The following is a 112,179-nucleotide window of genomic DNA, read 5'->3' on the forward strand; positions in this document are numbered from 1 at the left end:
GCTTGTCCTGCGGGTAATCCGTCTGCTCGGCACCGGCCTCGGCGCCCTCCACCAGCGGGGCCGTCTCGGTGTAGCCGGCGGGCGGGGCCCAGGCGTACACCGAGCAGGTCGACACGTACACGTACCGGCCGGCGCGGTCCCGCAGCAGCCGCGCCGCGTCCCTGACCGCGCGGGGCGCGGCCGACCAGGTGTCGACGACCGCGTCCCACGCGCCGTCCGCCAGGGCCGCGAGCCCGTCGGGCGCGGTGCGGTCGCCGTGCAGCGACCGCACCCCGGGAACGGGCGCGTGCCGCCCCCGGTTCAGGACCGTCACATCCCAGCCGCGCCCGGCCGCCGCCTCGGCGACGGCCCGCCCCGCGAACTCCGTACCACCCAGCACCAGAAGTCTCATACCGGTGACTGTGCCCGTCCGGGCCGTGGCAGGGAACCGGATTCTGCCCTCGGCAGAGGTCAACGTCCGGTCGGCGGAGCGTACTTGTAGCCTACGCGGCGTACGGTCTGGATCGCCCTGCGGTGCTCGGTGCCCAGTTTGCGGCGCAGCCGGGCGATGTGGACGTCGACGGTGCGGCCGTCGCCCACATGGCCGTAGCCCCAGACCGTGGTGACCAGCTGGTCGCGGCTGTGCACCCGGTGTGGGTGGGCCACGAGGTGGGCCAGCAGCTCGAACTCCAGGAAGGTGAGGTCGAGTTCGCGCCCGTCCGCCTCCGCGATCCGCCGTACGGTGTCGATGCGGACGAGCGGGTCGCCGGCACCGTGCGCGGTGTCGCCGTCCGCCCCGGCCTCCGGGTGGTCCGGCACCGCCACCGACAGGAACGGCGGCTGCTGGTCGGCGGGCACGAGCACCAGGTAGCCGACCATCGGCGGCCGGCCCGGCAGCCTGGGCAGGGCGTGCTGCGGAGCCGGCAACCAGGTGGCGCCGGGCGGCAGGAGATCGGCGATCTCCACGACCTCGTCCCGGTCCACGGCCCGAAGCCGGTGCCGTGCGGCAGCGGGGTAGGGGGAGCGGGAGGAGGCGGGGGCGGGAAGGGCGGCTTCGGTCAGAGAACGGGTGGTCGCCATGACAGGTCAGCTCTTTCGCGGGAGAGGTTCGCCGGGGGACCGACGGCCGCGAGTTCGTGGTCGGGCGCGTCGGGACGTACGTCGTTCCGCGCTGGCCGGAGGCCGGGGTGTACGGCTTTACCGGGCCCGCGCGTTCGGCGCGCGGCAACAGAGCCGGTCGAAGTCGTGGTGCTGACGGGAGGGCCAGAACGGCTCGAGGTCGTCGCGACTCTTCGCGACGCACTTCCGGAAGCCGACCATGCCCCCATTGAAGCAGACCCCGTGTCCGGACCGGACCCTCTTCTCACTGCGCGGACACCTCCCGGCGGCAAGCCGGCGCCCGGCGGCCGCGCCACCCGTGCGGATCAGACCTGCCCGGCCTTCTCCAGGGCGGTGCAGCAGGTGTCGATCAGCAGGCGCGTGACGACGTACGGGTCGACGTTGGCGTTCGGCCGGCGGTCCTCGATGTAGCCCTTGCCGTCCCGCTCGACCTGCCAGGGGATGCGGACCGAGGCGCCGCGGTCGCCGACGCCGTAGGAGTACGCGTCCCACGGGGCGGTCTCGTGCAGGCCGGTGAGGCGGTCGTCGATCCCGGCCCCGTAGTTCTTGACGTGGTCCATCGGCCTGGAGCCCTCGCCGAGCGCCTCGCACGCGGTGATGATCGCGGCGTAGCCCTCGGGGCCCTCGCGCATCGCCCTGGTGGAGAAGTTGGTGTGGGCGCCGGCGCCGTTCCAGTCGCCCTTGACCGGCTTGGGGTCGAGGGTGGCGGAGATGCCGTGGCCCTCGGCGGTGCGGTAGAGCAGCCAGCGGGCCACCCACAGCTGGTCGGCGACCTGGAGCGGGGACAGCGGGCCGACCTGGAACTCCCACTGGCCCGGCATGACCTCGGCGTTGATGCCGGAGATGCCGAGCCCCGCCGTCAGGCAGTTGTCCAGGTGGGCCTCGACGATCTCCCGGCCGAAGATCTCGTCGGCGCCGACACCGCAGTAGTAGCCGCCCTGCGGGGCCGGGAAGCCGCCCTCGGGGAAGCCGAGCGGGCGGGAGCCGTCGAAGAAGGTGTACTCCTGCTCGATGCCGAAGACCGGCTCCTGCGCGGCGAACCGCTCCGCGATCTCGGCCAGCGCGCCCCGCGTGTTGGACGGGTGCGGGGCGAGCGTGATGTCGAGGACCTCGCACAGCACGAGGATGTCGTCGCCGCCGCGGATCGGGTCCGGGCAGGAGAAGACCGGCCTCAGGACGCAGTCGGAGGAGCGTCCCTCGGCCTGGTTGGTGGAGGACCCGTCGAAGCCCCAGAGCGGCAGCTCGGCGCCCTTGGCGCCGTCGCCGAGGATCTTCGTCTTGGAACGCAGCTTGGCCGTCGGCTCGGTGCCGTCGATCCAGATGTACTCAGCCTTGAAGGTCACGGGCCACTTCCTCCGGGGTCTCACTCGCGCGCGCTCACGGGCGCGGCGACGCCGCGGCACGGTGCGCCGCGGCGGCTGTTCAGCAGCCTGTCAAGGAGCGGTTTCCCGGCCATTGCCCGAATGTGAACCCCGTGTTACCCGGCCTGGTTGTGCCGCGGTTCACGCGGTGCTTGCGAGGGCCCGCCGCTCCCGGACGGGAACAGCGGGCCCTCGCCCATGGGGGCGGGCGTCAGCCCACCTTCTCGATCAGCGCGCGCCGGATCAGGAACTTGCCCGGCTCCCTGACCTCCTCGAAGGCCGCGTCGTTGAGCAGGACGCAACTGCCGGAGACGGACGTGACCTTCACCGTGGTGGACTTGTTGTTGTCCAGGTTGGTGACCTTCAGCGTGGTGCCGGCCGGGAACTGGTTGCTGGACGCGGCCGGTGCGCCGCCCTCGCCGGAGAGCGTCACCGTGGAGCCCTGGCACACCTGCCGGCCGGACGCGGCGACGTCGCCGTCGGCGTTTCCGGCGTTTCCGGACCGCTGGCCGGCCTCCTGACCGTTCTGCTGCCCGGCCTGGGAGTCCTGAACCGACTCCCCCACCGTGCACCCGGACGCGGCCTGCTTGCGCTTGATCTCCTCGATGACCGCCTGCCGGTTGGCGATCCGCGCTTCGGACAGCGCGTCCGGGTCGGCCCACTGGCCGTCGATGAACTTCTGGTTGTTGCCGAGGGCGGTGGCGAGCCCCTGACAGACCGTCGAGTCCGCTGCGGACAGGATCCGCGGGGCCTCCGGCTGGGCGGCGTTGGACGTGGCGGCCAGGGCGAAGGCCCCGCCGCCGGCCACCGCCGCGGCCGTGACCAGCAGCGCGACCTTCTTCTTCGTGCTGACGGTTCGCCTACGCGACATGCGCGCCTCCTGAAGAGGTGGGGGAGCGTACGCCGCTGGGTACGGAATGCCGAACGAGGTTACTCAGCGGTTGCGGTACCAGTTGAAGTGACCTGTGTCACCCGGGAGTTGGCGGCGCCGCGTGCCGCGCCCGGCGGCGCTCACCCGCGCCCGAGCGCGTCCCGCACCGCTTCCTCGGTCCGCGCCACGACGGCGGTGCCGTCGTCGGCCGTGATGATCGGACGCTGGATCAGCTTCGGGTGCTCGGCCAGCGCCGCGATCCAGCGCTCGCGCGCCCCGGCGTCCCGCGGCCAGTCCTTCAGCCCCAGCTCCTTCGCGACGTCCTCCTGCGTCCGGGTGATGTCCCACGGCTCGAGTCCCAGCCGCCCGAGCACCGCCCGGATCTCCTCCGCGGTCGGGACGTCCTCCAGATAGCGGCGCACGGTGTACTCGGCACCCTCGGCGTCGAGCAGCCCGATGGCGCTGCGGCACTTCGAACAGGCCGGATTGATCCAGATCTCCATGCGGCCACGGTACGCGAAGGACCCACGGGAGACGGATACGGGCAACCGCTGCGGAAACTGCCGCCGATACCGCCGCGGAGACCGATGCGGAGACCGCCGCTGAAAACCCGTGGAAACCCGTCTCCCGCCTGCGTCACTCCAGCCCCGAAAGCCCTTGTGGCCAGGGCGTTTTGTCAGTGCCGGGCAGTAGAATTGAAGCAGTGTTCGAGAGCGTCGCCGGGGCCCCTTCGCGGCGCTCCCACCGCGACAGGAGGATGCCTGTGGCCGCTGCCGCACTGAAGCCGAAGCCGTTGCCGACCCAGTCCACCGCGAAGCGTCCCGTCCGGCTCGACCTGCCCTACGAACCCGTCGCGAAGCGGCCGTTGCCGCCGGGGCGTCCGCGTGAGTGGTACGTCATCCACAACCGCCGTCTGAAGGCGATGCGGCTCGCCATCGCCCTGCTCGACTCGGGCGTCTACCTGCCGCACCAGGCCCGCGACGAGACGATACGCGGCATCGCCGAACTCATCGGCGTGCACCCGCCGTCGAACTCGACGTGTCACATGGTGCGGGCGCTGATGCGGTACTCGCGCTGAGCCCGACACCGGGCGCCCCGCGGACGCGGGGTGCCCGGCCCCACCTACGCCATCACCTACGCCGCCAGCTCCTTCTCCAGCGGTGTGCGGAAGCGCGGTGTCACCCGCGTCGGGCCGAGCCGGCTCTCCAGCTCCCGCGCCTGCCGGGCGATCGCCGCCTCCGCCTCCGCGCCCACCCCTTCCCGGTCCAGGATCCGCCAGACGACCTCGCCGTCGGGGTGCTGGGCCCAGGCCCCGACGACCCGGCCGTTCCACCACACCGTCGGGCCGACGTTGCCGCTGCCGTCGAACAGGGCCGGCCGCAACCGGGGCGCGAGGTACCAGTCCCGGTGCTGCCAGCCCATCGCCGTGGGGTCGAGGCCGGGCAGCAGGGCCGCCCACGGCTCCTCCGGCCCGGCCACCGGGGCGACGTCGTCCTCGGTGACGTACGCCGTGCCCTCGTCCACCCTCACCTCACGCGCCCCCGCCGCGGCCAGCGCCCGCCGCACGTCCGTCACCCGCCACCCCGTCCACCACTTCAGGTCGGCCTCGGTCGCCGGGCCGCAGGCCGCGAGCCAGCGGCGCAGCAGGTCGCTCTGGGCGGCGGCGACGTCCAGTTCGGGGTGCTCGGGCGCGAGGGCCCAGCGGAACTGCGTGGACGTCCAGGAGCCGAGCGGCCGGCCCCGGACCACCTTGCCCTCCACGCCCAGGACACGCAGCAGCCGCGAGGAGACCGAGTGCACGCCCTCGTAGCTCTTCCCGGCCGCGTACGCGAACTGCTCCCGCAGACGCGGCTCGTCCTGGGCGAGCTCGGCGGCCGTGGCCTGCCCGCGGCGGGCCAGCGCGGCCAGGGTCGACTCCTCGACCTCCTTCAGCCAGGCGGCGTCCGGCGCGCCCGCCTTCGCCATGTCCTTGATCAGGGCGGCGCGGGCGCGGGCGGCGACGGCGATACCGGTCGAGGCGTGGACGACGGCGGTCAGCTCCGCCGGGAAGACGAAGATCGTGTGCCGCATGCCGTGCATCCGCACCAGCGTGCGGTCCTCGTACAGCGCGCGCTCCGTCTGCGGCACCGTCCCGGCCGGCTCCGCCAGGCGGGCGCCCACGCCCAGGTACACCGTCGCCGGGTCCGTTCCGTGCAGTGCCACCAGCGCCCGGGCGACCTCCTCCGGCGTCCCCGCCCGCGTCCCGGCGGCCAGCCGGTGCCGCAGGGCCAGCCTGGCCCGTCGCTCCGTCACGTCGATGTACCGGGGCTCCCCGCCCATGAGACCTCCGCCCGTAGTGGTGCCTGACGGCATCCTGCCCGACACCACTGACATCGGGAGCTCGTTCCGAGGGGTCCCGCGGGGCGCTCACAGGCCCGGGGCACCCCACACCGGGAACCAGCGGCTCAGGTCCGGCTCGATGCGCAGGTCGTCGGCCAGGGCCGCCTTCACCCGGAGTTCCAGCGGGTTGTCGCGCCGCTGCGCCTGGCCGGCCAGCGGCGCGAACGGGTAGAAGGTGCCCCGCTTGTAGAGGTACACCAGCGCCAGCCGCCGGCCGGCGTCGTCGTGGAAGCCCGCCAGGGAGCACAGGAGCTGGGGTCCGAAGCCGTTGACCTCCATCGCGCTGTTCACCGCGTGCAGGTCGTTGACCAGCTCCGGCAGCTGGTCGGGGGTGCGGCGGGAGACCAGCCAGGAGTAGCCGTAGGAGTCCTGGGTCAGCTCCACGGGCCGCCCTCCCCCGCGCTCGGCGTCGGCGTCCAGCAGGGCCTGGACCTCGCGGTGCGTCTGCTCGAAGGCCGCGCCCTCGACCGTGGCGAAGCACACCGCGCCCTGCCCGGTCGGTGTGAAGCCGGCCGCCGCCTCGAGGGTCACGGCCGCCGACGGCAGCGCGAACAGCTGGTCCAGGTCGGGCAGGGCGGGCTTGGTGCGGCCGAGCAGAATGTCCAGGAGCCCCATCCTCAGCCCGCCTTCCCCGGAGTCGCGGCCTCGCCCAGCTCGGCGGAGATCTGCGCGAGCTGCTCCAGCCGGCGCTCCAGGCTCGGGTGGGTGGAGAACAGCCGGGAGATGCCGGGCTCGGAGCCCAGCGCCGGCGTGAAGTAGAAGGCGTTGAAGGCCTGTGCGGTGCGCAGGTCCTCGGACGGGATCCGGCCGATGTCACCGGTCACCTTGGTGAGCGCGGAGGCCAGCGACGAGGGTCGTCCGGTGAGCAGCGCCGCCGCCCGGTCCGCGGCCAGCTCCCGGTACCGGGACAGCGCCCGGATCAGCAGGAAGCTGATCGCGTACACGGCCGCCGAGACCCCCATCACCATGGCGAACACGGCGAGGGTGTTCTGGTCCTTGCGCCCGCGCCCGCCGAACAGCTCCGAGTAGAAGGCGAACCGTACGACCAGGCCCGCGACCACCCCGAGGAAGGAGGCCACCGTGATCACGGCGACGTCCTTGTGCGCCACGTGCGACAGCTCGTGCGCGAGCACGCCCTCCAGCTCAGCCGGTTCCAACCGCCTCAGCAGCCCCGTGGTCACGCACACCACGGCGTTGTCCGGGTTCCGCCCGGTCGCGAACGCGTTTGGCATGTCCATGCTGGACACGGCGACGGTCGGCCTGGGCATGTCCGCCATGGCGCACATCCGGTCGACCACCGCGTGCAGCTCGGGATACTCCTCCCGCTCCACCACCCGGCCGTGCATCGCGAACAGGGCGATCCGGTCGGAGAACCAGTACTGGGCGGCGAGCACGCCGGCCGCGATCACCACGACCAGCACCCAGGACTTCAGCAACACGATCAGTACGGCCACGAACGCCACGTACAGCAGCCCGAGCAGGAACAGCGTGACCCCCATGCGCACGGTCAGCCGTCGGTCGCTCCGGAAGCGGCTCTGCATCTTGCATCACCCCGCAGTCAGGCACTCGTCCCGCCATCCAGTGTGCACCTGCGGATGCCCATGGAGCGGCCCCGATCGGCTCCAGGAGGGGCAAAGCCGCCTGTGAGTCCGCGTGCGCGTGGGGTGAGCACCGGGGCCTTCCGGGCCTCCCATGACTCAGAGACGGCCGTGTGTCCGGGCGTACCCGAGGAGCACGATCACCGCGGCGACGCAGCCGAGGACCACGACCGTGGATATCCACGACGAGCGGCGCGGTGCGACCGGATCCGGGTCGGCGCGGAACGGGACCGGCCCCGGCGGGTTGTGCTTCCAGCGCGCGGCGAGCATACGGGCACGGGCGGACGGCTCCTTGTGCTCGGCGGCACGCGCCCACCGGTGATCGAACTCGCGCTCCAGATCGTCGTGCTCGGTCATCCCCGTTACCTCTCCGGTCCTTATCCGTCCTTGATGCCGACGAGGAATCATCCCCCTACTACGGGAGCGCTGTGAAGCGATCGTTGCTGTGAAGTGATCGCTCAAGATGCTGCGCGGCCGAGGGGAAGCTAGCCTCTATGGGTGAGGGCGGCGGTCCGGGAACAGGCCCGGCGTCGGCCGAAGACCCTGCTCACGGGGCTGACAGCGCGACCGCGCGGGCCCTGCCGCCTGTACTCGCGGCAACACCTACGACCGCGCCGCCGAACCCTTTCCGGCTGCGGCCGCGGCCATTCTTCTCGTGCCCGAAAGCGCACGAGGGGGTGGAAAGGAAGGTATTTCCATGAAAGCACAGCGTGCTAGGCGTCTCTTCGCAATGTCCGCAGTCGGTGTTCTGATGGCGACCGGCACCGCCCTCGGCGCGGCGGGCACGGCTTCGGCAGCGACCCCGGCTACGGCTCCCGCCCATCTCTCCACAGTCTCCACCAGTGTCACCCATGGTGGCGGTTGCGGTTGGTGGTCCCGCTGGTGCGGCGGATTCGGCCGCGGCGGCTTCTTCGGCCCCGGCTTCGGCGGCTACGGCTGGGGCTACGGCTGGGGCTACGGCTACGGCGGCGGCCCGGTGGTGGTCGTGGTGCGCTGACGGCAGGCGACGCGACCGGCAGGCGACGCGACCGAGGGCCGCTCCCCGTACCGGGGGGCGGCCCTCACCATGACGCCTGCCGATCGGACGCCGACCAGACGCCGACCGCAGACGCCGACCAGACGCCGGCCGGACGTCGATCAGACGTCGAAGTACAGCTCGAACTCGTGCGGGTGCGGGCGCAGCTGGAGCGGGGCGATCTCGTTCGTGCGCTTGAAGTCGACCCACGTCTCGATCAGGTCGGACGTGAACACGTCGCCCTGGAGCAGGAACTCGTGGTCGTCCTCCAGTGCCCGCAGGACGGCCTCGAGCGAGGTCGGGACCTGGGCGACGTTGGCGTGCTCCTCGGGCGCCAGCTCGTACAGGTCCTTGTCGATCGGCTCGGCCGGCTCGATCTTGTTCTTGATGCCGTCCAGGCCCGCGAGCAGCAGCGCCGAGAAGGCCAGGTACGGGTTGCCGGAGGAGTCAGGCGCGCGGAACTCCACGCGCTTGGCCTTCGGGTTGGAGCCGGTGATCGGGATGCGCATCGCGGCGGAGCGGTTGCGCTGCGAGTACACCAGGTTCACCGGGGCCTCGAAGCCCGGCACCAGACGGTGGTACGAGTTCACCGTCGGGTTGGTGAAGGCGAGCAGCGCCGGGGCGTGCTTGAGGACGCCGCCGATGTAGTAGCGGGCGGTGTCCGACAGGCCCGCGTAGCCGGCCTCGTCGTAGAAGAGCGGCTCGCCGTTGCTCCACAGCGACTGGTGGACGTGCATGCCCGAGCCGTTGTCGCCGAAGATCGGCTTCGGCATGAAGGTCGCCGTCTTGCCGTTGCGCCAGGCGACGTTCTTCACGATGTACTTGAACAGCTGGAGGTCGTCGGCGGCGGCGAGCAGGGTGTTGAACTTGTAGTTGATCTCGGCCTGGCCGGCGGTGCCCACCTCGTGGTGCTGGCGCTCCACCTTCAGGCCGTTCTTCGCCAGTTCCAGGGAGATCTCCGCGCGCAGGTCGGCGAAGTGGTCGACCGGCGGGACCGGGAAGTAGCCGCCCTTGTAGCGGACCTTGTAGCCGCGGTTGTCCTCCAGCGCGCCGGTGTTCCAGGCGCCCGCCTCGGAGTCGATGTGGTAGAAGGACTCGTTCTCGGCGGTCCGGAACCGGACGTTGTCGAAGACGTAGAACTCCGCCTCAGGACCGAAGTACGCGGTGTCGGCGATCCCGGTGGACGCCAGGTACGCCTCGGCCTTCTTCGCCACGTTGCGCGGGTCACGGGAGTACTGCTCGCCGGTGATCGGGTCGTGGATGAAGAAGTTGATGTTGAGCGTCTTGTCCCGGCGGAACGGGTCCACGCGCGCGGTGGACAGATCGGGGCGCAGGGCCATGTCGGACTCGTGAATGGCCTGGAAGCCACGGATCGAGGATCCGTCGAAGGCCTGCTCGTCGTCGGGGTCGAACGCCTCGGCGGGCAACGTGAAGTGCTGCATGACGCCCGGCAGGTCGCAGAAGCGGACGTCGATGAACTTGACGTCCTCGTCCGCGATGTACTTCTTGGCCTCGTCGGCGTTCTGGAACATCCAGCTCCTCCTACTCCCGACCGTCCCGCCGGGGTGGTAGATCATTGGTGCGGCCGGTGCTGTGGCACACGCTGGGCTTGACCCTAGGGACGGGTGATTTCCCGGGCGTGACCCATTTGTTTCGCAGAAGTTAACCGGCTCTGGTGGCGGTCATGGTCGCGGACACCCCGCCGACCCCCCTGATTCCAGCGTCGCAGTACGGTGGTCGGGTGGACAACAGGCAAGCAGTGGGATCATGGCTGTCCGGGCCGCGCGCGGCCATGGAGGACGCGGGAGTGGACTTCGGCCACCGGGGCCGGCAGCTGGGACTGCCGGAGCAGGGGCCGGGGTCGATCGCCGGTCCGGGCCGGCGGCTCGGCGCCCTGGCCGTCGACTGGGCGCTGTGCCTGTGGATCGCCTACGGCCTGATCACGCACGGCTACAACCAGGCCACGAGCAACTGGGCACTGCTCATCTTCCTGGCGCTCGGCATCCTCACCGTCGGCACGATCGGGTTCACGCCCGGCAAGCGCCTGTTCGGTCTGCGCGTCGTCGCCCTCGGCACCGGCCGTGTGCAGCCGCTGCGCGCCCTGCTGCGCACGGTTCTGCTGTGCCTGGCCGTTCCCGCCCTGATCTGGGACCGCGACGGCCGCGGCCTGCACGACCGGCTGGCGGGCACGGTGGAGGTGCGGATCTAGGGTCTTTCGTCTGGATCACGCCGGGCTCGTGGGGTGATCCAGACGAAAGACCCTGGCCGCTGGAGCCGGCCTCGGTTCCAGCGCTCGTGCTTCGTACGGCGCGCGGGGCGCCAGGCGTCCGCGAGGCGTCCCTACGAGGACGGGGGCGCCCGGAGATCACTCCGGGCGCCCCCGTCCTCGTAGAGGGTGTCTGCGCGGGATCAGCGGGCCTTCGGGCCGCCCTTCGGCATCCGCATACCCTTCGGCATCGGGCCCTTCGGCAGCGGCATGTTGCTCATCAGGTCGCCGAGGGCGCGCAGCCGGTCGTTGGTGGTGGTGACCTGCGGGCCGGTCAGGACGCGCGGGAACTTCAGCATGGTCGTGCGCAGCTTCTTCAGCGGGACCTGGCCCTCGCCGTCGCCCACGACCACGTCGTGCACCGGGACGTCCGCGACGATCCGGTTCATCTTCTTCTTCTCGGCGGCGAGCAGGGACTTCACCCGGTTCGGGTTGCCCTCGGCGACCAGCACGATGCCGGCCTTGCCGACCGCGCGGTGCACCACGTCCTGGCTGCGGTTCATGGCCACCGCCGGGGTGGTGGTCCAGCCGCGGCCCACGTTGTCCAGGACCGCCGCGGCGGCGCCCGGCTGGCCCTCCATCTGCCCGAACGCGGCGCGCTCGGCCCGGCGTCCGAAGATGATCGCCGTCGCGAGGAAGGCGAGCAGCAGGCCCAGGACGCCGAGGTAGATCGGGTGGCCGATCACGAAGCCGATCCCGAGAAGGACACCGAAGGTGATGATGAAGACGCCCGCGAGTACCAGACCGATCTTGTTGTCGGCCTTGCGGGTCATCTTGTAGGTCAGAGCGATCTGCTTCAGTCGCCCGGGGTTGGCAGCCTCGGCTGCGTTGTCCTTCCTCGCCATGGCACGAAGTCTACGTGGCTCCCGGAGCGGCCCACGACGGCAGTGCCCGTACGGGCCCCCGGGCACAGGCAGGAAGGATCAGGGACCGACGGCGGGGAACTGGTCGAGGACGCGCTGGGCCTCGACGCGGTCCTTGGCCCGGCGGCGGTCCTCCAGGACGGAGGTCCAGGCGTTGCGGCGGGCGGTGCGCTGGCCGCTGCTCATGAGCAGGGACTCGACCGCACGCAGTGCGTCGGTGAAGGACGGAATCGCGGTGGCGCGAACGTGCGCGGCCTGCATGGGAGGTCCCCCTCATGACGGCTCTTGGTGTGGTGTGAGTCCAGGGTCACTGCTTGGTGTTACCAGGGCGTGACCGGCCGGTCAAACACCGATGAAGCCTCGCGGTCGCGGGCCGAAAGGCTGACGCGGTCCTGACCGGGCCGCTCATCTGCGGCGACGGTCAGGACCGCGTCGTATCGGCCAGTACCGAGCAGTAGCTTCTTGTGCGCGATTTCACACACTCCCTGCCCGCTTGTGGGACAGGAGGGGTGACGGATGGTCAGCCGGGTCAGACCGCCTGGGCGGCGACGTAGGCGCCCCGCTTCTCGACGGCCATCCGGTACAGCCGCCCGGCACGGTAGGAGGACCGTACCAGCGGGCCCGACATCACGCCCGAGAAGCCGATCTGCTCGGCTTCCTCCTTCAGCTCGACGAACTCCTGCGGCTTGACCCACCGCTCCACCGGGTGGTGGCGCACCGAGGGGCGCAGGTACTGGGTGATGGTGACCAGCTCGCAGCCCGCGTCGTGCAGCTGCTTGAGCGCCTCGACGACCTCCTCGCGGGTCTCGCCCATGCCGAGGATGAGGTTGGACTTGGTCACCAGGCCGAAGTCGCGGGCCTCGGTGATGACCTTCAGGGAGCGCTCGTAGCGGAAGCCGGGGCGGATCCGCTTGAAGATCCGGGGCACCGTCTCGACGTTGTGCGCGAAGACCTCGGGGCGCGCGGAGAAGACCTCCGCCAGCTGCTCGGGGACGGCGTTGAAGTCCGGGGCGAGCAGTTCGACCTTCGTACGGCCGCCCTCGCGGTCCGCCGTCTGCCGGTGGATCTGGCGCACGGTCTCGGCGTACAGCCAGGCGCCGCCGTCCTCCAGGTCGTCGCGGGCGACGCCGGTGATGGTGGCGTAGTTCAGGTCCATGGTGACCACGGACTCGCCCACGCGGCGCGGCTCGTCGCGGTCCAGGGCCTCGGGCTTGCCGGTGTCGATCTGGCAGAAGTCGCAGCGCCGGGTGCACTGGTCGCCGCCGATGAGGAAGGTCGCCTCGCGGTCCTCCCAGCACTCGTAGATGTTCGGGCAGCCGGCTTCCTGGCAGACCGTGTGCAGGCCCTCGCTCTTCACGAGGTTCTGCATCTTGGTGTACTCGGGACCCATTTTCGCCCGGGTCTTGATCCACTCGGGCTTGCGCTCGATGGGGGTCTGGCTGTTGCGGACCTCCAGGCGCAGCATCTTGCGTCCGTCGGGTGCGACTGCGGACACGACCGGCTCCCTGTAGCTTCGATTCTTCGGCGTACACCAGGGTACGCCCGTGCTTGTTGCGCCTTTCGGTGAGGCCAACCTGCGGGCCTGGGGGATCATTCCCCTCGCCGGGCCCTGGTCAGGCCGTCGCCTTCTCGATCTCCCGCGGCTTCAGCTCCGCGTTCTCCAGGACGTCCCGCAGGTGCCGCTCGACGACCGGCAGGACCTCCTCGATCGTGACGTCCCGGCCGAGTTCGCCCGCCAGCGAGGCGACGCCGGCGTCCCGGATCCCGCACGGGATGATCTTGTCGAACCACTTGTTGTCGGGGTTCACGTTCAGCGCGAAGCCGTGCATCGTGACGCCCTTGGCGACCCGGATCCCGATCGCCGCTATCTTGCGGTCCTCGCGGCGCTGACCGGCGTTGGAGGGGGCGTACTCCGGGCCGTTCAGCCGCGGGTCGAACTCCTCGTCGGTCAGGCGCGGGTCGAAGTCCAGGGACAGCCCGCCCAGGGACGGCCGCTGCTCGACCGGGTCGCCGAGCACCCACACGCCGCTGCGGCCCTCGACGCGCGTGGTCTCCAGGCCGAACTCCGCGCAGGTGCGGATCAGCGCCTCCTCCAGTCGGCGCACGTGGGCCACCACGTCCACCGGGCGGGGCAGCTTCTGGATCGGGTATCCGACCAGCTGGCCGGGGCCGTGCCAGGTGATCTTGCCGCCGCGGTCCACGTCGATGACGGGCGTGCCGTCGAGCGGGCGCTCGCTGTCCTCGGTCCGCCGGCCGGCCGTGTAGACCGGGGGGTGCTCCAGGAGCAGCACGGTGTCGGGGACCTCGTCCGCGAACCGGGCGGTGTGCACCCGGCGCTGCTCGTCCCAGGCCTGGACGTAGTCCACGGCCTCGGCACCGAATCCCATGCGGACGAACCGCAGCTCACTCACGGCAAACGCCTCCCTGGAAGGTCGTAAGGCACGAAGCGTGCCCACGTCACTGTACGTCCGGCCGGCACGCGTCAGCCCCGCGGGCAATCCTCACACGATCGGATGAATGGTGGTCGAATTCTGCGGTCAGTTGCTCACTCTCCGCTACATTCGCGCCGTTCATGAGGCCATAAGGGCTGCTCACAGGCAATCCGGGCACCACGCGGCCGCGTGGATGCCCGAAAGGCAGGAGACCGCACCGCAGATGACGGAACGACCCGCGCCGCGCACTCCCAACCGCCAGCTCGCCGCGCTCATCGCAGAAGCGGGGTTCTCCAACGCAGGTCTGGCCCGCCGCGTGGACCAGCTCGGTCTCGAACACGGGCTGGACCTGAGATACGACAAGACGTCGGTCACCCGCTGGCTGCGCGGCCAGCAGCCGCGCGGGACCACGCCCGCCCTCATCGCGGAGGTCTTCACCCGGCGCCTGGGCCGCCGCCTGACCGCCCAGGACCTCGGTCTGGACGCCTGCGCCCCGGTGTACGCGGGACTGGAGTTCGCCGCCACCCCGGAGGAGGCCGTCGACATCGTCGGCGGGCTGTGGCGCAAGGACTGCGGCAGCCATACCGAACTGCGCAGGATCGCCTTCACCCCGGCGGGTCTCGTCGTGCCCAGCCGGGACTGGCTGATCGGCCGGGCCGACGACCGGGTCGCCCGCGCGGAGGCACCGGCCACCCGGGTCCCCGCCCAGGGGCGCCCGGACCGGCCCGCCCTCGTCGTGCCCGACCCCTCGGCGCCCGGTGTGCCCCGGCAGCGCGGCCGGGCCGAGCGGGGCCCGGCCGGCCGGGAGGCGGGCCGGAGGATCACCGCCGGCGACATCGCCGCCCTGCGCTCGGTCAGCGAGCTGTTCCGCACCCTCGACGACCTGTACGGCGGCGGCCACGCCCGCCAGGCCCTGGTGCGCTACCTGGAGCACGAGTGCGAGCCGATGCTGCGCGGCACCTACGGCGAGCAGACCGGCCGCCGGCTCTTCGGGGCCGCCGCCGACCTGACCCGGCTCGCCGGCTGGACGTCGTACGACATCGCCGCGCACGGGCTCGCCCAGCGCTACTTCGTGCAGGCGCTGCGGCTCGCCCAGGCCGCCGGTGACCGGCCCTACGGCGCCTATGTGCTGGTCTCCATGAGCCGGCAGGCCGTCTACCTCGGCCACGGGCGGGAGGCCGTGCAGCTCGCAAGGGTGGCCCAGCAGGGGCTCGGCGGCTCCGCCCCGCCCGCCGTGCAGGCGATGCTGCACGCCGCCGAGGCGCGCGGCCACGGCGTGCTGGGCGAGGTGCGCGCCTGCACCGCGTCCCTGGTGCGCGCCGAGCGCTCCCTGGAGGCGGCCCGGCCCGGTGACGAGTTGCCCTCCTGGGCGCGCTTCGACGAGGGCCGGCTGGCCGACGACTCCGGGCACTGCCACCGGGACCTCCAGCAGTACCGCGCCGCCGCCCGGCACGCCGAACGCGCCCTCCGGCTGCGTGCCCCGGCCCACGCCCGCAGCCGGCTGTTCTGCCGGGTGGTCCTGGCCACGGCCCGCCTCGGCCTCGGCGACCTGGACCAGGCCTGCCGCCTGGCCGCCGAGGCGGCGGCCCAGGCCGCGGACATGCGCTCGGTGCGTGCGGTGGAGTGCGTCAAGGACTTCGAACGCCGGCTGGAGCCGTACAAGGACGCGACGCCCGTACGCGGTTACCGGGACAAGGTGGCGGCGCTGGGCTGAGCCTCCCGCTCAGGCGGCGGCTCTCGGCGCCGTCGCCGGATCCGCCCGGTCCATCGGCCGTCCGGCCCCCAGGTCCCCCAGGATCGCCGCGGCGGCCCGGTGGGCCGAGTGCAGCGCCCCCTGGACGGTGCTGGTGTCCCGGTGGTCGCCGCACACGTACAGGCCCGCCAGCAGCCGCACCGGGCGCCGCGGGTCGTGCGGGGGACGCATCGCGGGGACGGCCTCATCGGTGCGGTGCACGGCGAGCGTCTCCCAGCGGGCGGTGGAGGTGCCGTAGAGGCGGGACAGGTGGCGGCGTACGGCCGTTTCGACGTCGGCCGGGGGCATGCCCAGGACCGTCGACGACACCAGGGCACGGCCGGCGGGCGCGCGGGACGGGTCGACACGGCTGACCACCGAAGTGTGCGCCACCGGGCCGCCGCGGTCCGCGTCGAGCAGGAGGTACCCGCCCGCCTCCGGGGGCTCCGCGGTCGTGTGGTGGACCACCGTCACCGGGTGGAAGTCCGGTACGCGCAGCCCGGGCAGCAGCTCTGCGGCGGCGCGCGCGTCGGTGGCGACCAGCACGGCCCGGCAGCGGATCTCGCCGTGCTCGGCGGTGGTCACCGAGGTGGTGGAGACCGAGGTGGCCCGCACGCCGGTGTGCACGGTGCCGGGCGGCAGGGTGCGCGCGAGCAGCTCCGGCAGGACCTCGGCGCCGCCTTCCGGCAGGCACAGCCGGCCGCTCGCGAAGGAGTGCAGGGCGAGGTCCGCGCAGCGGCTGGACGTGGTGAGGTCCGGGTCGCACAACAGGGCGGCGAGCAGCGGACGCAGGAAGCCGTCGACGGTGCGGGCGGGCAGACCGCGGGCGGCCAGTGCCTGCCGGGCGGTCAGTTCGGGCCGGGACAGCAGGCGCTCGACCGGTGTGGCGGCGATCCGGCCGAGCGCGGCGCGCAGCCGCAGCGGCGCGCCGATCCCGCGGCGTCCGGGAGGCGGGCCGTCCAGGAGGGGCGCGGCGGACGGCCGGGGAACGGACACACGGGCGAGGGCCGACGGCCGGGGAACCGGCGGGCGGGGGGCGCTCGCCAGGGCGCGCACTACGTGAAGCGCGCTCCTCGCGCTCCCTCCGTGCGCCGGAGCGCCCGCGCGGTGGTGCCGTCCGTCGCTGTGCAGCAGGACCCCCGGTGCGAAGGGGCGCAGCACGAGCGCGTCGAGCCCCGGGCTCAGGGCCAGTTGGGGATACGACGTGTTCAGCATCTGTCCGATCCGGTCGAGCCGGAACCCGTCGACCTTCTCCGTCGACATGCGGCCGCCCACATAAGGGGCGGCCTCCAGGACCGCGGTCGTCACTCCTGCGCTGGTGAGTCGATGCGCTGCCGCGAGCCCGGCGACCCCGGCTCCCACGACGACGACGTCCGCCTGATACGCGGGCTCAAGCACGTGCCCCTCCTCGAGGTTGCGCAGCCGGTGGAGCGGTGATGCCCGCGACCGGCGTCAGGAATACCCGAGTTCGCGTCGAGATTAGGGCCGCGCCCGGTCAGGGACAGTCGCGCATCGGCAGGGCACGGTCGCACAGCGGTCGCACGCGGTCGCAAGGTGTCGTGGGTGCGATCGCAAGGTGGCACGGCGAGCGGTCACAGGCGTCACAGCGCCGCACGGACGGCGTCCTCGATCCCCGGAAAGGCGAACAAGAACCCCGACTCCAGCAGTCGCTTCGGCACCACCCGCGCGCTGCCCAGCACATCACCCGCCATCTCCCCGAGCACCGCGCGCAGTACCGGGGCCGGCACGGAGAACGGCGTCGGCCGGTGCAGCACCCGGCCCATGGCCGCCGTGATCTCACGGTTCGTCAGCGGCTGCGGCGCGGTGAGATTGACCGGCCCGGACAGGCTCTCGGTGTCCAGCAGATGGCGCAGCGCGGCCACCTCGTCGTGCAGCGCGATGAACGACCAGAACTGCCGCCCGTCTCCCAGCCGCCCGCCCAACCCGGCCTTGAACAGCGGGAACAGCCGTCCCCACGCCCCGCCCTCACGGGCCACCACCAGCCCGGTGCGGGCGAACACCGTCCGGACGCCCGCCTCCTGTGCGGGAGCCGCGGCCTGCTCCCACTCGACGCACAGCGCGGGCAGAAAACCGTCCCCGGGCGGCGCGTCCTCGTCGACGGCGCGCTCGCCGGTGTCGCCGTAGTAGCCGATCGCGCTGCCGCCGACGAACACCCGCGGCGGCACGTCCAGGGAGGCGACGGCCTCGGCGAGCGCCGCCGTGCCGAGCACCCGGCTGTCCCGGATCGCCTTCTTGTACTCCCGTGTCCACCGGTGGTCGCCCACGCCCGCGCCCGCCAGGTTGACCACCGCGTCGCACCCGGCGAGCCCCGCCGCGTCCACGTACCGCCCGGCGGGATCCCAGCAGACCTCGTCCTCGCCGCGGGCCGAACGGCGCACCAGACGCACCACCTCGTGCCCGTCCGCGACCAGGGACCGCACCAGGGCACTGCCGATCAGACCGGACGCGCCGGCCACCGCGATTCGTGAACGTTCCATGCGCCCATCCTGCCCGCCTCGCCGCTGAAATCCCGGCGAGCCGGTCAGGACCGCGCCGTAGAGTGACCGTCATGCCGGTTCCCTGCATACGCCACGCCACACCCGACGACGAGGACGGCCTCGGCCGCCTCGACCGCGAGACCTGGTCCACGGCGCACGCGGTCACCCCGCCGCCGCGCCAGCCCTACGAGCCCTTCTTCAGGCCCCGGTCGGGACCGCGCGACCACCTGGTCGCCGAACTCGACGGCCGGCTGGTCGGATACATCCGTCTCGGCTTCCCCACCGAACTGGCGTCGAACGCGCACGTCCGGCAGATCCGCGGACTCGCCGTGTCCGAGGAGGCCCGCGGCAAGGGGGTGGGGCGCGCCCTGCTGCGCGCCGCCGTCGAGGATGCCCGCCGCCAGGGCGCCCGCCGCATCACCCTGCGGGTGCTGGGCCACAACACCACCGCCCGAAAGCTGTACGAGTCCGAGGGCTTCGTGGTGGAGGGCGTCCAGCCGGAGGAGTTCCACCTGGACGGCGTCTACGTCGACGACGTCCTCATGGGCCGCCCCCTGTGAGCCGCGGCGCCTGAGCGGCGGTCACGAGGTCACCAGCCGGCCCGTGTCCACCGGCACGGTCGCGTACGCCGCGCGCCGCGCGTCCGGGGCGACCTCGGCCGCCGTCAGGACGTATCCCGTCTCGTTGTCGGAGGTGGAGCGGGCGAAGACCATGCCGAAGACCCGGCCGTCCGTGGTGAGCAGCGGACCGCCGGAGTTGCCGGGGCGGACCGTGGAGCGGATCGAGTAGATCTCCCGGGTGACCGTGCCGTTGTTGTAGATGTTCTGGCCCGTCGCCCGGATCCGGTTCGCGACCGTCGCCGCCTGGAGGTTCAGGTCGCCGTCCTGCGGATAGCCCGCGACCACCGCCGAGTCGCCGCGCACGGCGGTGTCGTCGAACCGCAGCACGGGGGCGTGCAGCCCGGGGACGTAGAGCACGGCCACGTCCCGGTGCGGGTCGAACAGCACCACCCGTGCCTCGTACGACCGCCCGACGCCCCCGACCCGTACGGCCGGATCGTCGATGCCCGCCACCACGTGCGCGTTGGTCATGACGTGCTCCCGCGCGTACACGAACCCGCTGCCCTCGCGGCCCTGGTCGCCCGCGGCGCCCTCGATCTTGACCGTGCTGAACCGGGCGGCGTTCGTCGCGCTCTCCGTCACGCTGTCCCCGGAGGGCCGGGCGACGCCCGCCGCCGGCTCGTTCTCGAAGGGGTTGAAGACCTGCGGGAAGCCCGCCTCGGTCAGCGCGGAGGTGGCACGTGAGAACCACGCCGGGGTGGTGTCCGGCATCGCGTTCTGCACGGCGCCCAGAAGCCGGGAGTCGCGTATCGCCGTCGTCACCACCGGAGAGGAGGAGGCGGCCAGGACGCTCGCCGCCACCCAGGCCACGATCAGCACCGCCAGCGTGTTGGCGGCGGCCCCGCCGATGCCGTCGGCCACCCGCAGCGGCCCGCGGTCCAGTTCGCGCCGCAGCCGCAGCGCCAGACGGCCCGCCAGCTCGTGCCCCACCACGGCCGGCACCAGCACCGTGAGCACGGCGGTGACCGTCGCCGTGGTCGTCCCGCGCGTGACGAAGTCCATCACCCACGGCAGGATCCACACGCCGACGACGGCGCCGCCGACGAAACCGGCCAGTGAGACACAGCCGGCCACCAGTCCCCGCCGGTAGCCGGACGCGGCGTAGACGAGGATCACCAGCACCAACAGCAGGTCGAGCAGGTCCACTCACGCCGCCTTTCTCCTCGGATCCCCGAATACGCGCGGGACGGGCCCAGTGATCGGCCACGCGCACGTGGATCCCGGGACCGGCCACGTGTACGTGTACCCCCAGAAACGTCCTGGACCAGGACGATGGTTCCACCAGGTGGCAGAGCGCACATCGCGGACGGACCGGAACCGCCCGAGAGTGGGCTCATGCGTGTTGTGCGAAGAGCCGGGCGGACGCGCGGCCCGCGCCCGGAACGGCCGCGCCGTGCCCTGGTGGCGCTCCTGTGCTGTCTGCCGGGCGCCGCCGCCGTCGGCGCGGTCCTGCTGTACGCGTCCGTCTCCGGACGGACGACGTCCGCGACCGTGCCCGCCGCCGTACCCCGTCCGGCCGCCCCGGCGCACGACGCCCCCCGGCCGCGGATCGTGCCCCGCTCGGCCTGGCTGGACGCCACCGTGCGGCACGCCCAGCCGCCCCCGCGCTACGACGACAAGGTCGTCGCCGTCTTCGTGCACCACACCGACTCGCCCAACGGCTACGCCTGCTCCGACACCCCGGGCGTCATCCGCCGCCTGTACGCCGGGCAGACCGGCGCCCGCGCGTGGGACGACATCGGCTACAACTTCCTCGTCGACCGCTGCGGCACGATCTACGAGGGCCGCGCCGGCGGAGCCGACCGCGCCGTCACCGGCGCCCACACCCAGGGCTTCAACCACCGCACGGCGGGCATCGCCGCCATCGGCACCTTCACGGCCGGCACTCCCGTGCCCCGCGTCATGACCGACGCGATCGCCACGCTGACCGCCTGGAAACTGGGCCTGGCCGGAGTCGACCCGCGCGGCAGCGTCAGCCTCGTCTCCAGCAACGGCCACAGCCGCTACGCGTCCGGCGCCACCGTCCTGCTCCCCGCCCTGGCCGGGCACAGGGACGGCTTCAGGACCACCTGCCCGGGCACCGCGCTGACCGTGCGCCTCCCCGCGATCCGGGAGGCCGCGGCCCGCCTTCAAGGCCGCATCTGAGACCTCCCGCACCTGCTGGACCTCCCGGGCCGGTCCCGCGGGGGACGTCACAGTGGGCCCGCGGCCTCCGGAGGTGCCCAGAGGCGCTATTCACGGAACCGGTCCCACAGCTTCGGATAACGCCGGGCGAGTTCCCGGTCGTCCTCGAAGTCGACGGGGGTGCCCTCCGGTTCCGCCGGGGCGGCCGGGACGCCCAGATCGGGGGCGACCGTGCCGGTGAGCTGCTCGTAGGCCTCGTCGGCCGCGTAGCCGAGTTCCTCGCCGTCGCCGTCGACCTCCTCGTCGAAGTCGTCCAGCAGGTCGGCGAGCGAGTCCGGGTCGTGCAGGGCCCCCTCGAAGACCTCCCGGCCCTGGCCGATCAGCCAGCACCGGAAGAAGTCGAAGGCGTCGTCGCTGGCCCCGTCGAGAAGTACCCAGGCGGCGCCCCACAGGTCCCAGCGGTAGGCCCGGTTGTACCGGGACTCGAAGTGACGGGCGAAGTCCAGGACCACCTCGGGCTCGCAGGCCAGCAACCGCTCGACGAGCAGGTCGGCCTGCTCCTCCGGATCACCCTCGGCGGCCTCGCGGCTGTCGTTGATCAGCTCCCAGAACTCCGTCTCGTCCATCACGGCTCAAGCATCGGCCCTCGCGCCGGGGGGCGCACGCGGAGTACACCGGTTCGTCAGGGGCGGTACAGCGCGGCCAGCCGTTCGGCGCCGCGCGCGAAACGCTCCCGCAGCGCGTCGGGGGCCAGTACCTCGACCTCCGGCCCGAGCGCCGTGAGCTGGGTGTGGGCGACCTCTTCGGACTCCACCGGCAGGGTCACCGTCACCCACCCGCCCCCGTCGCGGCCGGTGCCGGCCCCGACGGCCTCCAGCGCCGCCCGGGCCGGCACCGGCCCCACGGCGTGCGGCAGCCGCCGTACGCCCTCCTCGGACAGCCGCACCACCACCTCGGCCCGCAGGACGGACCGCGCGAACTGCGCGGCCCGCTCCTCCCAGAAGGCGGGCAGGTCGAAGCCGCCGTCCCGTTCGAAACGCTTCCCCGCGCCGGGCTCGACGGCCGCGAAACGGTCGACGCGGTACACCCGGAAGGAGCCGGGCCCCAAGACCCGGGCGCACAGGTACCACACGCCCGCCTTGAGTACGAGCCCGTACGGCTCCAGCTCCCGCACGACCTCCTCCTCGCCGCGCCGGTAGCGCGCCGTGATCGGCAGGTCGTCCCACACAGCCTCCGCGACCGCCGGCAGCAACTCGGGCGTCTTCGGCTCGCGGAACCAGTCGGGAGCGTCCAGATGGAAGCGCTGCGCCGCCGTACGGGAGGCGTCGCGCAGCGAGGGGAGCAGGGCCGCGGACACCTTCAGCCGGGCGGCCGAGGCGGCGTCCTCGAGCCCCATCTCCCGCAGCGCCCCCGGAACACCGCTGAGGAACAGCGCCTCCGCCTCACCGCGGTCGAGCCCGGTCAGCCGGGTGCGGTAGCCGCCCACCAGCCGGTAGCCCCCGGCCCGCCCCCGGTCGGCGTACACCGGCACGCCCGCCTCCGACAGCGCCTGCGCGTCCCGCGTGACGGTCCGCTCCGACACCTCCAGTTCCCGGGCGAGCTCGGCGGCGGTCATGGCGGGCCGCGACTGGAGCAGCAGCACCATTTTGATCAGACGGGCGGCACGCATACGGCCATCATGCCGGGGCCACCGACGACGAAGGGGCACGGCCGCGGCCGTACCCCTTCGTCACCATGCGATGTGCCTCACAGGCCGTACTTCTCCCGGGCCTCCTTGACCGCCGAGGCCTTCACCTCGCCGCGCCGGGCGAGCTGGGCCAGGGCGGCGGCGACGATCGACTGGGCGTCGACGCCGAAGTGGCGGCGGGCGGCGTCACGGGTGTCCGACAGACCGAAGCCGTCGGCGCCCAGCGAGATGTAGTCCTGCTCGATCCACTGCGCGATCTGGTCCGGGACCTGGCGCATGTAGTCGGAGACCGCGAGGACCGGGCCCTCGGCGCCCTGGAGCGCCCGGCGGACGTACGGCACGCGCTCCTCGCCGCGCAGCAGTGCCGCGTCGGCCTCCATGGCGTCCCGGCGCAGCTCGCCCCAGGAGGTCGCGGACCACACGTCGGCGGCCACGCCCCACTCCTCGGCCAGCATCCGCTGGGCGTCCAGCGCCCAGTGGATCGCCGTGCCGGAGCCGAGCAGCTGGATCCGCGGCGCGTTCGCCGGGACCGTCAGGCTCGCCGACTCCGCCGTGTTGAAGCGGTACAGGCCCTTGACGATGCCCTCGTCGATGCCGGGGACGGACGGCTTGGCCGGCTGCGGCAGCGGCTCGTTGTAGACCGTCAGGTAGTAGAAGACGTCCTGGTCCTCGCCGGGCGCGGCCTGGCCGTACATGCGGCGCAGACCGTCCTTGACGATGGCCGCGACCTCGTAGGCGAACGCCGGGTCGTAGGTCAGCGCGGCCGGGTTGGTCGCCGCGATGACCGGCGAGTGGCCGTCGGCGTGCTGCAGGCCCTCACCCGTCAGGGTGGTGCGGCCCGCGGTGGCGCCGACCAGGAAGCCGCGGCCGAGCTGGTCGCCGAGCTGCCACATCTGGTCGGCCGTGCGCTGCCAGCCGAACATCGAGTAGAAGATGTAGAACGGGATCATCGCCTCGCCGTGCGTCGCGTACGACGACGAAGCGGCGATGAAGTCGGCCATCGAACCGGCCTCGGTGATCCCCTCGTTGAGGATCTGGCCGTTCTTGGCCTCCTTGTAGTACATCAGCTGGTCGCGGTCGACCGGCTCGTACGTCTGGCCCTTGGGCGAGTAGATGCCGAGCGAGGGGAACAGCGACTCCATGCCGAAGGTGCGCGCCTCGTCGGGGACGATCGGCACCCAGCGCCTGCCGGTCTCCTTGTCGCGGACCAGGTCCTTGACCAGGCGGACGAACGCCATGGTGGTGGCCACGCTCTGCGAGCCGGAGCCCTTGTCGAAGGCGGCGAACGCCTTGTCGGCGGGCGCGGGCAGCGGGGCGACCGGGTGGACACGGCGGGCCGGGGCCGGGCCGCCGAGCGCCGCGCGGCGCTCCTGGAGGTAGCGCACCTCGGGGGCGTCGACGCCGGGGTGGCCGTAGGGGATCTGGCCGTCGGCGAAGTCGCTGTCAGGGATGGGCAGGTCCAGCAGGTCGCGCATCTGCTTGAACTCGTCCACCGACAGCTTCTTCATCTGGTGGTTGGCGTTCTTCGACGCGAAGCCCGTGCCGAGGGTGTGGCCCTTGACCGTCTGGGCCAGGATCACGGTCGGGGTGCCCTTGTGCTCAAGGGCGGCCTTGTAGGCGGCGAAGACCTTGCGCGCCTCGTGACCGCCGCGCGAGAAGTGGAAGCACTCGATGATCTTGTCGTCGCTCAGCAGCTTCGCCATCTCGGCCAGCGCCGGGTCGGCCCCGAAGAAGTCCTGGCGGATGTAGGCGGCGTCGCGGGTCTGGTACGTCTGGATCTGCGCGTCCGGTACCTGGCGCAGCCGGCGTACCAGCGCGCCCGTGGTGTCCAGGGCGAACAGCTCGTCCCAGGCGGAACCCCACAGCGTCTTGATCACGTGCCAGCCGGCGCCGCGGAAGAGGGCCTCCAGCTCCTGCACGATCTTGAAGTTGGCTCGGACCGGGCCGTCCAGGCGCTGCAGGTTGCAGTTGATGACGAAGGTGAGGTTGTCCAGGCCCTCGCGGGAGGCGAGCGTCAGCGCGGTGGTGGACTCCGGCTCGTCCATCTCGCCGTCGCCGAGGAACGCCCAGACGTGGGAGTCGGAGACGTCCTTGATGCCGCGGCTGGTCAGGTAGCGGTTGAACCGGGCCTGGTAGATGGCGGAGATCGGACCGAGGCCCATCGACACCGTCGGGAACTCCCACAGCCAGGGCAGACGGCGCGGGTGGGGGTAGGAGGGCAGGCCGTTGCCGCCGGCCTCCTGGCGGAAGTTGTCCAGCTGCTGCTCGGTCAGCCGTCCGTCGAGGAAGGCGCGGGCGTAGATGCCCGGGGAGGCGTGGCCCTGGATGTACAGCTGGTCGCCGGAGCCGTCGCCCTCCTTGCCGTGGAAGAAGTGGTTGAAGCCGGTCTCGTACAGCCAGGCCGCGGAGGCGAAGGTGGCGATGTGGCCGCCGACGCCGTACTTGCTGCCGCGGGTCACCATCGCCGCCGCGTTCCAGCGGTTCCACGCGGTGATCCGGGCCTCCATGGCCTCGTCACCGGGGATGGCCGGCTCGGCGGCGGTCGGGATGGAGTTGACGTAGTCGGTCTCGAGAAGCTTGGGCAGGACGACGCCGGCGCCCTCGGCGCGCTCCAGCGTACGGCGCATCAGATACGCGGCACGGTGCGGCCCGGCCGCCTTGGCGACGGCGTCCAGGGAGGCCTGCCATTCGGCGGTCTCCTCGGGGTCGCGGTCCGGGAGCTGGTCGAGCTCGCTCGGCTGGATGGCGTTGGGGTCGGTCATGTCGCCGCCTTCCTCAGTCGAAGGGGGTTCCCTCATCGGTAAGGGTTCAGGGGGTGCCCTAGGTCTTTGGCAGGACAGGGCGTGAGGCTCTGGTGGAAGCCCAGCGGTGACTCTAACTCCCTGATCGATGATCGATCAAAGGGGCCAAGCGTAAAACCCTTCGATTTCGAGAAAGTCGGCACCGGGTGCCTTGGGAATGGGCACGCGGTGCCGCTTTTTTCGCAGGGTTTTCGCAGGTGAGCGTACACGTGCTTGGCTGCCTCACGCCCGCGGCGCGCAGCCGAGAACGTGCGACTTGACCAGTTCGGCGATCCGCGGATCCCGCCGCTTGAACGCCTGCACCAGCTCCTCGTGCTCCTCCGCGTACGACTGCTGGACCGTCCCCAGCCAGCGGATCGACAGCGCGGTGAACACCTCGATGCCCAGGCCCTCCCAGGTGTGCAGCAGCACCGAGTTCCCGGCCGCGCGGACCAGCTCGCGGTGGAAGGCCACCGTGTGCCGGACCTGGCCGGTGCCGTCGGACTTGCGGTCGGCCTCGTAGAGCGCCGCCACATGCGGCTCCAGGGCCGAGCAGTCGTCCGCCAGCCGCTCGGCCGCCAGCTCCGCCGCGATGGCCTCGAGGCCGGCCCGGACCGGGTAGCTCTCCTCCAGGTCGGCGGCGGTCAGGTTGCGCACCCGCACGCCCTTGTTCGGCGCCGACTCGATCAGTCGCAGCGACTCCAGCTCGCGCAGCGCCTCCCGCACCGGCGTCTGGCTGACCTCCAGCTCGGTGGCGATCCGCCGCTCCACGATCCGCTCGCCCGGCTTCCAGCGCCCGCTGACGATCCCCTCCACGATGTGCTCGCGGATCTGTTCGCGCAGCGAGTGGACGACGGGCGCGGTCATGGAGGGCTCCTTCAAGGGGGGACCCACGGGCCCCCGGGGGGCGTTCGACCTTTAGACAATACGGCTGTCGGCGCCCGGCGGAAGGGCGCATACGGGCGCTTTCGTGCAGGTGAGACGAGACTTACACGCCGTCATGGCCAAGAAACGGCAAACGCGGCGCCCCCGCCCGGAAGGTTCCGGACGGGGGCGCCGTACTGCTGGGTCCCGGGTACGGGGGATCAGAGTCCGAGCTCGACCTCGAACTCGCCCGCCTCCAGGATCGCCTTGACCGCCGTCAGGTAGCGGGCCGCGTCGGCGCCGTCCACCAGGCGGTGGTCGTAGGAGAGGGTCAGGTAGGTCATGTCGCGGACGCCGATGACCGTGCCCTCCTCGGTCTCGATGACGGCCGGGCGCTTGACGGTGGCGCCGATGCCGAGGATCGCGACCTGACCCGGCGGCACGATGATCGTGTCGAACAGCGCGCCGCGCGAACCGGTGTTGCTGATGGTGAAGGTCGCGCCGGACAGCTCGTCCGGGGTGATCTTGCTGGCCCGGACCTTGCCCGCCAGGTCGGCGGTGGCCTTGGCGATACCGGCGATGTTGAGGTCGCCGGCGTTCTTGATGACCGGGGTCATCAGGCCCTTCTCGGAGTCCACCGCGATACCGATGTTCTCGGTGTCGAAGTAGGTGATGGTCCCCTCGGCCTCGTTGATCTTGGCGTTGATGACCGGGTGGGCCTTCAGCGCCTGGGCGGCGGCCTTGACGAAGAACGGCATCGGGGAGAGCTTGACGCCCTCGCGCGCCGCGAACGCGTCCTTGGCCTGGGAGCGCAGGCGCATCAGGCGGGTCACGTCGACCTCGACCACCGAGGACAGCTGGGCCTGCTCGTGCAGCGCCTTGACCATGTTGTCGCCGATGACCTTGCGGATCCGCGGCATCTTCACGGTCTGGCCGCGCAGCGGGGAGGCCTCGAGGACCGGGGCCTTCCTCGCGGGGGCGACCGGAGCGGCAGCGGCCGGGGCAGCGGCGGCGGCCTTCGCGGCCTCGGCGGCGGCGAGCACGTCCTGCTTGCGGATACGGCCGCCGACGCCGGTGCCCTTGACGGTGGCCAGGTCGACACCGTTCTCGGCGGCGAGCTTGCGCACCAGCGGGGTCACGTACGCGCCCTCGTCGGTCGGCTGGACGGCGGCCGGGGCCGGGGTGACCGGGGCGGGCGCGGCCGGCGCGGGAGCCGGAGCCGCGGGCTGGACCGGAGCCGGGGCGGCGGGGGCCGGAGCCGGAGCGGCCGGGGCCGCGGGGGCTGCCGGAGCGGCGGCCGGGGCGGGAGCGGCGGCCGGGGCGGGAGCGGCGGCCGGGGCCGGAGCGGCGGGGGCCGGGGCGGCACCGGGGGCGCCGATGACGGCGAGCTTGGCGCCGACCTCGGCGGTCTCGTCCTCACCGACGACGATCTCCAGCAGCACACCGGCGGCGGGGGAGGGGATCTCGGTGTCGACCTTGTCCGTGGAGACCTCGAGCAGCGGCTCGTCGGCCTCGACGGAGTCGCCGACCGACTTCAGCCAGCGGGTGACGGTGCCCTCGGTGACGGACTCGCCGAGCGCGGGCAGGACCACGTCCGTGCCGGTGGCGCCGGCACCGGCGGGGGCTGCCGGAGCCGCGGGGGCGGCTGCGGGGGCCGGGGCGGCCGGGGTCTCGGCGACCGGGGCCGGGGCGGGCTCGGCGGCGGGCGCCGGAGCCTCGGCGGCGGCCGGGGCCGGGGCCGCGACGGGGGCGCCGGAGCCGTCGTCGATGACGGCCAGCTCGGCGCCGACCTCGACGGTCTCGTCCTCGGCGACCTTGATGGAGGCCAGCACACCGGCGGCGGGGGAGGGGATCTCGGTGTCGACCTTGTCGGTCGAGACCTCGAGCAGCGGCTCGTCGGCCTCGACGCGCTCGCCCTCGGCCTTCAGCCAGCGGGTGACAGTGCCCTCGGTGACGCTCTCGCCGAGCGCCGGAAGGGTTACGGAAACCGCCATGGTTTCGGTTGCTCCTAACGAATTACGGAAGTCTGTGTCGTCGCGCCCGATGACGTGAAGCGTCAGTCGTGGGAGTGCAGCGGCTTGCCGGCCAGGGCCAGGTGGGCCTCGCCGAGCGCCTCGTTCTGGGTCGGGTGGGCGTGGATGAGCTGAGCCACCTCGGCCGGCAGTGCCTCCCAGTTGTAGATCAGCTGGGCCTCGCCGACCTGCTCGCCCATGCGGTCGCCGACCATGTGGACGCCGACCACGGCACCGTCCTTGACCTGGACGAGCTTGATCTCGCCCGCGGTCTTGAGGATCTTGCTCTTGCCGTTGCCCGCCAGGTTGTACTTCAGGGCGACGACCTTGTCCGCGCCGTAGATCTCCTTGGCCTTGGCCTCGGTGATGCCGACGGAGGCGACCTCCGGGTGGCAGTACGTCACCCGCGGAACACCGTCGTAGTCGATCGGAACGGTCTTCAGACCGGCCAGACGCTCCGCCACCAGGATGCCCTCGGCGAAGCCGACGTGCGCCAGCTGGAGCGTCGGGACCAGGTCACCGACGGCGGAGATGGTCGGGACGTTGGTGCGCATGTACTCGTCGACGAGGACGTAGCCGCGGTCCATGGCGACCCCGGCCTCCTCGTAGCCCAGGCCCTGGGAGACCGGGCCGCGGCCGATGGCGACGAGCAGGACCTCGGCCTCGAACTCCTTGCCGTCGGCGAGGGTGACCTTGACCCCGTCCTGGGTGTACTCGGCCTTCTGGAAGAAGGTGCCCAGGTTGAACTTGATCCCGCGCTTGCGGAAGGCGCGCTCCAGCAGCTTCGAGGAGTTCTCGTCCTCGACCGGGACGAGGTGCTTCAGGCCCTCGACGATCGTGACGTCGGTGCCGAAGGACTTCCAGGCGGAGGCGAACTCGACGCCGATGACACCGCCGCCGAGGATGATCGCGGACTTCGGCACGCGGTCCAGGACGAGGGCGTGGTCGGAGGAGATGATGCGGTTGCCGTCGATCTGCAGACCGGGCAGGGACTTCGGCACGGAACCGGTCGCCAGGAGGACGTGGCGGCCCTGGATCCGCTGCCCGTTCACGTCGACGGAGGTCGGGGAGGACAGCCGGCCCTCACCCTCGATGTACGTCACCTTGCGGGACGCGATGAGCCCCTGCAGGCCCTTGTACAGGCCCGAGATGACGTCGTCCTTGTACTTGTGGACGGCGGGCACGTCGATGCCCTCGAAGCTGGCCTTCACACCGAACTGCTCGCTCTCGCGGGCCTGGTCGGCGATCTCGCCCGCGTGCAGCAGGGCCTTGGTGGGGATGCAACCCCGGTGCAGGCAGGTACCGCCGACCTTGTCCTTCTCGATCAGGGCGACGTCCAGGCCCAGCTGCGCCCCGCGCAGGGCCGCGGCGTAACCACCGCTGCCACCGCCGAGGATCACTAGGTCGAAAACGGTGCTGGCGTCGTTCGCCACGTCACGTCCTCCATGCATGTGCGCCGTACGCCGGTCGTCGGTGACCGGCAGGCGGCTGGTGTCCGGCCGCTTGAGTTTCGGCCCTTCGGTGGGGGCCCTGTCCTGCCGACGCCCATCTTCGCACTTGTCGGGAGTGAACGAGACGCGGGGCAGGAGTGTGATACACCCCACGTCCGTGACCCGCATGAGGACCGCCGGCCGAAGAGGGGCGCGGACCGTGCCGGTGCGCGGCTCCGCGTGGGCGCGGCCGGCGCCCACGCGGCACGGCCGTCGTCCGGCGGACCGGACGACGGCGGCGGGCGGACTCAGCCGAGGTCGCCGGAGGCGGCGAGTTCGGCGAGACGCACGAGCGTCCGGACCGCCGACCCGGTGCCGCCCTTCGGCGTGTAGCCGAACGGCCCGCTCTCGTTGAACGCCGGGCCCGCGATGTCGAGGTGCGCCCACGTGATGCCCTCGCCGACGAACTCGCGCAGGAACAGACCGGCGACCAGCCCGCCGCCCATGCGCTCGCCCATGTTGGCGAGGTCGGCGGTGGGGGAGTCCATCCCCTTGCGCAGGTGCTCCGGCAGCGGCATGGGCCACGCCTCCTCGCCGACATCCCCCGCGGCCTCGTGGATCGCCGAGCGGAACGCGTCGTCGTTCGCCATGATCCCGAAGGTCCGGCTGCCCAGCGCCAGCACCATCGCGCCGGTCAGCGTGGCCACGTCCACGATCGCGTCCGGCTTCTCCTGCGAGGCGGCCCACAGCGCGTCCGCGAGGACGAGCCGGCCCTCGGCGTCGGTGTTGAGCACCTCCACCGTCTTGCCGCTGAACATGCGCAGCACGTCGCCGGGGCGCGTGGCGGAGCCGGAGGGCATGTTCTCGGCCAGTGCCAGCCAGCCGGTCACGTTGACCTCGAGGCCGAGCCGCGCGGCGGCGACGACGGCGGCGAACACGGCGGCGGCACCGCTCATGTCGCACTTCATCGTCTCGTTGTGGCCGGCCGGCTTCAGCGAGATGCCGCCCGAGTCGTAGGTGATGCCCTTGCCGACCAGGGCCAGGTGCTTCTTCGCCTTGGGGCTGGTGTACGACAGCTTCACCAGCCGCGGGGCCGACGCCGAGCCGGAGCCGACGCCCAGGATGCCGCCGTAGCCGCCCTTGGCGAGCGCCTTCTCGTCGAGCACCTGCACCTTCAGGCCGTGCTCCTTGGCCGCCTCCTGCGCGACGGCGGCGAAGGCGGCCGGGTTCAGGTCGTTCGGCGGCGTGTTGATCAGGTCGCGGGCGCGGTTGAGCTCCTCGGACACGGCGGTGGCGCGCTCGACGGCCGCCTTGTACGCCTTGTCGCGGGACGCGCCGCCGAGCAGCACGGCCTCGCCGAGCGGCGCCTTGCCGTTGCGGGACTCGGCGTCCTTGCCGTTCTCCTTGTAGGTGTCGAAGGAGTACGCGCCGAGCAGCGCGCCCTCGCCGACCGCGGCGGCACCGTCGGCGTCCGCGACGGGCAGCGCGAAGCCGGCCTTCTTCGTCCCGGCGAGGGCACGGGCGGCCGCACCGGCGGCCCGGCGCAGCGCCTCGGCGTCGTAGCCGGAGTCCTTCTCGGGCCGGGTGCCGAGACCCACCGCGAGCACGAGCGGGGCCTTGAAACCGGACGGCGCGGGCAGCTTGGTCACCTCGCCCTCGGCACCGGAGGCGCCGAGGGTCCCCAGGACGTCGGCGAGCTTGCCGTCGTACGCCTCGTCGACGGCCTCGGCGCCCGGTGCTACGACCAGGTCCCCAGACTTCGATCCAGAGTCCTTGGCGACACCGACCACGATCGCGTCGGCCCGCAGGCCGGGCGCCGCGGTGGTGCTGAGAGTGAGAGCAGTCACGGTGGTGAAATCTCGCTTCCCTGTGAAAGGTGGTTGGCCGAATTCGGGTGGGTCGACCGGGCCCGACCATAAATCCTTCGTACGGTGCGGTCTTCACCCGGGCAGGCAAACACCCGGCACGAGCCTACGCGCGTCACGGCGCCGAATACTCCCGCGGGTGTTCACCCGGGAGAGGCATCACCGTCACGTCCCGGTTCCGGCACCGGTGGCCGGAACCGGCGCCGACGGCCGCCGCGGGAGGTCCTGGCAGCCCACCGGGCGGGCAACTGCCGTGCGCGGCGACGGAATCGGCGATGATCGTCGGAGGTACGTCCGCCTCGGCACCTTGGAGCCCGCCCGTTGGGAGCCCTGATCCCGCGCATCCTCGCACCGACTGCCGCAGTCCTGCTGCTCGCGGGCAGCGCCGCCCACCCGGACGGTGACCGCGGCGGCGACGGCCGCGACGACGGTGCCGCCCGCGCGGTCGCCGGACGCTGGCAGCCGCGCCCGGGCACGAGCTGGCAGTGGCAGCTCAGCGGCCGTCTCGACACCTCCGTACCGGCCGAGGTGTACGACATCGACGGCTTCGACCACTCGGCGGCCACGGTCGCGCGGCTGCACCGCGAGGGCCGCAGGGTCATCTGCTACCTCTCGACCGGCGCCTGGGAGGAGTTCCGCCCGGACGCGGGGAGGTTCCCGGCCTCCGTCCTCGGCCGGGGCAACGGCTGGCAGGGCGAGCGGTGGCTCGACATCCGCCGTACCGACGTCCTCGAGCCCCTGATGGCGGCCCGCCTCGACATGTGCCGCGAGAAGGGCTTCGACGCGGTGGAGCCGGACAACATGGACGGCTACAGGAACCGCACCGGCTTTCCGCTGACGGCCGCCGACCAGCTCCGCTACAACCGCCTGGTGGCGAAGCTGGCCCACGACAGGGGCATGGCGGTGGGCCTGAAGAACGACCTGGACCAGATCCCGGAGCTGGTGGCGGACTTCGACTTCGCGGTCAACGAACAGTGCGCCCAGTTCGGCGAATGCGCCGAACTGAGGCCCTTCGTCGCGGCGGGCAAGGCGGTGTTCCACGCCGAGTACGAGCTGCCGGTGAGCCGCTTCTGCGCGCAGTCCCGCCGGCTGGGACTCAGCTCGCTGCTGAAGAAGTACGCACTGGGAACGTGGCGCCGGACCTGCTGAGCCGCCCGGCTCAGCGCAGGGCCAGGACGACCAGCGTGGTGGTGGCGGCCGTCTCGGCGACCGCGCCGAAGACGTCGCCCGTCACGCCGCCGAAGCGGCGCGTGCAGTGGCGCAGGAGGAGTTCGGCGGCGGCCAGGGCGGCGACCACCGCCAGCGCCGTGAGCACACAGGCGTAGGTGCCCAGGAACGCGCCCGCCGCCGCGGCGGCCGCCGCGACCACGAGGGCCGCGCCGATCGCGCCCGGCACCGGGACCACCCCCGCGACCGCGGCCCCCAGCCCCTCCGGCCGGGCGGCCGGCACCCCGGTGCGGGCGGCCAGCGTCAGGGCCAGCCGGGCGACCGTCGCCGAGACGACGGCGGCGAGCGCGCCGCGGGCCCAGGAGCCGTCGTAGGCGCGGGTCAGGGCGGCCACCTGGGCGAGCAGCACGAATACGAGCGTGATCACTCCGAAGGGGCCGATGTCCGACTGCTTCATGATCCGCAGGGCGTCCTCGGCGGGCTTGCCGCTGCCGAGCCCGTCCGCGGTGTCGGCGAGCCCGTCCAGGTGCAGGCCGCGGGTCAGCGCGGCGGGCACGGCGACGGTGCCGACGGCGGCGAGCGGTGCGCCGGCGCCGGCGAGGAGCAGCAGCAGTCCCACGGCCGCCGCCGCCACCCCGACCACGAGTCCGGCGAGCGGCGCGCAGAGCATCCCGCCGCGCGCCGCCTCGCGGTCCCAGCGGCTCACCCTGACCGGAAGGACGGTGAGGGTGCCGAAGGCGAACCGCGGCCCGTGCGGCGAGGGGATCCTGAACACGCGGGCAGACTACGGGACCTGCGCCGGCCCCCCGGCGGGCGGGCGGGCGACAGGCGAAGGCGGCACACTGCATACATGGGCCACTGGCTGGAGCGGAACATCGTCGAACCCGGCAAGCTGCCCCTGCTCCTTGCCCTGGCCGCCTTCGTCCTCACCTTCGTGGTCACCCGGGTGATCACCCGCCTGATCCGCGCCGGGAAGGGCCCCTTCGGCAACGTCAAGGCGGGCGGGCTGCACATCCACCACGCCGTGCCCGGTGTCGTCCTCACCACCCTCGGCGGTTTCGGCGTGGTGGCCGGCAGCGGCCGGCACGACGTCGCCACGGCGGTCTTCGCGGTCGTCTTCGGTATCGGCGCGGGCCTCGTGCTGGACGAGTTCGCGCTGATCCTGCACCTGGACGACGTCTACTGGACCGAGTCGGGCCGCAAGAGCGTCGAGGTCGTGGTGCTCACCGCGGCGCTGGTCGCCCTGGTGCTCGCCGGTTTCTCCCCGTTCGGCGTCAGCAACCTGTCCCAGGGCGAGTTGCAGAACCGCGGGGCGGTCATCACGAGCGTGGTCGTGAACTTCCTCTTCTCCCTCGTCGCCCTGAGCAAGGGCAAGGGCCGCATCGCCCTGTTCGGCGTGATCATTCCGTTCCTCGCGCTGATCGGCGCGATCCGCCTGGCCCGCCCCGGCTCCTACTGGGCCAGGCGCTTCTACCGCCACCGCCCGCGCGCCCTGGCCCGCGCCGGCCGGCGCGCCGACCGGCACGACCGCCGGTGGTCCGGCCCCCGCCGGGCGCTCCAGGACTGGATCGGCGGCAAACCCGACCACCAGCAGCCGGCTCGCCTTCCCGGGCACAGATGACGCCGCGGCGCGCGGCACCCGGTGCCGGGCCGCCGACAGCGCGCACAGCAGCAGTGCCCCCGCGATCGCCGCCAGGTGCTCCTTGCCGGCCAGGTTCTGCTTCAGCCCGGCCTCCAGCGCCATGGCCGCAGTCACGGCGCCCGCCGTGACGTACGCCCCGTAGCGCCAGCCGATGTAGACCGCGAGGCCCACCACGGCCGCCGACGGGCCGGTGTCCACGATGTGCGCGTCCGTGCCGGGCAGGCCGAGCGGGCGGTGCGGGCCGAGCGCGACGCCCAGACGCGCGTACAGGGTTCCGGAGAGGGTGGCGACGTAGGCGACGGCGAGGGTCCGCGGCCGGCCGAGGCAGATCTCGGCGATGCCGAACACGCACAGGATCTGCGCCAGCGCGCCCCACGCCGGCAGGTCCAGCGCCGGCACGAACAGCGACAGGGGAGTGCGCAGCACCGCGAGCCACAGCGGATCCCCGGCCCGTACGGCCCCGAGGTGCTGCACCAGGCCGTAGCCCCAGGACTGGTTCTGCACCAGATGGAGCACCGCCGTCAGGCTCACCGCCCCGACGGTCATCGGGACGGCCCGCAGGCGCCGCTTCGGCAGCGGCTCGCGCACGGTGGCGTACAGCAGCCCCCATTCGGCGCGGGCCCAGCGGGCGAGTGCGGTCATCCGTGCGTCTCCAGGTGCCCTCGGTGCAGCCACTTCGGCGGTCCCGGCGCCTCCAGGAACCCCTCCGCGCGCGCCGCCGCGAGGCCGATGCGCAGCAGGTCCGCGCTCTTCTCGAAGAGCAGGAACCGGGGCTCCCAGACGGGCCGGTACTTGGCGTTCGCGCGGTACAGCGACTCGATCTGCCACCAGCGGGAGAACAGCCCGAGCAGCGACCGCCACAGCCTCAGCACCGGTCCGGCGCCGAGGCGCGCCCCCCGTTCGAAGACCGAGCGGAACACGGCGAAGTTGAGCGAGACCTGGTTGATCCCGATCTCCCGGGCGCGGCGCAGCAGGTCGAGCACCATGAACTCCATGAGCCCGTTGCCGGCGTGCCGGTCGCGCCGCATCACGTCCAGGGACAGCCCGTGCGGCCCCCACGGCACGAAGGACAGCAGGGCCCTGAGCTCGCCGCGGGCGTCATGGCACTCCAGCATCACGCACTGCCCGTCCCGCGGGTCGCCGAGCCGGCCCAGCGCCATGCTGAAGCCGCGCTCGGTGGGCCCGTCCCGCCAGTCGTCCGCCCGGTCGATCAGGTACGCCATCTCGTCCGCGGGGATGTCCTCGTGCCGCCGGACGCGCACCGAGTACCCGGCCCGTGCGACCCGGTTGTAGGCCTGCCGCACGGTCCTCATGGCCCGCCCCTCCAGGGTGAAGCCGTCCACCTCGACCACGGCCTCGTCGCCCAGTTCCAGGGCGTCCAGGCCGTGCCGCGCGTACACCGTGCCGGCCTCCTCGCTCGCGCCCATCACGGCCGGGATCCAGCCGTGCGCCCGTGCCTCGGCCAGCCACCACTCGATGGCGCCGGGCCAGGCCTCCGGGTCGCCGAGCGGGTCCCCGGAGGCCAGGGACACCCCGCCAAGGACGCGGTAGGCGACGGCGGCCTTGCCGGTCGGCGACCAGATCACGCTCTTGTCCCGGCGCAGCGCGAAGTAGCCGAGCGAGTCGCGTTCGCCGTGCCGCTCCAGCAGCTCCCGCAGCCGTCTCTCGTCGTCGGCGGTGAGCGGGTCGACGGCGCGGCGGGAGCGGAAGGCGGCGTACAGGACGGCGAGGACCAGGGCCGTGGACAGTACGTTGATCGACACGTTCACCCAGTTCGGGGTGTGGATGCCGGGGAAGCGGGCCTCGGAGACGGCGACCGAGACCAGCCGCAGCGTGCCGTAGTGCCAGCGCTGGAGGTAAGTCGAACGGGCCGCGTCCGGGGCCTGGTTGGTGACCGTCACCAGCAGCGCGGCGAGCAGTGAGGAGACCAGCAGCCCGCCGAGGCCGACGGCGGCGGCGAGCCGCGGGTTGGCGCGGTCGCCCTTGGCGTAGAACTCGCGGCGGCCCAGGAGCAGCGCCGCGACGAAGGCGGCGGTGAGGGCCAGGGAGATCCAGTTCTGCGCGGAGCGGCGGATCTCCGGGAAGGTCATGGTGAACGCGAACAGCACGAGGAACGGCCCGGACAGCGCCAGGTTCAGGATCCAGGCGGCCCGCTTGCGCCGCCGCATGGTGATGGCCAGGAAGGCGGCGAACACGCCGGAGGCGAAGCCGGCGGTCAGCAGGTACGGCGTGAAGAGGTTCTCCTGGTTGTGCCGCCGCACGTCCTGCCCCAGGGAGACCCACACCGCGCTGAGGAAGTTGACGAACGCGGCCGCCCGCAGGTACCAGACGGCGAACGCGGCCGCCCGCCCCGACGTCCCGCCGCCCGGCCGCCCCGCCTCGGCCACGCGAACCGGGGCCCGCTCCTCACGCATGGCAATTCGGGCATCTCCCATGAACAGTGATCATATGGGCGCCGCCCCGGCGAACGTCCCTTTTCGCCCGCCGTCCGTGCGCGACGGGGCCCGCTGTTGGGGGGCGCCGGGGCCGCCGTCCGTGGGGGCCGTCCGGCCTTTCGTGGCTGATCGCCGTGTGCCCGCGCGGACCCGGGGGCGACGTCGCGCCGCGGCCGGCGGGCGACGGGGGCGCGCGGCCCGGCGGTGCCGGTGGGCGCCGTCCCGGTGAGCATCCCTTCGCCTCGGCGGGCGGCGGACGCGCGCGACCGGGCGGTGCCGAGGTCACGGCTCTGCCGGGCCGTGCCCGTGCCGCTCGTGTCCGACGGCCGGTGCCCGGCCGGGGCGGGATCCGCCGAGTGGGAGGAGGGACGCCGGCCGTCGTGCGGCTACTCCTCGGTTGCCTGCTGCTCCGCCTTCCCGTCTTCGGCCGCCTTTTCCTCCGCTGCCTTCTCCTCGGTCGCTTCGTCCTCGGTCGTCCCGGCCTCCGGATCGTCCGAGTCCTCCGGGCGCTCCGGCAGCTCCGCGGCCAGTGCGGCGGCGCTCTGGACCAGGGGCAGCGCCAGCAGCGCCCCCGCCCCCTCGCCGACCCGTACGCCGTGGTCCACGAGCGGCTCCAGTGCCATCCGGTCCAGGGCCTTGGCCTGGCCCGGCTCGCCGCTGACGTGCCCGGCCAGCCACCAGTCCGGCGCCCGGAACGCCACCCGCTGCCCCACCAGCGCGCACGCCGCCGACACCACGCCGTCCAGGATCACCGGCAGCTTCCGCACCGCGCACTGCAACAGGAAGCCCGTCATCGCGGCGAGGTCGGCGCCGCCCACCGTGGCCAGCAGCTGCAACTGGTCCCCGAGGACGGGCCGGGCCCGGCGCAGCGCGTCCCGGATCGCCGCGCACTTGCGCATCCACGCCAGGTCGTCGATCGGATCGCCGCCGCGGCCCGTCACCACCGAGGCGTCCGTCCCGCACAGCGCGGCGATCAGGACGGCGGCCGGCGTGGTCCCGCCGACGCTCACGTCGCCCAGCACCACCAGGTCGGTACCGGAGTCGGCCTCCTCGTCGGCCACCGCCATGCCGGCCCGGAAGGCGGCCTCCGCCTCCTCGAGGGTCAGCGCGTCCTCGACGTCGACGCGCCCGCTGCCGCGCCGCACCCGGTGCCGTACGACGTCCTCGGGCAGCGACTCGGGCGCGCAGTCCAGCGCCATGTCGACCACGCGCACCGGCACGCCGAGCCGCCGGGCCAGCACGGACACCGGCCGGCCGCCGTCCAGCACCGCCCGTACCAGCTGCTCCGCACTGCCCGCGGGGCGGACCGAGACACCCAGTTCCGCGACCCCGTGGTCGCCGGCGAACAGCACCGCCTTCGGCCGTTCGACCGGCCGCACCGGTACGGCGGACTGCGCCGAGGCCAGCCATTCACCCAGGTCGTCCAGGCGGCCCAGCGCACCGGGCGGCACGATCCGACGCTCCCGGCGCGCCTCGGCGTCACGGCGCAGACCGCCGTCCGGTCGCTCGATCAGATCGGTGAAGTCGTCGAGATTCAGCGAGCTCATTCGCCGAACAGTACCGGCCCTGATCCAACCGGGCGGTGCCACATCGCCACCACACCCGTACGGCGTCTTTCCGGCCAAGATCCGGATCCCATACGTTCCCTTTGCAGTGACTTGTTCTCGCAGTGATGCACCGGGAGCCGCCCATGCCGCCCCTGCCGTACGCCCCGGGGTTCTACGACCCGCGCCGCCTCGCGTACGCCGCCGAACTCGCCCAGGGCACCGGCCGTTTCCAGGAGCCGCCCCGAACGGACTGCCCGTGGTGCGGCTCCGGCCGGCTGCGCACCCGGCTGCGCGCGCCGGACCTGCTCCAGCACAAGCCGGGCACGTTCGCGGTCGACGAGTGCCGGGACTGCGGCCACGCCTTCCAGAACCCCCGGCTCACGGCGGCCGGACTGGCCTTCTACCACCGGGACTTCGACGAGGACGACCCGGAGGGCCTCGCGGCCTTGGTGCTCGCGGCCCGCCGCAGCCGCCGGCGGCACCGGTCCGACGCGCGCCTGATGAGCACCGTGGGGGAACCGGAGAGCTGGCTGGACGTCGGCACGGGCCACGGCCACTTCCCAGGGGCGGCGCAGGAGGTGTTCCCCTACACCGCCTTCGACGGACTCGACCCCACCCAGCGCGTGGAGCGGGCTCGCGAGCAGGGGCGGGTCGAGGAGGCCCACGTCGGGCACCTGGCCGACCCGCACATCGCGGACCGGTTGCGCGGACGCTACGACGTGGTCAGCATCTTCCACCACCTGGCCCATGTGCCGGACCCCCGCGCGGAGTTGCGAGGCGCCCTCACTGCCCTGCGTCCCGGCGGGCACTTGCTGATCGAACTGCCCGACCCGCACTGCGTGCCCGCCCGGGTGCTGGGCAGGTGGTGGCTGCCGCACGGCCAGCCGCGCCATCTGCACCTGCTGCCGCTGGACAACCTCCGCGCGGAACTGGAGTCCCGGGGCTGCACCGTTCTCGTCACCGACCGCCGCACCCCGCACACGCCGAACGACCTGTCGGCGGCCGCCGCCCTGGTTCTCGCCCACGTGCTGCCCGCCGCCGACGCCCCCTGGTGCGACGACCCGCCCACCGGCCTCCAGCACACCGTGCGCACCGCCCTGACCGCCCTCGCCGGCCCCCTGGTGGAGGCGGTGTCGATCCTGGACCTCCTCCTCTCGCCCCTCCTCCGCCACACCCCCGGCCTCTCCAACACCTACCGCGTCGTCGCCCGCGGCCCCCTGCGCTGACCCGCCGTCCACGACACCACGGCCGGCCCGGCCCGGAGCGCGGCGGCGCGCCCTCGCACCCGCCAGGCCCGCCGCCCGAACCGGGTCAGCCGCGCAGCACCACGGCCTGGCCGGCCACCACCAGCAGGACGTGTTCGCACTCCGCGGCGAACGCCGCGTTCAGGCGGCCCAGTTCGTCGCGGTAGCGGCGGCCGGAGGCGGTGGCGGGGACGATGCCCGAGCCGACCTCGTTGGAGACCGCCACCACGGTGCGCCGGGTGGCGCGCAGGGCGTCGGTCAGGGCGGTCACCCGTTCGCGCAGGGCGCGTTCGCCGCCGCCCGCCCACTCGGCGTCGTCCCAGGCGCGGACGGAGTCCATCGCGTCCGTCAGCCACAGCGACAGGCAGTCGACGAGTAGCGGCGGCCCGTCCTGCGCCAGCAGCGGCACCAGGTCGCACGTCTCGGTCGTGCGCCACGAGCCCGGCCGCCGCTCCCGGTGCGCGGCCACCCGGGCCGCCCACTCGGTGTCCCCGCCGCGGGTGCCGCCGGTGGCCACGTACAGCACGCCGGGAAAGGTCGCCAGCCGCCGTTCGGCCTCCACCGACTTGCCCGACCGTGCCCCGCCGAGCACGAGCGTGCGCCGGGGCACGTCCGGTACGTCCTCGTACGCCCCGACCGCCAGCGTCGTACCGTCCGGCACGGCTCGCGCCCCCGCCGCCGCGAGCCGCCGGAGCAACTCCGGACCCGGCGGCACGTCGTGGTCGAGGTGGACCGCGACGACGTCCGTGGTCGGCCCCACCGCCCCGACCGCCCGCAGCTTGGCCAGCGCGTCGGGGCGCCCCACCACGTCCGACAGGACCATGTCGTACGTCTCCGCGGAGCCCTCCTCCAGACCGGCCGGCGCGCCGCCCGGCGGCAGGTACAGCAGCCGCCGCCCGTCCGGGCCGGTGACCGCGTACCCGGTGCCGGGGGCGTCCAGGGCCACCGCCCGCACCCGATGCCCCGTCAGCAGCGTCAGCTCCCGCCCGTCCGGCACCCGCCCCGGCTGCGGCAGCCCGGCCGGCACCTCGACCGCGGGCCCGTCGTGCGGGTGGGACAGCAGCACCTGTCCCACGCCGCCCAGCGAATGCCCCGCCCGCGCCGCCGCGAACGCCGCGCCGGGGGTCAGGTCCAGCAGCAGCGCCCCGTCCACGAGCAGCGCGGTCGCCGCCCGCGCGTCCGCGCCGAGCGCGGTCGCGCAGGCCGCGCAGGGACAGTCGGGGCGGGGCAGTCCCGCGGGGGCACCGGTGCCGAGCAGAGTCACGTCCACGGACCCGATTTTCGCCTGCCGCCGCGGGTCCCGCGCATCCGGCCGCGGTCTGTCCGGCGGATGGGGGCGCGGGAGGCCTGCGCTCGCCACCGGCCCGGGCGGGTGTGCCGGATCCCGTGTCCGGGGCATGATCCACCGCACAGGCGGGAAGCTCACGACAGGGCCCACGGTCTTTCGTTTGGATCAGGCCGGATCAGGCACCAGACCCCGCGAGCCCGGCGTGATCCGGACGAGAGGCCCTAGGCTGCGGGCAGGCGGGCGGACCGGGTCCGGCCCGCGCTGTGCAGTGTGCTCACACCAGGGAGGCGTACATGGCGGCATGGACGTGGCGGTTCGAGACGGCCGACGGGACGGAGGTCCAGCCCGCGGTGCGGCCCGAGGAGTTCACCACGCAGGGCGACGCCGAGTCCTGGATCGGGGAGAACTGGAAGGCACTGCTCGACGGTGGCGCGGACCAGGTGTGGCTGTTCGAGGACGCCAAGGAGATCTACGGCCCGATGAGCCTGCACGCGGACGAGGCCACGGCGTAGGCGGGCCGGGCGGTCGCCGGTGGCCGGCCGCCCCGCTCACTGCTCGCCCAGCGTCACGTCCACCGTCTTCTGGCTGCCGTCGCGCGAGAACGTCACCGTGGTCCGCTGTCCCGGCCGGTCGGCGGCGAGTGCCTCCGACAGCGAGGTGACGGTGGTGATGTCCTTGCCGCCGACCTCGGTGACGATGTCCCCGGGCCGGATGCCCGCCCGCGCCGCGGCTCCGCCCGCCGTCACGTCCACCACCGCGACGCCGGCGGGCTCGTAGTTCGCGTCGACGACGGTGCGCCCGGTGATGCCCAGCGCGGCCCGGCCGGAGTCGACGACCTTGCCGTACCGCACGATCTGGCCGGCGATCGTCTTCACCGTCGACGCCGGGATCGCGAAGCCGATGCCGGGCGCCGCGCTGCCGCCGAGCTGCGGGTCGGTGGCGGCGAGCGTCGGGATGCCGATGACCTGACCGTTCAGGTTCACCAGCGCGCCGCCGCTGTTGCCCGGGTTGATCGCGGCCGACGTCTGCACCATGCCGGCGATCGTGGCCCCCGTGCCGCCACCGCCCTGGCCCTCGCTGACGGTGCGCCCGGTCGCCGAGACGATCCCCTGGGTCACGCTCGACGACAGCCCGAGCGGCGATCCCATGGCCAGGACGATCTGTCCGACCTCGACCTTCCCCGATTCGCCGAAGGCGGCCGCCTTCAGCCCGTGCGGCACCTTGTCCAGCTTGACGACGGCGAGGTCCTGGTCCGGGTACGAGGAGACCAGCGTGGCGGTGAGCGACGCCTCGCTGTTCGCCGTGGTCACGTTGAACTTCCTCCCGGTCCCGACGACGTGCGCGTTGGTGACGACGTGCCCCTTGTCGTCGTACACGACCCCGGACCCCAGCTGGTTGCCGGCCTGGATCTGCACGACCGACGGCAGTACCTCCTTGATCACCCGCATGTAGTCGTTCTGCAGGTCGTTCGCCGCGGCCGTCGGCCGACGGGCGCCGGCGGGGTCCGGCGTACCGGACGCGTCCTGCGACCCGGTGGCCGTCGCCTGCGGATCGGCCACGTCGTGGCACCCGGACAGCAGCCCGGCGCAGCAGACGAGAGCGGCGAGCAGAACGATCGGCCGCGGAGCACGGGCGAGGGCACGCGCGGGGGAGACATCCATGCCCCGAGTCTCACCGCGCGCTCCGCCCCCGGCTTGCGGTACTCGCCCGAACGAGCGGCGGCGGCCGGTTGTCGGCGGCGGATCCGGCGTGGGTGGGGCTGGTTGTCGGCGGTGCGCTCGCATGGGGAGGCGGGTGGTCAGCCGCGCACCCTGGACAGGTGCGGCTGGTGGTCAGGGCATTCCCCGCATGGTGCGGCCGGTGGGCAGGGGCGGATCCGGCGTGGGTGGGGCTGGTTGTCGGCGGTGCGCTCGCTTGGGGAGGCGGGTGGTCAGCCGCGCACTCTGGACAGGTGCGGCTGGTGGTCAGGGCATTCCCCGCATGGTGCGGCCGGTCTTCAGCGGCACACCCGCACGGCTGTAGCCGATGGTCAGCGGCGCTCTCCTGCACAGGTGCGGCCGGTCGTCAGCCGCGTACCCCCACGGGTGTGGCCAGCGGCGCCCCCGCACAGGTGTGGCCGGTCGTCTGAAGGCGTACCCCGCACGGGTGCGGCCGGTCGTCGGCGGTGCACCCCGCCGGCGTGCGGCATCGTCAGCCGCGTACCCCGCACAGGTGCAGTAGCGCCGCCACCGCGCGGTAGGGGTCCGTTCGGCCGGCCCGTTCCTCGGCCGCCAGCAGTGTCTCCAGCGTCTCGGTGTCGGCGGGCGGCTCCACGTCGTCCGCCGCCGTGTCCGTGAAGACCCGCACCCCGTACCAGGTGCGCAGCGGCGCACCGATCCCGGCGAGGGTCGCCGTCAGGTGCGCGAGCCGGTCCGCCCGCACGTCCAGACCCAGCCGGTTGCGGTACGCCGTCGTGTCGAACGCGGCCAGCGTCGTCGGCCACTCGCCGGACAGTCCCGGGCGCAGCGCCAGCGCGTCGCCGTTGCGCACCAGCAGCGACAGCAGGCCGCCCGGCGCGAGCATCCGCGCCAGCCCCGCGAGCAGCGGGTCCGGCTCCTCGACGTACATCAGCACGCCGTGGCACAGCACCACGTCGAAACTGCCCGGCAGGAAGTGCACCCCGGTGTCCTGGCCGTCGCCCTCGACGATCCGCATCCGCGCCCGGATGCCCTCCGGCTCGGCGGCCAGCGCGGCACGGGCCACGGAGATCATCGTCTGGTCCCGTTCGAGACCGGTGACCTGGTGCCCGGCCCGGGCCAGCCGCAGCGCCTGGGTGCCCTGGCCCATTCCCACGTCGAGCACCCGCAGCCGCTGCCCGACAGGGAACCGCCCGGCTATCTGCTCGTCGAGCTGCCGGGCCACCAGTTCCTGTCGTACGACGTCACGCAGCCCGCCCAGTTTGTTCAGCCAGGCGTCCGCGGCACCCCCGGAGAAAGCGGTCGCGCTCAGGGCCGCTCCCCGCGCTTGACCTGCGGCTTGGGCAGCCGGAGCCGGCGCATCTGGAGGGAGCGCATCAGGGCGTAGGCGACCGCGCCCCGCTTGCCCTGGTCCGGGAAGCGCTCGTTCAGGCGCTTCTTCAGCCGGAAGCCGCTGACCGCCGAGTCCAGCACGATCAGGGCGATCACCACGAGCCACAGCAGCAGCGCGATGTTCTGCAGCGCGGGCACCTGGATCATGCTCAGCACCAGGATGACCACGGCCATCGGCAGGAAGAACTCCGCGATGTTGAACCGCGAGTCGACGAAGTCCCGCGCGAACCGGCGCACCGGGCCCTTGTCGCGGGCCGGCAGATAGCGCTCGTCGCCGCTCGCCAGCGCCTGGCGCTGCCGCTCCAACTGGACTCGGCGCTCCTCGCGCTGCCGCTTGGCGGCATCCTTGCGCGTCATCGACGTGTTGGCGACGCTGCGGCGCTGGGAGCGCGCCTCACTCCGCTTGGGCGTGGGGCGGCCCTTCGGAGCCTGCGGGTCGCGGGGCTGCTTGGAGACGCTCACCGGCGCCTTGTCGGCGGCCGGGGTCTTCTCATCCTTGGCACGGCTACGGAACACAAAACCCAAGGGTAAGGGCTTGACCCGCATGGACCCCAGTCCCGCGGGGAACGATCCGGCAACACCGATCGTCTGTAGGGGGACAGCGGGGACGTCGCGACCGCCGTCGCCCGGTGGTCAGGGGGGCGCCTCCTCCCTGCGCCGGAGCGGTGGCGGACGCGGTCGTCCTCGGGGATGACCGTATCCGCTCCCGAACAGTGCGGTAATGGTCGCAGGGCCCGTACTGTGGGTTCTGTCGCAGAGCTGTGAGCTGGAGTCCGTCAGAAGGGGGCGCGCGAAGCCCATGAGCGGTGTTATGAAGCGTATGGGGATGATCTTCCGCGCGAAGGCGAACAAGGCCCTTGACCGGGCCGAGGACCCGCGCGAGACCCTCGATTACTCGTACCAGAAGCAGTTGGAGCTGCTGCAGAAGGTGCGGCGCGGTGTCGCGGACGTGGCGACCAGCCGCAAGCGTCTGGAGCTCCAGCTGAACCAGTTGCAGCAGCAGTCCGGCAAGCTGGAGGACCAGGGCCGCAAGGCGCTCGCGCTGGGCCGCGAGGACCTGGCCCGCGAGGCACTCTCCCGCCGTGCCGCGCTGCAGCAGCAGGTGACGGACCTTCAGACGCAGCACGCCACGCTCCAGGGCGAGGAGGAGAAGCTCACCCTGGCGGCCCAGCGCCTGCAGGCCAAGGTCGACGCCTTCCGTACGAAGAAGGAGACCATCAAGGCGACCTACACGGCGGCCCAGGCGCAGACCCGGATCGGCGAGGCGTTCTCCGGCATCTCCGAGGAGATGGGCGACGTCGGCCTGGCCATCCAGCGGGCCGAGGACAAGACCGCGCAGCTCCAGGCCCGGGCCGGCGCGATCGACGAGCTGCTCGCCTCCGGCGCCCTGGACGACCCCTCCGGCCTCGCCAAGGACGACATCCAGACCGAGCTGGACCGGCTCTCGGGTGGTACGGATGTAGAGCTGGAGCTCCAGCGCATGAAGGCGGAGCTGGCTGGGGGCACCTCCGCGGACCGGCAGGCGATCGAAGGCGGCACGGGCGAGGGCCGGCCCCAGCAGCAGCCGCAGGACACCCCCCGCTTCGACAAGCAGTGAGCCGCGTCGAGGCACGCCATGTCACCGACAGCCGGGGCCACGCCGAGGAGGACGACATGATCGTACGGATCATGGGAGAGGGACAGGTGAGGCTGGCCGACGGCCACCTCGCCGACCTGAACGAACTGGACGACGAACTCCTGGCCGAGATGGACAAGGGCGACGGACCCGGCTTCCGCCGCACCCTCGCGGCCCTGCTGACCAGGGTCCGCGAACTGGGCGAGCCCGTGCCGGACGACTCCCTGGAACCGTCCGACCTGATCCTCCCCTCGGCGGACGCCACCCTGGAGGAGGTCCGGGACCTGCTGAGCGACGACGGCCTCATCCCCGGTTGAGGCCGGGAGAGGTCCGGGCGAGCCCCGCTGAGGCACGGTTGAGGAAGGACGGCCTGTCCGGGGAGCACGGCAGCCCCCGGACAGGGGCCGCACCGGAGCGGGACGCCGCCGTCCCCCCGCGGCGGACCACCCCGTACCGTAGTCGGGCGTGACCACCCTCGACCGCGCCCGATGCCGGCTGAAGGCGCACCCCTTCGCACTGGACGCGGCCCTCGCGGTCGGCGTCCTCGTGTGCATGGTGGTCGGCTCCTTCGTGGGCCCGCGCGGCGACCACGTCGTCAGCTGGGGGGTGCGCCGGCCCGATCTGCTCAGCCTGGTCCTCTTGGTCCTCGGCGCCGCCGCCCTCGTCTTCCGCCGCCGCGCCCCCCGCACCGTCCTCGCCGTCACCGGCACCGTGTCCGTCGTGGAGTGCGTCACCGGGGACCCCCGCGCCCCCGTCGCCATGTCCGCCGTGGTCGCCCTCTTCACCGCCGCGGCCGCCACCGACCGCCCCACCGCCCTGCGCCTGGGCCTGACCACCATGACCGTGCTGACCGGCGCCGCCATGCTCGCCGGGCCGATGCCCTGGTACGCGCAGGAAAACCTGGCGATCTTCGCCTGGACCGGCATGGCCGCCGCCGGCGGTGACGCCGTCCGCAGCCGCCGCGCCTTCGTGCACGCCATCAGGGAGCGCGCCGAGCGCGCCGAGCGCACCCGTGAGGAGGAGGCCCGCCGCCGCGTCGCCGAGGAGCGCCTGCGCATCGCCCGCGACCTGCACGATGTCGTGGCCCACCACATCGCCCTGGTCAACGTGCAGGCCGGGGTGGCCGCCCACGTCATGGACAAGCGGCCCGACCAGGCCAAGGAGGCCCTCGGCCACGTTCGGGAGGCCAGCCGCTCCGCGCTCGACGAACTGCGCGCCACCGTGGGCCTCCTCCGGCAGTCCGGCGACCCGGAGGCCCCCACGGAACCGGCACCCGGCCTGGACCGCCTCGACGAACTCGCCGGCACCTTCCGCAGCGCCGGACTGCACGTCGAGGTCGCCCGCGCCGACCACGGCACCACCCTGCCGGCCGCCGTGGACCTGGCCGCGTTCCGGGTCATCCAGGAAGCCCTCACCAATGTGCAGAAGCACGCCGGCACACAGGCGAAGGCCGAGGTCAGCGTCGTACGCGTCGGACCGCACATCGAGATCACGGTCCTGGACGACGGGGCCGGCGAGGCCGTGGGACCGCAGGCGGGCGGCGGACACGGGCTGCTGGGCATGCGCGAGCGGGTCACCGCCCTGGCCGGCGCCCTCACCACCGGCCCCCGCTACGGCGGCGGCTTCCGCGTCCATGCGATCCTGCCGGTCGAGACCCGCACGCGCGCCCCGGGGGACCCCGCATGACGATCCGTGTCCTGCTCGCCGACGACCAGGCGCTGCTGCGCAGCGCCTTCCGGGTGCTCGTCGACTCCGAGCCGGACATGGAGGTGGTGGGGGAGGCGTCCGACGGCGCGGAGGCGGTACGACTCGCCAAGGAGCAGCGGGCCGACGTGGTGCTGATGGACATCCGCATGCCCGGCACCGACGGCCTCGCGGCCACCCGCATGATCAGCGCCGACCCCTCCCTCGCCGATGTGCACGTGGTCATCCTGACCACCTTCGAGGTGGACGACTACGTGGTGCGGTCGCTGCGCGCGGGCGCCTGCGGGTTCCTCGGCAAGGGCAGCGAACCCGAGGAGCTGCTGAGCGCCATCCGGGTCGCGGCGCGGGGAGAGGCGCTGCTGTCCCCGGTGGCCACCAAGGGCCTGATCGCCCGCTTCCTCGCGCAGGGCGACGCGGCGGACGACGGCCGCGACCAGGCCCGCCCCACCCGGCTGGACGCGCTGACCGTGCGGGAGCGCGAGGTGCTCGTCCAGGTCGCCGGCGGATACTCCAACGACGAGATCGCCGAACGCCTGGAGGTCAGCCCGCTGACCGTGAAGACCCATGTCAACCGGGCCATGGCCAAGCTGGGCGCCCGCGACCGGGCACAGCTCGTCGTCATCGCCTACGAGTCCGGACTGGTGCGTCCCAGGCCGCAGTGAGCGTCCTTCGCGGCCGCACCCCGCCCGGTTGGCTTCGGCGACCAGGACCTGAAGGCGGTCGTCAAGGCGGGCGCCGCCGACGCGCTGCGCCGGGCCTCCGACCAGGTCCGCACGGCGGTCGCCGGGCTGCACGACGTCACCGACGTCACCAGCGACCTCTCGCAGAGCGTGCCGCGGATCTCGGTGCGGGCCAACGACAAGGCGGCGGCCGGCTTCACCGACCAGACCCTCGGCATGGCCGTCGCCCAGGCGGTCAAGGGCATCACCCCGGCCGAGGCGATGCTGGACGACACCGAGCGGAACGTCGTCATCCGGTCGGCGAAGCCGGCGACGACCCTGGACGAGCTGAAGAACCTGCGGCTCGGCCCGGTGAAGCTCGGTGACATCGCGACCGTCGAGCTGGTCGACGGGCCGGTGTCGATGACCCGCATCGACGGTCGGCGCGCCGCCACGATCACGGCCAAGCCGACCGGCGACAACACCGGCGCGGTCAGCGCAGACGCGGAAGGCCCGGTCCACGCTCGTGGACCGGGCCTTTCCCCTACGAACCGCTGTGCGGGACCCGGAGCCGCTACGGCAGCGCCAGCATCCGCTCCAGGGCGAGCTTGGCGTGGCCTTCCGTCTCCTTGTCCACCTGGATGCGGTTGACCAGGTTGCCCTCGGCCAGGGACTCCAGGGCCCAGACCAGGTGGGGCAGGTCGATGCGGTTCATCGTGGAGCAGAAGCAGACCGTCTTGTCGAGGAAGACGATCTCCTTGTCCTCGGAGGCGTAACGGTTCGCCAGCCGGCGCACCAGGTTCAGCTCCGTGCCGATGGCCCACTTGGAGCCAGCCGGCGCGGCGTCGAGCTTCTTGATGATGTACTCGGTCGACCCGACGTAGTCCGCCGCGGCGACGACCTCGTGCCTGCACTCGGGGTGCACCAGCACGTTCACCTCGGGCATCCGCTCCCGGACGTCGTTCACCGAGTCCAGGCTGAAGCGGCCGTGCACCGAGCAGTGGCCCCGCCACAGGATCATCTTCGCCACCCGCAGCTCCTCGGCGGTCAGCCCGCCGTTCGGCTTGTGCGGGTTGTAGACGACGCAGTCGTCCAGCGACATGCCCATGTCCCGTACGGCCGTGTTCCGGCCCAGGTGCTGGTCGGGCAGGAACAGGATCTTCTCGCCCTGCTGGAAGGCCCACTCCAGCGCCCGCTTCGCGTTCGACGACGTGCAGATCGTGCCGCCGTGCTTGCCCGTGAAGGCCTTGATGTCGGCGGAGGAGTTCATGTACGAGACCGGGACGACCTGGTCGGCGATCCCGGCCTCGGTGAGCACGTCCCAGCACTCGGCGACCTGCTCGGCCGTGGCCATGTCGGCCATGGAGCAGCCGGCCGCCAGGTCCGGCAGGACCACCTTCTGCTCGTCGGACGTCAGGATGTCCGCGGACTCGGCCATGAAGTGCACACCGCAGAACACGATGTACTCGGCCTCCGGGCGCGCGGCCGCCTCCCGGGCCAGCTTGAAGGAGTCGCCCGTGACGTCGGCGAACTGGATGACCTCGTCGCGCTGGTAGTGGTGGCCGAGCACGAAGACCTTGTCTCCGAGCTTCTCCTTGGCCGCGCGGGCGCGCTCCACCAGGTCCGGGTCGGACGGGGCGGGCAGGTCACCGGGGCACTCGACGCCGCGCTCGCTCTTCGGGTCGGCCTCGCGGCCGAGGAGCAGGAGGGCGAGCGGCGTCGGCTGGACGTCGAGGTCCTGGGTCTGGGCGGTGGTCACGACACGCACCCTTTCTACTTTTCGTCGAACTGACGCTATTTATCATAGCTGCTTCATGTCACTTTGACGATGGTCATAGTGTCCATGTGACGTGAATCCCGGCATCCGGCCCGCCGGCACCGGACAGAAGCCGGTCGTTACCCGGTCCCGCCCCGGCCGGGACCCGCCCACGGGCCGCTGTCCGCTTTCCCACCCGTGTGCGAGCATGAAGTGGACGAGCCTGGAGAAGAGAAAAAGCACGCGCCCGGCCCGGAATGTTTCCGCGGCCTTGCCGGTTGCACTCGTCGGCAAGCAGTCTCCGTACAACCCGGGAGAGATGTAGATGTCCGTATCGGACGAGACCACCACCGTCACCGACGGCATCATCCTGACCGACGCCGCCGCGTCCAAGGTCAAGGCCCTGCTCGACCAGGAAGGCCGTGACGATCTCGCCCTGCGCGTCGCCGTCCAGCCCGGCGGCTGCTCCGGCCTGCGCTACCAGCTCTTCTTCGACGAGCGTTCCCTCGACGGCGACGTGGAGAAGGACTTCGGCGGGGTCAAGGTCGTCACCGACCGCATGAGCGCCCCCTACCTGGGCGGCGCCACCATCGACTTCGTGGACACCATCGAGAAGCAGGGCTTCACGATCGACAATCCGAACGCGACCGGTTCCTGCGCCTGCGGCGACTCCTTCAGCTGATCCGGGCACGGTGGGACACGGAAGGCGGCGGCTCCCTCCACGGGGCCGCCGCCTTCCGTCGTGTTCCTGTGCGCGCGGGCCTCAGCGGGCGAGCGGCGACACCGGAAGCCGTGCCCCCGGCCGCTCCAGGGGGATCTCCCGCCCGTCCGTGCCGACCACCTTCCGGTCGCCGAGCGGCCGGTCCAGGTGCACGGTGCGGTGGAACACCTTGGCGATCATGATGCAGACCGTGTCCGGCCACGCGGTCTCGGTCACCGTGACGGTCACCCGGTCGGAGCTCTCCCGCGCCGACGCCCGGTAGTCGGCGCACACCCCGCCCTCGAAGCGGACGGTCAGCTCCTCGCCCTCGGTGCTGTAGCCGGTCACCTTCACGTCACGCGTGACCGGGGCGCCGTGCGAGCCCCTCGGCTTCGGACTCGACTGCCCGGACGGCGGCGCCGGCGCGGTCAGGTACTGCGGGGCGACGGCCGGATACGTCACCGTGGAACCGGCGCCCTGCCCGGCCGGCGGCCGCACCTCGAACAGCCAGGACGGGACGAGCATCCGCTGTCCCCCGGAGGAGTGCGCGGCCAGACCGAAGACCGCCTTGCCGATCGTGACGGCGTTCTCCGGGGCGGGGGCGGTGTCCGACGTTCCGCACGGCGCCTCCAGACGGTCCTTGTGCGGTACGGGACTGGCGCAGCCGCCGATGCCCATGCGGTGGTCGGCCCGCGGGGCAGCGTTCATCAGGCCCAGCGTCTTGCGCGCGCTCAGGACGGGGTAGGTGTCGCCCTTCACCGGTGCCTTCAGCTGACCGCTGCCGCCGACCACCTCGCTCTGGCGGCCGATGCTCAGGCCGGTCGTCCAGCCGTACGTGGGCAGTCCGCCGACCCGCGGATCGGCGTTGACGACCCGCTGGTCGCCCATGGTCTGGGCCGCGTCCACCTTGGCGTCGTCCTGTCCCAGGGCCTTGAGTACCGGGGCCGCCGCCTTCAGTGCCGCCGCCGCGCTCACCGGGTGGACGGGCGGGGCCGCCGGGTCGTGTCCGCACAGCGCGCCCTTGCAGTCGTCGGTGCCCGGCGCGTACCGGCTGAACGTCCAGGACCCCGGCGCCGTCCGCTCGACGCGCAGGACCGGCCCGGAACCGTCCTTCCCGGACCCGACCCGCCACGCCCGGGCGTCGGCCACCGGTGTCCCTTCGAGGCCCAGTGCCTCGGCGAGCGAGGCCACCTCGTCCCGGGTGACCTCGCCCCGCGCCCGGTACACCGGCGCCGAGCCGGGCCCTTCGGGCAGCGGGCCGGTGACCCGGTAGGTCGTGCCGTAGGGGTTGGGTTCGCCGGGCGCGATTCCGTTAGGACCACCGTCACCGGTGCCGGTGCCGGTGCCGGTGCCTGTGCCTGTGCCTGTGCCTGTGCCGGTGCCAGTGCCAGTGCCTGGAGCGGAATACCCGTCGAGGACCAGCGGCCGCGGCGTGCCGTGCCCGCCCGGCGTCGCCGCCCCCTCCGTACGCCCACCGGGATCCGCGGCGAGCACCACCCCACCACCACCCACCAGCAACACCGCAGCGGCAACCGAGGCAATAACCACGGGCGACCGCCCCCGAGCCCGCGTCCCACCGGAGCGGCGGTCGTCGTCCGGGGTCCCCGTGACGTCGGGGACATCAGGGACTTGCGGGGGTTTGGGGACCCAGGGGACTTCCGGGGTCCCCGAGCCCATCGCGCCCTCCGGGCCATGGGCCTCCTTCGTGTCTTTCGGTGCCTCCGTGACCTCGTCCCCGACCCCGCTCGCCGGCTCGGACCCGATCTCGGACTCGGCTCCGGCTTCGGCCCTGGACCTCGAGCCGGCCCCGGCCTCGGGCTTGGACCCCGCCCCGGCCTCGGGCCCGGACTTGGCCCCGGAGTCAGCGTCGGACCCGGACCGGGCCTCGTCCCTGGCGTCGGACCCGGACCGGGCCTCGGCCTCGGGCTGCGGCTGGGCCTTGGGCTCGGACCCGGGCCGGGCCCCGGCCTCGGGCCCTGCCTCGGGCTCCGGCTGGGACCCGCCGGACCGGGCCTCGGGCCTGGGCTCGGGCCGGGCCTCGGGCCTGGGTTCGGACCGGGCCCCGGAGTCGGCCCCGGCCTGGGCCTCCGGCCCAGAGGCCTCCGGCCTCGACGTCTTCCCCCGGTCCGTGGCCTCCTCGGCGGCGCCCGTGGACTCGTCGTCGTGGTCGGGTCGCTCGGTGTTCACCGCATCGCTCCTTCGCCTGCACAAGTGCTGATCCCGTGACCCTGACCGGCCCCCGACAACGCGGTGGGCCGGTGGGTCGTATCCCGCACCCCCCGGGTGGGGGACAGCGATGGGACGCGGCGGGGGAGCGCGCGGTTCCCTTCCGTACGCCGGTCGGGTCCCGGTCGTACGCCGGCCGGGTCACGGACGGTGGAACGGCGACCCGGTCGGGTGCCGATATCCGGACGCGGTCCCGGCCCGGCGAGCGGCGACGTGGGCACCGACCTCCGGAGCGGGTAGCGTGAACTGTCAATCCCCTGACTCCAGGAGCATCCACGCCGTGCGCATCGCAGTCACCGGCTCCATCGCCACCGACCACCTCATGACCTTCCCCGGCCGCTTCGCCGACCAGCTCGTCGCGGATCAACTGCACACGGTCTCGCTCTCCTTCCTGGTCGACCAGCTGGACGTCCGGCGCGGCGGGGTCGGCGCCAACATCGCCTTCGGCATGGGGCAGCTCGGTACCAGGCCGGTCCTGGTGGGCGCCGCCGGACCCGACTTCGGCGAGTACCGGGCCTGGCTGGACCGGCACGGCGTCGACACCTCCTCGGTCCGTATCTCCGAGACCCTGCACACCGCCCGGTTCGTGTGCACCACCGACGCCGACCACAACCAGATCGGCTCCTTCTACACGGGCGCGATGAGCGAGGCCCGCCTCATCGAGCTCAAGACCGTCGCCGACCGCGTCGGCGGTCTCGACCTGGTCCTGATCGGCGCGGACGACCCGGAGGCGATGCTCCGGCACACCGAGGAGTGCCGCTCGCGCGCCATCCCCTTCGCCGCCGACTTCTCCCAGCAGATCGCCCGGATGAACGGCGACGAGATCCGGATACTGCTGGACGGGGCGACGTACCTGTTCTCCAACGAGTACGAGAAGGGCCTCATCGAGTCCAAGACCGGCTGGGACGACGCCGAGATCCTCTCCCGCGTCGGCCACCGGGTCACCACCCTCGGCTCGCGCGGCGTACGCATCGAGCGCGCCGGCGCGGACCCGGTCGAGGTCGGCTGCCCGGACGAGGAGCGCAAGGCCGACCCGACGGGCGTCGGCGACGCCTTCCGCGCCGGGTTCCTCTCCGGCCTCGCCTGGGACGTCTCCCTGGAGCGCGCCGCCCAGGTCGGCTGCATGCTGGCCACCCTGGTGATCGAGACCGTGGGCACCCAGGAGTACCAGCTGCGCCGCGCCCACTTCATGGAGCGCTTCACCAAGGCCTACGGCGACGACGCGGCCCGCGAGGTCCGCGCCCACCTCGCCTGACGGAGCGTCGGGCGGAATCCGGCGGAACCTACCGGAACCCAAAGGGACCCAAAGGAACCTAGGAGACCCGGCGGACGACGTAGGCCGAACCCTCGTCCGCCGGCTCCTCGCCCACGTACTCCTGCCCGCGCATCTCGCACCACGCCGGGATGTCCAGCCGCGCCGCCTCGTCGTCGGACAGGACGCGGACCGTGCCGCCGACCGGTACGTCCCCGAAGACCTTGGCCAGCTCGATCACCGGGATCGGGCAGCGCCTGCCGAGGGCGTCCACGACCAGCGCGTCCTCCCGCCCGGCGGCCGGCGCCCCGGCCGGTGCCCCGAGCTTCTCCCGCACCCCCGCCACCACGCGCGGCAGGACGGCCAGGAACCGCTCGACGTCCTCCTCCGGCGTCCCGGGCGGCAGCGACACCCGCACATTGCCCTCGCTGAGCACACCCATCGCCCGCAGGACATGGCTCGGTGTCAGCGTGCTGCTGGTGCAGGACGAACCGGAGGAGACGGAGAAGCCCTCGCGATCCAGCTCGTGCAGCAATGTCTCCCCGTCGACATAGAGACAGGAGAAGGTGACGACGCCCGGCAGCCGGCGGACCGGGTCGCCCACGACCTCCACATCCGGCACCAGCCGCGGCACCCGCGTCCGGATGCGCTCCGTCAACTCCCTCAGCCGTACGGCCTCCTCGGCCGCCTCCGCCCGCACCGCCCGCAGCGCGGCCGCCGCCGCCACGATCGCCGGGATGTTCTCGAACCCGGCCGACCGGCCCGACTCCCGCTCGTCCACCGGCCCGCGCGGCGCGAACCGCACCCCCTTGCGCACGACGAGCAGCCCGGTCCCGGACGGCCCGCCCCACTTGTGGGCGCTCGCCGTCAGCAGCGACCAGTCGCCGGCGGCCGGGCCCCAGGCCAGCGACTGCGCCGCGTCCACCAGCAGCGGGACGCCCGCCGCCCGGCACACCGCGGCCACCTCGGCGACCGGCTGCTCGGTACCCACCTCGTGGTTGGCCGACTGAAGACAGGCCAGCGCGGTGTCCTCGCGCAGCGCCGCCTCGTACGAGGCCACGGCCACCGTGCCCTGACGGTCGACCGGCACCCGCGTGACCGACCCGCCGTCCGCCTCGTGCGCCTCGGCGGAGTGGAGCACCGAAGAGTGTTCGACCTCTGACACGATCAGGTGGCGTCCGACCCGGCGGCGGCCCGCCAGCGCGCCCGCGATCCCGCTGTGCACCGCCCGCGTCCCGGACGAGGTGAACGTCAGCTCGTCGGCGCGGCACCCCACCGCCTCCGCGACCGCCTCCCGGGCCGCGTCCAGCAGCAGCCGGGCCCGCCGCCCCTCCCGGTAGAGACGAGCGGGATCGGCCCACCCCTCGTCGAGGGCGGCCAGCAGAGCCTGCCGGGCGACGGGATGAAGGGGAGCACTGGAAGCAGCGTCGAAGTAGGCCACACGCCAACGCTAAGCGTTCCGCGGGGACACGGGACAGCGCCGATGTGCGGCTCCGCCGCGCGGGCAGGGGAGATCACAAGGCACCGGCAGTCATGACAAAGGGCGCATACACGCCTCATCGGGCGCCCCGAACCCCCTCACAAACCGGCCCGCGCAGGGGTATCCCACCCCTTCGGGCTGACCCGCGGCGCGTACGGCACCCTCCCCGCGACCCGCCGGAAGGCGTCCAGTAGGGTTTGGTCCGCATAAACATCCAAACCCCTGCCCGACGCAGGGCCGCGACCGACCAGCGAGAAGGCCGCAGCCGAACAGCGCGGGCGAGACTCTCGGGAAGGCGCTACGTGAGTCCCAACGGCTCCGACCGCTCGCCGCGGCGCCCGATGCGGCGGAAGCTGCTGCAGGCACTGACTGCGGGCCTGGTCCTGGCGACCGCAACCGGTTGCACATACAAGGACTTTCCCCGGCTGGGTATGCCCACCCCGACCACGGAAGAGGCTCCCCGGATCCTCTCGCTGTGGCAGGGGTCCTGGGCGGCCGCGCTCGCCGTCGGCTGCCTGGTGTGGGGTCTGATCCTGTGGAGTGCTTTCTTCCACCGGCGCAGCCGCACCAAGGTAGAGGTTCCTCCGCAGACCCGGTACAACATGCCCATCGAGGCGTTGTACACGGTGGTCCCCCTTGTCATCGTCTCGGTGCTCTTCTACTTCACGGCCCGTGACGAGTCCAAGCTCCTGGACATCTCCAAGAAGCCGGACGTCACGGTGAACGTCGTCGGCTACCAGTGGAGCTGGGCCTTCAACTACATCGAGCCCGTCGCCGGTTCCTCGGGCGACGCGAAGACCGACAAGAACCTGAACGCGATTCCGGACCGGTTCAAGGCGGACTTCCCGGCGAACGCCGGCGGCGTCTACGACTACGGCATTCCGGGGACGCGGAACCCGCAGAACGGCAACCCCGGTCCGACCATGTGGCTGCCCAAGGGCAAGACCGTCCGCTTCGTCCTCACCTCGCGCGACGTCATCCACTCGTTCTGGGTGCTGCCGTTCCTGATGAAGCAGGACGTCATCCCCGGCCACACCAACTCCTTCCAGGTGACCCCCACCATGGAGGGCACCTTCCGGGGCAAGTGCGCCGAGCTCTGCGGCCAGGACCACTCCCGGATGCTGTTCAACGTGAAGGTCGTCTCGCCCGAGCGCTACGAGCAGCACCTCAAGGACCTCGCCAAGAAGGGGCAGACCGGTTACGTTCCCGCAGGCATCGCGCAGACGAGCCACGAGAAGAACCGGGAGACGAACAAGCTGTGAGCATCCTCAACGAACCTCAGGGTGCCGCGGCAGCTGAGGACTCTTACGAGAGCGAGCTGCCGGTCCGGCGCAGGCAACCGGGCAATCTCGCGGTGAAGTGGCTGACCACCACCGACCACAAGACGATCGGGACGCTGTATCTGGTCACGTCGTTCGCGTTCTTCTGCATCGGCGGCGTGATGGCGCTCCTCATGCGCGCCGAGCTGGCCCGCCCGGGCCTGCAGCTCATGTCGAACGAGCAGTTCAACCAGGCGTTCACGATGCACGGCACGATCATGCTGCTGATGTTCGCGACGCCGCTGTTCGCGGGCTTCACGAACTGGATCATGCCGCTGCAGATCGGCGCCCCGGACGTGGCCTTCCCGCGACTGAACATGTTCGCCTACTGGCTGTACCTGTTCGGCTCGCTGATCGCGGTGGGCGGTTTCCTCACTCCGCAGGGTGCCGCCGACTTCGGCTGGTTCGCCTACGCCCCGCTGTCCGACGCGGTGCACTCGCCGGGCATCGGCGGCGACCTGTGGATCATGGGTCTGGCCCTGTCCGGCTTCGGTACCATCCTCGGCTCGGTCAACTTCATCACCACGATCGTCTGCATGCGCGCGCCGGGCATGACCATGTTCCGCATGCCGATCTTCACCTGGAACGTGCTGCTGACCGCGGTGCTGGTCCTGCTGGCCTTCCCGGTCCTGGCGGCGGCGCTGCTCGCGCTGGAGGCCGACCGCAAGTTCGGCGCCCAGATCTTCGACTCGGCCAACGGTGGTGCGCTGCTGTGGCAGCACCTGTTCTGGTTCTTCGGGCACCCCGAGGTGTACATCATCGCGCTGCCGTTCTTCGGCATCGTCAGTGAGATCATCCCGGTCTTCTCCCGTAAGCCGATGTTCGGCTACATGGGCCTGATCGGCGCGACGATCGCCATCGCCGGTCTGTCGGTGACGGTGTGGGCGCACCACATGTACGTCACCGGTGGCGTGCTGCTGCCGTTCTTCTCCTTCATGACCTTCCTGATCGCGGTCCCGACCGGTGTGAAGTTCTTCAACTGGCTCGGCACCATGTGGAAGGGCAGCCTCTCCTTCGAGACGCCGATGCTGTGGTCGACCGGCTTCCTGATCACCTTCGTCTTCGGTGGTCTGACCGGTGTGATCCTGGCCGCGCCGCCGCTGGACTTCCACATCTCGGACTCGTACTTCGTGGTGGCGCACTTCCACTACGTCGTCTTCGGCACCGTGGTGTTCGCGATGTTCGCCGGGTTCCACTTCTGGTGGCCGAAGTTCACCGGCAAGATGCTCGACGAGCGCCTCGGCAAGATCACCTTCTGGCTGCTGTTCATCGGCTTCCACGGCACCTTCCTGGTCCAGCACTGGCTGGGCGTGGAGGGCATGCCGCGCCGGTACGCCGACTACCTGGCGGCCGACGGCTTCACCGCGCTGAACACGCTGTCGACGATCTTCTCGTTCCTGCTCGGCCTGTCGATCCTGCCGTTCTTCTACAACATCTGGAAGACGGCCAAGTACGGCAAGCCGGTCGGCGTCGACGACCCGTGGGGCTACGGCCGCTCCCTGGAGTGGGCGACCTCCTGCCCGCCGCCGCGGCACAACTTCCTCACCCTGCCGCGGATCCGCAGCGAATCCCCGGCATTCGACCTGCACCACCCCGAGATCGCCGCCCTCGACCAGCTCGAGAACGCCGGTCACGGTGAGAAGGCCCTCGCTGGCGGCAAGGAGGCCGGCAAGTGAAGATCCAGGGCAAGATGTTCATGTGGCTGAGCGTCTTCCTGCTCATCACGGCCATCGTCTACGGCGTGTGGTCGAAGGAAGCGGTCGGCGCGACGGCGCTCTTCATGGCCTTCGGCCTGTCCATCATGATCGGCTTCTACCTGGGCTTCACGGCCCGGCGGGTCGACGTGGGCGCCCAGGACAACAAGGAGGCCGATGTCGCGGACGACGCCGGTGAGCTGGGCTTCTTCAGCCCGCACAGCTGGCAGCCGCTCGGCCTCGGCATCGGTGGCGCGCTGGCCTTCCTCGGTATCGCGGTCGGCTGGTGGCTCGTGTACTTTGCGGCGCCCATCATCATGATCTCCGTATGGGGCTGGGTCTTCGAGTACTACCGCGGCGAGAACCGCACCCAGTGACCCGCGCCGAGCGTCGCTGAACACCAGGGAGTCCGGACTCTCCACCTGGAGAGCCCGGACTCCCTCTTTTGGCCCACTGATTCCCTCGGACGGGTGATTCACCGCGCCGGAGGTGACGAAGCTCCCTAGCGTGGGGCCATGAGCACCACTGTGATTTCCCGCGGAGCGGGAGCTGCCCTGCTGGTCGCCGCCCTCGGCGCGAGTGCCACCGCCTGCAGTTCGGACGGCAATCCGCTGGCCGCCTACCCGTACGACGCGGCGGACGAGATCTCCTTCAGCGGCCCCACGGACGCCGGGAAGAAGGCCGACCCGGACAAGCCCCTGGAAGTCACCGCTCAGGGCGCGGACGGGCGGATCACGGACGTCACGGCCATGGACGCCACGGGGCGCCGGGTCTCCGGCGAACTGGCCGCCGACGGCAGCCGCTGGCACAGCACCTCACCGCTCGCCGCCGGCGCCCACTACACGGTCCGGGTGAGCACCGAGGACGAGGACGGAAAGCCCGGTCGCAAGGTCCTCACGTTCGACACGGAGAAGCCCACGGGCCAGCAGCGCCTGAACGTCACGTTCGGGCCGGAGGCGGGCACCTACGGCGTCGGCCAGCCCATCACGGCCGAGCTCGACCAGCCCATCAAGGACAAGGCCCAGCGGGCCATCGTCGAGCGCGCCCTCAGGGTGGACTCCAAGCCCGCCGTGCAGGGCTCCTGGTACTGGGTGAACGACAAGAAACTCCACTACCGCCCGCAGGACTACTGGCCCGCCCACGCCACCGTCGAGGCGCACAGCAACCTGGAGAACATCAAGGTCAGCGACAAGCTGCGGGGCGGCGCGGCCAAGCCGCTGAAGATCACCACGGGTGACCGCATGGTGGCGGTCACGGACGCGGCCAAGCACCTGTTGACCGTCTACAAGAACGACGAGAAGATCAAGGAGATCCCCATCACCACCGGCAAGCCCGGCTTCGAGACCCGCAACGGGATCAAGGTCGTCCTGGCCAAGGAGTACTTCGTACGGATGAAGAGCTCCACCGTCGGTATCGCCGCGGGCTCCAGCGACTCGTACGACCTGCCCGTGTACTACGCCACCCGCGTCACCTGGAGCGGCGAGTACGTCCACGCCGCCCCGTGGTCCGTCGGCTCCCAGGGAGCGGCCAACGTCAGCCACGGCTGCACCGGCATGAGCACCGACAACGCCTCCTGGTTCTTCGACACCATCCACGAGGGTGACCTGGTCCAGGTCGTCAACTCGGCCGGCGACAACATGGAGCTCTTCGACAACGGTTTCGGCGACTGGAACATGCCCTGGCAGAAGTGGATCCAGGGCAGCGCCATCGCCTCCGACGCCGGCGGCGCCGGGGCGCAGACGAACAAGGCGCGGCTGACCCCGCAGAGCGTGTGAGAGCAGGTCACGGACGGCCCGCAGCCGCAAAGGGACGCGGGGCCGTCCGCCGGGCCCCACCCAAGGGCCTCAGACGCCGCTGAGCGCCTTCCTGCGCAGCAGGGACGCCAGAGCGGCGGCGAACTCCACCGGCTCCACCGGAAGCGTGACCGCCGCGTCCGCCCGGCTCCACGTGGCCAGCCACGCGTCCTGCGGGCGCCCGATGAGCAGCAGCACCGGAGGGCAGTTGAAGACCTCGTCCTTGATCTGCCGGCACATCCCCATGCCACCCATGGGCACGGCCTCGCCGTCCAGGACACAGACGTCGATGCCGCCCCGGTCCAGCTCCTTGAGGACCGCGGCGGGCGTGGCGCACTCCAGGAACTCCACCACGGGGGCGTCCGGAGCCGGCCGGCGGCCGCAGGCCAGCCGCACCTGCTCCCGGGTGTTGGCGTCGTCGCTGTAGACCAGCACCGTGGCGGTCGCCTGCATTGTTCCTCCGCGTCGTTGGTCGGGAAAACCCCGTCGGGAACTGTCGGGAACTTCCGGGTACCGATGGCGCGGATGCTACCCCCTTCAACTCCTGGTAGACAGCGGTTGGAACAGCCCTTCGACGGGCCGTTCGGGCAGGGCACACCCTCGGGACACTCCGAACGGCACCCCCCGGGGTGAGGGCGGGATAAGCGACCGACATAATGTCGGCGTGGCGACAGCAACGACAGTAGAAACCGGGCACGCGCACCCGTCGGTCAACCGACCGAACCTCACCAGCGTCGGAACCATCATCTGGCTGAGTTCCGAGCTGATGTTCTTCGCGGCCCTCTTCGCGATGTACTTCACCCTGCGATCGGTGACGGGTCCGGCGCACTGGAAGGAGATGGCGGGCGCTCTCAACGTCCCCTTCTCGTCGGTGAACACCACGATCCTGGTGCTCTCCTCACTCACCTGCCAGCTCGGCGTCTTCGCCGCCGAGCGCGGTGACGTGAAGAAGCTCCGGGGCTGGTTCATCGTCACCTTCATCATGGGTGCGATCTTCATCGGCGGTCAGATCTTCGAGTACACCGAGCTGGTGAAGAAGGACGGCATCTCGCTGTCCTCCGACCCGTACGGCTCGGTGTTCTACCTGACCACCGGCTTCCACGGGCTGCACGTGACGGGCGGTCTCATCGCCTTCCTGCTGGTCCTCGGCCGCACCTACGCGGCCCGGAGGTTCACCCACGAGCAGGCGACCGCGGCCATCGTCGTGTCCTACTACTGGCACTTCGTCGATGTCGTCTGGATCGGACTCTTCGCCACGATCTACCTGATCAAGTAGCCGACGAACCGATTCAAGTCCGCAAAGCATCGACGCAGAAGATCCTGACACCGGGGTAATCCGTGAAAAAGCTCTCCGCACGACGACGCCATCCGCTGGCGGCGGTCGTCGTCCTACTTTTCGCGCTGGCGGCCACTGGGGGGCTGTACACCGCGTTCGCGCCCGCGAGCAAGGCGAAGGCCGAGGACACCGCCCAGTCCCTCACCATCGAGGAGGGCAGGAAGCTCTACCTGGTCGGCTGTGCCAGCTGCCACGGCACCGGTGGGCAGGGCACCACTGACGGTCCCAGCCTGGTGGGCGTGGGCGCCGCGGCGGTCGACTTCCAGGTGGGCACCGGCCGTATGCCGGCCCAGCAGCCGGGCGCACAGGTCCCGCGCAAGAAGGTCATCTACAACCAGGCCGAGATCGACCAGCTCGCCGCGTACATCGCGTCCCTGGGTGCCGGTCCGACCGTGCCGACGAAGAACCAGTACAGCCCCGAGGGCGCGGATGTCGCCAAGGGCGGTGAGCTGTTCCGCACCAACTGCGCCCAGTGCCACAACTTCACCGGCAAGGGCGGTGCGCTGACACACGGCAAGTACGCCCCGGACCTCACGGGTGTGAGCAACAAGCACATCTACGAGGCCATGCAGACCGGCCCGCAGAACATGCCTTCCTTCCCCGACACCACGCTGACGGCGAAGAACAAGAAGGACATCATCGCCTACCTCGACGCGGTCAACGGTGACGAGACCACGACCCCGGGCGGTATGAACCTGGGTGGCCTCGGACCGGTCACCGAGGGTCTGTTCGCCTGGATCTTCGGACTGGGTGCCCTTGTCGCGGTCGCCGTCTGGGTCGCCGCTCGGACCGCAAAGGCCAAGAAGTCATGAGTAGCCAAGACATTCCTGAAGAGAACCTGCCCGCAGAGCAGGCAGCCCACGAGCACGGGCGCGGCGCGGTCTCCGTGGCGGACGAGCGGACCCCGTTCGCCGACCCGGGACTGCCGCCCCACGAGCACCGGATCCAGGACATCGACGAGCGGGCGGCCAGGCGGTCCGAGCGCAGCGTCGCCCTGATGTTCACGGTGTCGATGCTGGCCACCATCGGCTTCATCGCCTCGTACGTGACGATCCCGCACGACAAGTCGATCTTCGTCTTCCCGCTCGGGCACATCAACGCGCTGAACTTCGCGCTCGGCCTGACGCTGGGCGTGGCGCTGTTCGCGATCGGCGCGGGCGCGGTCCACTGGGCCCGCACCCTGATGTCCGACGTCGAGGTCGCCGACGAGCGTCACCCGATCGAGGCGTCCCCCGAGGTCCGTGCGAAGGTCCACGCGGACTTCAAGCAGGGTGCCAAGGAGTCGGCGATCGGCCGTCGCAAGCTGATCCGCAACACGATGCTCGGCGCGCTCACGCTGGTGCCGCTGTCCGGCGTCATGCTGCTGCGCGACCTGGGCCCGCTGCCCGGGACCAGCCTGCGCCACACGCTGTGGGCCAAGGGCAAGCGCCTCGTCAACATGAACACCAACCTGCCGCTGCGTCCCGAGGACGTCTCGGTCGGCTCGCTCACCTTCGCGATGCCCGACGGCCTGAAGGATACGGACCACGACTTCCAGAACGAGATCGCCAAGGCGGCCCTGATGATCATCCGGCTCGAGCCGGCCGACATCAAGGACAAGCGCGAACTCGACTGGGGACACGAGGGCATCGTCGCCTTCTCGAAGATCTGCACCCACGTGGGTTGCCCGATCTCCCTGTACGAGCAGCAGACGCACCACGCGCTGTGCCCGTGCCACCAGTCCACCTTCGACCTCTCCGACGGTGCCCGAGTGATCTTCGGCCCCGCCGGCCACGCCCTGCCGCAGTTGCGCATCGGCGTGGACAGTGAGGGTTACCTCCAGGCGCTCGGCGACTTCGAGGAGCCCGTCGGTCCTGCATTCTGGGAGCGCGGATGAGTACATCAGCAGCCAACGAGTCCCGCTCTCGCGGGCAGGCACCGGCCGGCGAGAGGCTCGCCGACTGGGCCGACGGCCGGCTCGGGATCTACTCCCTGGCCAAGGCCAACATGCGCAAGATCTTCCCCGACCACTGGTCTTTCATGTTGGGCGAAGTGTGCTTGTACAGCTTCATCATCATCATCCTCACGGGTGTGTACCTGACGCTGTTCTTCCACCCCTCGATGAACGAGGTGGTGTACAACGGCTCGTACGTCCCGCTGCAGGGTCAGCTGGTGAGCGAGGCCTTCAACTCGACCATGCACATCTCCTTCGAGGTGCGCGGTGGTCTGCTCATCCGGCAGATCCACCACTGGGCCGCGTTGATCTTCCTCGCCGGCATGTTCGTGCACATGATGCGCGTGTTCTTCACCGGCGCGTTCCGCAAGCCGCGTGAGATCAACTGGCTGTTCGGCTTCCTGCTGTTCGTCCTGGGCATGTTCACCGGCTTCACCGGTTACTCGCTCCCGGACGACCTGCTCTCCGGCACCGGTGTCCGCTTCACCGAGGGTGCGATCCTGTCCATGCCGATCGTCGGCACGTACATCTCGTACTTCCTCTTCGGCGGCGAGTTCCCCGGTCACGACTTCGTGGCGCGGTTCTACTCGATCCACATCCTGCTGCTGCCGGGCATCATGCTCGGCCTGGTGGTCGCCCACCTGATCCTGGTCTTCTACCACAAGCACACGCAGTTCGCGGGCCCCGGCAAGAGCAACAAGAACGTCGTGGGCATGCCGCTGCTGCCGGTGTACATGGCCAAGGCCGGCGGCTTCTTCTTCCTGGTCTTCGGTGTCCTCGCGGTCATCGCGGCGATCGTGGAGATCAACGCGATCTGGGTGATCGGCCCGTACCGTCCCGACCAGGTGTCCACCGGCGCCCAGCCAGACTGGTACATGGGCTTCGCCGAGGGTCTGGTCCGCTTCATGCCGGGCTGGGAGGTCAACTTCTGGGGCCACACGCTCGTCCTGGGCGTGTTCATCCCGCTGGTCATCTTCGGTTTGGTCCTGGCGGCGATCGCGGCCTACCCGTTCATCGAGTCCTGGATCACCGGCGACAAGCGCGAGCACCACATCCTGGACCGCCCGCGCAACGCCCCGACGCGTACGGCGTTCGGTGTCGCCTGGATCACGATGTACATGATCACGCTGGTCGGCGGCGGCAACGACCTGTGGGCCACGCACTTCCACCTGTCGATCAACGCGGTCACCTGGTTCGTCCGGATCGGCTTCTTCGTCGGACCGATCATCGCGTTCGTCGTCACCAAGCGGATCTGCCTCGGCCTCCAGCGCCGCGACAAGGAGAAGGTGCTGCACGGTCGCGAGACCGGCATCATCAAGCGCCTGCCGCACGGTGAGTTCATCGAGGTGCACGAGCCGCTCAGCCAGGAGCAGCTCTACACGCTCACGGCGCACGACCAGTACGAGCCGGTCGAGATCGGCCCGGCGGTCGACGAGCACGGCGTCGAGCGCAAGATCAAGGGCTCGCAGAAGCTGCGCGCCAAGCTCAGCAGCGCGTACTACGGCGAGGACAACCAGATCCCGAAGCCGACCGTCGAGGAGTACAGGGAGATCACGAGCGGCCACGGCCACCACTGATCACTGACCGCTGAGCGTCGCCACGCCACGGTCGAAGGGCCCCGTCCGATCTCCGGACGGGGCCCTTCGCCGTGCCCGGGGCTGGATAGGGTGGACCTGTTCGAGACTCGCGTCCCGCAGTACGGGACACCGACCCAGGAGCGGCATATGAACGCTGTGATCCCCGCTGGAGGCGACACCGCGGCGGGCCGCTCCTGGCCCGCCCTGCTGAACGGCCTGCTGGACGGCCGGGACCTCACCGCCGACGAGACCGCGTGGGCGATGGACCTGATCATGCGCGGCGAGGCGACCGACGCGCAGATCGCCGGGTTCGTGGTGGCCCTGCGGGCCAAGGGCGAGACGGTCGAGGAGATCATGGGCCTGGTCCGCACCATGTACGAGCACGCCAATGTGATCGAGGTGCCCGGCGCGACCGTCGACATCGTCGGCACGGGCGGCGACGGCGCGAAGACCGTGAACATCTCCACCATGTCCTCGATCGTCGTGGCCGGCACGGGCGCCAGTGTCGTCAAGCACGGCAACCGGGCCGCGTCCTCCGCCTCCGGGGCCTCCGACGTACTGGAGAAGCTCGGCGTCAATCTGGAACTGACGCCGCGGCGGGTGGCCGAGGTGGCGCAGGAGGCCGGAATCACCTTCTGCTTCGCGATCAAGTTCCATCCGGCGCTGCGCCACGCGGGCGCCGCGCGCGGCCAGTTGGCCATCCGCACCGTGTTCAACGTGCTCGGCCCGCTGACCAACCCGGCCAGGGTGCGGGCCCAGGCCGTCGGTGTCGCGGACCCGCGCATGGCACCGGTCGTCGCCGGCGTCTTCGCCGAGCGCGGCCACTCCTCCCTGGTCTTCCGGGGTGACGACGGCCTGGACGAGCTCACCACGACCGCCACCTCCCAGGTCTGGATCGTGCGGGACGGCAAGGTGACCCAGGAGCGCTTCGACCCGCGGGACGTCGGTATCGAGTTCGTGCCCGTGGAGGCGCTGCGGGGCGGGGACGCCTCGTACAACGCCGAGGTGGCCCGGCGCCTGCTGGACGGCGAGAAGGGGCCCGTGCGGGACGCCGTCCTGCTGAACTCCGCGGCGGCGCTGGTGGCCCTGCGGCCGGGTCCGGGCACCCTGGCCGAACAGATCCGGGCCGGTATGGACCGTGCGGCGGAGTCGATCGACTCCGGGTCCGCCAAGCGCACGCTGGAGCGCTGGGTGGCCGCCAGCAACGCCTGAGACCCGAACCTCCCGTCGCAGGGCGCAGCCCACGATCCGGACTGCGCCTTGCGCGTGGAAGATCGTGTGGCAGGATGCTGAACCAGGTCATGAGTGACAGCCATGTGGCCCCGGCCGGCTGTCCGGCAACCCTCCGTCCGTGGCGGGGTGCCCCGGGTGAAGACCAGGCCGTAGGCAGCGAGGCCTACGGCAAGCGCGGACCCCTCGCACTCCTCCGAGTGGACACAGCCCAGGGGTCCTGGTCTACGAGGGAGCCTTCCGTGAGCAAGCGAATGCGCTAGGGCCTGTCGCCCCAGAGGCCGCAGAGCCCCGCCACCGCGCTTTCCCCCTCACCCTTCCCCACGCTCGAGCCATGTCCGCTCGCGTGGTGATTCCGCCTGCTTTCACGGGAGTTCACCCATGTCCGTCTCCACCGTCGCCGCCGACCAGTCCGTCTGTGCCCCGCTGCCCGTTCTGGGACGGGACGTCACCGTTCCGCTCGTCACCGGCGGGGAGGTCACCTACGCGGCGCTCGACTACGCGGCCAGCGCGCCCGCCCTCCAGCGCGTCTGGGACGACGTGGCGGCGTACGCGCCGTACTACGGCAGCGTCCACCGCGGCGCCGGCTACCTCTCCCAGCTCTCCACCGATCTGTTCGAGAACGCCCGGAAGACGGTCGCGGAGTTCCTCGACTGCCGTACGGAGGACCAGGTGGTCTTCACCCGGTCCACCACCGACTCCCTCAACCTGCTCGCCCGCGTGCTGCCCGCGGACTGCCAGGTCTTCGTCTTCGAGACCGAGCACCACGCCTCGCTGCTTCCGTGGCGGGACGCGCAGGTGACCTACCTCGACGCCCCGCGCACACCGGAGCGGGCCGTGGCCACCCTGGAGCGGGCCCTCGCCGACCGCGACCCCCACGGCCCGGCGCTGGTGTGCGTCACCGGCGCCTCCAACGTCACCGGTGAGCTGTGGCCGGTACGGGAGCTGGCCGCCGCCGCCCACGCGCACGGCGCCCGGATCGTCCTGGACGCCGCCCAGCTCGCCCCGCACCACCCGGTGTCCGTCCGCGACCTCGACGTCGACTGGGTCGCCTTCTCCGGCCACAAGCTGTACGCCCCCTTCGGCTCCGGCGTCCTCGCCGGCCGCGCCGACTGGCTGCGCGAGGCCGAGCCGTACCTCGCGGGCGGCGGCGCGAGCCGCACGGTGGCGCGGCGCGCCGACGGATCCGTGGACGTGCGGTGGCACGAGTCGGCCGCCCGCCACGAGGCCGGCTCCCCGAACGTCATCGGCGCCTACGCCGTCGCCGCGGCCTGCACGGCGCTGACCGAGGCCGGCTTCGACGACCTCGTCGCGCGCGAGCGGCACCTGATCCGCAAGGTGCGGGCGGGTCTCGCCGAGGTGCCCGAGGTCAGGGTCCTCTCCCTGTTCGGCGACGACGCCCCGCGGGTCGGCGTGATCTCCTTCGTCGTGGCGGGCTGGAACAGCTCCCACTTCGCCGCCGCCCTCTCCGCCGAGTACGGCATCGGCGTCCGCGACGGCCTCTTCTGCGCCCACCCCCTGGTCCGCACCCTGCTGGGCGGCGATCCGCAGAGCCAGGGCGAGTGCGGCGCGCCCGAGGCCGCCCCGGGCGAGAAGTCCCTCAACGCCATCCGCGTGAGCTTCGGCGCGGGTACGCCCGACGAGCACGTGGACCGCTTCGTGGCGGCGGTGCGGGAACTGGTCAGGGACGGCGCGAAGTGGACGTACCGCACGGAGGACGGCCGCTGCGTGCCCGCGGTCTGATCCGCCCGCTCAGGAGCCTGGGGCGGTCAGGCGTCCGTGGCGGTCAGGAGTCCAGCCCGATGGCGAACGCCGCCTCCAGGTCGTGCTGCGAGTACGTGCGGAAGGCCACGTGCGTGTCCGTCGCCTCGACGCCCGGGATCTTGCTGATCCGCCCCGGGATGACCTCCGCCAGGTCCTCGTGCTGCCGTACCCGGACCATGGCGATCAGGTCGTACGTGCCGGTGACGGAGAAGACCTCGCTGACCGAGTCCAGCGAGGCGATCTGCTCGGCGATCTCGGGGATCCGGTCCACGCTGGTCTTGATGAGGACGATCGCGGTGATCACGGCTGGTTCTCTCCCTCGGAGGCCGGAGCAGGGGCGGCCTTCACTCTAGTCTTCCGGCCGCACCACGCCCACGCGCAGGCGAAGCCCAGGGCGAAGCCCACCACGTGGGCCAGGTAGGCGACCTGCGGTCCCTCGGTGGCGCGCCCGGCGGCCAGCCACTGGAGGGCCGCCCAGAAAGGCAGCACCACCCACGCGGGAAAGCGCAGCGGCAGGAAGAACAGGAACGGGAAGAGACTGGTCACCCGGGCGCTGGGGAACAGATAGAGAAACGCGCCGAGGACCGCCGAGATCGCGCCCGAGGCCCCCACCAGGCTCTGCCCGGAGGCGGCGTTGGCGGCCGCGTAGCCCACCAGGGCCAGGTAGCCGCAGCCGATGTAGAACAGCGTGAACCGGACGCGGCCCATGCGCTCCTCGGCCATCGCCCCGAAGACGTAGAGGAAGAGCATGTTGCCGAGCAGGTGCACCCAGCTGCCGTGCACGAACAGGGCCGTCGCGGGGGTGAGGGCGGCCCGCGGTGAGCCGGTGAACAGATCGGCGGGGATCACGCCCCACCGCCGGAAGTAGGCCCGCTGGGCGAGCAGCAGCGCGTCCCCCGTGCCGTACGAGGGGTTGAGGCCCGATGCCGGGCCGGTCACGAAGATCAGGCAGCACAGGACGATCAGGGCGCACGTCACCGGCGCCTGCATGCTCCGTACCGCCCTGGCCGCCCCGATCGCCCGGGCGGCCACCGTGTACCTGTTGCCGATCATGTGCACAGAGCATGGCGTAACAGGACGCAACCGCACAGACCGCCTCGCCGCCGTGGACGGACCGGCGCCGAGTCCCCGCCAGGCCGTAGGGTTACGTGCCACACGCCCAGGGAAGCTGGCGCGTCACGGACACAGAAGGAAGCGAACAGTCACGATGACGGTTCCCCTGCCGACCGCCACGACACGGTGGCGCTGCACCCTGTGCGGCAACCTCACCCGTTTCGACGTGACCCGCTCGTCGAAGGTCGTCGAGTACGTCCACCTCGACCTGGCAGGAGAGCCGCAGGTCGAGGAGCGCGAGGTGGTCAGTGAGACGATCGAGTCGGTGCGTTGCCGCTGGTGCAACGCCGTGGACCAGGTTGAACTCGTGGACAGGCCGGGCGCCGGCTCCTGAGCGGAGCGCGCCCGCACAGGTGACCCCCGCAGGGGCCGCACGGCATTGAGGCATTGGGGTGACGGATGGTGGAGACACAAGGCGGGGGGCCGGGCGACGGCGCCGCCGAGGTGCTCGACCGTCCGCTGCCCGACGGAGTGCGCCGCCGGGTCGTCCAGATCGTCTCCGACTCCTTCGGGGCGCTGACGTTCGGCGAGCTGCCCGCGCAGCTGCGGCAGTACGCCCGGTTCACGCCCAGCCGCCGGGCGAAGTTCGCGGGCAACGCGATGGCGGCCGCGCTGGAGACCGATCCGCTGTTCCGCCAGCGCATCGGGGACAAGTTCAAAGAGGCCCAGCCGGAGCTGTCGGACGCCCTCGACTCCGGCTCGCCGCCCCCGGCCGCGGATCCGCTCGACGTGGCGGCCGCGGCCTACGTGCTGCGCCCGCCGGGCTGGGTGAAGCTGGTCGCCGCCGCGGGCGAGGAGGCCCAGCGGGCGGACGCCGAGCGCGCCGACGAGGAGAGCCGGGCCGAACTGGAGCGGCTGCGCGCCGAGCTTGCGGCGGCCCGCGAGCAGACCCGGGCCGACACCGAGCGGCTGCGGGCCGAGCTGGACAGCGCCCGGAAGGAAACCGAGTCGCTGCACCGCAAGCTGCGGGCCGCGCACAGCGACGTCAGGCGCGGTGAGGCCGCGCTGCGCAAGGCGCGGGGCGAGCTCGAGGCCGCGCGGGCCGAGGGGCAGGCGCAGGTGTCGGCCGCCGAGAGCGAGGCCCGGCGGCTCAAGGCGCGGCTGGGGGAGGCGGAGGCCGCGCTGGAGGCGGCCCGCAGGGCGGCCCGCGAGGGGCGCAGCGTGGAGGACATGCGGGTGCGGCTGCTGCTGGACACCGTCCTCGACGCGGCCCAGGGGCTGCGCCGGGAGCTGGCGCTGCCGCCGGTGTCGGTGCGGCCGGCGGAGACCGTGGACGCGGTCGAGCCGGGCCGGATGACTCCCAAGGACATCGCCGCCCGCGCGCTGTCCGAGCACGACCCGGCGATCCTCGACCAGTTGCTCGCGCTGCCGCAGGCGCATCTGGTCGTCGACGGCTACAACGTCACCAAGACCGGCTATCCGCAGATGCCGCTGGAGAAGCAGCGGCTGAGGCTGCTGGGACAGCTCTCGCAGCTCGCCGCGCAGACCGGCGCCGAGGTCACCTGTGTCTTCGACGGGGCCGAGCTGGTCGCGCCGGTGCTCCTCGCGCCGCCGCGCGGTGTGCGGGTGCTGTTCTCCAAGCCGGGGGTCACGGCGGACGAGCTGATCCGTCAGCTGGTGCGGGCCGAGCCGCCCGGCCGGCCGGTGATCGTCGCATCGACCGACCGCGAGGTCGCCGACGGGATCGCGAAGGCGGGGGCGCGGCCGGTGGCCTCGGCGGTGCTGCTGAAGCGGCTCTCGCGCGGCTGAAACCGGACGTAGGGCTACGTAAGCCTCAAGCACAACATACGGGCAGCATTCCCGATTTGGCCGGAAGCGTCACGCGACGCAGGGTCAACCGCCCCTCACTGCTGGTGAGTTATGGGCAAAGAATGGAGCGACTGGTGGGATTTTCCGCCCTGGGATTTGAATTCATCACGATGAGGTCACTAGGGTCGGGCTTCGAACCTCCGAGCGGGTGATCACTCAGAAGAAGGAGCTCGCTTCCGTGGCGTCCCACCGTCGACCCAAGCAACCCAGCCGTGCGCGCGTGACCGTGCTCACCACCGCGGCGGCAGCGGCCGTAGCCATCAGCGCGCAGGCCGCCAACGCCGCCCCGAGCGCGAAGCCGAGCAAGGACGAGGTCAAGTCCAAGGTCGACGAGCTCTACGAGCAGGCGGAGCAGGCCACCGAGAAGTACAACGGGGCCAAGGAGAAGCAGGAGAAGCTCCAGAAGGAGATCTCCACGATCCAGGACAACGTCGCCCGCGGCCAGCAGGAGCTCAACAAGCTGCGCGACGGCCTCGGTTCGATGGCCGCCGGCCAGTACCGCACCGGCGGGATCGACCCCTCGCTCCAGCTCTTCCTGTCCTCCGACCCGGACGACTACCTCGACAAGGCTTCCACGCTCGACCAGTTGAGCGGCCAGCAGGTCGAGGCGCTGAAGAAGATCCAGGACAAGCAGCGCGAGCTCGCCCAGGAGCGGTCCGAAGCCTCCTCGAAGCTCAAGGACCTCGCCGCCACCCGCACCGAGCTGGGCAACAAGAAGAAGGAAGTCCAGGGCAAGCTCGCCGAGGCGCAGCGGCTCCTGAACAGCCTCACCGCCGCCGAGAAGGCCGCGCTCGCCGCCGAGCAGGAGAGGGCCAGCCGGGCCTCCGCCGACCGCGTGCAGCTGGGCAACTCCGCCCCCGCCTCCGGCCGGGCCGGCGCCGCGTTCTCCGCCGCCCAGAGCAAGATAGGTTCGCCCTACGTCTACGGCGCCACCGGTCCGTCCTCCTTCGACTGCTCGGGTCTGACCTCCTGGGCGTACGCCCAGGCCGGTGTCGGCATCCCGCGCACCTCCCAGGCGCAGGCCAACGCGGGCACCCGGATCTACTCGCAGAGCCAGCTCCAGGTCGGCGACCTGGTCATCTTCTACGGCGACCTGCACCACGTCGGCCTCTACGCGGGCAACGGCCAGGTGCTGCACGCCCCGCGTACCGGCACCGTCGTGCGCTACGAGTCGATCAACAACATGCCCTTCCAGTTCGGCGTCCGTATCTGACGCCTCCCGGGAGTACGCCTCGTACTCGCCCGAACGGGCGAATCGCGGCACCCCACGGTGACCCCGCGCCCCGCCGATGACCTGCGTCAGAGGCGGGGCGCCCGCGTTCGGTGCCCGCACTGGCGGCCCAGGGGGCCGCAGCGGCGCTGCTAGGGTCGCGCTGTCCGACGACGCAGTTGGCGGACCTACCGCCGGACGGGCGGGAAGTGAAGCCTGTGGAGACCTTGTCAGACCACCCTCAGGGGCGGCAGGGGTCGGTGAAGCAGGAACCCGAGGGAGCGCCGCGGAGCGGTGCAGACCGGAATCGTCTGCGTTGACGCAGGCGAGGGCGTCAATGTCTGGCGCGTTTCCCCCGGGCCCGGGCGCTCGGCGCCCCGGCCCGGGGAAGCGCTCAGTGTCCGCCAGTGGAGGGAGTACGGCTTCCCGTGGGGTCTCATCGCCGCCCAGCACCGTCCGGGTTCGACCGGGGCGCGGGCGTCGCGTTCTGCGTTCTGTCCGCCGCGACCGCCGCCCTCGGCGCCGTACCGGCCACCTCGGCCGTCGCCGCTCCGCACGGCGACGCCCGGTCCGACGTCGACCGCCTCTACCAGGAGGCCGAGAAGGCGACCGAGGCCTTCGACAAGGCCGGCGAGCGCGCCGACCTCCTGCGCACCCGGGTACGCGACTTCCAGGACCGCATCGCCCGACGGCAGCAGCGCGTCAACGACCTCAGGGAGTCGCTGGGTTCGCTGGCCGGAGCCCAGTACCGCTCCGGCTTCGACCCGTCGATCGCCCTGCTGTTCTCCCGCGACCCGGACGAGTACCTCGACAAGGCCGCCACGCTGGACCGGATCACCGCGCACCAGGCCGGCGAACTGAAGGACCTGCGGCGGGCGCTGCGCGAACTCTCCCAGGACCGTGCCGAGGCCACCCGCGCCCTCGCCGAACTGGACAAGACCCGCAAGGCGGTCGCGGTCCACAAGCGGACGGTCGAGCAGAAGCTCGCCAGGGCCCGGCAAGTCCTCGGCTCCCTGCCCCCGTCCGAGCGCGAGGCCTACGACCGGGCCTCACGCTCCGGCCGCGAGGACCTCCTAGCCGGCCTCGACGCCGGTCCGGCCGCCTCCGCCCGCGCGGCCGCCGCCCTCGCCGCCGCCCGCTCCGCCCTCGGCCGCCCCTACGTCTGGGGCGCCAACGGGCCCACCGGCTTCGACTGTTCGGGCCTGATGCAGTGGTCGTACGCGCAGGCCGGAGTGCATCTGCCGCGCACCTCGCAGGAGCAGCGCAACGCCGGCCGGCGGATCCCGTTGTCGCAGGCCCGGTCGGGTGACCTGATCGTCTACCGCTCCGACGCCGGCCATGTCGCGATGTACGCGGGCAACGGCCGGGTGATCCACGCGCCCCATCCGGGCGCGCCGGTGCGCTACGACCCGGTGAACATGATGCCGATCTCGTCGGTCACGAGGGTCTGACGGACGCCCCGGTGCCGCCGTACGATCGGGAAATGGCTGGTCGTAGGCGGGCGTCGAATTCCTCGGTCATGGCGGTGTGCCTGCTGCTCGCGTCCCTGACGGCGTGCGGCGGGCCGTCCGCGGCCGACACCGCGAAGGCCGAGGTGCAGCGGGTGCTCGACCGGCGTGCGGCGGCGGTCCTCGACCACGACCCGGCGGCGTACGCCGCCACCGGGACCCGGGCCCCGTACGCGAACTTGTGGGCCGTCCCGCTGACGGCCTGGTCCTACCGGCTGAAGAGCCTGCGCCGCAGCGGCGACACCGCGGTCGCGCACGCCGAACTGCGGTACCGGGTCACCGGTTACGACAAGGCGCCCGTCACCGCCGGCCGCACGCTGACCCTGTCCACCGGCGCCGACGGGAAGTGGTACGTCGACTCCGACCGGCCGGAGAAGAAGTCCGCCGAGCAACTGTGGGACCAGGGCACGGTCTCGGTGGTCCACGGGCGGCGCGGCCTCGTGCTCGGTGTCGGGCACGGCGACGCGGTCCTGCGCGGCTACGCCGATCTGGCCGACCGCGCGATACCCGCGGTGTCGGACGCGTGGGGCACGGACTGGAGCCGGCGGGTCGTCCTGCTGGTCCCCAAGACCCTGGAGGGCATGGCCGGACTGCTCGGCTCGCCCGCCTCCAACTACCGAGGGATCGCCGCCGTCACCACGGGCGAGACCGGGGGCGCGGGCCGGACGCCCGCGGACCGCATCATCGTCAATCCCGCCGCCTACGGCATGCTCGGGTCACTCGGCAAACAGGTCGTCCTCACGCACGAGACGACCCACGTCGCCACCCGCGCCCACACCAACGCCGCCACACCGCTGTGGCTCTCCGAGGGCTACGCGGACTGGGTCGGCTACCGCGGCACCGGCCGCACCCCGGACGAGGCCGCGCCCGAACTGCGGCGCGCCGTGGCCGACGGGGACGTCCCCGCCGCCCTGCCGTCCGACGCGGACTTCGGCTTCGCCGGCGGCCCGGCCCGGCTCGCCCGGGCCTACGAGAGCGGCTGGATGGCCTGCCGCATGATCGCCGACCACTGGGGCGAGCAGCGCCTCGACGACTTCTACCGCTCCGTGGGCGCGCACGACTCACGCGCGGGCGCCGTCGAGGACGCCCTGCGCGAGGTTCTCGGCACCACCCTGGAACGGTTCACCGAACAGTGGCGCGCGTACCTGAGAGGTCAACTGGGCTGATCGAGCCGCGCGGTGCGACGGGCGGCCTGAGCGGGCAGAGATACCGGAGGCGGACCGGTGACCGTGGAGCGCCACAGGACGCGGCACGCGGTCGCGCAGGCGGCCACCAGCAGGCCGTTGCGCAGGAACAGGAGGGTGACGCCGAGGAGGTCGCTCGCGACGACGTCCGCGAAGAAGACCGGGAACTCCAGGAACGTCACGAAGGTCGCCACCAGCACCAGCCCGGTCGGCAGCCGCATGCCGCTGTCCCGGAAGCACAGGCAGACGGCGGCCGTCCCGACCAGCCACACCAGATACTGCGGGCTGATGACCCGGCTGGTCGTCGTGAAGAGCAGTACGGCCGTGAACGCGGCCTCCGCGAGCGTGTGCGGGACGAAGCGGCGGGCCCGCAGCCGCCACAGCAGCAGCCAGCCGAAGGCGGCTCCGGTCAGTACCAGGGAGGCGGTGCTCACCACGCCGACGTACGGGCCGACGAACTCCATCGAGCCGTAGTTGAACTGCACTCGCCCGCTCCAGCCGAACTGCCGGGCCACGTGGAGGGCGAGCGCGCCCAGCGACTCCACCTCCGTCCCCCGGTCGCGCTGGGCGGTCAGGAACGACAGGGAGCCGGGCATGGTGAGCGCCAGCAGCGAGGCGAGCGCCGCCGCAGTCACCGCCGCGGCCGTCCACGCACGGCGCCGGGCCGTGCCCAGCAGGCCCGGCAGCAGCAGGACCGGCCACACCTTCAGCATCGCCCCGAAGCCGGCCAGCGCCCCTGCCGCGCGCGGGTGCCGGGCGCCCGCCAGCAGCGCGGCCACGGCCACCGCGGTCACCATCACGTCGTAGCGGGCGTACAGGACCGGGCCGAGCAGGGGCGCCCCCGCCGTCCAGACCCAGGCGCCGCGCAGCGGCCGGCCGGGGCGCCGGCCGGCGCACAGCAGCAGGCACAGCACCGCCAGGTCGGCCAGCAGGGCCAGGACGTAGAAGGCCGTGGCGTAGTCGAGGAAGGGCAGGACGGCGGGGGAGAGGATCGCCAGCGCGGCGGCGGGCGGGTACTGCCAGGTGACGTCGTCGACCGGGAAGCTGCCGTGCCGCAGGACCTCGTACCAGTTCTGGTAGGTCACGGACACGTCGACGGTGACGTCGACCGGGCCCGGGGAGACCAGCACCTTGAGCGTGAAGAGCAGCAGCGCCGCGCGGGTAACGCCCCAGGACGCCAGGACCCACGCCAGGCCGTGCCTCGTCCCCGTCCCGCCCATTGCAGCCCCTGCCCATTGCGTCCGTGGAGTTTCCGTCGAGGGCACATGATCTCCCGGCCGGCGGTGCGCGGGCCATTCGGCCGGCCGTATCCGGGCCCGACCCGGTTCGGTAGGGTCGGCGGTTGTGCGCAAGACCCTCATCGTGACCAACGACTTTCCGCCCCGGCCGGGTGGGATCCAGGCGTTTTTGCACAACATGGCGCTGCGTCTGGACCCCGAGCGGCTGGTCGTCTACGCCTCCACCTGGAAGCGGGGCCGGGAGGGCGTCGAGGCGACGGCCGCGTTCGACGCGGAGCAGCCCTTCACCGTCGTGCGGGACCGCACGACGATGCTGCTGCCGACGCCGGGCGCGACCCGGCGCGCGGTCGGGCTGCTCCGCGAACACGGCTGCACCGCGGTGTGGTTCGGGGCGGCGGCGCCGCTCGGGCTGATGGCGCCGGCCCTGAGGAGGGCGGGCGCCGAGCGGCTGGTGGCCACCACCCACGGGCACGAGGCGGGGTGGGCGCGGCTGCCCGCCGCCCGAGGACTCCTGCGCCGCATCGGGGAGTCGACGGACACGATCACCTACCTCGGCGAGTACACCCGCTCCCGGATCGCCGCCGCGCTGACGCCCGAGGCGGCCGGACGGATGGTGCGAGTGCCGCCGGGCGTCGACGAGAAGACCTTCCACCCCGGCTCGGGCGGTGACGAGGTGCGGGCCCGGCTCGGGCTCACCGACCGGCCGGTGGTCGTGTGCGTCTCGCGGCTGGTCAGGCGCAAGGGGCAGGACACGCTGATCCTGGCCATGCCCCGGATCCTGGCCGCCGAGCCGGACGCCGTGCTGCTGATCGTCGGCGGTGGGCCGTACGAGAAGGAGCTGCGCGACCTGGCGGAGCGGACCGGCGTGTCCGGCTCCGTGCGCTTCACGGGCGCGGTGCCCTGGGCCGAGCTGCCCGCGCACTACGGCGCCGGTGACGTCTTCGCCATGCCCTGCCGCACCCGGCGCGGCGGACTCGACGTCGAGGGGCTCGGCATCGTCTACCTGGAGGCGTCCGCGACCGGACTGCCCGTGGTCGCCGGGGACTCCGGCGGCGCGCCCGACGCGGTGCTCGACGGCGAGACCGGCTGGGTCGTGCGCGGTGGCTCCCCCGAGGAGGCCGCCGACCGCGTCGTCACGCTCCTGGGGGACGCCGCACTGCGCCGCCGCATGGGGGAGCGGGGGAGGGCCTGGGTCGAGGAGAAGTGGCGCTGGGACCTGCTGGCCCAGCGGCTCCAGGAGCTGATGTAGCGGAGCGGCGCGCTACTTGGCGTAGAGCGCCTCGATCTCCTCCGCGTAGTCCTGCGCCACCACGTTCCGCTTGAGCTTCAGCGACGGGGTGAGGTGCCCCGACTCCTCCGTGAGCTGGGAGGACAGGATGCGGAACTTCCGCACCGACTCCGCCTTCGACACCGCCGCGTTGCCGTCGTCGACCGCCGCCTGGATCGCCGCGTTCAGGTCCGGGTCGTCACGCAGCGACGCCGCGGTGGAGTTTGCCGGCTTGCCGTGCTCGGCGCACCAGCGGTGCAGGAAGTCCTCGTCGAGGGTGACCAGCGCGCCCACGAACGGCCGCCCGTCGCCCACCACCATGCACTCCGCGACCAGCGCGTGCGCCCGGATGCGGTCCTCGATCACGGCCGGGGCGACGTTCTTGCCGCCCGCGGTGACGATGATCTCCTTCTTGCGGCCGGTGATCCTGAGGTAGCCGTCCTCGTCGAGCGTGCCGATGTCACCGGTGTGGAACCAGCCGTCGGCCAGCGCCTCCCGGGTCGCGCCGGGGTTGTTCCAGTACTCCTTGAACAGGTGCTCGCCGTGCAGCAGCACCTCCCCGTCGTCCGCGATGCGGATCACCGAGCCGGGCAGCGGCTGGCCGACCGTGCCGATCTTCTGCCGGTCCCAGGGGTTGAAGGCGGTCGCCGCGCAGGACTCGGTCAGGCCGTAGCCCTCCAGGACCGTGAAGCCGATACCGCGGTAGAAGTGGCCGAGGCGCTCGCCGAGCGGGGCGCCGCCGGAGATGGCGTACTCGCCGCGCCCGCCGAGCACAGCGCGCAGCTTGCCGTAGACCAGCTTGTCGAACACCTTGTGCTTGATCCGCAGCCCGAGCGAGGGGCCCGAGGGGCTGTCCTGCTCCTTGCTGTAGGCGATCGCAGTGTCGGCCGCCTTGTCGAAGATCCGGCCCTTGCCGTCCGCCTGCGCCTTGGCGCGCGCCCCGTTGTAGACCTTCTCGAAGACGCGCGGGACACCGAGGATCAGCGTGGGGCGGAACGCGGCCAGTTCGTCGGTGAGGTTCTTGATGTCCGGGACGCAGCCCAGCCTGATCGGCGCCATCATCGGGGCGACCTGGACCAGCCGGCCGAAGACGTGCGCCAGCGGCAGGAAGAGCAGCACCGAGCACTCGCCGGTGCGGAACAGCGGACGCAGCCGCTCCACGACGTTGCCGCACTCGGCGAAGAAGGCGCGGTGGGTGAGCACACAGCCCTTGGGCCGGCCGGTGGTGCCGCTGGTGTACACGATGGTCGCCGGGTCGTCGGCCTTCGCCAGCGAGCCGCGCTCCTCCACCGCAGCGTCGCTGATGTCCCGGCCGGCCCGGCCGAGCTCCTCGACCCCGCCGGCCTCGATCTGCCAGACGTTCTTCAGCGCCGGCAGCGTGTCGCGCACCGCGTCGACGGCGGCGGCGTGCTGGTCCAGTTCCACGACGCAGGCGGTCGCGCCGGAGTCGCCGAGGATCCACCGCACCTGCTCCGGTGAACTGGTCTCGTACACCGGCACGGTGATCGCGCCGGCGCTCCAGATCGCGAAGTCCAGCAGCGTCCACTCGTAGCGCGTACGGGACATGAGGCCCACCCGGTCGCCGGGCTGGATGCCGGAGGCGATCAGGCCTTTGGCGGCGGCGTGCACCTCGGCGAGGAAGGCCCGTGCCGTGACGTCCTGCCAGGCGCCGTCGACCTTGCGCGCGATGACGGCGACGTCGGGATGCTGCGCGGCGTTTCTGCGGACGATGTCGGTCAGATTCCCGTCCGCAGGGACCTCGTACAGAGCCGGAAGGCTGAACTCGCGCAAGACTGCTGCTCCTCATAGGGCGCCGGCGCCACGACGTTGTTGAAATCCAGAAACGACTGGACGGCCCGGACGTTACCCGCCGGTATGGTTCTTCGACAGGGGGACCCGGCGAGATGTTCGCTGCGTCACACGGATCGACGTTCCCCTGCGCACAGTAGTCGACCCGCTGAATGACCGGCCAGTAACGCCGTTTCCGGCCGCCACTGTTCACGTATGCCACGCCCGCCTACGCTTGATCGTCATGGCACCCACATCGGCCCGTCACGGCAGAAGGCGCATCCATGTGGTCAGCGACGTGCACGGCAACGCGCGCGACCTGGCCCGAGCCGGAGAGGGCGCCGACGCCCTGGTGTGCCTCGGTGACCTGATCCTCTTCCTCGACTACGCCGACCATTCGCGCGGGATCTTCCCCGACCTGTTCGGCGTGGAGAACGCCGACCGCATCGTCGAGCTGCGCACCGCCCGCCGCTTCGCCGAGGCGCGCGAGTTCGGCGCCCGGCTGTGGGCGGGCATCGACGGCGACCGGGCCACGGTGATGGAGCAGGCGGTGCGCAAGCAGTACGCGGAGCTCTTCGCCGCGTTCCCCACTCCGACGTACGCCACCTACGGCAACGTCGACATGCCTGCCCTGTGGCAGGAGTACGCCCGCGAGGGCACCACCGTGCTCGACGGGCAGCGGGTGGAGATCGGCGGGCGTGTCTTCGGCTTCGTCGGCGGCGGCCTGCGCACCCCCATGCGCACCCCGTTCGAGATCGGCGACGAGGAGTACGCGGCCAAGATCGAGGCGGTCGGCGAGGTCGACGTGCTGTGCACGCACATCCCGCCCGAGGTGCCGGAACTCGTCTACGACACCGTCGCGCGCCGCTTCGAGCGGGGCAGCCGCGCCCTGCTGGAGGTCATCCGTCGCACCCGGCCCCGGTACGCCCTCTTCGGCCACGTCCACCAGCCGCTGGTCCGGCGGATGCGGATCGGCGCGACCGAATGCGTGAACGTGGGGCACTTCGCCGGGAGCGGCCGGCCCTGGGTGCTCGAATGGTGACCATTCCGGCCGATCGCCCAGGTGGGGGTGGAGTCCGGCGGCCGGGCGCGCGGTAGCCTTCACGCTGCACACACGTGCGCACGAGGAGCGCACCACCGGCCTCACCCGGCCGCACTACCGGCCCGCATCTGGAGGAGCCACGGCGATGGCGGAACACACCAGCTCGAGCATCACGATCGAGGCGCCACCGGCCGACGTCATGGGGGTGATCGCCGACTTCGCCCGCTACCCCGACTGGACCGGTGAGGTGAAGGAGGCCGAGGTCCTCAAGACCGACGACCAGGGCCGCGCCCATCAGGTCCGCCTCGTCATGGACGCGGGCGCCATCAAGGACGACCAGACCCTCGCGTACACCTGGACCGGCGACCACGAGGTCTCCTGGACCCTGGTGAAGTCCCAGATGCTGCGCTCCCTGGACGGCTCCTACGTCCTCAAGCCCGCGGGCGTGTACGCCACCGAGGTGACCTACCGCCTCACCGTCGACGTCAAGATCCCCATGCTCGGCATGATCAAGCGCAAGGCCGAGAAGGTCATCATCGACCGCGCCCTCGCGGGTCTGAAGAAGCGCGTGGAGTCGGGCGAGAAGTAGGGCCCGCGCGGCCCGCGGGCGGTCCCGGGCCGACGGCGAGGGCCCACCCGGGACACGCGTCCCCAGGCGCCGGCCGGAGGGAGCCGGAGGGCGCGCCGCCGACACCGGCCGAAAGCGTCCGTGGGCGACCGAGCCGTCAAAGCCAGCTACCGTTCAACGTCATGCGCACCCTCCTGATCACGGGCCCGGGCGGCAGCGGCCGTACGACCGTCTCCGCCGCCACCGCACTGACCGCCGCCCGTGACGGCGTCGAGACCCTTGTGCTCAGCGCCGACCGCACGGACGCCCTCGGCGCGGCGCTCGGGGTGCCGACCGGTGCGGAGCCGGTGTGCGTCGCGCCGAGGCTGACCGCCTGGCGCCCCGACGCGGCGGCCGGCTTCCGGGCCGACCTCGCCGCGTTCCAGGACCGCGCGGGTACTGTGCTCGACCTCCTCGGGGCCTCCCGCCTGGACACCGAGGAGGTCACCCCGCTGCCGGGAGCCGAGGAGCTCGCCCTGCTGCGCGCGCTGCGCGACGCGGCCCTGTCGGAGCGGTTCGAATTGCTGGTCGTCGACCTGCCCCCGGCGCCGCAGGCGCTCGCCCTGCTCGCGCTGCCCGAGGAGCTGCGCCGCTATCTGCGCCGGCTGCTCCCGCCCGAGCGGCAGGCGGCCCGCGCCCTGCGGCCCGTGCTCGGCCGGCTCGCCGGCGTCCCGATGCCGGCCGAGTGGCTGTACGAGACGGCGGCACGCTGGGACGTCGAGCTGGCCGCCGTGGCGGCGGTCGTCGCCGACCCCGGCACCCGCGTACGCCTGGTCGCCGAACCCGGACCGGCCGGCGCCGACGCCGTCCGGAGCGCCGCCCTGGGCCTGGCGTTGCGTGGACTGGCCGTGGAGTGCCTCGTCGCGGGCCGGGTCCTGCCGGAGACCGCCGCGGACTCCTGGCTGGCCGCCCCCGTCGCACAGCAGCGCAAGACCCTCGACGAGTGGCGGGAGACCTACACCGTCCACCCGGCTCCGCACCTGGGCCGGGACCCGCGCGGTCTGGACGATCTCGCCGCCCTCGCCGTGCCCGGCGTGCACCCGGCGGCCGCCCCGGTCGAGTGGCCCGTGACCGACCGGCTCGCCGAGGACGGGGTCCTCGTGTGGCACATCCCGCTGCCCGGCGCCATACGCGAGGAGCTGGACCTCATCCGGCTCGGCGACGAACTCGCGGTCACCGCCGGGCCGTTCCGCCGTGTCGTGCCGCTGCCCTCGGCGCTGCGCCGGTGCACCGTCGGCGGGGCCGCCCTGCGCGACGGCGAGCTGCGGATCCGGTTCGCTCCGGACCCCGCGCTGTGGCCCCGCGAGAGATGAACCGCGTACCCCCGTTCGGGTAACGTCGTAGGGACGAACCGTAGTCAGGAGTCCGCCATGAGCGAAGAGCGCCCACCGTCCGACGCCGCTCGGGACGACGCCGCTCAGGAGGAGCCCGGCGGCCGCGGGGACACCCCCCGTTCGAGCGAAGCCGGGGACCCGGGGGAGCGGCGCGTCACGGACGCCGACGCCTGGTCCACGGCCTGCGCCGAGGACCTCGCGGCGGAGCAGGCCCGCCGCCGAGCGCGGTACGGCCCGCCGCCGGGATCGGCCGCCGAGGAGCTGCGCAAGTTCGTCGACACCGTCGCCGACAAGCTGTCGTCGATCCAGGCGCCGCTGTTCGGCGCGCTCGCCGGACCCGCGGCCGAGCAGGTGGTGCGGCAGATGGTCCAGCAGGCCAAGGCGGCCGTCGAGCCGGTCGTCGAGCGCAACCCCGAGGTCTTCGAGCACCTGGCGGCGGCCGGCGGCGAACTCCTCGCCGCGTACCGCTCGGCCGTCGAGGCCCAGGAGCGCCGCTGGACGTCGTCCCGCACGGGCGAGTCCCCGCGGGGCGAACTCGACGACCCGGACACCCGCCCCGACGACCGCCGCGACCCCGGTGAGGGCACCGGCGGCGGCGAGCGCATCGACTTGGACTGACCGGCCGGACGACCTGGACCGACCGTCCGGACGACGCGAATCCGACGGCAGGGCCTCGGGTACGGTTGGCCGTAGCGGGGCTCGACCGGAACTGAGGGACTCATGGGACTCACCATCGGCGTCGACATCGGCGGCACGAAGATCGCGGCCGGCGTGGTCGACGAGGAAGGCAACATCCTCTCGACCTTCAAGGTGCCGACCCCCACTACGCCCGAGGCCATCGTGGACGCCATCGCCTCTGCGGTCGAGGGCGCACGCGCGGGGCACGAGATCGTCGGCGTGGGCATCGGCGCCGCCGGATACGTCAACCGGCAGCGCTCCACAGTCTACTTCGCGCCCAACATCGACTGGCGCAACGAGCCGCTCAAGGAGGAGGTCGAGGCGCGCGTCGCCCTGCCGGTCGTCGTGGAGAACGACGCCAACGCCGCGGCCTGGGGCGAGTACAAGTTCGGCGCCGGCAAGGGCCACCGCAACGTCATCTGCATCACGCTCGGCACCGGCCTCGGCGGCGGCATCGTCATCGGCAACAAGCTGCGCCGCGGCCACTTCGGCGTGGCCGCCGAGTTCGGCCACATCCGGATGGTCCCGGACGGTCTGCTGTGCGGCTGCGGCTCGCAGGGCTGCTGGGAGCAGTACGCCTCGGGGCGCGCCCTGGTGAGGTACGCCAAGCAGCGCGCCAACGCCGCCCCCGAGAGCGCGGAGGTGCTGCTCGCCCTCGGTGACGGCACCCCCGAGGGCATCGAGGGCAAGCACATCTCCATGGCCGCCCGCCAGGGCTGCCCGGTGGCCGTCGACTCCTACCGCGAACTGGCCCGCTGGGTGGGCGCCGGCCTGGCCGATCTGGCCTCGCTGTTCGACCCGTCCGCGTTCATCGTCGGCGGCGGCCTCTCCGACGAGGGCGAGCTGGTCCTGGAGCCGATCCGCAAGTCCTACAAGCGCTGGCTGGTCGGCGGCAACTGGCGCCCGGTCGCCGACGTCCTCGCCGCCCAGCTCGGCAACAAGGCCGGTCTGGTGGGCGCGGCGGACCTCGCCCGGGAGCCCGACCCGATCATGTAGTGCCGGTCGCACCCCGAGCGCGCCCACCGTCCCCGTCCGGCCGGGACCGGTGGGCGCCGCCGTACCGGCGCCTGGGGTCCCTCGTCTGGATCATGCCGGGCTCGCGGGGTCTGGCACCGCTCCCCCAAGCTCTTCGAGCAGGTGGGACCCCAGCCGCGTCGTCGTCGGTCGGCAGGGCTCCACCCCCGCCGCCCTCCTGCGCCTTGCGATGCCCACCCACTGCCTGAAGGGCGTGGGAGGTGCCCCCCAGCACCAGACACCGCTCCCTGAGCCGGTCCGATCCAAAGGAGGGCCCGCAGCCGACCGCGGCGTATGTTGATCGTCATGCTGCTGCCCAACTCCCGCACAGAACCCGATGGTTCCGCCGTCATCCGCGTCCTGAGCCACAACGTCCGGTCGATGCGGGACGACACCGAGGCGCTGGCCCGGGTGATCCGCGCCTGCGCGCCCGATCTCGTCCTCGTCCAGGAGGCGCCGCGCTTCTTCCGCTGGCGCAAGAAGCTGGCCCGGCTCGCTGCGGCCTCGGACCTGGTGATCCTCACCGGGGGCGCGACGGCCGCGGGCCCGGCGATCCTCTGCTCGCTCAGGGCCACCGTGGAGCGCACCGAGGACGTGCTGCTGCCGCTCACCCCCGGACTGCACCGGCGGGGCCTGGCCACGGCGGTCGTCCGGTTCGGGGGCGCCCGGCTCGGCGTCGTCAGCTGCCACCTCTCGCTGAACGCGCACGAGCGGTACGAACAGGCCGGCGTGCTCCTGGACCGGCTGGCCGGGATGGGTGTGGAGCACGCGGTGGCGGGCGGCGACCTCAACGAGGGGCCGGACGGGCCGGCGTTCCGGCGGCTGGCCGGGTCGCTCCAGGACGGCTGGGCCTCCGCCCCCTGGGGCGCGGAGGACACCTGGACGTCCGCCGATCCGCACCGGCGCATCGACGCGGTGTTCGCCACCCGCGGCATCGAGGTCCTCGGCTGCGGGGTGCCCCTCGGTCGGCCCGGCGTGACGGAGGCGGACCTGAGGGCGGCCACGGACCACCTGCCGGTGCTGGCCGCACTCAGGGTCCCGGCGCTTACCTAGGGCGTGTTTCGAAAGTAGCGCCGTCCGCCCGGAGGGCGGGCCCCGCGGCGTCTGGTGCGGTGCATCGCAAGGCGGAGGGTCGTCCGCGTACTGGGCCGTACGCGGGCGATCCCGACAACGCGGCGAGGCGCCGTGCCAGGCGTCGCGGGGCAGGCGGGACTTTCGAAACGCGCCCTAGGGCCGGGGGCCGGTCGCGGGGCCGGGGGCCGGTCGTCCGGTCGGCCCCCGGGGCTCAGACGACCGCTCCGCGGCCCGGGTCGTCGTCGTCATCGTCGCCCGGCTTCATCCGCATCACCAGCGTCGCGAAGCCGCCCAGGAAACCGCCGATGCCGAGCGTGGTGAGCCACCACGTCATCTCCCAGCCGAACAGGACGGCCAGCAGGAGCAGGACGGGCCCGCCGATCACCGCGAGCCAGGCGAACTTCGCGGTCGGGTCGGCGGACGGCAGCGGGGGCGGCTCCGGCGGGACGAAGTGGCCCTCGTCACCCTCGTCGAAGTCGTCGTCGGAGGGTTCGGCGAGCGAGTAGTCGCGCGGTCCCCCGCCGGGGGTGCTGACACCGGGTGCGAAGGAGACCGAGCCGCCCAGCCGCCCGGCCGGGGCGGGCGGGCCCGCCTCGCTCTCCCCGTCCTTGCCGTCCTTGCCGTCCCTGCCGTCCCTGCCGTCCTTGCCGTTCCTGTCGCCCTTGGCGCCCTCGTCCTTCCTGTCCTTCCACAGCTTCTCGTCCTGCGTCCCGGGGTCCGGCGGCAGCGCCAGGTCCTCGATCGGCCGGAACGGCCTCGAGCCCGGCGGGTCCGGCGGCTCCTCGCCGTACCCGGCGACGATCGCCGCCCAGGCGGCCTCCTCGTCGAAGGCGGTGCCTTCCTTCCCGGCGGGCACGCCGGGCTCGGCGCGTTGCTCGGCCGGCCCGACGGGTCCGGCCGGTGTGACCGGTTCGGGCGGCTCCACCGGTTCGACCGGCTCGCGGCCGTCGCGGTTCTCGCGGTCGGAGTCGTGCTCAGCCACCTGCCGTCGTCCCTTCCTTGCCGACACTGGGTGCGAGCCGGCCGATGAAGGCGTAGCTCTCCTCGAAGATCCGGTCCGCGTCGTGGTCCAACGTCGCGACGTGGTAGCTGTGTTCCAGCAGGACCTCCGCGACGTCCGTGGAGGAGACCCGGCCGAGGATCCGTGCCGAGTCGACCGGCGGCACCACATGGTCCTGCGGGCTGCGCAGAAGCAGCAGCGGCTGGGTGACCTGCGGCAGCTCGCCGTCGAGCATCCGGAAGAAGGCCCTGAGCGAGTGCGCGGCGTGCAGCGGCACCCGGTCGTACCCCAGCTCGGCGGCGCCCTCCAGCGCGATGTCGCTCGCGATGCCCTTCCTGGTCCGTACGACATGGCGGGCCACCGGCAGGGCGTACGCGGACAGGCCGTGCACCTTGTTGGCCGGGTTGACGACCACGACGCCCGCGACCGCGTCCCCGTGCCGGGCGGCCAGCCGCAGCGCCAGCGCTCCGCCCATGGACAGGCCGGCCACGAACACACGCGCGCAGGACTCGCGCAGGACCCGCAGCTCGCGGTCCACCTCCGCGTACCAGTCCGGCCAGCCGGTGAGCTGCATGTCCTCCCAGCGCGTGCCGTGCCCGGGCAGCAGCGGGAGCGAGACGGTCAGGCCGCGCTCGGCGAGGTACCTCCCCCAGGGGCGCAGGGACTGGGGGGAACCGGTGAAGCCGTGGCAGAGGAGGACGCCGACCTCCCCGCCCTCGTGGCGGAACGGCTCGGCTCCGGGGAGCACCGGCACGTCGCTCTCCTGTGGTCGTCGATTGCAGGTACTTCACCGTACGCGACCGCACTGACACCGACCAGGGCCGTCGGTCCCACAGACGGTACCCGGCGGTATCGTCTGATTGACACACACAGGAAGGCACTCGGTTGTTCTACGGCGCGATGAAGGTAGCCATCGGGGGGCCGCTGAAGCTCGCCTTCCGGCCCTGGGTGGAGGGCCTGGAGAACATCCCGGCCGAGGGCCCCGCCATCCTGGCGAGCAATCACCTGTCCTTCTCGGACTCCTTCTTCCTGCCGGTGGTGCTCCACCGAAAGGTCACCTTCATCGCGAAGGCCGAGTACTTCACCACGCCCGGGGTCAAGGGCCGGCTCACCGCCGCGTTCTTCAAAGGCGTGGGCCAACTCCCCGTGGACCGCTCCGGGAAGCGCGGCGCGGGCGATGCCGCGGTGAAGAGCGGCATAGAGGTGGTGCAGCGCGGCGAGCTGTTCGGCATCTACCCGGAGGGCACCCGCTCGCCCGACGGCCGCCTCTACCGCGGCAAGCCGGGCGGCCTGGCCCGCGTGGCCCTGGCCACCGGAGCGCCCGTCATCCCGGTCGCCATGATCGACACGGAGAAGATCCAGCCCCCCGGGAAGGTCGTCCCCAAGCTGATGCGCCCGGGGATACGCATCGGCAAGCCGCTGGACTTCAGCCGTTACCAGGGCCTCGCGCACGACCGTTTCGTGCTGCGGGCGGTGACGGACGAGGTCATGTACGAGATCATGAAGCTCTCCGGCCAGGAGTACGTCGACATCTACGCGACCGCGGCCAAGCGGCAGATCGCGGAGGCGGCCAAGGCCGAGAAGGAAGCGGAGAAGACGGCGGGGAAGGCGGCGGACAAGGCCCAGAAGGCGGCGCTCGGGCGGGCCGAGAGGGAAAAGGCCGAGAAGGAGAAGCAGGCGGAGTAGGGCGAACCGCCAAGGGGGGGACATGCCGAAGCGGCAACACGTGATGAGGATGTCGGTCGAGCAGCCGCTGTGGCGCGCGCTCGCCGGATACCGGGTGCTGACCATGCTCTACGCGGTCGGCCTGTTCGCCACCGGCTACGACCGGTTCCCGCGCCCCGGGGTCGCCATCGCCTACTACTGCGTGCTGTCCGTGTGGACCCTGGCCACGCTGCCCAAGGTCGCGAACGCCGCGAACTGCACCAAGCGTTTCCTCGCCGCCGACCTCACCCTGGCGCTGACCGGCATCCTCCTCACCCCCGTCGCCGACGCCCCCGCGCGGATCGCGGACGGCGGCCCGACTCTGCCCTCGATCTGGACCGCCGGCTCCGTCCTCGCCTTCGCCATCAAGGGCGGCTGGCGCTGGGCCGCGGTCGCCTCCACCGCGGTCGCCGCCGCCAACCTGGTCGAGCGCGGCTCCCCGGCTCGCGACACCGTGCACAACGTGATCCTGGTCTGGGTCGCCTCCATCGCCATCGGCTACGTCGTCGAGGTCGCCCGCGCCTCCGAGCGCACCCTCGCCCGCGCCCTCGAGATCGAGGCGGCCACCCGGGAACGGGAGCGCCTGGCCCGGGACATCCACGACGGGGTGCTCCAGGTGCTGGCCATGGTGCAGCGGCGCGGCGCGGTGATCGGGGGCGAGGCCGCCGAACTGGGCCGGCTGGCGGGCGAGCAGGAGGTGGCGCTGCGCACCCTGGTCTCCGGCGGGCTGGTCCCGGTCCCCCGGGCGACAAGGGATACGCCAGGGGACACGTCAGGGGACACGGCCGCAGACGCGTCCGGGGGCGCGGTCGTCCGGACGGTCGACGAGGACTCGGACGACGGCGCCGACAAACCCGTCGATCTGCGCGCGCTGCTCGCCCCATACGCCGGCGCCCGGGTCAGCCTCGCCGAACCGGGCGCCCCGGTGCTGCTGCGACCCGCCGCCGCCCGCGAGGTGGCCGCCGCCGTCGGAGCCGCGCTGGACAACGTCCGCCGGCACGCGGGCGAGGGCGCGCGGGCCTGGATCCTGGTCGAGGACGAGCCGGAGTCGGTGATCGTGACCGTACGGGACGACGGTCCCGGTATCCCGCAGGGGCGGCTCGCCCAGGCCGAGGGCGAGGGCCGGCTCGGCGTGGCCCTGTCGATCCGGGGCCGGCTGCGCGACATCGGCGGCAGCGCCGAGCTGATCTCGGTGCCCGGCCAGGGCACGGAGGTCGAACTGAACGTACCCAAGAACACGAACACCACGAACGACGGCGAGCACACGAGGAGCGCGAAGGGCGCGCCGTGGACGCGGGGGAAGGCGGAGAGCCGATGAGCGCGGAGCAGGATCCGATCAAGGTGATGGTGGTCGACGACCACCCGATGTGGCGCGACGCCGTGGCCCGCGACCTGACCGATTCCGGCTTCGAGGTGGTCGCCACCGCGGGCGACGGCGAGCAGGCGGTGCGCCGCGCCAGGGCCGCCGCGCCCGACGTGCTCGTACTGGACCTGAACCTGCCCGCGAAGCCCGGGGTCCAGGTCTGCAAGGAACTCGTCGGCTCCAACCCGGCGTTGCGCGTACTGGTGCTGTCCGCGAGCGGCGAGCACGCCGATGTGCTGGAGGCCGTGAAGTCGGGCGCGACGGGCTACCTGCTGAAGTCGGCCTCGACCCAGGAGCTGCTGGACGCGGTGCGCCGCACGGCCGTGGGCGACCCGGTGTTCACACCGGGCCTGGCGGGCCTGGTCCTCGGCGAGTACCGGCGCCTGGCCGCCGAGCCCGCGCCCGCCGCGGACGCCGGTGAGCCGAAGGCGCCCCGGCTCACCGACCGCGAGACCGAGGTGCTGCGCCTGGTAGCCAAGGGCCTGAGCTACAAGCAGATCGCCGAGCGCCTGGTGATCTCCCACCGCACGGTCCAGAACCACGTCCAGAACACCCTGGGCAAGCTCCAGTTGCACAACCGGGTGGAGCTGGTGCGGTACGCCATCGAGCGCGGGCTCGACGGCGAGTAAGGGCGAGTAAACCCGCATACGCGCGGCCGCCACCCTTTCGGGTGGATTCGCCGTGATCAACTACCCGGCAATTCAGTGGAATTGACCCTCCACCCCATGCCGAAGTGACGTGGGCCACCATTAGCGTGACCTTCACCAGGCAACCGCGGCGAAGGGACTTTTCCATGCGGGTCGGAGTATTGACCGGAGGCGGCGACTGCCCCGGGCTCAACGCCGTCATCCGGGGCATCGTCCGCAAGGGCGTGCAGGAGTACGGCTATGACTTCGTCGGCTTCCGGGACGGCTGGCGGGGCCCCCTCGAGAACGACGCCATCCGTCTCGACATCCCCGCGGTGCGCGGCATCCTGCCCCGCGGCGGCACCATCCTCGGCTCCTCTCGGACCAACCCCCTCAAGCAGGAGGACGGCATCCGGCGGATCAAGGACAACCTCGCCAAGCAGGAGGTCGAGGCGCTCGTCGCGATCGGCGGCGAGGACACCCTCGGCGTGGCCGCGCGGATGAGCGACGAGTACGGCGTGCCCTGCGTGGGCGTGCCCAAGACCATCGACAACGACCTGTCGGCCACCGACTACACCTTCGGATTCGACACCGCGGTCGGCATCGCCACCGAGGCGATCGACCGGCTGCACACCACCGCCGAGTCCCATATGCGGGTCCTGGTCTGCGAGGTGATGGGCCGTCACGCCGGCTGGATCGCCCTCCACTCCGGCCTCGCCGGCGGCGCGAACGTCATCCTCATCCCCGAGCAGCGCTTCGACCTCGACCAGGTGTGCGCCTGGATCACCTCCCGCTTCAAGGCGTCGTACGCCCCGATCGTCGTCGTAGCCGAGGGGGCCATGCCCAAGGACGGCGACATGGTCCTGAAGGACTCCTCGCTCGACTCCTTCGGGCACGTGCGGCTGTCCGGGGTCGGCGAGTGGCTGGCCAAGGAGATCGAGGCACGCACCGGGAAGGAGGCGCGGACCACCGTCCTCGGGCACATCCAGCGCGGCGGCACGCCCAGCGCCTTCGACCGCTGGCTGGCCACCCGGTTCGGGCTGCACGCCATCGAGTGCGTCCGCGACGGCGACTTCGGCAAGATGGTCGCCCTGCGCGGCACCGACATCGTCCGCGTCCCGATCGCGGAGGCCACCGCGAAGCTGAAGACGGTCGACCCGAAGCTGTACGAGGAGGTCGGGGTCTTCTTCGGCTGACCCCGCCACCGGCCTCCCCTCCCGCACACCGCACCGAGGGCGCCGCCGACCTGACCGGCGGCGCCCTCGGTGCGCGCGTCCTCGGCTACGGAACGCGCCGCGGCTCGCGGTGCGTTCCGGCGCCGCGCAGCTGACCGGCCAGCAGCGCGCAGACGATCGCCTGGCCGTTCAGTGTCAGCACGGACTCGGGGTGGAACTGCACCGACGCGAACCTGTCGGAGCGCAACGCGTGCACCTCACCGGACGCGCTCCGGCTGACCTCGATTCCGTGCGCGGACAACTCGGCGTGCGCCTCGTCGTCGCAGTGCGCCACGAAGCTGTTGTAGAAGCCCACGGTCTCGGCCCGGCCGAACAGGTCGATCCCGGTCTGGGCGCCCTGGTGGGGCACCTCCTTGCGGACGATCTCCAGACCCAGCTCGGCCGCGATCAGCTCGTGTCCGAGGCAGACCCCGAGAACGCCGTGCCGGTGCTCGGTGAGCATCTCCGCGGTCAGCGCGCGCAGCAGCCGCATCTTCGGGTCGTCCGGGTCGCACGGGTCGCCGGGACCGGGGCCGAGGACGACCGGCCCCTCGTGCGCGAGCAGGGACGCGCGCAGCCCGGGCTCGTCGTAGCGGCGCACGCTGACGGTCAGCCCCGACGACCGCAGCACGTGCGCGAGCATCGCGGTGAAGGTGTCCTCGCCGTCCACGACCAGGGTGTGCCCGGTCAGTCCCGGCGCGCTTGCCCCGGCCTCCGACTGCGCCCGGGCGCCCGAGACCCCGCTCTGCATCCGCAGCCAGAACGGCGCGAGAAGGGCCCGCCGCCCGTCCAGGGCCGCCCGCACCCGCGGGTCGTCGGCGAGCCGGGGCCGCGACCGCTCCCTGCGCGGCCGTGCGGGCCGCACGCCCAGCGCCGCCAGCACGCCCGCCGCCTTCGCGTGCGTCTCGGCGACCTCGCCCGCCGGGTCGGAGCCGCGGACGAGGGTGGCGCCGACCGGTACGCGCAGCCGGCCGTGTGCGTCGATGTCGGCGGTGCGGATGAGGATGGGGGAGTCCAGGGTCTGGGCGCCGCCGGAGTCGCGGCCGAGGAGGGCGAGGGCGCCGGCGTAGTAGCCGCGCCCGCCGGTCTCGTGCCGTTCGACGACCCGGCAGGCGTTCTGCACCGGCGACCCGGTGACGGTCGCGGCGAACATGGTCTCCTTGAGCACCTCGCGTACGTCCAGGGAGGACCGGCCGCGCAGCTCGTACTCGGTGTGCGCCAGGTGCGCCATCTCCTTCAGGCGCGGGCCGACGACCACCCCGCCCATGTCGCCGACGGTGCACATCATCTTGAGCTCCTCGTCGACGACCATCGACAGCTCCTCGATCTCCTTGCCGTCGGCGAGGAAGCCGAGCAGGTGCTCGGGCGTCGGCCCCTCGGCGGGGTAGCGGTACGTCCCGCTGATCGGGTTCATCACGACCGTCCCGCCGGACATGCGCACGTGCACCTCGGGGCTGGCGCCGACCAGCGTCCGGTCCCCGGTGTGCACGACGAAGGTCCAGTACGCCCCCCGCTCGCCCTCCAGCAGCCGCCGGAACAGCGCCAGAGCGTCGGCCCGCCCGAAGCCCGGGATCTCCCCTTCGTACGTCCGCCGGATCACGAAGTTCGCGCCCTCGCCCGCGCCGATCTCCTCGCGCAGCACCCGCCCGACGATCTGCGCGTACTCCTCGTCGCCGACGTCGAAGCCGCCGCCCTCGACGCGCACCGGGTGCGTGGGGAGCTGAGCCAGGGCCTCGGCGAGCGGGACCGTGCCCGTCTCCTCGGGCGTCAGCACCAGCAGGGGGGTGCCGTCGTCACGGACGTCGAAGCCGCGCTCGCGGATCTGCCGGAACGGTACGACCGCCAGGCCCTCGTCGGGCAGGTCGGCCAGCCGGTCGCGACCGGTCACCGGGCCGAGCAGCACCTCGACCAGGTCCTGGTCGTGCCCCGGGGTACGGCGGCGCAGCAGGGCGAAGGGGCGGGGGTCGTGCAACAGCCGTGCCAGATCCATGGGTTCCTCTTCCGTTGATGTCGATCGGTGTCGGTCGATGTCGGTGAGGAACGGCCGAAGCGCCGGGAACGCCGAAGGCCGCCCCTCGGGCGGCCTTCGCGAAGTGTGGGATACGCGCAGTCAGCGGGCCGCCGGAGAAGCGGTCCACCACCAGTTCTGGTTCTGGGTCGAGTGCGCGAACATGCCCGGCACCCTACCCCATCGGTACGCCGTGCGGCCCTGTCCGGCCCGTGGCGGCCCCCGGCGGCCGCGCCGCCGGTACGTCCGTACGCAGCACAGGCCGGTTTCCGGTGGCCGCGCGGGGTGGAAAGAGGGTCCGCGTCCACCGCGTGCCGACCGTGCCCCGGCGTCCGCCGCGCGCCCGTGCCCGACCGAGGAGTACGCCATTTCCGCACTACGATCGCCCCACCCGGCGGGGTTCCGCCTCCGTCTGAGGCGTGCGCTGACCGCGCTGAGCGTCGCCTGCGCGGTGCTCGCCGCCGGTGCGCCGTCCGCCGCCCGGCCGTCGGCCGACGGCGCCACGAAGACCGTCAGCTACCGCGGCCACACCTTCACCGTCCCGGCCGGCTGGCCCGTCGTCGACCTCGACCAGGAGCCGACCGCCTGCGTCCGGTTCGACCGGCACGCCGTCTACCTCGGCACCCCCGGCGAGCAGCAGGACTGCCCGGCCCGTGCCGTCGGGCGCACCGAGGCCCTGTGGGTGCAGCCCGCGGTGGCGACGAAGGCCTCGGTGACCGAGGACCGCACGTCCCGCGTCTACCGGGCGACGGCCACCAACGAGGGAATCTCCGTCACGGCCCCGTACGGCGAGGACCGCGCGGAGATCCAGCGGGTGCTGCGCAGCGCCGGACTGCCCGTCGCCGCCGCCGGCGCCGGGGAAGCCGCACCGGCACCGTCCGCGCGCGCCGTGCCGGCCGACGCGACCGCCTACCAGGGCAGGGGCTTCGACACCTGCACAGCCCCGAGTCGGACGGCCATGGACGCCTGGCGGTCCGCCTCGCCGTACGGGGCCGTCGGCGTCTACATCGGCGGGGTCAACCGCGCCTGCGCCCAGGCGAAACTGACCGCCGAGTGGGTGCAGAGGCAGTACGCGAACGGGTGGCGCTTCTTCCCGCTCTACGTCGGCCCGCAGCCCACCTCCGGCGCCGGGAGCTGCCAGAACTCCTGCGCGTCGATCACCGATCCGGTGCCGCAGGGCATGGAGGCCGCGGAGGACGCGGCCGCCCAGGCTTTGGCGCTCGGCTTCGCCAAGGGGTCGGTGCTCTACAACGACCTGGAGCAGTACGCGCCGGGCGGCGCCCTCACCGCGCGCGTACTCGGCTACCTGGAGGCCTGGACCGAGCGGCTGCACGAACTGGGCTACCGGTCCGGCGCGTACGGCAGCGTCTCGTCCCTGGTCGCCGACCTGGTCGGCAACGCCGGGCAGGTCACCCTGCCCGACGTGATCCACTTCGCGCACTGGAACGACGAGAACACCACCCTCCACACCGCCATCCCGGCCGACCTGTGGGCCGGTCACCAGCGCATCCACCAGTACGCGGGCAACAGGACCGAGACGTACGGTTCGGTGACCATCAACATCGACCGCGACCAGCTGGACGTCGGCACCGGCGCCTGAACACCTGGGGAGGGACGTCCCGCGAGCGGGCGCCGTCCGTCTCATTGGATGAACGCAGGAAGGTGCCCGCCTGGCGACCCCGTAATCTTGGTGGGGTGACCGTGAACGCTAAGACCAGCGCGAGCGCTGGCAACACCTGGCGAGACCTGCCCGCGGCGCAGCAGCCCGAGTACCCCGACCCCGAGGCTCTGCGCGCAGTGATCGCGGACCTCGAGTCGTATCCGCCGCTCGTCTTCGCGGGCGAGTGCGACCAGCTGCGCGCCCGGATGGCGGCCGTCGCCAGGGGAGAGGCGTTCCTCCTCCAGGGCGGCGACTGTGCCGAGGCGTTCGACGCGGTGTCCGCCGACCACATCCGCAACAAGCTCAAGACCCTGCTCCAGATGGGCGCCGTGCTGACGTACGCCGCCTCGGTGCCGGTGGTGAAGGTCGGCCGGATCGCCGGCCAGTACTCCAAGCCGCGCTCCAAGCCGACCGAGACCCGCGACGGGGTGACCCTGCCGACCTACCGCGGCGACTCCGTCAACGGCTTCGAGTTCACCGAGGCCGCCCGCGTCCCGGATCCCGAGCGGCTGAAGCGGATGTACCACGCGTCCGCCTCCACGCTGAACCTGGTGCGCGCCTTCACCACCGGCGGCTACGCCGACCTGCGCCAGGTGCACGCCTGGAACCAGGACTTCGTGAAGTCCTCGCCGTCCGGCCAGCGCTACGAGCAGCTCGCGCGCGAGATCGACAACGCGCTGAACTTCATGCGGGCCTGCGGCACGGACCCGGAGGAGTTCAAGACCGTCGAGTTCTTCTCCTCGCACGAGGCGCTGCTGCTCGACTACGAGTCGGCGCTGACCCGCGTCGACTCGCGCACCAGGCAGCTGTACGACGTCTCCGCGCACATGGTGTGGGTCGGTGAGCGCACCCGGCAGCTGGACCACGCGCACATCGAGTTCGCCTCGCGCATCCGCAACCCGATCGGCGTCAAGCTCGGCCCGGCGACCACGCCCGAGGAGGCGCTGCGCTACATCGACCGCCTCGACCCCGAGCGGGAGCCCGGCCGGCTGACGTTCATCGTCCGTATGGGCGCCGACAAGATCCGCGACCGGCTCCCGGAGCTGGTGGAGAAGGTCACGGCCTCGGGCGCGGTGGTGGCCTGGGTGACCGACCCGATGCACGGCAACACCTTCGAGGCGGCCTCCGGTCACAAGACCCGCCGCTTCGACGACGTGCTCGACGAGGTCAAGGGCTTCTTCGAGGTTCACAAGGGGCTCGGCACGCACCCCGGCGGCATCCATGTGGAGCTGACCGGTGACGACGTCACCGAGTGCGTCGGCGGCGGCGACGAGATCTTCGTCGACGACCTGCACCAGCGCTACGAGACGGCCTGCGACCCGCGTCTGAACCGCAGCCAGTCCCTGGACCTGGCGTTCCTGGTCGCGGAGATGTACCGGGACCAGTGAGGCGCCCGCCCGTCGCGGGAGCGTGAAGTGGGGCGCGGATCACATGGGATCCGCGCCCCTGCCCCTTTTCCGGCATTCGTGCGGTGAGTAAGGTTAGGTTTGCCTCACCGAGAAGTCGGGACGGCACCACTGAACCGATCCCGGCGGGAGGTGAACCGCGTGTACGTCTGCAGTTGCTTCGGTGTCACCGAGCAGCAGGTCAAGCAGCACGCGGACGACGGCGCCTGCACACCTCGCAAGATCGCCTCCGTCTGCAAGGCAGGCACCGACTGCGGCGGGTGCGTCCGCCGCATCCAGGCGCTGCTCGGCCGGGGCACCTGCCCGCGCCGCGAGCTGATCGACCAGGGCGGCCCGGCGCTCGCGCCGCTCACGGGTGGGGCTCCCGGCGCACGCCCGAAGGAGCTGGGCGACGCCGCCTAGAGGTGAAGGCCGCCGACGGCCGCCTCAGTGGCTGGAGAAGCCGTGGGTGCCGGGGCCCGAGGGGTCCGGCTGGCTCTGCTCGACGACGGTCGAGAGATAGAGCGCCTCGCCCAGCTTGTCGACCAGCTCCAGCTGGGTGTCCAGGTAGTCGATGTGGTGCTCCTCGTCGGCGAGGATCGCCTCGAAGATGTTCGCCGACGTGATGTCGTCCTTGTCGCGCATCAGCTCCACGCCTCGGCGCAGCCGGTCGATGGCCTCGACCTCGATCTGCCGGTCGGCCCGGAACATCTCCGTCACCGTCTGCCCGACCTGGACGTGGAAGAGCCGCTGGTAGTTCGGCAGGCCGTCCAGCAGCAGGATCCGGTCGGTCAGGAGCTCCGCGTGCCGCATCTCGTCGAACGACTCGTCGCGGGTGTACTTGGCGAGCTTCGTCCAGCCCTTGTGGTCCTGGATCTTGGAGTGCAGGAAGTACTGGTTGATCGCGGTGAGCTCGGAGGTCAGCTGCTCGTTGAGCAGTTCGATCACCTCGGGGTCGCCTTGCATGGCGGCGGGGCTCCTTCCGGACGTCTCTGGGCCGATCTCGCGCATGATTTCACCGGCACACACGGCCGTCCAGTAAGTGCATACTTAGTGCGAGTTGCCCGGATCGCCCCCGGGCTGGTCATGTGCACCCTCTCCGGTCTGTCAGGATGGAGTCATGGGTCAGCCGGTGGAACGCGCGTCAGGGGACGCGTCTGGGGCAGTGCCGACGGGAGCGGCACAGCCGGAACTTCCGCCGGGACAGCGGCTCCAGCGCGGCTGGCCGGTCACGCACTACGGCCCGGTGCCCAAGTTCCGGCCCGAGCGCTGGGACTTCCGGGTCTTCGGCGCCACCGCCGACGGCGAGAAGCACTGCTGGACCCACGAGGAGTTCACGGCCCTGCCGTACACCACCGTGGTGGCCGATCTGCACTGCGTCACGAAGTACAGCATGGTCGGCGCCGAGTGGGGCGGCATCCCCGCGCGCACCATCCTGGACATCGCCCCGCCCGCGGCGAACGTCACCCACGTGATGGTGTGGGCGGAGTACGGGTTCAGCTCCAACCTGCGCCTGTCCGACTTCACCTCGGAGCGCACCCTCCTCGCCACGCACAAGGACGGCGAACTGCTCACCGCCGAGCACGGCTTCCCGCTCCGCCTGATCGTCCCCCACCTGTACGCCTGGAAGGGCCCCAAGTGGGTGCGCGGCGTGGAGTACATGACCGCCGACCGCCGCGGCTTCTGGGAGGAGCGCGGCTACCACAACCTCGGCGACCCCTGGAAGGAGCAGCGCTACTCCTACCAGGAGGAACCGGGGGACGGACCGGAACTCTGACGGCCGTCCCGGAAGCCGTCCCGGTGCTTCCTCACACCTTCCTCATCCGTCCCTGAGCCGCTTCAGGCGCTCCACGTCCGCCGTGTGGCCCGCCTTGCCGCCCGGGGTCTCGATGATCAGCGGGACGCCCTCGGTGGCGGGGTGGGTCATCAGTGCGCGGAAGGGGTCCTCGCCGATGCGGCCGGCGCCGATGTTCTCGTGCCGGTCCTTGTGCGCGCCGGCCACGTCCTTGGAGTCGTTGGCGTGGATCAGCCGCAGCCGACCCTCGCCGACCGTCTCCACCAGCAGGTCAAGTGTCCGGTGCATGCCGTCCGGGCCGGTCAGGTCGTGCCCGGCGGCGAAGATGTGGCAGGTGTCCAGGCACACGCCCAGCCTCGGATGGGCGTCCAGGGCTTCGAAGTACGGCCCGAAGTCCCAGGTGCGCGAGCACAGCGAGGCACCCTGGCCGGCGGTGGACTCCAGGAGCAGGTACGGGTCGTCGTCGTGGGTGAGCTCGTCGAGCAGCGGCAGCATGTGCTCCCGCACCTGCTTCAGCGCGACGGACCGGTCCCGGCCGCCGGTCGCGCTCCCGGTGTGCACGACGACGCCCAGCGCGCCGATCTCCCGGCCACGCCGCAGCGAGTGCCGCAGCGACTCCACCGACCGCTCCACGGTCGCCTCGGTGTGGGAGCCGAAGTTGATCAGGTACGGGGCGTGGACGTACGCCGGGAGCGACTGCTCGGCGCAGGCCGCGCGGAACCGCTCGTCCTGCCGCGGGTTGCCCGCGGGCGTGGCCCAGCCGCGCGGATTGGCGACGAAGACCTGCACGGTCTCGGCCCGGAGGTCACGGGCGTACGACAGGCCCACGGAATGCAGCCCGCCGGCGACGGGCACATGGCCGCCGATCGGGTTGCGGGAGGGACCGGGGAGGGGACGGGACCGCTGACTGCTCACCTGCTCAGGGTGCCACGCGCCCGGCGGCCCCCGGCCGCCGGGCCGCCGTCACCGGATGGTGATCGTTATCGTCGAGCCCTTCGGCGCCCGGTCGCCGCCCTTCACCGACTGCTTCTTGACGGTGTCGCCGAACAGCCCGAGCAGCCCGCGGTCCTCCTGCACCTGGAAGCCGGCCTTCTGCAGCGTGTTCTTCGCGTCGCCGACACTGTTGCCGGTCACGTCCGGCACCTCGACCATCTCCGGGCCCTTGGACAGCGTCAGCGTGACCGTGTCGCCCTCGGCGGCCTCGCTGTCGCCCGCCGGACTCTGCCGGGCGACCTGGCCCTTGTCGAACTCGGAGTCGACCTGCTCGGAGGAGATCCGCACCTTCAGGCCGGCGTCCTGAAGGTCGGACCGCGCCGCGTCCAGGTCCTCGCCGGTGACGTCCGGCACGTCCACCGCGCGGCCCTTGCTGACGGTGAGCGCGATCGCCGAGCCGGAGCGCCGCTCGGTGCCCGTCTCGGGGTCCGTGCCGATCACGACGCCACGGGGGACGTCGTTGCTGAACTCCCGGCTCACCATGCCCGGCTCGAGGCCCTCCTTCTTCAGCAGGGTCCGCGCCTCGTCCAGCCGGTGGCCCTTCACGTCGGGCACCCGCACGGTCTCGGGGCCGTCGGAGACCGTGAGCGTCACGGAGCCGTGGCTGCGGATCCGGGCGCCCGCCTGCGGGTCGGTGCTGATGACCGTGCCGCGCCCGACCGTGTCGCTGTAGGCGTGCTCGACCCGGTCGACGCCGAGACCGGCCTCCTTGAGCCGCTCCCTGGCCTGCGCCTCGGTCTTCGCCAGCAGCGGCGGGACCTTCGTGAACTGGCCGGAGTTGATGTACCACACACCCCCGCCTACCCCGAGGACCAGCAGGACGGCGCCGACCACCGTGAGCAGTGTGCGCCGGGGCCGCCCGGGGCGCCGCGCAACGGTCGGCTGCGGTGGGGGCGGGGGCGCCTGGAGCCGGCTGGTGCGGTTGAGGGCGGCCTCGGCCGGCTCATCGCCCCCGCCGGCGGCCGGGCGGATCGGCGTCGTCAGTGCGCGCGGGATGACGCTCGTACGGTCCTCGGCGTTGTCGTGCTCCGCCGCGGTGAGGGCCTGCGGCGGCAGCGCGTCCAGCTGGTCCGGGCTGAGCGCGGACCGCGCCTCGCGGACCCGCGCGAGCAGCGCGACCGCGTCGTGCGGCCGGATGTCCGGGGTGCGCGCGGTGGCCTCCGCGACCAGTTCGTCCAGCTCGAAGGGCAGTCCCGGCACGGCGGCCGACGGGGCCGGGACGTCCTCGTGGAGGTGCTGGTACAGCACCTGGGCGGGGGACTCCCCCTGGTGCGGCTTGCCGCCGGTCAGCATCTCGTACAGCACGACCCCGCACGCGTACACGTCGACCCGGGGGTCGGCGGTGCCGCGCTCGATCTGCTCCGGCGCGAGGTAGGACACGGTGCCGAGGACGGCACCGGTGGTGTTCGTCACCGTGTCCACGGACCGCACCAGCCCGAAGTCGGCGACCTTGACCCGGCCGTCGTCCCCTATCAGGACGTTCTCCGGCTTCATGTCACGGTGCACGAACCCGGCCCGGTGCGCGGCCCCCAGCGCGGCGAGCACCGGCTCCAGGATGTCCAGCGCCGCGCGCGGCTGGAGCGCCCCGCGCTCGCGCAGCACGTCGCGCAGGGTGCAGCCGGCCACGTACTCCATGGCGAGGTACACGTACGACCCGTCCGTGCCCTGGTCGAAGACCTGCACGACGTTCGGGTGGGCCAGCCGCGCGACCGACTTGGCCTCCCGGATGAACCGCTCCACGAACGAGCCGTCGGCCGCGAGCGTGGGGTGCATCACCTTGAGCGCGAGGACCCGGTCCAGGCGGGTGTCCAGGGCCCGGTAGACCGTGGCCATCCCACCGACGGCGATCCGCGCGTCGACGCGATAACGGCCGTCGAGCACCTGCCCGACGAGGGGGTCCTGAAGGGTCGTATCCACGCAGGCGAGTCTACGAGCCGCCACGGACACGCACGGATCGCGGACGGTGTCGCGGCGGGACTGAAGCCGACCTGTGACGCGGCGCACGCACTCGTGAGAGCGGTGCCGGCCTGGCGCCTCGCGTTTTGATCAGGCCGGGCTCGCGGGGTCCGGCACGCTCCTCCAAGCTCTTCGAGCAGGGGACCCCCAGCCGCGTTGTCGTCGGTCGGTGGGGCTCCGCCCTGCCGACCTCCTCCGCCCTGCGATGCTCCCCCACTGCCCGAAGGGCGTGGGAGGTGCCCCCAGCACCGGACTTCGCTCCCTGATCCGGCCCGATCCGAACGAAAGACCCTAGAACGCGGGCCGCTCCGGGTCCAGCCTGGCCAGGCCCTCCGCCGGGGACGACGCCTCCGCGAAGTGCCGCTTGGGGATCCGCCCGGCCAGACGGGCCAGCCGCCCCGCCTCCACGGCGGACCGCATCGCCGTGGCCATCAGCACCGGCTCCTGCGCCCGCGTCACCGCGGAGGCCAGCATCACCCCGGCACACCCCAGCTCCATGGCCAGCGCCACGTCCGAGGCCGTACCGGCCCCGGCGTCCAGGATCACCGGCACGCGCGCGTGCTCCACGATCAGCTGGAAGTTGTGCGGGTTGCGGATGCCGAGTCCCGATCCGATGGGCGAGCCCAGGGGCATGATCGCGGCGCAGCCCACGTCCTCCAGCTTCCGTGCCAGCACCGGGTCGTCGTTCGTGTACGGCAGCACTGTGAACCCGTCGTCGACCAGCGTCTCCGCCGCGTCCAGCAGCTCGATCGGGTCCGGCAGCAGCGTGCGCTCGTCGGCGATGACCTCCAGCTTGACGAGGTCCGTGCCCAGCGCCTCCCGCGCCAGCCGGGCGGTGAGCACCGCCTCACCCGCGGTGAAGCAGCCCGCGGTGTTGGGCAGCACCCGGATCCCGAGCGACTCCAGCACCGACAGCACGGAGCCGTGCACGGAGGGGTCCACCCGCCGCATCGCGACCGTGGTCAGCTCCGTGCCGGAGGCCACCAGCGCTCGCTCCAGCACGTCCAGGCTGGGCGCGCCGCCGGTACCCATGATCAGCCGGGAGGTGAGGGACGCACCACCGAGGACGAAGGGATCGTCGGCCATGGCTCAGCCTCCCTGGACGGCGGTCAGCACTTCGACGCGGTCGCCCTCGGCCAGGGCCGTGGACGACCACCGCGCGCGCGGGACGACGGTCTCGTTGAGGGCGGCGGCCACCCCGGAGGGCGCCGCGGTCAGGGTCTGCACGACGGTGCCGAGGGACGTGCCGGGCGCGACCCGGCGGGGCTCACCGTTGACGGAGATGTTCATACGGGCCGCCCCGTGAGTGCGGCGGCGTGAAAACGCCTGGGGGAGAAGGGGCGGACCTCGTCCGGCAGCTCGCCGGTGGTCAGGACGTGCGCCATGGCGTCACCGGTGACCGGCGTGAGCAGCACGCCGTTGCGGTAGTGCCCGGTGGCCAGCAGCAGGCCGTCCAGCCCGGTCGGGCCGAGCAGCGGCGCGTTGTCGGGGGAGCCGGGCCGAAGTCCCGCCCGGGTCTCCGTGAGCGGCAGCTCGGTGATCCCGGGCACCAGTTCGTGCGCGTCGCGCAGCAGCTGGTACACGCCGCCCGCCGTCACCGTCGTGTCCCAGCCCAGCTCCTCGCTCGTCGCCCCGACGACCAGCTCGCCGCTGAGCCGCGGCACCAGGTAGACCTGGCCGCCGCGCACCACGGCCCGCACGGTACGACTCAGGAACGGCGCGTACCGCTTCGGCACCGTCAGCCGCAGCACCTGTCCCTTCACCGGCCGCACCGGCGGCAGCACGTCGTCCGGGACGCCCGCGAGCCGTCCGCTGTGGCTGCCCGCCGCGAGCACCACCCGGTCCGCGGCCGGCGCGGTGCCGTCGCGCAGCACACAGCCCGTGGCCCGGTCGCGGGCCAGGGTGAGCCGGCCGGCCCAGGTGCGGTGGAAGACCACGCCCGCCCGCTCGCAGGCCGTGACCAGGGCGCGGGCGAGCCGCCGCGGGTCGATCTGATGGTCGCCGTCCACCCGCAGTCCGCCGCGCACGCCCGGCGCGAGCATCGGCTCCAGGCGGCGGCAGTCCCGCCCGGACAGCCACTCGGAGTCCAGGCCCGACCGGCGCTGAAGATCGTGCAGTTCCCGCAGGTGGGCGCGGTCGTCGGCGTCCAGTGCGACGGCGAGGGTGCCGCAGCGGCGGTAGCCGAGGTCCTGGCCGGTCAGCTCGGTCAACTCGGCCGCGAAGTCCGGGTAGCGGCGGGCGGAGGCCAGGTTGAGCCCGAGCAGGGTCTGCTCGCCGTAGTGCAGTTCGGTGACGGCGGCCAGCATCCCGGCGGCCACCTGTGCGGCCCCGCCGCCCGGCTCGGGGTCCACCACGGCCGTGGCGAACCCGCGCTGCGCCGAGCGCCAGGCCGTCACCAGCCCGATGATCCCGCCCCCCACGACGAGGACGTCTGACGTACGTGGCAACGACATGGGCGTCCAGCCCCTCCCTTCGCCGGCATGACCCGGATCAGGTTCGTACGGTCGGAGGCCGCCAGCCTCCCTCTCAGCCCGGTGCGTCCGGGCTCCCGCGAGTGCTTGTACGGTGGCCACCCTAGCCCGCAGAGCATCGCCCCGGTAAGGGAGCCTCCCGTCATGACCCGCCCGCCCGTCTCCAGCCACGACCCTCGGGCGGGTGGCCCCGCCCGGCCCCTTCCCTCGCTCGACGGGCGCGTACTCGCCCCGGTCGCCGACCAGGCCCCGGGCCAGGTGGGCACGCGCACCCGGTTCGCGTATCACGAGCGGAACGGGGAGATCTGGGCCGAGTACGCGGGCGGGGACGTCGTACGCGGCCATCTGGTGGGTACCAGGGAAGGTGACCGGCTCGACTTCCGGTACGTCCAGCTCAAGCGGGACGGGACCACCTCTTCGGGTCACTGCGCCTCGACGGTGGTCGAACTGCCCGACGGGCGGGTGCGGTTGGAGGAGACCTGGGAGTGGGAGTCGCAGCCGGGCAGCGGGACGAGCGCGGTGGAAGAGGTTGTGGAGCAGGTCACCCCCGCACGCTCCTGACTGACGGTCTGCCAGCCGGTTTATGGTGATCAGGTGAGCGACCAGACGCAGGAACAGGGCACGTCAGGGCCGCGGCGCGTGGTCGTCGCGGGCGCGGGCATGGCCGGCGTGCAGACCGCGGTCGCCCTGCGCGAGCAGGGCTTCACCGGCACCGTGACACTGATCGGCGCCGAACCCCACCAGCCCTACGACCGGCCGCCGCTGTCGAAGGCCGTCCTGCTCGGCAAGGCCGAGGGCTCCGCCTTCGACATCGACTTCGAGGCGCTCGGCCTCGAACTGCGGCTCGGCTGCGAGGCGCTGGCCGTGCGGCCCGACGCGCATGTGCTGGAGACCTCGGCCGGACCGGTGCCCTACGACGTCCTCGTCCTGGCCACCGGCGCCGAACCGATCCGGCTGCCCGGCGCGGAGGGCGTTCCCGGGGTCCACCTGCTGCGCACCCTGGACGACGCCGAACGGCTGCGGCCGGTGCTCACCGAGCAGCACGACATCGTGGTCGTCGGCGCGGGCTGGATCGGCGCCGAGTTCGCCACCGCCGCGCGCGAGGCCGGCTGCGCCGTGACCGTCGTGGAGGCCGCGGACCGGCCGCTCGCGGGGGCGCTGCCCGCGGAGGTGGCCGAGCCGATGACCGCCTGGTACGCCGACAGCGGCACCGAACTGCGCACCCACGCGCGCGTGGAGCGCGTCGAACCCGGCGCGGTGGTGCTCGACGACGGCTCGCGGCTGCCCGCGGGCGCCGTCGTGGTCGGCATCGGGGCGCGCCCCGCCACCGGTTGGCTGGCCGGCTCCGGCATCGAGCTGGGCCGGCACGGGGAAGTCCTGGCCGACGACCACCTGCGCACGTCCGTGCCGGACGTGTACGCGGTCGGCGACTGCGCCTCCTTCCCCTCGGGACGGTACGGCGAGCGCCTGCTGATCCACCACTGGGACAACGCGCTCCAGGGCCCGCGCACGGTCGCGGCCGACATCATCGGCCTCACCCCCGTGGTCTACGACCCGGTGCCGTATTTCTGGTCCGAGCAGTTCGGGCGCTTCGTGCAGTACGCCGGCCACCACACGTCGGCCGACACCGTGGTCTGGCGCGGTGAGCGCACCGGACCGGCGTGGACGGTCTGCTGGCTCCGCGAGGGCCGGCTCGTCGCCCTGCTGGCCGTCGGCCGGCCGCGGGATCTGGCGCAGGGGCGGCGGCTGATCGAGTCCGGCACGCCCATGGATCCGCGGCTGCTGGCGGACCCGGCGAAGCCCCTGAAGGCGGCGACTGCGTGAGGCACGCGGCCACGGGTGGACGGGCCTGGCTTCCGAGTGTCAGTGGCAGATGGCACGCTTGTTTCCGTGACCGAGATTGACGCAAAGATCGATGCTCTCGTCCCTGCCTGGCTCACCCTTCCCGACATCGCCGAACGGCTCGGCGTCGAGGTGACGCGCGTACGGCAGCTGGTCAAGGAGGGCCAGCTCATCGCCGTACGCCGGGGTGGGAACCGCGCGCTGCACGTCCCCGCCGCCTTCATCGACGGCGACAAGGTCGTCAAGGGCCTGTCCGGCACCTTGACGCTCCTGAGGGACGACGGCTTCACGGTCGAAGAGATGATCGAATGGCTGTTCACCCCCGACCCGACCCTGCCGGGCACCCCCGCCCAGGCCCTGAGTGAGAACCGCGGCACAGAGGTGAAGCGCCGCGCCCAGGCCCTCGCCGTCTGACCCGGCCACCCGCCTGGGCACCCGGCCCCGGCCCCCGGCCGGGGCCTCGGTGTCCACGTCGGCCGGGCGGGCGGGGCGGGTAGGGTCCGTTCGAGTGGCCGGACGAGCCACCGAACCGACGAGCCGGGGGGACCCGCGTATGCCTGAGACCGCTGCCGTAGCCGCTGCCCGCGACGGGCTCGGTGACGCGCGCCTTTATCTGTGCACGGACGCCCGGAGACGGCAGGGTGACCTGGCAGGGTTCCTGGACGCGGTGCTGGCGTCGGGCGTCGATGTCGTGCAGTTGCGGGACAAGGGCTTGGAGGCCGGGGAGGAGCTGGACCTGCTGGAGGTGTTCGCCGACGCGTGCGCCCGGCACGGGAAGCTGCTCGCGGTCAACGACCGGGCGGACGTCGCCCACGCGGCCGGTGCCGATGTGCTGCACCTGGGGCAGGGGGACCTCCCGGTGCCCGCCGCCCGGGCGATCCTCGGCGACGGCACCCTCATCGGCCGGTCCACGCACGCCGAGGACGAGGCCGCCGCCGCGGCCGTGCAGGAGGGCGTGGACTACTTCTGCACCGGACCCTGCTGGCCCACGCCCACCAAGCCCGGCCGCCCCGCCCCCGGCCTCGACCTGGTCCGCTACACCGCCTCGCTCGGCACCGACCGGCCCTGGTTCGCCATCGGCGGCATCGACCTCGGCAACCTGGACCAGGTCCTGGAGGCCGGCGCCCGCCGTGTCGTCGTGGTCCGGGCGATCACCGAGGCCGACGACCCCGGAGCGGCGGCGGCCGAGTTCGCCGCGCGGCTGCGGCAGGCGGGGTAGGGCAGGCACGGGAGGCGGGGCGGGACGCGGCGCGACACGGTCGGGCGCGGCAGCCAGGCGTCTCACTTTTCGGACAGTCTGTCCGGCCCGACCCGCTCATTTCCGGCTCCGCTGTCCGAGGGGTGGACAAGAAGCCGACAATTCCGGCAAATTTCCGGTGGCCGGTTGGGAGACCGCGGTGCCCTGGATAGCCTGCCGGTATGGCCCTCGGAACCGCATCCACCAGGACTGATCGCGCACGCACCGTGCGTGACATGCTCGCCACCGGCAGGAGCACGTACTCCTTCGAGTTCTGGGCGCCGAAGACGGCGAAGGGCGAGCGCAACCTGTGGAACGCGCTGCGCAGGGTCGAGGCCGTCGCCCCCGACTTCGTCTCGGTGACGTACGGTGCCGGCGGCTCCACCCGCGCGGGCACGGTCAAGGCGACCGAGCAGATCGTGTCCGACACCACGCTCACCCCGGTGGCGCACCTCACCGCCGTCAACCACTCCGTCGCCGAACTGCGCAACATCATCGGCCAGTACGCCGACGCGGGGATCCGCAACATGCTCGCCGTGCGCGGCGACCCGCCCGGCGATCCGATGGGCGAGTGGGTCCCGCACCCCAGAGGGCTGACGTACGCCGCCGAACTCGTCCGGCTCATCAAGGAGGCGGGCGACTTCTGCGTCGGCGTGGCGGCCTTCCCCGAGATGCACCCCCGCTCCGCCGACTGGGACACCGACGTCGCGCACTTCGTCGACAAGTGCCGCGCGGGCGCCGACTACGCCATCACGCAGATGTTCTTCGATCCGGAGTCGTACCTTCGCCTGCGCGACCGCGTCGCCGCGGCCGGTTGCGCGACACCCGTCATTCCCGAGATCATGCCGGTCACCAGCGTGAAGATGCTCGAGCGACTGCCCCAACTCAGCAACGCCGCCATCCCGGACGACCTCAAAGACCGGATCCGCGCGGCGGAGGACGATCCGGCGGCGGTACGCTCCCTAGGGATCGAGTTCGCCACCGAGTTCTGCGCGCGGCTGCAGGCCGAGGGAGTGCCCGGGCTGCACTTCATCACGCTCAACAATTCCACGGCGACGCTGGAAATCTACGAGAACCTGGGTCTGCACCACCGGCCGCGGACCTAGACCGGCCGCACCCGCGTACGACACACTGCGTAGCGGCCACTGGGAGAGGGGCGTACATGGGCTGGACGGTCCTCTACATCGCGTTCGGCATCGTCGCGCTGTGGCTGCTGGGCGAGGTGCTGCTGCAGTACAAGGCACGGTTGCGCTGGCGGCTGCTGGCCTTCGCCGGCTTCCTCGGTGTCGTCCTCGGGGTCCTGATCCCGTCCGTCGTGGTGATCGGTCTGGGCGCGGCCGCGTTCGCGGTCGGCCAGACCTACGTCACGCTGTCCTTCCGGCGCGGCTTCGCGGCGGGCTGGGCGGTCAACCGTCCCGGCGCCGAAGGCGGCAAGCCGCGCCGCCGGGGCAAGGCCGAGTACCAGGACCCGACCCTGGAGGTCTCCGACCTCGAGGTGTCCGGCGGCGACACCGGCGCCAGGGAGGCCCTGCACAGCCACGACGGCCTGTCCTACGGCCACGGCGACGACGACCGCGACGACGTCTTCACCCCCGCTCGGCCCGCCGAGCCCACCGCCGTGTACGAGCCGCAGCCCCTGCCCGACGACACCGGTTCCTACGGCGTCTACGGCGACTCGGCCCATCGGAGCGGCACGCACTCGCCCTACCCGGGGGCCGGCAAGACCCAGGACCAGTACACCGCGGCCCAGGGCACCGACCAGAGCCACGCGTACGACTACTCCGGCTACGGGCAGCAGGGTTACGGCTACGACGCCTCCGGGCAGCAGCAGTACGCCGCCTACTCCGACCCGTACGCCGGCACCCAGACCTACGGCGGCGGCTCCTACGACACCGGCTACGGCGGCCAGCAGGGGTACGGCCAGCAGGGCTACAGCACCCAGGACGCCTACGCGGGCGGCTACGGCGGTGACACCCCGGCCGGCGGGGTGTGGGTCCCGCAGCAGCGCACCGACGACTCCTACGGCGGCGAACAACTCCCGCAGGAGCAGCAGTCCTACCCGTACCAGGACAACAACCACGGTCAGCCGCAGCACGGCACGGGCTTCGACGAGCAGTACCGTTTCTGAACGTTCCGAACGCTCCCCGGCTCACTGGGAGCCGCGGAACTCCGGTCCCTCCACGATCAGCCCGGCCACCAGCGCCCCCGACATCCCGGCGTGCGGCAGCCCGCCCCCGGGGTGAGACCAGCCGCCCACGGTGAACAGGCCGGCGAGTCCCGTGGTGTTCGCCGGGTGCAGCAGGCGCCCCTGAGCGGCCGCGAGCGCCGGCGCGGGGACGGCCCCGCCCTCCGCGCCCGTCACCCTGGCGATGTCGGCCGGGGTGCGCACCTCGTGCCAGAGCAGGCGGTCGCGGAGCCCGGGTATCGCCCGCGAGGCGACGGCGATCATGCGGTCGGCCTGCGCCCGCGGATCCGCCGAGGCGGACGCCGGGACCGTCGCCGTGAGCGTGACCGCCTCGTGCTCCGGGTCCGGGACCAGCGCCGGATCGCCGGGGCGCGACACCGCGACCGTGGGCCGCTCGGGCAGCCCGGGGGCCGCGCCGAACAGCGCGTCGAGTTCGGCCGCGCGGTCCTCGGTGTGCACCACGGTCCGGTGGGCCGTCCCTTCGGGACGGCCACCGCGCAGCGCCAGCAGCACGGTCAGGCGGCTGGGCGCCCCCGGCCGCGGCGGTACCTCGGCTTCACCCCGCAGGGCCGTACCCCTGACCATGCCGTCCAGCGTCCGGGGAGGCACACCGGCGACCACGAACTCCGCCTCGGCCACCGTCCCGTCGGCGAGCTCCACGCCCGCCGCCCGGCCGTCCTTGTCGACGATTCCCGTGACCTCGGCGCCGAAGGTGAACTCGACCCGGCGGGCCAGACACCGCTCGTACACCGCGCGCGCCAGCTCGCGCAGGCCGCCGCGCACGTACCAGGTGCCGAAGGCGTGGTCCAGGTACGGCAGTACGGCCGCGCTCGCCGGAGCGGTCCGCGGATCGAGGCCGTGAGCGAGCGCGTGGCTCTCCAGGAGGGCGGCGAGGCGCGTGTCGCGCAGCTCCCAGGCACCGATCTCGGCGAGCGTGCCGGCCCGCCGGGCGCGCAGCAGGCGCTTGTGCGGCACCGCCGGGTAGGGCTCGCGCTCCGCCAGCACCTGCCAGTTGGGCCACAGCGGCTCCTCCAGGAGCGGGCGGCGGGCGCGGTCCCAGGCCTCGCGGGCCCGCACCAGGAAGTCGCCCCAGCGCTGTCCGGCGCCCGCGCCCAGGGCTTCGTCCAGCGCGGCGACCACACCCGCGCGCGAGACGTTCGGCAGGGACACCTCGGTGCCGTCCGCGAAGACGTGCCGCGCGGACGGGTCCACCTGGACCAGCTCGACGCGGTCCTCCAGCGGCTCCTTGCCGGTCTTGACGAACAGGTCGCGGTAGACCGCGGGCAGCGGGAGCAGCCCGGGGCCGGTGTCGAAGGCGAAACCGTCCCGCTCGAAACGGCGCAGTGCGCCGCCGTACGTCTCCGTACGCTCGTACACCGTCACCCGGTGGCCCGCGACGGCCAGCCGGGCGGCGGCCGCCATCGCGCCCATCCCGGCGCCGATCACCGCAATCCGTGCCATGTGCGCGACTTTATCGACCGCCACTGACAATCCCGGCCACGGGGGCGTTGACCAGCGGTTTCCCGGACGTGCGGGGCTGCGGGCACGCTCAGCCCGGCGGAGACCCCGCCTCGGCCGCGAGCCGGCGTTTCCTCTCCCGGCGCTGGGCCCGGCGGCGCAGGAAGCGGCGGATCCGGGAGACCAGGAAGGCGACGATCACGGCCCCGGCGAGCAGCAGGACGCCGGCGATGACCGCCGCCGCCACCGGGTGGAAGATCGCGAAGGTGACGAGTCCGGCCACTCCGAGGTCCTCGGCCAGGCTCACGACCATGTTGCTCACGGGCTCGGGGGAGGTGTTGACCGCCATCCGCGCCCCGGCCTTCACCAAGTGGCTGGCCAACGCCGTACCACCGCCGACCAGGCCCGCCGTGACGTCCGACAGCGAGCCGCTCTGCCCCGCGAGCAGCGCGCCGACCCAGGCCCCGGCGACCGGGCGGATCACGGTGTGCGCCGTGTCCCACACCGAGTCCACGTAGGGGATCTTGTCGGCGACCGCCTCCAGCACGAACAGCACGCCCGCCGCGATCAGCACCTCCGGCCGCTGCAGGGTGCCGGGGACGTCGTCGCTCAGTCCCGTCGCACCGAACACCCCGAGCAGCAGCACCACCGCGTACGCGTTGATGCCGCTGGCCCAGCCGCTTGTGAACACCATGGGGAGTACGGACACGGAGGCGATCGTAGCCAGCGGGCCGCCCGGAGTCCTGGGGGCGGGCACACAGGACTGAGTATCCGTACCTAGCAAGCGAGATGAGTACGCGCGCGGATGGGCCGCGAAGTGCGCGAACGAGAGAGTTGGGGGCACGGAAGGGGGCACGGCGCCGGCACCGCCGACACGGGGCGGCGGAACGGCGCGGCCCTCGACCGCTCCTTCCGCCGGCCCAGGCCGCCGGGAGCGAGGCACGGGGGGAGCCCGGGGGAACGACCGGACGGGGCTCGACGGGGGTACGGGAGACGCCGGCGCGCGGTGGCCCGCGGGGGACGCGGCCACGGCGCGCCGGCGTTTTCGTGTGCGGCCCGTGCGGGGCCGCCGCATCCGGCGGGACCGGCCTCAGAGGCGCCCGCTGACCCGTCCCTGAAGGAGCCGGGACAGCGCCGCGTGCACGTCGTCCAGGGAGCGCTGGGGCTGGAAGGACTTCCAGTCCAGCGCGGCCACCAGCACCATGCCGACCAGCGCGGCCGCGGTGAGCGGTACGTCGACGTCCTCGCTGAACTCCCCGTTCGCCACGCCGTCGCGCAGTACGCCCTCGACGACCGCGACCGCCTCCTGCCGCACCACCATGAGCGTGGACTGCCAGGCCCGGTTGGTGCGCCACAACTCGGCCACGTAGAGCTGGGTGAAGGCCGGGTAGCGGTCGATGAAGACGAGCCCGGCGCGGACCATGGCGTCCAGGGCGTCGACCCGGCTGCCGCCCTCCCGTGCCGTCCGTTCGACCGCCTCCCGCAGGGAGGCGGTGAGCAGCCCCACGCCGTGCCGCAGCAGCTCCTCGAAGAGGTCGGACTTGCTGGCGAAGTTGTAGTAGACCGTGCCCTTGGCGACCCCCGCCCGCTCGGCGATCTCGTCCACCGTGGTGGCGGAGAACCCCTGCTCGGCGATGAGGGTGACGGCCGCCTCGTAGAGCTTCTGCCGGGTGGCCTCCCGGCGGGTACGGCCGCCCGGCGTGGCGCTGCTGCGTTCCATGGCGCTGATTGTCACAGGTGCGCACCTCCCGGAGGGCGCGGAAGGGGAGGTCAGCGGCGCGTTCGCGGGCTCGGCGGCGGGTGCGCGCCGGGTACGGCGGTGCGGGCGCGGGGCCGGTTCCGGGAGCCGCGGGACCCGCGCCCCCGAACGTACGGTCGAAGCAAAATCCCAGGTCAGAACGGATTGTCAGTGCCATACCTCACGATGGGTACATACGGCACCCGTGCCGTCACCCAGACGACAGGAGGTTCGTCATGGCCAACTCGTCCGTAGCCGCCCGTCGGCACCGCGCCGCCGGCCCTGCCCCCTCACTGACCGGTCCGGCGAGCGACGTGCACCCCGTCCTGCGCCGCGCCTCGGCCCCGCCCGCCGCCCTCGGCCTGCTCGCCCAGGCCCGTGCGGGCCTGGAGGAGGCCACCACCCTCCGCACCCCGAACGAGCGGTACGCGACGGCCCACCTCGCCGCGCTGCGCACCGCCGCAGCCGTGCTCGCCGCGCGGGGACGCCCGGATCCCACCCCGCGCCGCCGGGCCCGCATCAGGAGCGCCTGGGAAGTGCTCCCCGAAATCGCGCCCGAACTCGCCGAGTGGAGCGCGCTGTTCGCCGCTGGCGCCGCGCGCCGCGCCCGCGCCGAGGCCGGGATCCGGGGCGCGGCCGGCCAGCGGGACGCCGACGACCTGATACGGGACGTGGCGATGTTCATCCGCCTGGTCGAACGCATGCTCCTCCTCCAGCCGATCCTGCCCCACCCCCGCCCCGACACCGACCCCCC

At 72.4% G+C, this 112,179-nt stretch carries 105 protein-coding genes, 2 pseudogenes and 2 riboswitches (2 of these 109 running past the window's edge); of the genes and pseudogenes, 54 read left to right on the top strand and 53 right to left on the bottom strand.

The genetic code is table 11. The features are described 5' to 3' along the window. The 5 genes from ACFY4A_RS02060 to ACFY4A_RS02080 all read right to left on the bottom strand — a co-directional run. Positions 1-391, bottom strand: partial view of an NAD-dependent epimerase/dehydratase family protein gene (locus ACFY4A_RS02060; RefSeq protein ID WP_390827477.1) — the beginning only. The gene continues 602 nt to the left of window position 1, outside the view; the window shows 391 of its 993 coding nt (coding positions 1-391); it begins with the start codon at positions 389-391; its stop codon lies off the left edge, out of view. 59 nt (positions 392-450) lie between these two features. Further along, positions 451-1,059 carry a winged helix-turn-helix domain-containing protein gene (locus tag ACFY4A_RS02065; protein ID WP_390827478.1) on the bottom strand — a complete coding sequence of 203 codons (609 nt, stop codon included), beginning with the start codon at positions 1,057-1,059 and terminating at the stop codon, positions 451-453. Positions 1,060-1,403: 344 nt separating this feature from the next. Next, positions 1,404-2,441, bottom strand: a complete 1,038-nt coding sequence (gene glnII / locus ACFY4A_RS02070; RefSeq protein WP_390827479.1) for a glutamine synthetase — start codon at positions 2,439-2,441, stop codon at positions 1,404-1,406. 229 nt (positions 2,442-2,670) lie between these two features. Next, complete coding sequence (locus ACFY4A_RS02075) at positions 2,671-3,330, bottom strand: hypothetical protein (protein WP_390827480.1); 660 nt, start codon at positions 3,328-3,330, stop codon at positions 2,671-2,673. A gap of 140 nt (positions 3,331-3,470) precedes the next feature. Beyond that, a complete protein-coding gene (locus ACFY4A_RS02080; RefSeq protein WP_390827481.1) occupies positions 3,471-3,833 on the bottom strand; it encodes an arsenate reductase family protein in 363 nt (120 codons plus the stop codon). A 260-nt stretch (positions 3,834-4,093) separates the two neighbouring features. Here ACFY4A_RS02080 and ACFY4A_RS02085 point away from each other — a divergent pair, with 260 nt between their 5' ends. Then, the gene (locus tag ACFY4A_RS02085) at positions 4,094-4,408 is read left to right on the top strand and encodes a hypothetical protein (protein ID WP_390827482.1); all 315 of its coding nucleotides are present in this window, start codon (positions 4,094-4,096) and stop codon (positions 4,406-4,408) included. Between the two features lie 56 nt (positions 4,409-4,464). Here the strand turns inward: ACFY4A_RS02085 and ACFY4A_RS02090 are convergent, their stop codons facing one another. The 4 genes from ACFY4A_RS02090 to ACFY4A_RS02105 form a co-directional block, all read right to left on the bottom strand. Then, positions 4,465-5,649 (bottom strand): winged helix DNA-binding domain-containing protein, encoded by a 1,185-nt coding sequence (locus tag ACFY4A_RS02090; RefSeq protein WP_390827483.1) that lies wholly within the window; start codon positions 5,647-5,649, stop codon positions 4,465-4,467. An 87-nt stretch (positions 5,650-5,736) separates the two neighbouring features. Then, positions 5,737-6,324 (bottom strand): hypothetical protein, encoded by a 588-nt coding sequence (locus ACFY4A_RS02095; RefSeq protein ID WP_390827484.1) that lies wholly within the window; start codon positions 6,322-6,324, stop codon positions 5,737-5,739. A 2-nt stretch (positions 6,325-6,326) separates the two neighbouring features. Then, complete coding sequence (gene htpX, locus ACFY4A_RS02100) at positions 6,327-7,250, bottom strand: zinc metalloprotease HtpX (RefSeq protein WP_390827485.1); 924 nt, start codon at positions 7,248-7,250, stop codon at positions 6,327-6,329. Positions 7,251-7,406: 156 nt separating this feature from the next. Beyond that, positions 7,407-7,664 (bottom strand): hypothetical protein, encoded by a 258-nt coding sequence (locus ACFY4A_RS02105; RefSeq protein WP_390827486.1) that lies wholly within the window; start codon positions 7,662-7,664, stop codon positions 7,407-7,409. Positions 7,665-8,058: 394 nt separating this feature from the next. On the opposite strand from ACFY4A_RS02105, the gene ACFY4A_RS02110 reads away from it, so the two are divergent. After that, positions 8,059-8,304: a hypothetical protein gene (locus tag ACFY4A_RS02110; protein ID WP_390827487.1), complete on the top strand. Its 246-nt coding sequence runs from the start codon at positions 8,059-8,061 to the stop codon at positions 8,302-8,304. 140 nt (positions 8,305-8,444) lie between these two features. Here the strand turns inward: ACFY4A_RS02110 and glnA are convergent, their stop codons facing one another. Continuing rightward, positions 8,445-9,854: a type I glutamate--ammonia ligase gene (glnA, locus tag ACFY4A_RS02115; RefSeq protein ID WP_390827488.1), complete on the bottom strand. Its 1,410-nt coding sequence runs from the start codon at positions 9,852-9,854 to the stop codon at positions 8,445-8,447. A 209-nt stretch (positions 9,855-10,063) separates the two neighbouring features. Between glnA and ACFY4A_RS02120 the strand changes: the two genes are divergently transcribed. Next, positions 10,064-10,531, top strand: coding sequence for an RDD family protein (locus tag ACFY4A_RS02120; protein WP_390827489.1), 468 nt, complete (start codon positions 10,064-10,066; stop codon positions 10,529-10,531). 200 nt (positions 10,532-10,731) lie between these two features. Here the strand turns inward: ACFY4A_RS02120 and ACFY4A_RS02125 are convergent, their stop codons facing one another. The 4 genes from ACFY4A_RS02125 to lipB form a co-directional block, all read right to left on the bottom strand. Then, positions 10,732-11,433 carry a DUF4191 domain-containing protein gene (locus ACFY4A_RS02125; RefSeq protein ID WP_390827490.1) on the bottom strand — a complete coding sequence of 234 codons (702 nt, stop codon included), beginning with the start codon at positions 11,431-11,433 and terminating at the stop codon, positions 10,732-10,734. A 78-nt stretch (positions 11,434-11,511) separates the two neighbouring features. Further along, entirely contained in the window at positions 11,512-11,712 is a 201-nt protein-coding gene (locus ACFY4A_RS02130) for a hypothetical protein (RefSeq protein ID WP_390827491.1), read from the bottom strand. A 268-nt stretch (positions 11,713-11,980) separates the two neighbouring features. Further along, positions 11,981-12,946: a lipoyl synthase gene (gene lipA, locus ACFY4A_RS02135; protein WP_390827492.1), complete on the bottom strand. Its 966-nt coding sequence runs from the start codon at positions 12,944-12,946 to the stop codon at positions 11,981-11,983. A gap of 118 nt (positions 12,947-13,064) precedes the next feature. Beyond that, complete coding sequence (lipB, locus tag ACFY4A_RS02140) at positions 13,065-13,862, bottom strand: lipoyl(octanoyl) transferase LipB (protein ID WP_390827493.1); 798 nt, start codon at positions 13,860-13,862, stop codon at positions 13,065-13,067. 244 nt (positions 13,863-14,106) lie between these two features. Between lipB and ACFY4A_RS02145 the strand changes: the two genes are divergently transcribed. Beyond that, entirely contained in the window at positions 14,107-15,597 is a 1,491-nt protein-coding gene (locus ACFY4A_RS02145; protein WP_390827494.1) for a regulator, read from the top strand. A gap of 9 nt (positions 15,598-15,606) precedes the next feature. On the opposite strand, the gene ACFY4A_RS02150 is transcribed toward ACFY4A_RS02145, so the two are convergent. Beyond that, the gene (locus ACFY4A_RS02150) at positions 15,607-17,013 is read right to left on the bottom strand and encodes an NAD(P)/FAD-dependent oxidoreductase (protein WP_390827495.1); all 1,407 of its coding nucleotides are present in this window, start codon (positions 17,011-17,013) and stop codon (positions 15,607-15,609) included. A gap of 203 nt (positions 17,014-17,216) precedes the next feature. Next, positions 17,217-18,113: a TIGR01777 family oxidoreductase gene (locus tag ACFY4A_RS02155; protein WP_390827496.1), complete on the bottom strand. Its 897-nt coding sequence runs from the start codon at positions 18,111-18,113 to the stop codon at positions 17,217-17,219. Positions 18,114-18,184: 71 nt separating this feature from the next. On the opposite strand from ACFY4A_RS02155, the gene ACFY4A_RS02160 reads away from it, so the two are divergent. Continuing rightward, complete coding sequence (locus ACFY4A_RS02160) at positions 18,185-18,673, top strand: GNAT family N-acetyltransferase (RefSeq protein WP_390827497.1); 489 nt, start codon at positions 18,185-18,187, stop codon at positions 18,671-18,673. Positions 18,674-18,694: 21 nt separating this feature from the next. Here the strand turns inward: ACFY4A_RS02160 and ACFY4A_RS02165 are convergent, their stop codons facing one another. After that, positions 18,695-19,879, bottom strand: a complete 1,185-nt coding sequence (locus ACFY4A_RS02165) for a MarP family serine protease (protein WP_390827498.1) — start codon at positions 19,877-19,879, stop codon at positions 18,695-18,697. Positions 19,880-20,068: 189 nt separating this feature from the next. Here ACFY4A_RS02165 and ACFY4A_RS02170 point away from each other — a divergent pair, with 189 nt between their 5' ends. Next, complete coding sequence (locus tag ACFY4A_RS02170) at positions 20,069-20,878, top strand: peptidoglycan recognition protein (protein WP_390827499.1); 810 nt, start codon at positions 20,069-20,071, stop codon at positions 20,876-20,878. A gap of 86 nt (positions 20,879-20,964) precedes the next feature. Here ACFY4A_RS02170 and ACFY4A_RS02175 read toward each other — a convergent pair whose 3' ends face one another. From ACFY4A_RS02175 to ACFY4A_RS02205, 7 genes are all read right to left on the bottom strand, one after another. After that, positions 20,965-21,483 carry a DUF4240 domain-containing protein gene (locus tag ACFY4A_RS02175; protein WP_390827625.1) on the bottom strand — a complete coding sequence of 173 codons (519 nt, stop codon included), beginning with the start codon at positions 21,481-21,483 and terminating at the stop codon, positions 20,965-20,967. Positions 21,484-21,539: 56 nt separating this feature from the next. Next, positions 21,540-22,526, bottom strand: a complete 987-nt coding sequence (locus ACFY4A_RS02180) for a helix-turn-helix transcriptional regulator (RefSeq protein WP_390827500.1) — start codon at positions 22,524-22,526, stop codon at positions 21,540-21,542. 77 nt (positions 22,527-22,603) lie between these two features. Then, positions 22,604-25,306: a pyruvate dehydrogenase (acetyl-transferring), homodimeric type gene (gene aceE, locus ACFY4A_RS02185; protein ID WP_390827502.1), complete on the bottom strand. Its 2,703-nt coding sequence runs from the start codon at positions 25,304-25,306 to the stop codon at positions 22,604-22,606. A 261-nt stretch (positions 25,307-25,567) separates the two neighbouring features. Beyond that, positions 25,568-26,191: a GntR family transcriptional regulator gene (locus ACFY4A_RS02190; protein ID WP_390827503.1), complete on the bottom strand. Its 624-nt coding sequence runs from the start codon at positions 26,189-26,191 to the stop codon at positions 25,568-25,570. A 218-nt stretch (positions 26,192-26,409) separates the two neighbouring features. Continuing rightward, complete coding sequence (gene sucB / locus ACFY4A_RS02195; protein ID WP_390827504.1) at positions 26,410-28,182, bottom strand: 2-oxoglutarate dehydrogenase, E2 component, dihydrolipoamide succinyltransferase; 1,773 nt, start codon at positions 28,180-28,182, stop codon at positions 26,410-26,412. 62 nt (positions 28,183-28,244) lie between these two features. Further along, positions 28,245-29,633, bottom strand: a complete 1,389-nt coding sequence (gene lpdA / locus ACFY4A_RS02200) for a dihydrolipoyl dehydrogenase (RefSeq protein WP_141361564.1) — start codon at positions 29,631-29,633, stop codon at positions 28,245-28,247. A gap of 305 nt (positions 29,634-29,938) precedes the next feature. Then, entirely contained in the window at positions 29,939-31,477 is a 1,539-nt protein-coding gene (locus ACFY4A_RS02205) for a leucyl aminopeptidase (protein WP_390827506.1), read from the bottom strand. Between the two features lie 339 nt (positions 31,478-31,816). On the opposite strand from ACFY4A_RS02205, the gene ACFY4A_RS02210 reads away from it, so the two are divergent. After that, the gene (locus ACFY4A_RS02210; RefSeq protein ID WP_390827507.1) at positions 31,817-32,644 is read left to right on the top strand and encodes an endo alpha-1,4 polygalactosaminidase; all 828 of its coding nucleotides are present in this window, start codon (positions 31,817-31,819) and stop codon (positions 32,642-32,644) included. 10 nt (positions 32,645-32,654) lie between these two features. Here the strand turns inward: ACFY4A_RS02210 and ACFY4A_RS02215 are convergent, their stop codons facing one another. Further along, positions 32,655-33,437 (bottom strand): adenosylcobinamide-GDP ribazoletransferase, encoded by a 783-nt coding sequence (locus ACFY4A_RS02215; protein ID WP_390827508.1) that lies wholly within the window; start codon positions 33,435-33,437, stop codon positions 32,655-32,657. Positions 33,438-33,512: 75 nt separating this feature from the next. On the opposite strand from ACFY4A_RS02215, the gene ACFY4A_RS02220 reads away from it, so the two are divergent. Continuing rightward, complete coding sequence (locus tag ACFY4A_RS02220; RefSeq protein WP_390827509.1) at positions 33,513-34,283, top strand: hypothetical protein; 771 nt, start codon at positions 33,513-33,515, stop codon at positions 34,281-34,283. Here the strand turns inward: ACFY4A_RS02220 and ACFY4A_RS02225 are convergent. The 3 genes and pseudogenes from ACFY4A_RS02225 to cobT all read right to left on the bottom strand — a co-directional run. Beyond that, a pseudogene (locus ACFY4A_RS02225) lies at positions 34,278-34,946 on the bottom strand (hypothetical protein); the annotation flags it as partial. The gene ACFY4A_RS02220 and the pseudogene ACFY4A_RS02225 sit on opposite strands and share 6 nt — an antisense overlap. Next, positions 34,943-36,739, bottom strand: a complete 1,797-nt coding sequence (locus tag ACFY4A_RS02230; RefSeq protein ID WP_390827510.1) for a phosphatidylglycerol lysyltransferase domain-containing protein — start codon at positions 36,737-36,739, stop codon at positions 34,943-34,945. The pseudogene ACFY4A_RS02225 and the gene ACFY4A_RS02230, both read right to left, overlap by 4 nt. A 386-nt stretch (positions 36,740-37,125) precedes the next feature. After that, positions 37,126-38,286 carry a nicotinate-nucleotide--dimethylbenzimidazole phosphoribosyltransferase gene (gene cobT / locus ACFY4A_RS02235; protein ID WP_390827511.1) on the bottom strand — a complete coding sequence of 387 codons (1,161 nt, stop codon included), beginning with the start codon at positions 38,284-38,286 and terminating at the stop codon, positions 37,126-37,128. Positions 38,287-38,429: 143 nt separating this feature from the next. Here cobT and ACFY4A_RS02240 point away from each other — a divergent pair, with 143 nt between their 5' ends. Then, positions 38,430-39,512 (top strand): class I SAM-dependent methyltransferase, encoded by a 1,083-nt coding sequence (locus ACFY4A_RS02240; RefSeq protein WP_390827512.1) that lies wholly within the window; start codon positions 38,430-38,432, stop codon positions 39,510-39,512. An 85-nt stretch (positions 39,513-39,597) separates the two neighbouring features. Here the strand turns inward: ACFY4A_RS02240 and ACFY4A_RS02245 are convergent, their stop codons facing one another. Then, positions 39,598-40,800, bottom strand: a complete 1,203-nt coding sequence (locus ACFY4A_RS02245) for a bifunctional adenosylcobinamide kinase/adenosylcobinamide-phosphate guanylyltransferase (RefSeq protein ID WP_390827513.1) — start codon at positions 40,798-40,800, stop codon at positions 39,598-39,600. Between the two features lie 311 nt (positions 40,801-41,111). Here ACFY4A_RS02245 and ACFY4A_RS02250 point away from each other — a divergent pair, with 311 nt between their 5' ends. Continuing rightward, positions 41,112-41,330 carry a hypothetical protein gene (locus ACFY4A_RS02250; protein ID WP_390827514.1) on the top strand — a complete coding sequence of 73 codons (219 nt, stop codon included), beginning with the start codon at positions 41,112-41,114 and terminating at the stop codon, positions 41,328-41,330. A 36-nt stretch (positions 41,331-41,366) separates the two neighbouring features. On the opposite strand, the gene ACFY4A_RS02255 is transcribed toward ACFY4A_RS02250, so the two are convergent. From ACFY4A_RS02255 to ACFY4A_RS02265, 3 genes are all read right to left on the bottom strand, one after another. Then, the gene (locus ACFY4A_RS02255; protein WP_390827515.1) at positions 41,367-42,479 is read right to left on the bottom strand and encodes a S1C family serine protease; all 1,113 of its coding nucleotides are present in this window, start codon (positions 42,477-42,479) and stop codon (positions 41,367-41,369) included. Between the two features lie 529 nt (positions 42,480-43,008). Next, positions 43,009-43,719, bottom strand: a complete 711-nt coding sequence (locus ACFY4A_RS02260) for a class I SAM-dependent methyltransferase (RefSeq protein ID WP_390827516.1) — start codon at positions 43,717-43,719, stop codon at positions 43,009-43,011. A gap of 83 nt (positions 43,720-43,802) precedes the next feature. Next, on the bottom strand, positions 43,803-44,402 hold the full coding sequence (locus tag ACFY4A_RS02265; protein ID WP_390827517.1) for a DUF3043 domain-containing protein: 600 nt from the start codon (positions 44,400-44,402) through the stop codon (positions 43,803-43,805). A 283-nt stretch (positions 44,403-44,685) separates the two neighbouring features. Between ACFY4A_RS02265 and ACFY4A_RS02270 the strand changes: the two genes are divergently transcribed. From ACFY4A_RS02270 to ACFY4A_RS02290, 5 genes and pseudogenes are all read left to right on the top strand, one after another. Then, a complete protein-coding gene (locus tag ACFY4A_RS02270; RefSeq protein ID WP_390827518.1) occupies positions 44,686-45,483 on the top strand; it encodes a PspA/IM30 family protein in 798 nt (265 codons plus the stop codon). A gap of 56 nt (positions 45,484-45,539) precedes the next feature. Beyond that, positions 45,540-45,818 (top strand): hypothetical protein, encoded by a 279-nt coding sequence (locus ACFY4A_RS02275; RefSeq protein ID WP_390827519.1) that lies wholly within the window; start codon positions 45,540-45,542, stop codon positions 45,816-45,818. 148 nt (positions 45,819-45,966) lie between these two features. Continuing rightward, on the top strand, positions 45,967-47,187 hold the full coding sequence (locus ACFY4A_RS02280) for a sensor histidine kinase (RefSeq protein ID WP_390827521.1): 1,221 nt from the start codon (positions 45,967-45,969) through the stop codon (positions 47,185-47,187). Next, positions 47,184-47,867: a response regulator gene (locus ACFY4A_RS02285; protein WP_390827522.1), complete on the top strand. Its 684-nt coding sequence runs from the start codon at positions 47,184-47,186 to the stop codon at positions 47,865-47,867. The genes ACFY4A_RS02280 and ACFY4A_RS02285 overlap by 4 nt, the downstream gene beginning before the upstream one ends. Before the next feature lie 30 nt (positions 47,868-47,897). Further along, positions 47,898-48,389, top strand: a pseudogene (locus ACFY4A_RS02290) (efflux RND transporter permease subunit); the annotation flags it as partial. Positions 48,390-48,438: 49 nt separating this feature from the next. Here ACFY4A_RS02290 and nadA read toward each other — a convergent pair. After that, complete coding sequence (gene nadA, locus ACFY4A_RS02295; RefSeq protein WP_390827523.1) at positions 48,439-49,623, bottom strand: quinolinate synthase NadA; 1,185 nt, start codon at positions 49,621-49,623, stop codon at positions 48,439-48,441. Between the two features lie 322 nt (positions 49,624-49,945). On the opposite strand from nadA, the gene ACFY4A_RS02300 reads away from it, so the two are divergent. Beyond that, positions 49,946-50,302 carry an iron-sulfur cluster assembly accessory protein gene (locus tag ACFY4A_RS02300; protein ID WP_006135694.1) on the top strand — a complete coding sequence of 119 codons (357 nt, stop codon included), beginning with the start codon at positions 49,946-49,948 and terminating at the stop codon, positions 50,300-50,302. A gap of 81 nt (positions 50,303-50,383) precedes the next feature. Here ACFY4A_RS02300 and ACFY4A_RS02305 read toward each other — a convergent pair whose 3' ends face one another. After that, a complete protein-coding gene (locus ACFY4A_RS02305) occupies positions 50,384-51,997 on the bottom strand; it encodes a hypothetical protein (protein ID WP_390827626.1) in 1,614 nt (537 codons plus the stop codon). Between the two features lie 829 nt (positions 51,998-52,826). Here ACFY4A_RS02305 and ACFY4A_RS02310 point away from each other — a divergent pair. Beyond that, positions 52,827-53,801: a carbohydrate kinase family protein gene (locus tag ACFY4A_RS02310; RefSeq protein WP_390827524.1), complete on the top strand. Its 975-nt coding sequence runs from the start codon at positions 52,827-52,829 to the stop codon at positions 53,799-53,801. A 58-nt stretch (positions 53,802-53,859) separates the two neighbouring features. On the opposite strand, the gene ACFY4A_RS02315 is transcribed toward ACFY4A_RS02310, so the two are convergent. Further along, positions 53,860-55,239 (bottom strand): cysteine desulfurase/sulfurtransferase TusA family protein, encoded by a 1,380-nt coding sequence (locus ACFY4A_RS02315; protein WP_390827525.1) that lies wholly within the window; start codon positions 55,237-55,239, stop codon positions 53,860-53,862. A gap of 341 nt (positions 55,240-55,580) precedes the next feature. Here ACFY4A_RS02315 and coxB point away from each other — a divergent pair, with 341 nt between their 5' ends. The 4 genes from coxB (at position 55,581) to ACFY4A_RS02335 (ending at position 60,066) form a co-directional block, all read left to right on the top strand. Beyond that, the gene (gene coxB, locus ACFY4A_RS02320) at positions 55,581-56,540 is read left to right on the top strand and encodes a cytochrome c oxidase subunit II (protein ID WP_390827526.1); all 960 of its coding nucleotides are present in this window, start codon (positions 55,581-55,583) and stop codon (positions 56,538-56,540) included. Then, positions 56,537-58,273, top strand: a complete 1,737-nt coding sequence (gene ctaD / locus ACFY4A_RS02325) for a cytochrome c oxidase subunit I (protein WP_390827527.1) — start codon at positions 56,537-56,539, stop codon at positions 58,271-58,273. The genes coxB and ctaD overlap by 4 nt, the downstream gene beginning before the upstream one ends. Then, the gene (locus ACFY4A_RS02330; RefSeq protein ID WP_362349201.1) at positions 58,270-58,668 is read left to right on the top strand and encodes a cytochrome c oxidase subunit 4; all 399 of its coding nucleotides are present in this window, start codon (positions 58,270-58,272) and stop codon (positions 58,666-58,668) included. Before ctaD ends, ACFY4A_RS02330 begins: the two co-directional genes overlap by 4 nt. A gap of 138 nt (positions 58,669-58,806) precedes the next feature. Continuing rightward, positions 58,807-60,066 (top strand): Ig-like domain-containing protein, encoded by a 1,260-nt coding sequence (locus ACFY4A_RS02335; RefSeq protein WP_390827528.1) that lies wholly within the window; start codon positions 58,807-58,809, stop codon positions 60,064-60,066. Between the two features lie 69 nt (positions 60,067-60,135). Here ACFY4A_RS02335 and ACFY4A_RS02340 read toward each other — a convergent pair whose 3' ends face one another. After that, positions 60,136-60,537: a hypothetical protein gene (locus tag ACFY4A_RS02340; protein ID WP_390827529.1), complete on the bottom strand. Its 402-nt coding sequence runs from the start codon at positions 60,535-60,537 to the stop codon at positions 60,136-60,138. A gap of 211 nt (positions 60,538-60,748) precedes the next feature. Between ACFY4A_RS02340 and ACFY4A_RS02345 the strand changes: the two genes are divergently transcribed. The 6 genes from ACFY4A_RS02345 (at position 60,749) to ACFY4A_RS02370 (ending at position 67,903) form a co-directional block, all read left to right on the top strand. After that, complete coding sequence (locus tag ACFY4A_RS02345) at positions 60,749-61,360, top strand: heme-copper oxidase subunit III (RefSeq protein WP_100572299.1); 612 nt, start codon at positions 60,749-60,751, stop codon at positions 61,358-61,360. A 62-nt stretch (positions 61,361-61,422) separates the two neighbouring features. After that, positions 61,423-62,232, top strand: coding sequence for a c-type cytochrome (locus tag ACFY4A_RS02350; protein WP_390827530.1), 810 nt, complete (start codon positions 61,423-61,425; stop codon positions 62,230-62,232). Continuing rightward, positions 62,229-63,296, top strand: coding sequence for a Rieske 2Fe-2S domain-containing protein (locus tag ACFY4A_RS02355; RefSeq protein WP_390827531.1), 1,068 nt, complete (start codon positions 62,229-62,231; stop codon positions 63,294-63,296). The genes ACFY4A_RS02350 and ACFY4A_RS02355 overlap by 4 nt, the downstream gene beginning before the upstream one ends. Further along, complete coding sequence (locus ACFY4A_RS02360; protein ID WP_390827532.1) at positions 63,293-64,930, top strand: cytochrome bc complex cytochrome b subunit; 1,638 nt, start codon at positions 63,293-63,295, stop codon at positions 64,928-64,930. Before ACFY4A_RS02355 ends, ACFY4A_RS02360 begins: the two co-directional genes overlap by 4 nt. A gap of 147 nt (positions 64,931-65,077) precedes the next feature. Further along, entirely contained in the window at positions 65,078-66,142 is a 1,065-nt protein-coding gene (gene trpD, locus ACFY4A_RS02365) for an anthranilate phosphoribosyltransferase (RefSeq protein ID WP_390827533.1), read from the top strand. An 85-nt stretch (positions 66,143-66,227) separates the two neighbouring features. Next, positions 66,228-66,344: riboswitch (SAM riboswitch) on the top strand. Positions 66,345-66,541: 197 nt separating this feature from the next. Beyond that, on the top strand, positions 66,542-67,903 hold the full coding sequence (locus ACFY4A_RS02370) for an aminotransferase class V-fold PLP-dependent enzyme (protein WP_390827534.1): 1,362 nt from the start codon (positions 66,542-66,544) through the stop codon (positions 67,901-67,903). A 43-nt stretch (positions 67,904-67,946) separates the two neighbouring features. Here the strand turns inward: ACFY4A_RS02370 and ACFY4A_RS02375 are convergent, their stop codons facing one another. Continuing rightward, a complete protein-coding gene (locus ACFY4A_RS02375; protein WP_390827535.1) occupies positions 67,947-68,228 on the bottom strand; it encodes an Lrp/AsnC family transcriptional regulator in 282 nt (93 codons plus the stop codon). Then, a complete protein-coding gene (locus ACFY4A_RS02380; RefSeq protein WP_390827536.1) occupies positions 68,225-68,977 on the bottom strand; it encodes a rhomboid family intramembrane serine protease in 753 nt (250 codons plus the stop codon). Before ACFY4A_RS02380 ends, ACFY4A_RS02375 begins: the two co-directional genes overlap by 4 nt. Positions 68,978-69,131: 154 nt before the next feature. On the opposite strand from ACFY4A_RS02380, the gene ACFY4A_RS02385 reads away from it, so the two are divergent. From ACFY4A_RS02385 to ACFY4A_RS02405, 5 genes are all read left to right on the top strand, one after another. Beyond that, positions 69,132-69,371 (top strand): hypothetical protein, encoded by a 240-nt coding sequence (locus ACFY4A_RS02385; RefSeq protein WP_100572306.1) that lies wholly within the window; start codon positions 69,132-69,134, stop codon positions 69,369-69,371. Positions 69,372-69,436: 65 nt separating this feature from the next. Beyond that, a complete protein-coding gene (locus ACFY4A_RS02390; protein WP_390827537.1) occupies positions 69,437-70,786 on the top strand; it encodes an NYN domain-containing protein in 1,350 nt (449 codons plus the stop codon). A gap of 238 nt (positions 70,787-71,024) precedes the next feature. Continuing rightward, positions 71,025-72,059: an NlpC/P60 family protein gene (locus ACFY4A_RS02395; RefSeq protein WP_390827538.1), complete on the top strand. Its 1,035-nt coding sequence runs from the start codon at positions 71,025-71,027 to the stop codon at positions 72,057-72,059. Between the two features lie 425 nt (positions 72,060-72,484). Continuing rightward, complete coding sequence (locus tag ACFY4A_RS02400; protein ID WP_390827539.1) at positions 72,485-73,507, top strand: NlpC/P60 family protein; 1,023 nt, start codon at positions 72,485-72,487, stop codon at positions 73,505-73,507. A 32-nt stretch (positions 73,508-73,539) separates the two neighbouring features. Continuing rightward, positions 73,540-74,730 carry a hypothetical protein gene (locus ACFY4A_RS02405; protein ID WP_390827540.1) on the top strand — a complete coding sequence of 397 codons (1,191 nt, stop codon included), beginning with the start codon at positions 73,540-73,542 and terminating at the stop codon, positions 74,728-74,730. On the opposite strand, the gene ACFY4A_RS02410 is transcribed toward ACFY4A_RS02405, so the two are convergent. Continuing rightward, the gene (locus ACFY4A_RS02410; protein WP_390827541.1) at positions 74,718-75,968 is read right to left on the bottom strand and encodes a glycosyltransferase 87 family protein; all 1,251 of its coding nucleotides are present in this window, start codon (positions 75,966-75,968) and stop codon (positions 74,718-74,720) included. The genes ACFY4A_RS02405 and ACFY4A_RS02410 overlap by 13 nt on opposite strands. 124 nt (positions 75,969-76,092) lie before the next feature. Here ACFY4A_RS02410 and ACFY4A_RS02415 point away from each other — a divergent pair, with 124 nt between their 5' ends. Then, positions 76,093-77,235, top strand: coding sequence for a glycosyltransferase family 4 protein (locus tag ACFY4A_RS02415; protein WP_390827542.1), 1,143 nt, complete (start codon positions 76,093-76,095; stop codon positions 77,233-77,235). Between the two features lie 12 nt (positions 77,236-77,247). Here the strand turns inward: ACFY4A_RS02415 and ACFY4A_RS02420 are convergent, their stop codons facing one another. Further along, positions 77,248-79,044 carry an AMP-dependent synthetase/ligase gene (locus ACFY4A_RS02420; RefSeq protein WP_390827543.1) on the bottom strand — a complete coding sequence of 599 codons (1,797 nt, stop codon included), beginning with the start codon at positions 79,042-79,044 and terminating at the stop codon, positions 77,248-77,250. 241 nt (positions 79,045-79,285) lie between these two features. On the opposite strand from ACFY4A_RS02420, the gene ACFY4A_RS02425 reads away from it, so the two are divergent. From ACFY4A_RS02425 to ACFY4A_RS02450, 6 genes are all read left to right on the top strand, one after another. Continuing rightward, positions 79,286-80,083 (top strand): metallophosphoesterase, encoded by a 798-nt coding sequence (locus ACFY4A_RS02425; RefSeq protein ID WP_390827544.1) that lies wholly within the window; start codon positions 79,286-79,288, stop codon positions 80,081-80,083. A gap of 145 nt (positions 80,084-80,228) precedes the next feature. After that, positions 80,229-80,672, top strand: coding sequence for an SRPBCC family protein (locus tag ACFY4A_RS02430; protein WP_390827545.1), 444 nt, complete (start codon positions 80,229-80,231; stop codon positions 80,670-80,672). A 161-nt stretch (positions 80,673-80,833) separates the two neighbouring features. Next, positions 80,834-82,003 (top strand): ArsA family ATPase, encoded by a 1,170-nt coding sequence (locus ACFY4A_RS02435; RefSeq protein ID WP_390827546.1) that lies wholly within the window; start codon positions 80,834-80,836, stop codon positions 82,001-82,003. Positions 82,004-82,060: 57 nt separating this feature from the next. Further along, positions 82,061-82,642, top strand: a complete 582-nt coding sequence (locus ACFY4A_RS02440) for a DUF5304 domain-containing protein (RefSeq protein WP_390827547.1) — start codon at positions 82,061-82,063, stop codon at positions 82,640-82,642. Positions 82,643-82,744: 102 nt separating this feature from the next. After that, on the top strand, positions 82,745-83,698 hold the full coding sequence (locus tag ACFY4A_RS02445) for an ROK family glucokinase (protein ID WP_390827548.1): 954 nt from the start codon (positions 82,745-82,747) through the stop codon (positions 83,696-83,698). A 312-nt stretch (positions 83,699-84,010) separates the two neighbouring features. Further along, positions 84,011-84,769, top strand: a complete 759-nt coding sequence (locus tag ACFY4A_RS02450; protein ID WP_390827549.1) for an endonuclease/exonuclease/phosphatase family protein — start codon at positions 84,011-84,013, stop codon at positions 84,767-84,769. A gap of 232 nt (positions 84,770-85,001) precedes the next feature. On the opposite strand, the gene ACFY4A_RS02455 is transcribed toward ACFY4A_RS02450, so the two are convergent. After that, complete coding sequence (locus ACFY4A_RS02455; RefSeq protein WP_390827550.1) at positions 85,002-85,772, bottom strand: hypothetical protein; 771 nt, start codon at positions 85,770-85,772, stop codon at positions 85,002-85,004. Continuing rightward, positions 85,765-86,544, bottom strand: a complete 780-nt coding sequence (locus ACFY4A_RS02460; protein WP_390827551.1) for an alpha/beta hydrolase — start codon at positions 86,542-86,544, stop codon at positions 85,765-85,767. The genes ACFY4A_RS02455 and ACFY4A_RS02460 overlap by 8 nt, the downstream gene beginning before the upstream one ends. Before the next feature lie 146 nt (positions 86,545-86,690). Between ACFY4A_RS02460 and ACFY4A_RS02465 the strand changes: the two genes are divergently transcribed. The 4 genes from ACFY4A_RS02465 to ACFY4A_RS02480 all read left to right on the top strand — a co-directional run bounded on the left by ACFY4A_RS02465 (position 86,691) and on the right by ACFY4A_RS02480 (position 90,679). Beyond that, positions 86,691-87,476, top strand: a complete 786-nt coding sequence (locus ACFY4A_RS02465) for a lysophospholipid acyltransferase family protein (RefSeq protein WP_390827552.1) — start codon at positions 86,691-86,693, stop codon at positions 87,474-87,476. Positions 87,477-87,498: 22 nt separating this feature from the next. Beyond that, entirely contained in the window at positions 87,499-88,812 is a 1,314-nt protein-coding gene (gene macS, locus ACFY4A_RS02470; protein ID WP_390827553.1) for a MacS family sensor histidine kinase, read from the top strand. Then, a complete protein-coding gene (locus ACFY4A_RS02475) occupies positions 88,809-89,486 on the top strand; it encodes a response regulator (protein WP_390827554.1) in 678 nt (225 codons plus the stop codon). Before macS ends, ACFY4A_RS02475 begins: the two co-directional genes overlap by 4 nt. Before the next feature lie 164 nt (positions 89,487-89,650). Beyond that, the gene (locus tag ACFY4A_RS02480) at positions 89,651-90,679 is read left to right on the top strand and encodes a 6-phosphofructokinase (protein WP_390827555.1); all 1,029 of its coding nucleotides are present in this window, start codon (positions 89,651-89,653) and stop codon (positions 90,677-90,679) included. Positions 90,680-90,764: 85 nt separating this feature from the next. Here ACFY4A_RS02480 and ACFY4A_RS02485 read toward each other — a convergent pair whose 3' ends face one another. Together ACFY4A_RS02485 and ACFY4A_RS02490 are read right to left on the bottom strand one after the other, a co-directional pair. After that, positions 90,765-92,687 carry an anthranilate synthase family protein gene (locus ACFY4A_RS02485; RefSeq protein WP_390827556.1) on the bottom strand — a complete coding sequence of 641 codons (1,923 nt, stop codon included), beginning with the start codon at positions 92,685-92,687 and terminating at the stop codon, positions 90,765-90,767. 120 nt (positions 92,688-92,807) lie between these two features. Continuing rightward, entirely contained in the window at positions 92,808-93,074 is a 267-nt protein-coding gene (locus ACFY4A_RS02490; protein WP_390827557.1) for a trp operon leader peptide, read from the bottom strand. An 82-nt stretch (positions 93,075-93,156) separates the two neighbouring features. Here ACFY4A_RS02490 and ACFY4A_RS02495 point away from each other — a divergent pair, with 82 nt between their 5' ends. The 3 genes from ACFY4A_RS02495 to ACFY4A_RS02505 all read left to right on the top strand — a co-directional run bounded on the left by ACFY4A_RS02495 (position 93,157) and on the right by ACFY4A_RS02505 (position 96,173). After that, positions 93,157-94,305 carry a glycoside hydrolase domain-containing protein gene (locus ACFY4A_RS02495; protein ID WP_390827558.1) on the top strand — a complete coding sequence of 383 codons (1,149 nt, stop codon included), beginning with the start codon at positions 93,157-93,159 and terminating at the stop codon, positions 94,303-94,305. Between the two features lie 95 nt (positions 94,306-94,400). Beyond that, positions 94,401-95,753, top strand: a complete 1,353-nt coding sequence (locus ACFY4A_RS02500; protein WP_390827559.1) for a class II 3-deoxy-7-phosphoheptulonate synthase — start codon at positions 94,401-94,403, stop codon at positions 95,751-95,753. Positions 95,754-95,912: 159 nt separating this feature from the next. After that, positions 95,913-96,173 carry a bacterioferritin-associated ferredoxin gene (locus tag ACFY4A_RS02505; protein ID WP_390827560.1) on the top strand — a complete coding sequence of 87 codons (261 nt, stop codon included), beginning with the start codon at positions 95,913-95,915 and terminating at the stop codon, positions 96,171-96,173. A gap of 24 nt (positions 96,174-96,197) precedes the next feature. Here ACFY4A_RS02505 and bfr read toward each other — a convergent pair whose 3' ends face one another. After that, complete coding sequence (gene bfr, locus ACFY4A_RS02510; RefSeq protein ID WP_390827561.1) at positions 96,198-96,716, bottom strand: bacterioferritin; 519 nt, start codon at positions 96,714-96,716, stop codon at positions 96,198-96,200. Between the two features lie 154 nt (positions 96,717-96,870). On the opposite strand from bfr, the gene ACFY4A_RS02515 reads away from it, so the two are divergent. After that, on the top strand, positions 96,871-97,527 hold the full coding sequence (locus ACFY4A_RS02515; RefSeq protein WP_390827562.1) for a sulfite oxidase-like oxidoreductase: 657 nt from the start codon (positions 96,871-96,873) through the stop codon (positions 97,525-97,527). A gap of 42 nt (positions 97,528-97,569) precedes the next feature. Here the strand turns inward: ACFY4A_RS02515 and ACFY4A_RS02520 are convergent, their stop codons facing one another. From ACFY4A_RS02520 to thiO, 5 genes are all read right to left on the bottom strand, one after another. Then, positions 97,570-98,460 (bottom strand): deoxyribonuclease IV, encoded by an 891-nt coding sequence (locus ACFY4A_RS02520; RefSeq protein WP_390827563.1) that lies wholly within the window; start codon positions 98,458-98,460, stop codon positions 97,570-97,572. A 48-nt stretch (positions 98,461-98,508) separates the two neighbouring features. Then, on the bottom strand, positions 98,509-100,455 hold the full coding sequence (pknB, locus tag ACFY4A_RS02525) for a Stk1 family PASTA domain-containing Ser/Thr kinase (protein ID WP_390827564.1): 1,947 nt from the start codon (positions 100,453-100,455) through the stop codon (positions 98,509-98,511). 330 nt (positions 100,456-100,785) lie between these two features. Continuing rightward, on the bottom strand, positions 100,786-101,580 hold the full coding sequence (locus ACFY4A_RS02530; RefSeq protein ID WP_390827565.1) for a thiazole synthase: 795 nt from the start codon (positions 101,578-101,580) through the stop codon (positions 100,786-100,788). Between the two features lie 3 nt (positions 101,581-101,583). Beyond that, positions 101,584-101,784 (bottom strand): sulfur carrier protein ThiS, encoded by a 201-nt coding sequence (gene thiS, locus ACFY4A_RS02535; protein WP_390827566.1) that lies wholly within the window; start codon positions 101,782-101,784, stop codon positions 101,584-101,586. Next, on the bottom strand, positions 101,781-102,947 hold the full coding sequence (gene thiO, locus ACFY4A_RS02540) for a glycine oxidase ThiO (protein WP_390827567.1): 1,167 nt from the start codon (positions 102,945-102,947) through the stop codon (positions 101,781-101,783). The genes thiS and thiO overlap by 4 nt, the downstream gene beginning before the upstream one ends. Further along, positions 102,945-103,056, bottom strand: a riboswitch (TPP riboswitch). Its footprint overlaps the gene before it by 3 nt. Positions 103,057-103,109: 53 nt before the next feature. Here thiO and ACFY4A_RS02545 point away from each other — a divergent pair. From ACFY4A_RS02545 to ACFY4A_RS02570, 6 genes are all read left to right on the top strand, one after another. Beyond that, positions 103,110-103,526, top strand: coding sequence for a hypothetical protein (locus tag ACFY4A_RS02545; protein WP_390827568.1), 417 nt, complete (start codon positions 103,110-103,112; stop codon positions 103,524-103,526). A 33-nt stretch (positions 103,527-103,559) separates the two neighbouring features. Further along, positions 103,560-104,789 carry an NAD(P)/FAD-dependent oxidoreductase gene (locus tag ACFY4A_RS02550; RefSeq protein ID WP_390827569.1) on the top strand — a complete coding sequence of 410 codons (1,230 nt, stop codon included), beginning with the start codon at positions 103,560-103,562 and terminating at the stop codon, positions 104,787-104,789. A gap of 66 nt (positions 104,790-104,855) precedes the next feature. After that, positions 104,856-105,221, top strand: coding sequence for an Rv2175c family DNA-binding protein (locus tag ACFY4A_RS02555; RefSeq protein ID WP_390827570.1), 366 nt, complete (start codon positions 104,856-104,858; stop codon positions 105,219-105,221). Between the two features lie 139 nt (positions 105,222-105,360). Continuing rightward, positions 105,361-106,026 carry a thiamine phosphate synthase gene (gene thiE, locus ACFY4A_RS02560; RefSeq protein WP_390827571.1) on the top strand — a complete coding sequence of 222 codons (666 nt, stop codon included), beginning with the start codon at positions 105,361-105,363 and terminating at the stop codon, positions 106,024-106,026. A 200-nt stretch (positions 106,027-106,226) separates the two neighbouring features. Continuing rightward, positions 106,227-107,150, top strand: coding sequence for a methylenetetrahydrofolate reductase [NAD(P)H] (gene metF / locus ACFY4A_RS02565; protein ID WP_390827572.1), 924 nt, complete (start codon positions 106,227-106,229; stop codon positions 107,148-107,150). 56 nt (positions 107,151-107,206) lie between these two features. Continuing rightward, positions 107,207-108,172, top strand: coding sequence for a hypothetical protein (locus ACFY4A_RS02570; RefSeq protein WP_390827573.1), 966 nt, complete (start codon positions 107,207-107,209; stop codon positions 108,170-108,172). Between the two features lie 21 nt (positions 108,173-108,193). Here ACFY4A_RS02570 and ACFY4A_RS02575 read toward each other — a convergent pair whose 3' ends face one another. The 3 genes from ACFY4A_RS02575 to ACFY4A_RS02585 form a co-directional block, all read right to left on the bottom strand. Further along, on the bottom strand, positions 108,194-109,690 hold the full coding sequence (locus tag ACFY4A_RS02575) for a phytoene desaturase family protein (protein WP_390827574.1): 1,497 nt from the start codon (positions 109,688-109,690) through the stop codon (positions 108,194-108,196). Between the two features lie 88 nt (positions 109,691-109,778). Then, positions 109,779-110,396: a DUF4126 domain-containing protein gene (locus ACFY4A_RS02580; RefSeq protein WP_390827575.1), complete on the bottom strand. Its 618-nt coding sequence runs from the start codon at positions 110,394-110,396 to the stop codon at positions 109,779-109,781. 381 nt (positions 110,397-110,777) lie between these two features. Further along, positions 110,778-111,407, bottom strand: a complete 630-nt coding sequence (locus ACFY4A_RS02585) for a TetR/AcrR family transcriptional regulator (protein WP_390827576.1) — start codon at positions 111,405-111,407, stop codon at positions 110,778-110,780. Positions 111,408-111,661: 254 nt separating this feature from the next. Here ACFY4A_RS02585 and ACFY4A_RS02590 point away from each other — a divergent pair, with 254 nt between their 5' ends. Beyond that, on the top strand, positions 111,662-112,179 hold the 5' portion of the coding sequence (locus ACFY4A_RS02590; RefSeq protein WP_390827577.1) for an SAV_6107 family HEPN domain-containing protein. It continues 82 nt past the right edge of the window; only the first 518 of its 600 coding nucleotides appear in the window; its start codon is at positions 111,662-111,664; its stop codon lies beyond the right edge, outside the window.

It is taken from the genome of Streptomyces sp. NPDC001292, assembly GCF_042896465.1.
GTDB lineage: Bacteria > Actinomycetota > Actinomycetes > Streptomycetales > Streptomycetaceae > Streptomyces.

Bases quoted from the DNA above. Each gene is read 5' to 3' on its own strand.
- ACFY4A_RS02065 (WP_390827478.1), bottom strand. From the start codon at position 1,059: ATGGCGACCACCCGTTCTCTGACCGAAGCCGCCCTTCCCGCCCCCGCC.
- ACFY4A_RS02075 (WP_390827480.1), bottom strand. From the start codon at position 3,330: ATGTCGCGTAGGCGAACCGTCAGCACGAAGAAGAAGGTCGCGCTGCTG.
- ACFY4A_RS02080 (WP_390827481.1), bottom strand. From the start codon at position 3,833: ATGGAGATCTGGATCAATCCGGCCTGTTCGAAGTGCCGCAGCGCCATC.
- ACFY4A_RS02090 (WP_390827483.1), bottom strand. From the start codon at position 5,649: ATGGGCGGGGAGCCCCGGTACATCGACGTGACGGAGCGACGGGCCAGG.
- ACFY4A_RS02095 (WP_390827484.1), bottom strand. From the start codon at position 6,324: ATGGGGCTCCTGGACATTCTGCTCGGCCGCACCAAGCCCGCCCTGCCC.
- htpX (WP_390827485.1), bottom strand. From the start codon at position 7,250: ATGCAGAGCCGCTTCCGGAGCGACCGACGGCTGACCGTGCGCATGGGG.
- ACFY4A_RS02105 (WP_390827486.1), bottom strand. From the start codon at position 7,664: ATGACCGAGCACGACGATCTGGAGCGCGAGTTCGATCACCGGTGGGCG.
- ACFY4A_RS02110 (WP_390827487.1), top strand. From the start codon at position 8,059: ATGGCGACCGGCACCGCCCTCGGCGCGGCGGGCACGGCTTCGGCAGCG.
- glnA (WP_390827488.1), bottom strand. From the start codon at position 9,854: ATGTTCCAGAACGCCGACGAGGCCAAGAAGTACATCGCGGACGAGGAC.
- ACFY4A_RS02125 (WP_390827490.1), bottom strand. From the start codon at position 11,433: ATGGCGAGGAAGGACAACGCAGCCGAGGCTGCCAACCCCGGGCGACTG.
- ACFY4A_RS02130 (WP_390827491.1), bottom strand. From the start codon at position 11,712: ATGCAGGCCGCGCACGTTCGCGCCACCGCGATTCCGTCCTTCACCGAC.
- ACFY4A_RS02145 (WP_390827494.1), top strand. From the start codon at position 14,107: ATGACGGAACGACCCGCGCCGCGCACTCCCAACCGCCAGCTCGCCGCG.
- ACFY4A_RS02155 (WP_390827496.1), bottom strand. From the start codon at position 18,113: ATGGAACGTTCACGAATCGCGGTGGCCGGCGCGTCCGGTCTGATCGGC.
- ACFY4A_RS02160 (WP_390827497.1), top strand. From the start codon at position 18,185: ATGCCGGTTCCCTGCATACGCCACGCCACACCCGACGACGAGGACGGC.
- ACFY4A_RS02170 (WP_390827499.1), top strand. From the start codon at position 20,069: ATGCGTGTTGTGCGAAGAGCCGGGCGGACGCGCGGCCCGCGCCCGGAA.
- ACFY4A_RS02175 (WP_390827625.1), bottom strand. From the start codon at position 21,483: ATGGACGAGACGGAGTTCTGGGAGCTGATCAACGACAGCCGCGAGGCC.
- ACFY4A_RS02180 (WP_390827500.1), bottom strand. From the start codon at position 22,526: ATGCGTGCCGCCCGTCTGATCAAAATGGTGCTGCTGCTCCAGTCGCGG.
- aceE (WP_390827502.1), bottom strand. From the start codon at position 25,306: ATGACCGACCCCAACGCCATCCAGCCGAGCGAGCTCGACCAGCTCCCG.
- ACFY4A_RS02190 (WP_390827503.1), bottom strand. From the start codon at position 26,191: ATGACCGCGCCCGTCGTCCACTCGCTGCGCGAACAGATCCGCGAGCAC.
- sucB (WP_390827504.1), bottom strand. From the start codon at position 28,182: ATGGCGGTTTCCGTAACCCTTCCGGCGCTCGGCGAGAGCGTCACCGAG.
- ACFY4A_RS02220 (WP_390827509.1), top strand. From the start codon at position 33,513: ATGGGCCACTGGCTGGAGCGGAACATCGTCGAACCCGGCAAGCTGCCC.
- ACFY4A_RS02230 (WP_390827510.1), bottom strand. From the start codon at position 36,739: ATGGGAGATGCCCGAATTGCCATGCGTGAGGAGCGGGCCCCGGTTCGC.
- cobT (WP_390827511.1), bottom strand. From the start codon at position 38,286: ATGAGCTCGCTGAATCTCGACGACTTCACCGATCTGATCGAGCGACCG.
- ACFY4A_RS02240 (WP_390827512.1), top strand. From the start codon at position 38,430: ATGCCGCCCCTGCCGTACGCCCCGGGGTTCTACGACCCGCGCCGCCTC.
- ACFY4A_RS02250 (WP_390827514.1), top strand. From the start codon at position 41,112: ATGGCGGCATGGACGTGGCGGTTCGAGACGGCCGACGGGACGGAGGTC.
- ACFY4A_RS02255 (WP_390827515.1), bottom strand. From the start codon at position 42,479: ATGGATGTCTCCCCCGCGCGTGCCCTCGCCCGTGCTCCGCGGCCGATC.
- ACFY4A_RS02270 (WP_390827518.1), top strand. From the start codon at position 44,686: ATGAGCGGTGTTATGAAGCGTATGGGGATGATCTTCCGCGCGAAGGCG.
- ACFY4A_RS02275 (WP_390827519.1), top strand. From the start codon at position 45,540: ATGATCGTACGGATCATGGGAGAGGGACAGGTGAGGCTGGCCGACGGC.
- ACFY4A_RS02285 (WP_390827522.1), top strand. From the start codon at position 47,184: ATGACGATCCGTGTCCTGCTCGCCGACGACCAGGCGCTGCTGCGCAGC.
- ACFY4A_RS02300 (WP_006135694.1), top strand. From the start codon at position 49,946: ATGTCCGTATCGGACGAGACCACCACCGTCACCGACGGCATCATCCTG.
- ACFY4A_RS02305 (WP_390827626.1), bottom strand. From the start codon at position 51,997: ATGGGCTCGGGGACCCCGGAAGTCCCCTGGGTCCCCAAACCCCCGCAA.
- ACFY4A_RS02335 (WP_390827528.1), top strand. From the start codon at position 58,807: ATGAGCACCACTGTGATTTCCCGCGGAGCGGGAGCTGCCCTGCTGGTC.
- ACFY4A_RS02340 (WP_390827529.1), bottom strand. From the start codon at position 60,537: ATGCAGGCGACCGCCACGGTGCTGGTCTACAGCGACGACGCCAACACC.
- ACFY4A_RS02355 (WP_390827531.1), top strand. From the start codon at position 62,229: ATGAGTAGCCAAGACATTCCTGAAGAGAACCTGCCCGCAGAGCAGGCA.
- ACFY4A_RS02360 (WP_390827532.1), top strand. From the start codon at position 63,293: ATGAGTACATCAGCAGCCAACGAGTCCCGCTCTCGCGGGCAGGCACCG.
- trpD (WP_390827533.1), top strand. From the start codon at position 65,078: ATGAACGCTGTGATCCCCGCTGGAGGCGACACCGCGGCGGGCCGCTCC.
- ACFY4A_RS02370 (WP_390827534.1), top strand. From the start codon at position 66,542: ATGTCCGTCTCCACCGTCGCCGCCGACCAGTCCGTCTGTGCCCCGCTG.
- ACFY4A_RS02380 (WP_390827536.1), bottom strand. From the start codon at position 68,977: ATGATCGGCAACAGGTACACGGTGGCCGCCCGGGCGATCGGGGCGGCC.
- ACFY4A_RS02385 (WP_100572306.1), top strand. From the start codon at position 69,132: ATGACGGTTCCCCTGCCGACCGCCACGACACGGTGGCGCTGCACCCTG.
- ACFY4A_RS02390 (WP_390827537.1), top strand. From the start codon at position 69,437: ATGGTGGAGACACAAGGCGGGGGGCCGGGCGACGGCGCCGCCGAGGTG.
- ACFY4A_RS02405 (WP_390827540.1), top strand. From the start codon at position 73,540: ATGGCTGGTCGTAGGCGGGCGTCGAATTCCTCGGTCATGGCGGTGTGC.
- ACFY4A_RS02410 (WP_390827541.1), bottom strand. From the start codon at position 75,968: ATGGGCGGGACGGGGACGAGGCACGGCCTGGCGTGGGTCCTGGCGTCC.
- ACFY4A_RS02425 (WP_390827544.1), top strand. From the start codon at position 79,286: ATGGCACCCACATCGGCCCGTCACGGCAGAAGGCGCATCCATGTGGTC.
- ACFY4A_RS02430 (WP_390827545.1), top strand. From the start codon at position 80,229: ATGGCGGAACACACCAGCTCGAGCATCACGATCGAGGCGCCACCGGCC.
- ACFY4A_RS02435 (WP_390827546.1), top strand. From the start codon at position 80,834: ATGCGCACCCTCCTGATCACGGGCCCGGGCGGCAGCGGCCGTACGACC.
- ACFY4A_RS02440 (WP_390827547.1), top strand. From the start codon at position 82,061: ATGAGCGAAGAGCGCCCACCGTCCGACGCCGCTCGGGACGACGCCGCT.
- ACFY4A_RS02445 (WP_390827548.1), top strand. From the start codon at position 82,745: ATGGGACTCACCATCGGCGTCGACATCGGCGGCACGAAGATCGCGGCC.
- ACFY4A_RS02450 (WP_390827549.1), top strand. From the start codon at position 84,011: ATGTTGATCGTCATGCTGCTGCCCAACTCCCGCACAGAACCCGATGGT.
- ACFY4A_RS02465 (WP_390827552.1), top strand. From the start codon at position 86,691: ATGAAGGTAGCCATCGGGGGGCCGCTGAAGCTCGCCTTCCGGCCCTGG.
- macS (WP_390827553.1), top strand. From the start codon at position 87,499: ATGCCGAAGCGGCAACACGTGATGAGGATGTCGGTCGAGCAGCCGCTG.
- ACFY4A_RS02475 (WP_390827554.1), top strand. From the start codon at position 88,809: ATGAGCGCGGAGCAGGATCCGATCAAGGTGATGGTGGTCGACGACCAC.
- ACFY4A_RS02480 (WP_390827555.1), top strand. From the start codon at position 89,651: ATGCGGGTCGGAGTATTGACCGGAGGCGGCGACTGCCCCGGGCTCAAC.
- ACFY4A_RS02485 (WP_390827556.1), bottom strand. From the start codon at position 92,687: ATGGATCTGGCACGGCTGTTGCACGACCCCCGCCCCTTCGCCCTGCTG.
- ACFY4A_RS02490 (WP_390827557.1), bottom strand. From the start codon at position 93,074: ATGGCGTACTCCTCGGTCGGGCACGGGCGCGCGGCGGACGCCGGGGCA.
- bfr (WP_390827561.1), bottom strand. From the start codon at position 96,716: ATGCAAGGCGACCCCGAGGTGATCGAACTGCTCAACGAGCAGCTGACC.
- ACFY4A_RS02515 (WP_390827562.1), top strand. From the start codon at position 96,871: ATGGGTCAGCCGGTGGAACGCGCGTCAGGGGACGCGTCTGGGGCAGTG.
- ACFY4A_RS02530 (WP_390827565.1), bottom strand. From the start codon at position 101,580: ATGGCCGACGATCCCTTCGTCCTCGGTGGTGCGTCCCTCACCTCCCGG.
- thiS (WP_390827566.1), bottom strand. From the start codon at position 101,784: ATGAACATCTCCGTCAACGGTGAGCCCCGCCGGGTCGCGCCCGGCACG.
- thiO (WP_390827567.1), bottom strand. From the start codon at position 102,947: ATGTCGTTGCCACGTACGTCAGACGTCCTCGTCGTGGGGGGCGGGATC.
- ACFY4A_RS02545 (WP_390827568.1), top strand. From the start codon at position 103,110: ATGACCCGCCCGCCCGTCTCCAGCCACGACCCTCGGGCGGGTGGCCCC.
- thiE (WP_390827571.1), top strand. From the start codon at position 105,361: ATGCCTGAGACCGCTGCCGTAGCCGCTGCCCGCGACGGGCTCGGTGAC.
- metF (WP_390827572.1), top strand. From the start codon at position 106,227: ATGGCCCTCGGAACCGCATCCACCAGGACTGATCGCGCACGCACCGTG.
- ACFY4A_RS02570 (WP_390827573.1), top strand. From the start codon at position 107,207: ATGGGCTGGACGGTCCTCTACATCGCGTTCGGCATCGTCGCGCTGTGG.
- ACFY4A_RS02575 (WP_390827574.1), bottom strand. From the start codon at position 109,690: ATGGCACGGATTGCGGTGATCGGCGCCGGGATGGGCGCGATGGCGGCC.
- ACFY4A_RS02585 (WP_390827576.1), bottom strand. From the start codon at position 111,407: ATGGAACGCAGCAGCGCCACGCCGGGCGGCCGTACCCGCCGGGAGGCC.